This is a genomic window from Mesorhizobium sp. CA5 (assembly GCF_020165105.1).
Lineage (GTDB): Bacteria > Pseudomonadota > Alphaproteobacteria > Rhizobiales > Rhizobiaceae > Mesorhizobium.
This window is the reverse complement of record NZ_JAIUHJ010000001.1, coordinates 1-109,392: the sequence shown is the minus strand read 5'-3', so window position 1 is coordinate 109,392 and position 109,392 is coordinate 1. Positions and strand designations below refer to the sequence as shown.

Here is a 109,392-nt window from a genome sequence, read left to right as displayed (position 1 = left end):
CGTCTTCGTCTCCTCACCGGTGAACGGACTGCCCTGTCCAGGCGCAAGGTCGCCGCTGTGGCCGGCCTTGTTGGTCTGGAACGGCTGGCTGTCTGGGCTGAGGCCATGCTGCTCGGCATTGAACAGATGATCGTCCGCCCGGGCAACGCCAGCAAAGGCAATCAGCGATACACTCGCGGCTGCGAGGATGAGCGTGCGTTTTTTCATGTCTGGTCTCCTTTGAGTGGCCAGATCGAGCCCGCGCATTCGGTCTGGCGGCTTAAGTGAAGGGACATTGTCCCTTTGCCTGCCCGCCATCTGCATAAGTCAACGCCCGGCGTTGCCGGTTTATTCCGGAGAAAACGGTGTCCAGGTGCAAAAGTTGCGCGGTCGGGCTCGGCGCACGACGTCAGCGCGCCATTCTCAGCAGAACCGTCTGAGACTTGCCCGCCAGCGGATCGACCTGATGACTTGCACCGGTAACGAACATCAGCCGTTCGCCAACGGTGATACGCGCCTGCAGCGTATAGGTCCGGCCCTTCTGGATCGCCTTGGGATCGAAACCGATGTCGAACCTGATCGGCACTTGGCCGGTGGGCGCTATCCTGCGCCTGGCGACAACGGTTGCCGGCGCCTCGGCCAGCGAGACATCGGCGAGCTCGACCACGAGCACGGCGTCGGGCGGCAGCGCGATGCGCTCGCGGTAGGTCACCTCGCCCGCGATCGTCATTTCGCCAGCCTGGGTCGCTTCCGGCACGGCGAGCGCGCCGACGACCAATGGCACCAGCCCGAAAATGAAGAATTCCGCGATGCGGTCCAGCATGAGATTGCTCCCGCCAAGCAAATCAAACCACCCGGCAGGCTTGGGAAGAATTGCGGTCGTTCGATGACCGAACGGGAGTTTTTTCTGATGCATGTCGTTGCCCCAGAACCGCTGCACAGTTCTGGGCGACATGCATTATTCGTCCTGTTTCTTCCAACGGTCCGCAGCTTGATCGTCGGCTTCCTTGGCCTCGACCCAGCTGCCCTCGGAGCCGTCGGCGCGGTATTCCTTCTTCCAGAAGGGCGCACACGACTTCAGGTAGTCCATCAGGAAATTCGCCGCCTCGAAGGCCGCCTGCCGGTGCGGTGAGGCCGCAACCACCAGCACGATATTCTCGCCCGGCGCTATCTTGCCGTGGCGGTGGATGACGGTGAGCCCCTGCAGGGGCCAGCGCCCGGCGGCCTCGGTGGCGATGCGGCCGATCTCGGCCTCCGCCATGCCGGGATAGTGCTCGAGCTCGAGCGCCGAGAGCGCGCCCTGCTCGTCACGGCAAAGGCCGGAAAAACTGACCACGGCGCCGATATCGGTCCGGCCTTTGGTCAGGCCGGCGATCTCGGCGGCGACGTCGAAGTCCTCGCGCTGGATGCGGATGGCGGGCACGACCGCGCCGGCCATGTCAGCCCCCGGTCATGGGCGGGAACAGGGCGATCTCGCGCGCGCCTTGGATCTTCTCGCGATGGCCGACATGTTCCTGGTTGATGGCGACGCGGATGACGTCCGGGTATTGCAGCGCGTTCTCATACTCCTCGCCGCGCGACTTCAGCCAGCGCAGCAGATCGGCGACCGTCTCGATGCCGGCAGGCAAGTCGACGTCCTCTTCCGGCTTGCCGATCCGCTCGCGCACCCAGGCGAAATAGATGAGTTTCGTCGACATCCGCGCTTCCTACTCGTCCATGATGTGCTTGAGGCCGGCGCGGAAATAGTCGTAGCCGGTGTAGAGCGTGACAAGTGCCGCGACCCACAGCAGCACGAGGCCGATCTGCGTGGTCAGCGGAAAGATCTTGTCGCCGGCCGGGCCGACCAGCAGGAAGGCGATGGCGACCATTTGTATGGTGGTCTTCCATTTGGCGAGCTGGGTCACCGGCACCGACACTTTCAAGGCGGCCAGATATTCGCGCAGCCCCGAAACCAGGATCTCACGGCACAGGATGATGATTGCAGCCCACAGCGACCAGCCGGCGATGCCGCCATGGCGGTCGGTGTCGGCGGCAAGCAGGAGCAGGCAGGTTGCGACCAGCAATTTGTCGGCGATCGGGTCGAGCATCTTGCCGATGTTAGAGGTCTGCTGCCAGGCGCGCGCGAAATAGCCGTCAAAGTAATCGGTGATCGAGGCAAGCAGGAAAATGACCAGCGCCGACCAGCGGGCGAAGTCGGACGACTTCAGGTGGCCTTCAAGAAAAAAGCACAGCACGACCAGCGGCACCGCGATGATGCGGGCATAGGTAAGGATGTTCGGCAGGTTGAACGCGCGCTGTGCCATGTCGTCTCGGGAAATCTCCACCGCCAGACGTACTCAAATCAGAAGCCAATGTAGGGGGTCAACAGCCGAGATTCGATTGACCAGGGAAAAATGGCGCGAAGGTCGGCGTGAAGCACCTCTCTCGACTTGCGCTATTTCTGTTTCGGAGGCGGAGGATTGCGGCTTCGAAGTCGGCCTTTACTTGAAACGTCGGGGATTGGGCGAAGCCCAGGCACTTCGTCATCCACGGGCGGAGCGGGAGCGAAGCGGACGCTCCATGGTATGGCACCCCTCGCCACACCGACGCCTTGGTCAACCTTCCATGCTCGCGACCAGCCCTCAGCTCTCGTGGAAGTGATTGTAGACCAGCTTCGCCACGTGCTCGGAAATGCCGTCGACCTTGACAAGGTCCTCGACCGCGGCGCGGCTGACTGCCTTGGCGGTGCCGAAGGCGTGGAGCAGCGCGCGCTTGCGGCCGGGACCGATGCCGGCGATCTCGTCGAGCGGGCTTTTGACCATCTCCTTCTTGCGGCGGGCGCGGTGGGAGCCGATGGCGAAACGGTGCACCTCGTCGCGCAGGCGTTGGACGAAATAGAGCACCGGATCGCGCACCGGCAGCATGAAAGAGTCCCTGCCCTTGACGAAGAAGCGCTCGCGGCCGGCGTCGCGGTCCGGGCCCTTGGCGATACCGATGGCCACCACCCTGTCCTCGACGCCGAGATCGGCAAGAATCTGGCGCACGGCCGTCATCTGGCCCTGGCCGCCGTCGATCAGGATGACATCCGGCCAGGCCGGGAAGCCGCCATTGCCGGCGACCAGATCCTCCTCGCCGGCTTCGTCCTCGACGGCCGAGCCGGGCTGGACGTCCCCATGCTCCTTGAGCAGCCGCGAAAAGCGCCGCTGCATCACTTCGCGCATCATGCCGAAATCGTCGCCCGGCGTGATCTCGGTGGAGCGGATGTTGAATTTCCGGTACTGGTTCTTCACGAAACCTTCCGGTCCGGCGACGACCATGGCGCCGACCGCGTTGGTACCCATAATGTGCGAGTTGTCGTAGACCTCGATGCGCACCGGCGGCTTTGCCAGGCCGAAGGTCTCGGCGAAGCCGGCGAGCAGCCGCGCCTGCGTCGAGGTCTCGGCCAACCTGCGGCCAAGCGCCTCGCGCGCGTTCTGCAGCGCGTGGTCTGTCAACTCCTTCTTCTCGCCGCGCTGCGGCACAGAGATGGATATCTTGCGGCCGGCATGTGTGGAGAGCGCCTCGGCGAGCAGTTCCTGTTCCTGCGCGGCCTGGGAAAGCAGCAGCGTGCGCGCCGGCAGTTTGTCGTCATAGAATTGCGCCAGGAACGAGCCCAGCACCTCCGCCGGCTCCAGCGCCGGATCGGCCTTGGGGAAATAGGCGCGGTTGCCCCAGTTCTGACCGGTGCGGAAGAAGAATACCTGGATACAGGTCTGGCCGCCCTCCTGGTGGATGGCGAAGACGTCGGCCTCCTCGACCGTCTGCGGGTTGATGCCCTGATGTGCCTGCACATGCGAGAGCGCCGCAAGCCGGTCGCGATAGATGGCGGCGCGCTCGAAATCGAGCTCTTCGGAAGCCTGCTGCATGGCGGCCGAGATTTCGGTCTTTACCTTCTGGCTGCGGCCGGAGAGGAAGTCCTTGGCCTCGGCGACCAGCTCGGCATAGCCCTGATGCGAGATCTCGCCGGTGCAAGGCCCGGCGCAGCGCTTGATCTGATAGAGCAGGCACGGCCTTGTGCGGTTCTCGTAGAAAGAGTTGGTGCAGCTTCGAAGCAGGAAGGCGCGCTGCAGCGAATTGATGGTGCGCCCGACGGCGCCGGCGGAAGCGAAGGGGCCGAAATAGTCGCCTTTTCGCGAGCGCGCGCCGCGATGCTTGTAGATGCCGGGCGAGACATGGTCGCCGGTGAGCAGGATATAGGGGAAGGACTTGTCGTCCCGCATCAGCACGTTGAAACGGGGCCGCAGCCGCTTGATGAGGTTGGCCTCGAGCAGCAGCGCCTCGATCTCGGTGCGGGTCACGACGAATTCCATCGTCGCCGTCTCGCGCACCATGCGGCCGATGCGGGCGGTGTGGAAGCGCCCCTGCGCGTAATTGGTGACGCGCTTCTTCAGGCTGCGCGCCTTGCCGACATAGAGAACGTCGCCGGCGGCGTTCATCATGCGATAGACGCCGGGCTGGTTGGGCAGCCGCTTGACCAGGGTCTGGATCACCTCTGCGCCGACCATCCCATCTGCGTCGCCGGCATGCGGCGTCCAGTCGATGGCCGTGAAGGCGACCTCGGGGCCGGACGGCAAAGGCTCGGCCTCGACGATCTCCTCCGCCGCCTCGTCCTCAACGTCCATCTCGGGGTCGATATCGGGCGGCAGATCGTCGGCGGCGCCGTTTCGTTTGTCTCTTTGGGCTACGGGACTCATTCCACCATGCCTGTCACATCGGGCGTCTGCCACGCAAGATGCTGCCCGCCATCAAGCGCGATCATCTGGCCGGTCACCGAGCGTGCCTGCCACAGATAGCGGATCGTGGCGCCGAATTCGGGCAATTGCGGGCCGCGCTTCAGGATCAGGCCCTCGACCTGTTTGCCGAAATCATCGTCATCCTGGCGCTTGTTCTTCAGTGTCGGGCCGGGGCCTATGGCGTTGACGCGGATGCGCGGTCCGAGCGCCTGTGCAAGCATTTGCGTTTGCGTCCACAGCGCTGATTTCGACAGCGCATAGGAGAAATAGCGCGGCGTCGGCCGCCAGACGCGCTGGTCGATGATGTTGACGATCAGCCCCTCCTCGCCTTGCGGCAGCGCGCGTGCAAAGGTCTGCGCCAAAAGCGCCGGCGCCTTCACATGGATGGCGAAGTGGCGATCCCAGGCCTCCCAGTCGAAATCCTCGACGCGATCGTCGACGAACAAGGAAGCGTTGTTGACCAGCAGCGTGACGGGTCCGAGCGCCGCCTGCGCGCGACCGACAAGATCACCCACGGCATCCATGTCGGTGAGATCGGCGGCGACAACGGCGGCGCGGCCGCCACCGGCCACGATCTTCTTCGCCAGCGCCTCGGCCTCGTCGCCGGAGCGATTGGCGTGGATGGCGACCGCAAAGCCATTGGCGGCCAGATCCTCGACGATCGCCTTGCCGATCCGCCTTGCTCCACCCGTCACCAGCGCGACGGTCGTGGCTTGTCTCATGGTGTCAATCCTCAATCGGCTTCACGATTCCGGGAAGCCGGCACAATGTGACGGGCCAAGCGTTAAATGCCATTTCCACCTGGGGCAGGAATGTGGCGAAGCGGCCCGGACGCGCCTCCGCCCCATCGGATTCGGGGCGCCGTTCCCGGCAATATATGTCGCCGGACCCCTTGAACCAAGCGGTCTGCGGCGCAACATGATTAGCCTGCTGACATTCGCTGTTGCGAAGATGCAACGTCAACTTTCGGCCTTATTCGCGCCGGGGAATGACCCAAGTTCAGGTTCGCTTCAGCCGCATTTCAGCACGACATTCGGAACCGTTGAGCGCCAAGCCCGTTTATCCCCCCGGACGGGCCGGGGCGTTTCATGAACAAAAAAGCCTAAGTGTCTTGTGGCTTAAGGAGAGTATAACAATGAAGACCAATCTCAAATTCGCGCCGCTTGCCGCTGCGCTCGGGCTGTTCGCCTTTGCTGGCACCGCCTTTGCGGCCGACGTCGTTTCCGAAGAGCCGCCGGCTCCCGCCCCGGTTGCCGAGCTTCCGGTCGCTTCCTGGGCTGGCCCCTATGCCGGTATCAGCCTCGGCTACGGCTTCAGCGGCCATGCCGATGCTCGTGACGCCGGCGTCAATGTGAAGACCAAGGGCTTCATCGGCGGCGTGTTCGGCGGCTACAACTGGCAGCAGGATAACTTCGTCTACGGCGCTGAAGCCGATCTCGGCTACAACGGCGTCAAGGGCGACAGCGCTGGCATCAACGCCAAGGGCGGCCTCGAAGGCTCGCTGCGCGCTCGCCTCGGCTATGCCGTGACCCCGGAAATCCTGCTTTATGGCACCGGCGGTCTCGCCGCCAAGAACCAGAAGATCACGGATAGCGTCACCGCCACTGACGAGAGCAAGGCAATGCTCGGCTGGACGGCCGGTGTCGGCACCGACATCAAGATCACGGACAACGTGTTCGGCCGCGTCGAGTACCGCTACACCGACTACGGCGACAAGGACTTCGGCGCCCTCGGCAACGTCAAGTCGAAGGACAACCGCGTCACCTTCGGCGTCGGTATGAAGTTCTAAGTCGTAGAAGCCACGACACGAAAAAGCCGGGCCTTGAGCCCGGCTTTTTTTGTGTTTGTAATCCTGTCCTTCTGCCCTTGCCGGTTTCGAGAACCTTGTACGAGCAGGCAACAAACTGCACGCGAGCCGTATCGCCCTGACTTCAGGGAGTCGGCGTCGACGGCGCCTGCTGGAAATCCTCATGGACTGGAATCGACTGCAGCCGGTCGAGCCATTTTGCTCTTGAGCGCATCATGACTTGCGCATCCGCACGGTACTCGCCCGGGTCGTCCAGCGTGGCGGCGTGGACATGGATCTCGGCAGGCCATCGGTCGGAGCGGAAGTAGAGTCTCGCGCCGCAGGACGGGCAGAAACCGCGAAAAGTATTCGGGCTGCTTTCATAGTGCCTGATGTCGCCACTCCAGCTCAGCTTGTCCGGCCTCATTCCCAGAAAGGCCGTGAAGGGGGCGGATGTCGCCCGCTGACAATCGGTACAGTGACAGACCAGGTTGCGCGTGATCTCGCCTGAATAGGTCCAGGCCACAGCACCGCACATGCAATGCCCATTGAGTGCCATTGCTTCCTCCCCTGGCCGTTCGTTCCTCGAGGCCAGCTCAACAACACTGACCTATCGCGGTCCGCAAGGCCGATGCGACGAGCGGCTTACGCGCGTTTCTTTGCGACCTTGGCGGGTTTCGGCGGCAAAGTTTCGACGAATGCCAGCGCGAGGCCGAGCCAGCCACGGAGATCCGCCTCCGTGGCTGTGCCTTCCGGCGCGACATGGACATACCCTTCCATCGAGCGCCCGCCCATTTCCATCGGGCTTGCATGGGGCCGTGCGACTGCGGCCGCATGCGCGGCCTTGCCTACACGCACCAGCAAGCCGCGCTTCGACGTGCCGATCAGCATGTTGCCGTCGATCATGAAGCAGGTGCCGCCGAACATTTTCTGCTCGGTGAAGGCGCGCCGGTCGAGCGCCGCACGCAGACGCTCGACCATAGGGTCGGGCGCGAGGCTGGTTGAGGGCTTTGCCATGTCACCACTCCGACTTGGGCGGTGTCAGGCAAGCATGGAAACGGACGGGGTTCAAGGCGGTCTTCCCCTTCTCCCCTTGTGGGAGAAGGTGGCCGAGCAAAGCTCGGACGGATGAGGGGTGCTCCAGCTTGACGCATTCATCAGCGATGGAGGGCACCGGGTTCGCCAGAGTCCCACTCCGTCCAACACCCCTCATCCGTCTCGGCGCTGCGCGCCGATCCACCTTCTCCCACAAGGGGAGAAGGAGGCGCCGCCGTCACCCCGGCACGCTGCCCTTCAGCTCCGGAAACTTCTCATCAAACCTCGCGGCCCAGCGCACGAGCCGGCTGCGGCCCTTCTCCCATTGGCCGGGAAAGCGCAGCGCCAGATAGCCGAGGCAGGCGCGCAGCGCCATATGGCCGGCGGTGATCTTCTTCGGCAGCTTCGGCGGGTTGGCGTTGATGAGGTCGAGCGCGGCGGTGACCTTCGCCCACTGGCGATCGAGCCAGGGCTGGTAGACCATCGTTTCCGGACGCGTGCGTCGTTCATAGACCATCGACAGCGCGCAGTCGCAGATGCCGTCGGCAAGCGCCTCGAGAACTTCCGCTTCGAGCCGCTTGTCGGGATTGCGAGGGAACAGCGCATTCTTCGACAGCCGGTTGAGATGTTGCGTGATGGCGCGGCTGTCATGGACCGACCGGCCGTCCTCCAGCACCAGCACCGGGATCTTGCCGAGCGGATTGGCCGAGATCAGCTCGGCCGGCTTGTCCTCCGTCTTGACCGGCACGAGATCGATGGCGATCCCGGCATGGAGGGCCGCCATGCGGACCTTCGAACTATAAGGAGACGTGGGCGCGTAAAGCAGCTTCGGCATGATCGGCTTTCCAGTTTGTCTGCGGCACTGTTGACCGAATGGGTCTCCAGGGCAACGGCCCAGCAAGGCCGATCCAGCTTGGCCAATGCATTTTTGACGCCCGGGCGCGGCAACAAAAAAGCTCCCGGAAGTTTTGCCTGGCAGCAAAATTACCGAGAGCTTTAGGAGGAGCGTGCGCTCCGACTCCGCTCGCCGTGACACCGAATTGGCGAGAGGGGTGCCTGAGTGGCACCCGCCCTCACCTGTTGCGGTTCGCGAGCGAAGCTACGCGATTACTTCTTGGCGGCCGGCTTCTTGGCCGGAGCTGCCTTCTTCACGGCTGCCGGTGCCTTGGCGGCGGCGGCCTTCATCGGAGCCTTGGCGGCGGGCTTGGCCGCGGCCTTCGCTGCCGGCTTCTTGGCGGCGGGCTTGGCCGCCGGCTTTGCCGCTGCCTTGACGGCGGGCTTGGCCGCAGCCTTCGCTGCCGGCTTCTTGGCGGCGGGCTTAGCCGCAGCCTTCGCTGCCGGTTTCGCTGCTGCCTTGGCCGGGGCCTTGGCGGCTGCCTTCGGTGCGGCTGCCTTCTTCACTGCTGCAGGTTTCGCGGCAGCCTTAGCTGCCGGCTTCTTTGCCGGCGCTTTCGCCGCCGGCGCCTTGGTTGTCGTCTTTGCCATGCGATGCCCCTTGCGTTTTGCCAATGGTCGTGAGTGACCCGGCGTGTCTATGCATATCTGACTCGCGACTGTCTAGCCAGCGAAGCAACACAATGATTTTCAGTTATTGAATTTTGGTTACACGAAACGCTTTAAGATGCATCTCATGGAAAAATTGTGAGCGAATCTGTCACTTTCGAAGTGACGGCCTGGCGCACAGATTTTCGCGCGGCTTCTATCGCCCGATCCTCCATCGACCAGCGGCATAACCTTGCATCACAATGTGAGCAGAGTGCTCATAATAGACAAGAGGCCGTTGAACGTCGACTTCATCTTGTCCAGCAGAAACATCTACAGACGAACCGGCCAGATGCCACGACCAAAGCTTGGGCGCTTAAAAGTGAGCTTAAAGCTCATATTCACGCGCCGCATTCAAACGCCCGCCGGGTGGCGTCCGCGCCGCAGGCGGCGCGCCGGCTCGGCCTGGTGCAGATGGACGGCGTAGGTGTCCCAGGGCGGCGAGAGCGCGATGGCGGCCAGCATGCGGCCGATTTCGCCGCGATGGTAGCTGCCGTGCAATACGATATGGATCAGCATCTCCTGCCTCGTCATGCAGCCCCTGTCGCCGTCAGTGAAGGTGAAAGCGACAGGATCGGCAAGCCTTTGCTCCGAAACGGCTTCGAGATAGTCGAGATACCAGCCGTCGATCTCGGCCAAGGCGGCGCGCAACGCGCGTGGCTCGGGCGTGTCCGGCGTATTGTCGCTCGCATAGCCATGGGCGACTCCCTTCAGATGCGCGGCAAAAATCCGCGCCACGACATGGATATGGTTCATCAGGCGGATCGCGGCGTGGCGTTCCCCGGCGTCGCGAGACGGATCCATCCCGGCAAGCTTCTCCACCAGCTCGTCGTTCGCCCGGGCCTGGTAGGCGAGCATGCCCTTCAGCAAGGTCTTGGCACTCATCTTTGCCGCCCCATTTGCGTTGGTGAATTGAATGTGAGTATCCTGTCTATATTCTCGGGAGACGGGCCAGCATGTCTACTCGCGTTGCAAAGCCGGCCGCACGCATGCGCAAGCAGCCGCGCCAGGCGCGTTCGATCGCCACCGTCGAGGCGATCATCGAAGCCGGTGCTCACGTTTTGAGCGAGCTCGGCTGGGCAGGCTTTTCCACCAACAAGGTGGCAGAGGCCGCGGGCGTCAGCATCGGCTCGCTCTATCAATATTTCCCCGACAAGCTCGCCCTGGTCGAAGCGATCCGGCGCCGCCACTTCGATCATGTGCTGTCGGTGATTCGCGAAGCGGCGGCCGACGAGAAGCCGCTCAGGCAATTCGCGCGCGAGCTGGTGCGCGGCATGATCGGCGCGCACTCGGTCCATCCGACGCTGCACCAGGTGCTGCTCGACGAAGCGCCCGGCGACCGCGGCTCACGCGCCGCGCATGCCTCGTTCCAGGCGCGCTATCTCGAACATTATGCGGCGGCCGTCGCGCAGTATCGCAAGCGCCGCAAGGATACCGAGACGATGGCGCGCGTGCTCTCATCGGCTGTCGAAGGCGTGATCCACAACGCGGCACGGCGCAACATGCTCGACGCGCCGGAATTGCAGAAGCAACTGGTCGAGCTGATCGAGGCTTACGTATCGGGCCGCAAGGCAGCCTGAGTGAGCGGCAGCGGAGCTGGCTGTGAGCGGGAGCTGCTTGCATGGCTGCCGGCGGCGACCTCTGAAAACCAGAAGCCAACTTCCGACAGGTCGGCAGGACAGCGCCCCATCTCCCCACAGGGGGGAAATCAGATGGCGCGCCGGCTTTCGCCAATCACCAAGGCTGCAGAATGCAGCTGGACGCCGAAGCCGCTAATCTCCCCTCTTGTGGGGGAGAGGCCGGCAGGCCAGAGGGGGGCGCCGTAGAGCGCCGACCTCACTGTCTACCAGCCCGCAAAATATTATCGCAGCACGCGGCAGCGGCCGTTATACACCAGCCACCGGTCGAAGCCGGAGACGCAGAATTCGACATTGTCGCCGATCGAGGCAAAGCCCTGGCCTTCCTCGATCAGGTAGAAGATCGAACGGTCGCGGCCGTCCGTCAGGTTGACGGTGGCGCGGCAATAGTGGCGGCCGATCGGCCATTCATCGCTCGCCGGCTCATAACGATGCTGGCGGATGTTGCGGAAATCAGTGATCGCGACGTCCGGCAGATGCGGCACGTGATGCACCTGATAAGAGAAGCGGTCGGTGATCTTGTTCAGCACCCAGGCCTCGCCGCAGACGCTGCCGTCATCCTCGGTGTAGATGGATAGGTCGGCGGCATGCGCTGCCTGGCTGAAGCCCAGCGATGTGGCCAACGGGGTGCATAGCGAAATCAGCGCGGCAAGGGCGGAATGGGCGAAGCGAGTCATGACAGCCTCTCAAGGTCGGTTCCGCACACTGTGCGGGAGCACTTGGCGGCGGTCAAGCGGTTGCGAAAACAATGGTTTCCGTAAAACTTCGTTCCAGACTTCACCGGCTAATTGGGTTGCATGGAGATTCAGGTCAGCCGGCCTGACCTGAAACCCCATCCAACCTAAACTGTGCCGGCAAGCAGCAGCCCGCCGATGACGGCAATGTTGATCAGGAATGCGTTGCGCAGGACCTGCCTCGCGGGCTCCTCCACGGCCCAGAAGCGTAGCAGCATGACGTTCGTCGCCAGCGTGAAGGTGGCGAGCGCACCGGCGGCAAAGGGCCGAGTTATGCCAATGGCAAGCAGGAAACCGGCAGCGACCTCGACCGTCGAACCGACGGCCAGCATCAAGGCCGGAGCCGGAAATTTCTGCGCGGCCAGATAGTCGCGCATCGCGCCGAATTTCAGGAAATGCTCGATGCCGGCGAAGACGAACACGCCGCCGATGAGGAGAGCGCCAAGCGCTTGAACGGATTGAACGGGCATGACGGCCTCCTCTCTCGACGACGCGCTTCGCTTTGCTCAATCCAGCGGAATGAAGGCCGGGTTGTAGACGACCTCCCACAGATGATCGTCGGGATCCTGGAAATAGCCGGCATAGCCGCCCCAGAAAGTCTTTTGCGCCGGCTTGACCACGCGTGCGCCGGCCTTGACGGCCTCGGCCATCACGGCATCGACCTCGGCCTCGCTGCCGACATTGTGGCCGATGGTGAGCTCGGTGGGGCTGCGACCGCTCTCCGGCACCGTCGCGTCATGGGCGATGCTGGACCGTTCGAAGATGGCGAACTTCAAGCCGCCGGCGAGTTCGAAGAAAGCGACGGCGCCATGCTCGAATTCCCGGCCGATGATGCCTTCCGTCGGCAGGCCGAGGCCGTCGCGATAGAATTTGAGCGACACTTCCAGATCGTCGACGCCGAGCGTCAATACGGTGATGCGAGCTTTCATTTCTCTCACTCCTTTCTATATTCGTGACCACAGCCGCAAACGGATGCGGTCTGAGAGCGCGTGAAGCGCGGTGAAGTTGCGTCCGTTTTGCCATGGATGACGTGGCCGGCCTTGAAGATTTCGGCCAAAATGACCGTCACACCGATCCGGCAACTCCCGCTGGAGCAGATCGGAGAGAGAATGGAACCGGTCCTGGCGCAGACCACCGGCTTCTTTCGCGAGCGGCCCGTCGCTGGCGGCCTTGCCGCTGCCTTCTGCGCGGTCTGGGTCCACCGCATGGACAACCGCGCCGTTCCGCCCATCGTCATCATGCCGGATGCGACGATCGACCTGCAATGGATCGACGGCCGCTTCCGCGTGGCCGGCCCCGACAAGGAGCCGCAGATCGAGCGGCCTGCCGCGGGCGCGGTGATCGTCGGCTTCCGCTTCCGGCCCGGCGCCGCCGCCGGTTGGCTGGGCGTGCCGGCCAGCGAAATCGTCGGCGGGCGGCTCGATCTCCAGAAATTATGGGGTACGCGTGCCCGCGAACTGTCGGATCGCATCAAGGCTGCGAGCGATCTGCCGGCCATGCTGCGGCAGTTGGAAGAGACGGTCGGCATACGCACCGAAGGCCGCGATGCGCTCGACCCGCAGATGGGCCGGGCCTTCGACGTCATTCACAAAGGTTTGCCGCCGGAAACGCCGCTGGTTCCCTTCCTGCAGCGCCAGCTGCATATGAGCGAACGGACGCTGCGACGCCGCTTCGAGGACGCCTTCGGTTATGGCCCCAAGACGCTCGACCGCATCCTGCGCTTCCATCGGTACCGGCGCTTGCAACGACAGCAAGGCGACGCCTCGACCGCGCTGCTCGCCATCGAGGCCGGCTACGCCGACCAGGCGCATCTGATCCGCGAAAGCCGGCGGCTGACCGGCGTGACGCCTACGGCGCTGGCTTAGGCGATGCGGTCGCCTTACTCGCCCGCCAGCCAATCGAGCGACCAGCGCGACGGTTGCCGGAGGGCGAGCGCTTTATGCAGCACCGGCAGCATCAGCCGCAATTCGCTCTCCAGCGTATAGGGCGGATTGACCACCACCAGCCCGCTGCCGTCGAGGCTGGGCTCGTTCGAGACGGGCCGGATCTCGAAGGCGATGTCGAGCAGCTTCGGAATGCCGGTCTCCGTCAACGCCGTGCGGAAAGCGGTGACCGCCTTGCGGTCCTTGATCGGGTACCAGAGCGCGTAGATGCCGCCCGGCCAGCGCCGATGCGCCTTCTGCAGGCCTTCGACGAGCCTGGAGAACTCGCCCTCCTCCTCGAAGGGCGGATCGATGAGGACGAGGCCGCGCTTTTCCTTCGGCGGCAGTTGCGCGCCAAGCGCCAGCCAGCCGTCGAGCTCGATGACCCTTGTCTGGAAATCGCCGGCGAAGACCGATTTCAGCCGCGCGGCATCCTCGGGATGCAGCTCGATCGCCGTCAGCCGGTCCTGGTTGCGCAGGAGATGGCGCACGATCAGTGGCGAGCCGGGATAATGCTTGAGGCCGCCGTCGGGATTTCGCGCGCGTACCGCTTCCAGATAGGGCTGAAGCAGCGCCGCCGCTTGCGGCTCGAGCGCGGACTCGACCAGCCGGCCGATGCCGGTCTGCCATTCGCCGGTCTTGCCGGCCTCGACCGAGGCAAGATTGTAGCGGCCGATCCCGGCATGGGTGTCGATGACGCGAAAAGCCTTGTCCTTCTGCTTGAGATATTCGACGAGGCGCGCGAGCACGGCATGCTTGACGACATCGGCGAAATTGCCGGCGTGGTAGGCGTGGCGATAGTTCATGCGCGCTTACCTTCAGAGAGCATGAGGCCGAGCGAGAACCGCTTCACACTTTAGCCATCATGCTCGTGGCGAACCGTTGCGGCCCCAGCGCGGCGGTGGCGGTTGCGAATTGGGATTTTGCGGGCCCCCGCCGCGGCGCCCGAAGACCAGCGAAACCGCCAGTCCGGCAAGGCCGACGCCCATCAGCGTATAGCCGGCCGGCCGCGCGCGTTCGTCGATCGAGCCGGTGTCCGCGCGCAGGATGAGATCGACCGCGCGCATGGCGATGCCGTCGGCATCGCCGGGTCCGACGGTGAAGAGGTAAGGACCGGGCACGACCTTATCGATGACGCCGGCCTCGTCGCGAAAGATCTTGTCGGGCAGTTGCGGGCTGGCCTGGCGCGGATTGTCCGTGTGGTTGAAGGAGAGCGCCGAGGCCAGCACCGTACGGCCGCCATGCGCTGCGGTCAGCGTCAGCACCGTGCGCTGCTGGCCCGCGACGCGCTCGGCCCGCGCGGTCAGGTCGACCAGCACCCTTACCGGAGCGTCGCCTGCGGCAAGTTGCACGGTGGCGGGCCGGAAGCGGCCGCCCTCATAGACGCGATACGTGCCGATGGGGTGGCCGGAAAAATTGCTCATCGCCCAGGGATAGAAGATGCCGATGGCGGCACCGGCGATGAGGAGAAGGACACACAGGAAGCGCATTCAGAGCCTTGGTTTCTGAGCGAGATCGCTGCTATTTTTTGGCGGGTTCGTTTCGCGCAGCTTCGCGGACCCGCTCCATCTCGTCCAGAAACATTTCCAGGCCAAGCTCAAAAGTCTTGTCGAAGCCGGCGGCGCCGAAATAGGCGCCGGCCTTCACGACGCTCGGATAGTCGCGCGCAAGCTCCTCGTCGCTGACGGTGGTGACCGCCGAAGGCCCCTTGGCATAGCCGGCCGTCTCGTCGAGGATCGCGCCCATCAGATAGTAGCCGGCGGCGCGGAACAGGCGGGCGCTGAGCTCGGGGCCGAAGCCGCCATCCTCGAACAGGCCGATGATGGCGTTGAGCTTGGCGAGGCAGGGCGGCGAGTTCATTCGGTAGACGACGATGAACGGCGCAAAGGCCGGGTGCTCGGTGGCGACGCGCCGGAATTCCTGCATGCCGATGCGGGCCCGCTCGCGCCAGGGCAGCCTATCGTCGGGGATTACAAGCCCGCTCATCTGGCGGTCAACCAGCGCCTCGTAGAGATGCGCCTGCGAGGGGAAGTGGTGATAGATGCTCATCGCTTCGCAGCCGAGCCTGGCGGCGAGCTTGCGCATCGAAAAGCCGGAAAGCCCTTCCCGCTCGATCACCTCGAAGGCGGCGTCCTCGATCATCTCGCGGGAGAGTTTTCCGCGGGGTCGCTTTTTTCTGCTCGGTGCATCCATGGCGCTTGACAACTTACACTGTAAGGTTCATCTTCCACACACCTTACATCGTAAGGCTAACAAAAACCAGAGGAGAATATCATGTCAGTCATTCGCATCATCTCAACCGCGCATTCCTGCCTTAGCTTCGCCTCGCTGATCGCCGCGGCGGGCGTGTCTGCATTGCTCGCCTCCGCGCCGGCCCGCGCCGATGACTATGACGCGGCGCTGAAGGACATCCAGTCGACCATGGGCGGCGTGCCGAGCTTCATCAAACAGTTCCCCAAGGCCGGTCTGCCCGGCGCCTGGGCCGAGGTCAAGGCCATCGAGCTCAGCGACAAGACGGCGCTGACGCCGAAGGAGAAGTCGCTGATTTCGCTGGCGGTCGCGGCGCAGATCCCCTGCAGCTACTGCATCTGGTCGGACACCCAGAACGCCAAGCACGCCGGCGCCACCGACGAGGAGATCCAGGAGGCCGTCACCATGGCGGCGCTGACGCGCCATTGGAGCACCATCTTCAACGGCATGCAGGTCGATTTCGATCAGTTCAAGAAAGAGATGGGCGGAGAGTAAGGCTTAATCGGCTATGGGCGGGCGCGACGTCCGCCCGCTGCCTCGATCGAGGCTCCAACCAAGCTTGTGGATTCGCCGCCGCCGCTGCGCCAGAGCGTTTCACCGTTTCACGGAAACGGCGAACCGCTCTATCTCTTTGTTTTGACGCAATTCCGGACGGAAAACCGCTCACACTTTTCCTGAAATTGCTCTATAGGAACAGCGCCTTGAAAAAGCCGGCACGGATCCGATATCGGACCGGCGCCGGCCGGGCCGACATTCGAGAGCGCCCCTTTGCAGCCCCTCGAATGGCGCTTCCGCCCCGACCGGGCGGCCCGTTGGAGACCTGTTTGAAGCGAGCGATATCGATAATCGTCACTCTGGCGCTGCTGGCATGGCTTGCCAGCGACCAGCGCTGGAAGATGGTCGGCGATGCCTTCGCCTCCATTACACCAGGCGCCTTCGTGGCAGTCGCGGCGGCGCTGTTCGTCACCTACGTGCTCAGGGCGCTGCGTGTCTGCGACGAATTCCGCGGCGACGTGAACGGCCGCTTCGGCGCCGTGCTTCGCGTCATCCTGATCCACAATGCAATGATCAACATCGTGCCGTTCCGCGGCGGCGAGACGGCGTTCCCGATCCTGTTGCGCCAGGTGTTCGGCGTGCCGATCGTGCGCGCCAGCGCTTCGCTACTGTGGTTCAGACTGCAGGACGCCTTCGTCGTCGGCGTGCTGGCTTGCCTCGTCTGGCCGGGCCTGCATCCGGCGCTGCGGGCCGCCGGCATCGCGGCGCTGATCGCCGCCGCATGGTACCTGCCGCGCTGGGCGCGCGCGCCGCACAACTGGGCGGCGGGCGGCAGGATCGTCTCGAAGCTCGGCAAATTGCGCGACATCTTCACCGAAGCGACGGGACGCTCGCGCTACGGCTGGTGGTGGACGATGGCCAATTGGGCGCTGAAGCTCGGCGTGCAGGGCTGGCTGCTCGCCATGCTGCTTGATACCTCGTTCCAGACCGCCTTTCCCGGCGCGGTCGGGGCCGAGGCGGCCGCCATCCTGCCGGTGCAGGGTGTCGCCGGCTTCGGCACTTATGAAGCGGGCGCGGCCGCCGCACTGCTCTATTCCGGCATTGCCATGAAGGACGGCCTGCAGGCCGCGCTCGCGCTGCATCTCTTCATCCTGTGCTCGGCGGTCGCAACCGGTGCGATCGCCTGGCTGTTTCCCTCGAAATCGACGCTGCCGGAAACCCCGGCGGCGGGGCCGGCAAGGAAATGACCGCCATGAACGTGCTTCCCATTCCGGCTTCCGGATTGCCCGAGGGCGCCGTCATGCCCGAGCACAAGCTCTCCATCGTCGTCCCGATGTACAACGAAGCCGACAATGTCGAGCCGCTGCTGGTCCGCATTCATCAGGCGATGGAAAATTACAGCCAGCCCTGGGAAGTAGTGCTGGTCGACGACGGCAGCACCGACGCCACGCCCGCCGAGATCCGCCGGCTGGCGGCCCAATACGGGCCGCATGTGCATGGCGTGGAACTGGTGCGCAACTACAAGCAGACCGCCGCCATGCAGGCCGGCCTCGACGCCGCGCGCGGCGACGTCATCGCGACGCTCGACGGCGATCTGCAGAATGACCCGTTCGACATTCCACGCATGGTCTACCGCCTGCTGACCGAGGATCTCGACCTCGTCGCCGGCTGGCGCAAGGACCGCAAGGAAGGTTTCTGGATGCGCCGCTTGCCCTCGCGCATCGCCAACAGGCTGATCGCCCGCGTCACCGGCGTGCGGCTCAAGGACTATGGCTGCAGCCTGAAAGTGTTCCGCGGCAGCGTCATCCGCAGCGTGCGGCTCTATGGCGAGATGCATCGCTTCATCCCGGCCTGGCTCGCGACGGTGACGACGCCGCGCCGCATCGCCGAGGAGGTGGTGACGCATCACGCCCGCATCCACGGCCAGTCGAAATACGGCATCTCGCGCACCTTCCGCGTGGTGCTGGACCTCGTCTTCATGTTCTTCTTCCTGCGCTACCGCACGCGGCCCGGCCATTTCTTCGGCGGCATCGGCATCGTATTCGGCGTGCTCGGCTCGCTGATCCTTGCCTATCTCCTCGCTATCAAGGTTTTCTGGGGGCAGGACATCGGCACGCGGCCGATGCTCATCACCGGCTTCTTCCTGGTGATCGCCGGGCTGCAGGCGGTGACGTCGGGCGTGCTCGCCGAGATGCTGTCGCGCGTCTATCTCGAGGCCAATGGCGCGCTCGCCTATGTGGCGCGGCCGCAGGCCGCGCATGGCGAGGGCGAAGGCTGGCATTGGCCGAGCAAGCCGGCGATCGAGAAGGCGAAGCCGCGTAAGAAATGATCTTGCCGCTCCGGCATCGATCGCTGCCCGCGTTGCCAATCACGCCGATTTCGCGCAACGATTTTTCGCGATGGGAACTACGCGAATGAGCGATGCCGGGGGCTGACGGATCCATCCTGATTACCGGGGCGCGGGCGCCGGTTGCGCTGCATCTGGCGCGCCTTCTCCATGGCGCGGGCCATAGGGTGATCCTGGCCGACACGCCGGCACGGCCGATCGCGGCGGCGAGCAAAGCCTGCGCGCGTTATCATCGATTGCCGCCGCCGCGCTTCGAGCCGCGGGCCTATGCCGATGCGATTGAGGAGCTGATCCGGGCCGAGGGCATCGGCCTCGTCGTCCCGACCTGCGAGGAGGTCTTTCACCTTGCGCTTGCCTGGCGCGGCAGGAGCATGCCGGCGCTTCTGTTCGCACCCGATATCGAGCTGCTGGCGGAGGTCCACAACAAGCACAGCTTCATCCGGCTCGCCGAACGGCTCGGGCTGGAGGTGCCGGAAACGACGCTGCTCAGCTCGCGTAGCAATATGGAGGTCGTGCGCGGCCGCTCTCGCGAGCTGGCGTTCAAACCGGTCTGGTCGCGCTTTGCCAGCCATACGCTGCTGCGTCCGCCGCCCGAAGCGCTCGATGCGATCGCGCCCTCGGCCGCCATGCCCTGGGTGGCACAGCATTTTGTCGAGGGCGAGGAGATCAGCGCCTATGCGGTGGCGCGCCAGGGCAGGCTCAAGGCGCTCGCGCTCTACCGCTCGCTCTATCGTGCCGGAAAGGGAGCAGGCATCTTCTTCGAGCGGGTCGAGGACGAGGCCGCGCGCGAGCTGGTCGAGCGGATCGTGGCCGGCGCCACGTGGACCGGGCAGATTTCCTTCGACCTGATGCGCGAGCCGGGCGGCCGTGTGCTGCCGCTCGAATGCAATCCGCGCGCGGTGAGCGGCCTGCATTTCTTCCGCGATCCGGGGCGCTTCGTGGATGCCGTGCTCGGCGACGGTCAGGAAGTCACGCCCGACGTCATCGCCCCGCAAACGGTGCGGCTCGCGATGTGGATTTACGGACTGCCGGCGGTGCTGCGTTCGGGCGGGCTTGGCGAATTCCGAAAGGCGATGCGCGGGGGCCAGGAATTGCTCGATTGGCCGGAAGATTCAACGCCGGTTAAGGCGCAATGGCCGGCGCTGGCGGAGATTGCACGGGTGGCATTGCGCGAGCGGGTCAGCCTGCAGTCGGCTTCGACGCGGGATATCGAATGGAATGGGCCTGCTGGAAGCGCTTCAAGCCCCGAGTGAGCCCGGGCCGACAGGCTTGACCTCAAGTTGCAAACCCAGCGCCCTAGTGACGCCCACCAGAGTGCTGAGGCGCGGGTCGCCCTTCTCGCTCAGTGCTTTGTAAAGCGCCTCGCGCGTAACGCCAGCCTCTCTCGCCACGGCCGTCATGCCTATGGAGCGCGCTACGTCGCCAAGCGCGTGCGTAATGAGCGCGGGATCACCATCCTCGAAGGCAGCTTCGATGTAGGCCAAGCGATCCTCCGGAGTTTTCAGGTGGTCGAGAATGTCGAAGCGGGTGGTTTTGAGAGGCATAGTCATATCTCCTTTGCCATCTGTTTCGCCTTGGCGATGTCGCGCCTTTGGCTGGACTTGTCGCCGCCACAGAGCAGTATGATCACGGCGTTTCCAATCTTCACAAAGTAGAGCCGGTAGCCCGGGCCATGGTCGATCCGAAGCTCGCCGATGCCATCGAAGTATTTGACATCACCGATGTTGCCGATCTCGACCCGACGGATGCGGGCGACGACGCGCTGTCGAGCCGCGGTGTCGCGAAGCGCGTCCAGCCAGTTGGTGAAATCGGCGGTCTGCCGGACCTCGATCATGCGTGAACTATAATTCACGAAAGCATTCAAATCAAGGTATGTGCACTATAATTCACAGTTCGATATAATGCACCCTTGTCTCACTCGCAGCCGCTGGCATCTTCCCATCCATGATCGCGGCGATGTCGCGGCGCAGGAAATCGAGGGGGCCGATCACCGGCAGGGCTTGGGGCGGTAGCCGGGCATTGTCGCTGGCCGATTTCAGCACCCGGCGATCTTGGTGCAGCGCGATGTTGAAAAGCGGCTTGAAGGCCAGTGCCTTCAGCTCGCCGAGCAGGCCTTGGCGCCGGCCGATCAGCCAGCCGACGCCCTCGACAGTGCGCTCGTCGGCCTGGCGCAGATGGAAGGTGGTGGCTAAGACCAGCCCGTCCCTGCCCCAATATTCGAGCTCGGCGATGCCGGGATGGCGGAAGCGGCCGATGGTTTTCGCACGCTCGCCTTCCATGAGCCGGCTGATCAGGCCCTGCTGACGGTCTTCGCCGGTGTAGCAGGCCTCGACCCAGCCCTCGCCTCCGGTCACCTCGACCCGCACCAGATGGCGCTTCGAGGTCAGGCCGCGCAGCAGGCCTTTATGGGTGAAATGGGTATGGGTGGCATCGAGGATGTTTTCCGCCGCATCGATGACCGTCGACTGCGTCGACGAGCGCACCCGCCGCACGACGACATCCTTGCCCTGCATGCAGTGCAGGTAAGGCTCGCTCGTCGGCGAGCCGGAAGAAATGAAGACGACGCCGTCGCGCTCGATCGCTGCAAAGCGGCGGACCCGGTAATGCGGCATGGCGCCGACATGGCCGGGGATCGCGGTGCAGCGTCCCTCGCCGTCATAGCGCCAGCCATGATAGGGGCATTCGATCTCCCCGCCGACGATCCTGCCGGTCGACAGCTCGACCAGCCGGTGCGGACAGCGGTCGAAAAGTGCCGCAATGCCTTGCGCCGAGCGGAACAGCACCACGGGCGCGCCGTCGAACAGGACGCGCTTCGGCCGCCTGCCGATGTCGGTCGACAACGCCACCGCCTGCCAATGGGCTTCCCCGCCGCGCTCGTTCACAGTTCGAACCTCCTGAGCAGGGGAATGCCTACCGATCCCAGCACGGCCTCCATGACGCGGATCGCCATGCGTCGGCGAAGCGCAAGATGCCCGGCATAGACAGCGTTGTATTCGATCGCCGCGACCGCGCCGCGCCGGCGTTTGAAATCGGCGGCGCCCGCGCTCATGTTGAAGAACAGGCCGCGCGAGGTCGCGTGGTCCTGCGCCACCGCCATCATCATGCGATAAAGCCCGTCGGCGACCGGCAGGCTGGTGTCATAGCCAACGATGGGCTGGGTCAGCGAGCCGCCGTTCTCGAACAGGCCGGTGACGGCGACCAGCTCGCCGCGCGGCCGGCGCAATCCCGCCAGGCTGATGATGCCGCGCCGGTGCATTTCGGCGATGTAGCGTCCGGTGTAGTGCGGATTGAGCGGCGTGTATTTGTCGAGGTAGAGCATGGTGTAGAGCTGCTCGGCGCGCGCATAATCGGCCTCGGTGAAATCGCCATTGCCCACTCGCTCGAACGGCGTTGTGCGCAGGCAGGCGCGATCGCGCTTCATGTCGCGGGTCATGGTGGGCGATGCGCTGCGGTCGGCGAAAATGTAGATCTGTCGCGCCGCCAGCATGCGGAACCCCTCGGCCTTCAACGCGGCAATGGTCGCCGGATCGGCGATATCATTCAACGAGCGGATGACGATGGCGCGATCGGGGAAACGGGCGGTCAAGGCCGAACGCAACGACGCGGCTGTCGGCCGGTAGAGCAGCGGCACCGGATTGGTCGAATAGAGCCAGTTGTTGACCTGCGCCTGGCGGTCGAGGCCGCTCGCCCTGACCAGCGGCGCGCAGGCGCCGATCAGTGCGTTGAGCGCGCGCCGCAGCAGCGGGCGACCGGCGAAGTTGCGCGTCTCATCCATCGCGTAGTCGATATAGGCGCTGGTCGGGCAGCAGATATAGCAATTGTGCGCCTCACTCCCGTCGTTCAACGTCAGCGGAAAAATGCCTCCGGCGATTTCGAGCGTCTCGACTTTCGTGTCCAGATTGGCGATGAGGTGGCGCACCGGCATCTCGTTGAAAAGCCTTACAAAAGCCTCGACCTTTGCCGGCTTGTTCTCGACCCGGTCGGCCTGCTGCACAGGCCTTTGCGCCATCGCCGCGCCGCTCATCGCGCGCGCTCCAGGCGGGCTTCGACGCGACGCAGCTTGCGGCCTGTCTCCAGCGGCAGCGGCGCGCGGACGAGCGTGACGGTAGCGACCGCCTGTCGCGCATCCAGCAACGCTTGCACCGCTTCATGCGCGGCCGCCGCCGCATCATCCGCGAACGTTGGCGGAAGGCTGAGCTCGACCTTGTCCGGCCCGGTCTGGACAAGACGAAAATCGTCGATGCGGCGATCGGCCTTGAGCACGGCGTTGCGCAGCACATCCGGCGTGACGAGCACCGGGCCGTCCGGCGAAGCAAGCCGGAAGACATCGTCCATGCGGCCAACGATCTCGTCGACGCAGCGCAGCGGCGAACCACATCGGCAAGGTGCTTCGGACAAGCGCAACAGGTCGTTCATCCTGTAGCGCGCCATGATCTGTGTCCGGCGGCGAAAGGTTGTCACCAGCGGCGTCACCAGCCCCTCGCCCGCCAGCTCGAATTCGAAGAATACGGAGTCTTCGGCAAGATGCAGTCCGCCCTGCCGGCAGGTGACCGCGAACAGGCCTTCGGTCGCCATGTAAATCTGATCGAGCGGCAGCCGGAAGAAATCCTCTATAACCGGACGTCAACCGGATCCAGCGTTTCAGCCGCCGAGAAGACACGCTTCGGACGCAGACGGAAACCCTCGCTTGCGAAATGGCGCAGCATCTTCGGCGGCGCGATAATGACCGTCGGCTCGAAGGCTTCGAGCGCGCCGCGCCAGCTTTCCGGGCCCGAGGCCAGATCGAAGAAGGCGAGCCTTATCAGACGCGATTTGCGGGCGCTGTCGTAAAGCCCGGTGTTCTGCGGCAGGATGACGGCGACGCGCATGCCGCGCCAGAGAAGATCGGGCACCGCCTTGGCCAAGATCGCGCCCAGCCAGCGGTATTTTTCGGCCTCGGAAATCACGAACAGGCCGCGATTGCCCGACGTTCCGGTGCTGGCGCCGACGGTGAGCGGTCCGGCGCGGCCCTCGCCCGCCAGGGCCGCCCAGGCTTGCGCGGCGGTGAGATGGTGGATGTTGAAATCCTCAAAACGCGCCATCAGCAGCGCCTTTTCGGTGACCGGGAGATCGCTGAGGCGCGCCGGCGCCATGCCGTAAAACGGCGCGCGCGGCAGGTCGCGATCGAGGAAGCGCCGCAAGGCGGCCGCCTGCCAGCGCTCGAAATCCGCGCGGCTCTTCCGCGAGACCCAGCGCGTCAAGGCGAAGGAGCCTGCCGCTTCCGCCAGCCCGTTCATGCGGCCTCCGGTGCGAGGTCGTAAGATGTCGAAGCGGGATCATGGCAGAGCATCACCTCGCCGCCGGAAGCGAGGAAGCGACGCAGCATGGCGCTGGTCGGCTCGATCGCCACCGCGTCCTCGGCGATCAGGGTGGCCGGGAACCCCGGCGTGCGGTTATGGGTCAAGGCCTTGAGCAGCCATTGCGCATCGACGGCGTAGAGCAGCGGCCGGGCCGGCCCCGTAAACAGCAGGCCGAACTGGCCGTCGGCATGTCCTGGAAGATCGACCGCGATGACGCTGCCGTCGCCGAAGAGATCGGCGCCGCCTGGCGCGCCTTCGCGCGCCTCGACTCGCCGCTTAGCGGACAACGCCTCCAGCCGCGCCTCGAAATCCGGAGGGAAGAGTTCGGTGAAGACGCCGTGGCGCAGATTCTGCCTCGGGCCTCGCGCCTTGACCCGCGCCCAGGCCGCATCGCTGGCGATGAAGCGGGCGCTGCGGAACAGCGACAGGCCCGAAATGTGGTCAGCATGAAAGTGGGTGACGATGATTGTGCGGATGTCGTCAGGCGACAGACCGAAACGCCGCAGCACCGGCAGGACCTGCTCGTCGGCGTTGAGCTCGGGTTTCAGCAGCGCACCGTAGAGCCGAAGCGTGCGGCTACGCCGCTCACCGCTGAGCGCCTCAGATGTGTAGCCGGTGTCGATGAGCACAGGCCCGGCAGTTGGGTGAAAGGACAGCCCGTAGCGGACTCGCAGCCTGACGCTTTGCCAGTTGCCGCCGCGCAGGATCAGCCGTTCGGCGGCGCTCACCCAGGCGCTGTTGGCGAAGACGATCCTCATGCCTGCGCCCCACCGGAAAAAGTGCGGTCAAGCCCTTGCTCGAACGAGATCTTCGGTGCCCAGCCAAGCATCCGCTTGGCCTTGGACAGATCGAGGCTTTGCGCATAAGCGAAGAGGCCGAGCCCATAGCGGGTGACCGGCGGCTCGGGGCGGCCAGGCAACCGGAGCGCCACTGCTTCCATCAGGCCCGCCGCCAGTATCGCCGGCATGAGCGGCGTCGGCCGCCAGCGCGCCTCGAGACCGGCGCGGGCGCAGGCCTCGTCGGCAATGCGGCGGACCGGCAGCACCTCGCCGCCGGAGATGTTGAAGATTTGGCACTCCGCCTCCCCGGGCGCGGCAAGCGCCGCCATCACCGCGTCGACGACGTCGTCGACATAAGTGAGGTCGATGGCCGCCCGGCCATTGCGAAACAGCGGCAGCGGCCGGCTTTTGGCTGCCTTGATCAGGCGCGGCAGCAGCGCGTGGTCGCCTTTGCCGTAGATGCCGCGGGGCCGCAGCGCCAGCGGATGAATGGCGGGCTGGCCGAGCACGATCTTTTCGGCCTCGCGCTTGGTGCGGGCATAGTGATTGACGGGCTCCGGCAAGGCCACGTCCTCGCTGAGCCCAAGCTGGTCGCGGAAGGCAAAGCAGACGGACGGGGTGGAGATGTGGACGAAGCGGCTGACGCCTTGCCGCTGCGCGAAATCGACAAGGTTGCGCGTTGCCGTGACGTTGGCCGCCTCGAAATCAGCGAGGCGTCCGAAAGGCGAAGAGAGCGCCGCGCAATGGATGATCCGTTCGACCCTGCCAAGCCTCGGATCGAGCGCGGCGTCGAGCGGCTGCGCGAGATCGTGGCGGACGATGCGATGGCCGGCGGCCTCCAGCGCGGCGCAGCACGCTTCATCGCGGCCGAGCCCGAGCGCCAGCGTGCCGGACGCAGCCAGCCGCTCTAGCACATGCGAGCCCAAGAAACCGCTGGCGCCGGTGACGAGCACGGCCATTCCTCAGACCTCCAGCGCCATGCCGCCGAAGGAGACGCCGGCCGACGTGCCGAGGATGAGCAGCTTCATGCCCGGCGCTACGCGGCCCTCGCGGCGCGCGACGTCCAGCGCGAAGGGAATGGACGCCGCGATCTGGTTGCCGAAGCGGGCGGAAATGTCGACGAGCTTTTCCGGCGCAAAGCCGGTCTGGCGCGCCATATGGGCAAGCGCGAACGGGCTCGCCTGGTGCGGCACGACGAGATCGACATCGCCATGCCGCCAGCCGGCGCGCTCAAGCAGAGCGGCGACGAAGCCGTTGAAATGGCGCGCGGTGAGCCTGAACAATTCCTTGCCGTCCATGTGGAACAGGCTGTGCGCGGCGAACGCTTCCTGCTCCTTGCGGAAATCGAAGCGCGTGCCGCCCGAACCGATGCCGCAGGCTTCCCAGCCCGACGGATAAGTGCGCATCAGGCTGGCCGCCACCCTGCCCTCGCCTTGGCCGCCTTTGCGCAGCACGGCGGCCGCGGCGCCGTCGCCGAAGAGCGCGGCGATCTCGGGCGCATCCTGCCACGGCAAGGCGCGCGAGGCGATCTCGGAGGAAAACACCAGCGCCGTCTCGCATTGCCCGGCCTCGATCATGCGGCCCGCGGTCTCGAAGGCGGTGAGGAAGCCCAGGCATGTGCTGTTGACGTCGAAGGCGGCAGCCGAGCCGTCGGCCAGCCCAAGGCGCTGCATGACCAAGGGCGCGGTCGCCGGCAGCGGCTGATAAGGCACGCCGCAGCCGCCGATGATCAGGTCGACGGCGCCGGGATCGAGGCCGGCATCCTCAAGCGCCAGCGTCGCCGCGGCGCAAGCTAGATCGATTTGCGATTCGCCCTCGCAGACATAGCGCTCGACGACGCCGGTCGCGGTTTCGAGCGCGCCCTCGCCGAGGCCAAGCCGCTTCTCCAGCGTCCACGTCGTGACGCGCTCAGCCGGTACCGCCCTGCCGGTTCCGACGATCCTGATCCGCATTCTCCCCCCGCCACATGAGCTTGGCCCTTATCTAGCGCAAAAAGCGATCGATAGCGACGTTTCCACGCTCGTGCGGCACTGCCAGGTCATCGCTTCCGGAGGAAACCCGTCACCGCCTCCATGAACTCCGCTGGACGCTCGACATTGAGCAGGTGGACGCCGGGCAAAAGCAGGAGTTCCGCGCCGGGGATCGCCGCCGCGATCGCCTCGCTGTGGCTTGCCAGCGTCACCTTGTCGTCCTCGCCGCCGATGACCAGCGTCGGCGCGGCGATGAGGGAAATCGGGCGGCGCAGATCGGCGTCGCGGACCGCGGCGAAGCATCCCGCCAAGCCTTGCGGCGACATGGCGAGGATCGCGGCGTGGAATGGCTCGACTGTCTTGTTTTGACCGGCAAGCATGGAGGCAGGGAACCAGTTTCGCATGAACATGTCCGCCGTCGCCGACAGGTCGTCGGCCGCAAGCACGTTGCGTATCTGCTCGTCGAAATAGGATGCCGGCCCGAGATGTGGCGAGGTGTTGGAGAGGATCAGGCGCTCGATGCGCTCCGGCGCATGGATGCCCAGCCACTGGCCCACGAAACCGCCCAGCGACAGGCCGAGGAAATGCACGCGGGCAAGCCCGAGGAAATCGAGCAGTTCCAACACGTCGCGGCCGAGACGGTCGAGCGAATAGGCGCCGGCCGGCGCGTCGGAGCCGCCATGGCCGCGAAAATCATAGCGCAGCACGCGGAAGGATTTGGCAAATTCCGGAACCTGGCCATCCCACATGTGGAACGTCGTGGCGATGGAGTTGGAGAGCATCAGCACCGGACGGTCTTCCGGACCGTCCAGCCTATAGCCGATGCGGGCGCCATCGCCCGCAGTGAAGTGCAGCGTGTCGGTCATTTTGGATCCTCATCCTTTCGGCGCTTTTGGAAGGCTTTCGATGAGGCAAAGTAGGCATCGTAACTATCGAAGAAAATTACTATGATGCGACAATCTTTGTAGGACTTTTCGACTATGGATGGCGTGAAACTTCACGATCTCAGATGTTTCGACGCGGTCGCTCGCCGAGGCAGCTTCCAGGCCGCAGCCCAGGCCTTGCACCGGACGCATCCCTCGGTGTTCGCAGCCGTCGCCCGGCTCGAAGAGCAACTTGGCCTGAGGCTGCTGGATCGCAGCGGCTACCGGGTGAGCTTGACCGACGAGGGCCGCCTGTTCCATGCGCGGGCGCAACTGACGATCCGCGAATTCGAGCATCTTCGGACCTATGCGGGCCAGCTGGCGAGCGGCGAGGAAACCATGCTGCGCCTCGTCATGGGCGACGTCTGCCCTCGGCCCAGAATACTCGGCCTGCTCAGCTGCTTCTTCGCCGAGCGGCCGCGCACGCGCCTGCATCTCGACTATGAAGCGATCGGCGGGCCGGTCGAGCGATTGATGGACGGCGAAGCGGACCTCGTCTTCCACCGCGCCAACCCGTCCGATCCGCATCTCGAGAGAATCAACCTGTGCGAAGTCGCCTTCGTGCCGGTGGTGGCGCCGGGCTTCCTGCCGTTCGACCCGGGGAATGACGTCACGCCAGAAGCGATGCGGCCCTTCACCCAATGTGTGATCCGCGACACGGCGCGGCGTCCTTCACCAGAAAACTTCTTCGTCATCGACGGCGCACACTCCTGCTCGGTGCCCGACCATATGATGAAGAAGGAGTTGATCCTGCACGGGCTTGCCTGGGGCCACCTGCCCGACTGGTTGATCGAGGACGACTTGCGCGACGGACGGCTGCTCTCGATTGCCGGCCGGCATATTCCCGGCCGCACCGAAACCGTCGCCGCGGTGCGGCGACGCGACAAGCCGCACGGACCTGTGGCCGAGGCGCTGTGGCGGCATCTTCAGGATAGTGCCGGACTTGCGAGCTAAGCCTTGCGTTCCCAGCGTCGGTCCTGCGTCTGCTGCCAGTAGGTCACGGCGTGGCCGGCTTCCTTCATCGTCTTCCAGTGGCCGCGGGCGGCTTCGAGCTGTGCCGCGTCATGGCCGTCGAACAGGAAGACGGCGCGCTCGTAGCCGGACAAGTCGGGAGGCGTCGCGCCGTCGACCAGAAAACGGATCTGCGCGGCATTCTGGTTGCCCTCGCCCGTGGTGAGCAGGATCGGCTGCTCGGCCGGATAGGCTTCGCGGTCGGTGGCATGCGCCAGGAAGGAATCGTCGCGAAAAATCCACAGATGCTGGTCGAGCGCGTCGCGGCGATCTTCCGTGCCGGTCTGCACCACCGCGCGCCATCCGCGCTCGACGCTGCGTTCGAGCAGGCCCGGCAGCGCCTCCTCGAGCGTCGATTCGGTCAAATGGTAGAACAGGATGTCGGTCATCCCGGAAACCTAACCCTCATAGTGATCGCGGACCAGGCGGTCGAGCAAGCGCACGCCAAAGCCCGAGCCCCAGGACTGGTTTATCTCGCTCGACGGCGCGCCCATCGCGGTGCCGGCGATGTCGAGATGCGCCCAGGGCGTGTCCTTGACAAAGCGCTGCAGGAACTGCGCGGCGATGATGGCGCCGCCATAGCGGCCGCCGATGTTCTTCATGTCGGCGTTCTTGGAATCGATCAGCTTGTCGTATTCAGGCCCGAGCGGCATGCGCCACAGCCGCTCCTGCGATGCCTGCCCGGCGCCGAAAAGCCGGCCGGCAAGCTCGTCATTGTTGGAGAAAAGGCCGGCATAGTGCTGGCCTAGCGCCACCATGACGGCGCCGGTAAGCGTCGCCAGGTTGATCATGAATTTCGGCTTGAAACGGTCGTTGGCATACCAGAGCGCATCGGCCAGAACGAGGCGGCCTTCCGCATCGGTGTTGAGCACCTCGATCGTCTGGCCCGACATCGAGGTGACGATGTCGCCGGGACGCTGGGCATGGCCGTCGACGGCGTTCTCGACAAGGCCGATGACGCCGACCACATTGGCCTTCGCCTTGCGCGCAGCGAGCGCACGCATAAGGCCGGTGACGGCGGCGGCGCCACCCATGTCGCCCTTCATGTCCTCCATGCCCGAGGCCGGCTTCATCGAATTGCCGCCGGTGTCGAAGGTGACACCCTTGCCGATGAAGGCGAGCGGCGCGTCCTTGGCCTTGCCGCCGTTCCAGCGCATCACCGCCAGGCGCGCGCCGCGCGGCGAGCCTTGCGCGACGCCGAGCAGCGAGCCCATGCCGAGCTTCTTCATCTCCTTTTCGGCAAGGATCTCGACCTCGACGCCGAGCTGTTCCAGCGCCTTGACGCGCTCGGCGAATTCGACGGGCCCAAGCGCATTGGCCGGCTCGTTGACCAGATCGCGCGCAAGCAGCACGCCGTCGACCACCGCTTCCTCGCCGGCGAAAGCCTTTTTCGCGGCAGCGGGATCGGCGCAGTGAACGGTTACCCTGGCGGGCTTGCCCGACTTCGTGTCGGATTGGCCGTCTTCCTTGTCTTTCCTGGTCTTGTATTTGTCGAAGGAATAGCTGCGCAGCAGGATGCCGGCGGCAAGGCTCGCCGCCTGGCGACCGTCGGGCTGATACTCCGGCAGATCGAGGATGACGGCCACCTCGGTCGCTTTGCGCAGCGAAGCGGCAACGGCGCCACCGAGCTTCAGCCAGGCATAGTCGTCGAGGCTCGAGACCTTGCCGGCGCCGACCGCCACCAGCCGGTCGACCGGCGTTCCTTCCGGGGCCAGCACCTCGGCCGAGCTTGCGAATTTGCCGGAGAAATCGGCGACCGGAAAGGCGCGAGCCAATGCACCAGCCGGATCGCAGGCCTTCGCCGCCTCGCCGAGCCCGCCATCATCGGCCGCGAAGACGAAGACGCTGCCCTTTTTGGGCGCGGCGAATTTGGCGAAGGAAATGGATGGTCTCGACGTCATCAGGTCCTGCTTTCGGGGATGGCCGTAGGGTGCCGGCAAAGGTAATTTTCAACGGGCGAGAGGTTTGGCAAGAGTGCGCGACATTTGGTCGTTTTCCGCCATTTGGCAAGACTTTGGCCGAAATCGCGGTCTATATCGGCGCCACCATAGACAAAGGATTCGCCTCGGCACGGCCTTAGCTTGCTGCCGCAACCTGCTGTTAACCATCGATGTTTTGCATTTCTTATTCATTGGCGCGGAGACTCCGCCACGCCGGGGCACGTGGCGTGGGGCGACAAACCGGAGCGAGCCGCCCATGACGCAGTTGTGCGGGCGCCGCCGGATCACTACCTTGTCGGCGGGCATGATGCCGTTCGGCAAAATCGAGAAAAGCCTTCATGAAGGTCGTTGAACGCTACATCATGCGCCGCGCGCTGACGATGTTCCTCGCGGCGCTGGTCTGGACGCTGGCGATCGTGTGGACCACGCAGGTGCTGGCCAAGATCGACCTTGTCACCGACAATGGCCAGTCGGCGCTGACTTTCTTCGAAGTCGCGGCACTCATCATCCCCTCGATCATCCCGATCGTGGTGCCGTTCGCCCTGGTGGTGGCGGTGGCGCAGACGCTGAGCGCCATGAACACCGATTCGGAACTCGCCGTGCTCGGCGCCGCCGGCGCCTCACGCTGGACGATCGCGCGGCCGATCCTGCTGCTCGCGATAGCGGCTTGCGCGTTTTCCTTCATCGTCGACAACGCCATCGATCCCTATGCCAGGCAGAAGAACCGCCAGCTGGTGGCAGCATCGCGCGCCGACCTTCTGTCGCTGATCATCCAGGAAGGCACGTTCCGCAAGATCGACGAAGGCCTGTTCCTGCAGGTTGGCGAGCGGCTTCCCGGCAACCGGCTCGGCGGCATCTTCGTGGCCGATTCACGCGAGGAAGGCGCCAGCCTGACCTACTACGCCAAGACCGGCAGCATCGTCGAAAAGGGCGACGAGAAGGTGCTGATGATGAATGACGGCGTCATCAACCGCAAATCGGTGACCGGCGACCTCTCCGTCATCCGCTTCACCTCCTATGCCTTCGACATGTCGGCGTTCATGTCGGCGGCGAACGACATCACGCTTTTGCCCAAGGACCGCACGACGCAATATCTGCTCAGCCCGGATCCCAACGACAAGATGTTCCAGCGAGAACCGGGCAGCTACCGGGCGGAGCTCAATCAGCGTCTCGCCGAATGGTCCTATTCGCTGGTGTTCGCGCTGATCGCGCTTGCCGTTGCGGGCGACGCGCGCTCGCACCGGGAGGCGCGCATCAATCCGCTGATCACGGCAATCGCGATCGCGCTTTTCGTGCGATGGCTGGGCTTCTTCGCCGCAGGCAAGGCCGACAGGGTCTGGTACTATGTCTACCTGCTCTACGCTATACCGCTCATCGCCTCCGCGGTTTCGATCTGGTTCATCGTATCGTCGCGCACCATGGAATTGCCGGTCAGTTGGGCAGACTGGCTGACGGGCCTCGCCAAGCGAGCCGGCGACAACTGGACAACATTCAAGCTCTGGCTCGTCCGGCGCACTTCCGGCCAGGGAGCCTGACCATGGGCTGGACGCTGGGCCGCTATTTCTTTTTCCGTTACGTCTCGATCACCTTCTGGTTCTTCCTCGGCCTGCTGGCGCTGGTGTTCCTGATCGACTTTACCGAGCTTTCCGGCCGCACGACCGGGCTGCCCGGCTTCACCTACGGCACAGCCTTCGCCATTTCGGCGCTCAGGATGCCGATGATCATGCTGCAGACGGTGCCGTTCGTCGGACTGTTCTCGGCAATGGCAACGCTGGTGTCGCTCAACCGCCGTTACGAGCTGGTGATCGCCCGCTCGGCCGGCGTCTCGGCCTGGCAGTTCCTGTTTCCGTGCTGCGTCGGCGCGCTGATGTTCGGCGTGCTGTCGGTCGCGGTGATCAATCCGATCGCCGCGCATGGCTTTTCCTGGTCCGAGCAGATGGAGAACGACCTCAGGGCCGGCAAGTCGAACGCCGTCACGACCAACGTCACGCCGTGGCTCAGGCAAAAGACCGAATCGGGCGACACCATCATCGGCGCCCGCGCCATCCTCAATCAGGGGCTGGAGATGGCGGACGCGGTGTTTTTCATCCTCGACCCGCAGGGCAACATCGCCGAACGCAAGGATGCAGCCAAGGCCTTCCTGCGCGACGGCTATTGGGACTTGCAGGACGTAAAGGTCTTCAAGGGGGGCAATATCCAGGCGCTGGCGTCCGACAGGGTGCCGACCAATCTCAAGCCGGAATTCGTGCAGGAGCGCCTGGCGCGCCCGGAAACCATCCCCTTCTACGAGCTGCCGCGCAAGATCGAGGTTGCCCGGTCCTTCGGACTCAAGGCGAATGCCTTCGCCATGCAGTTTGATTCGCTGGTTGCCTTGCCGTTCCTTCTCGTCGCCATGACGCTGATTGCTGCAACGGTTTCAATGCGATTTGCGCGAATGGGACAGTCGGCAACGATGATTCTGGGTGGCGTCGTGGCCGGCTTTCTGCTTTATGTCGTTTCGGTACTGGTCAAGGCATTCGGTGTAGCCGGATTCGTGCCTACTGTGGTGGCTGCATGGGTTCCGGTTGTCGTGGCTATGTTCTTTGGGGTGACGTTTCTGCTATACAAGGAAGACGGCTAGTGAGGGAGGCGGTTTTGCGCAGCCATAGGCAGGCCGGTTTGGCACGCCTCTATGGGGCGACTGCCTTGGCGTGTCTGTTCGCTTGCGCGGTGCCGACGGCAGCCGCGCTGGCGCAGCAGATCACTGCCAAGTCCGTCCCTTCCGGCACCCAGATGCTGCTGGCCGCCGACACGCTTGTCTATGACAACGACACGCACACGGTGACGGCCGTCGGCGGCGTGCAGATCGACTATGGCGGCAACAAGCTGGTCGCCCAGCGCGTGGTGTATAACCGCGACACCAAGCGCCTCGTCGCCAGCGGCGCCGTCGAGTTGATCAACAGCGACGGCACCAAGGTCAATTCCGACCATATCGACATCACCGACGACTTCGCCGACGGCTTTCTCAACGCGCTGCGCGTCGAGACGGTGGACAAGGCCTATTTCGCCGCCGAGAGCGCGGAGCGCATGGGCGGCGTGCTCACCACCTTCCACAACGGCGTCTACACCGCCTGCGAGCCTTGCGAAGACAAGCCGGACAAAGCGCCGACCTGGCGCATCAAGGCGCGAAAGATCATCTGGAACGGCGAGAAGAAGACGGTCCGCTTCGAAAACTCGAATTTCGAGTTCTTCGGCTTCCCGCTCGCCTATCTGCCGGCCTTCGAGATCGCCGACCCGACGGTGAAGCGCAAGAGCGGCTTCCTTATCCCCGGCATCGTCTACAACAACCATCTCGGCGTCGGCATCAAAGTCCCTTATTATTTCGCTCTGTCTCCGACCTATGACCTGACCGTCACCGGCAGCGGCTATACCAAGCAGGGTTTCCTCGGCGAGGCCGAGTGGCGCCAGCGCTTCAACAACGGCCAGTACACGCTGAAGATTGCCGGCATCAATCAGCAGGATCCCGGCGCATTTGTCGATTCCGCCGGCCATAATGTGAATTCGGGGCCTGCCAACGACCCGAACAAGTTCCGCGGCATGATGGGCACCAAGGGCCAATTCGCCATCAACGAGCGCTGGGACTTCGGCTGGGACGTGCTGCTGCAGACCGACAAGAATTTCTCGCGCACCTACAACATCGAAGGCTACAACGACCTCGTCCACCAGTCGTCGATCTACCTGACGGGCTTGAGCGACCGCAATTATTTCGACGTTCGCGCGATGCGCTTCGAGGTGCAGGAAGACACGCTCTCCAGCGACCTGACGGCGCGCTCGGCCAAGCAGCCCTGGGTGCTGCCGTCGCTCGACTACGCCTATATTCCCGACACGTCGGTGGCCGGCGGCCAGTTGTCATTCAACGTCAATACACGCGTGATCAGCCGCAACCGGCTGGATGCTGTGCTGGCCAATCCGATCGACAGCACTTCCATCAACAATGTGCGCGGCATCGAAGGCGAGTCGAGCCGGTTGACGGCGGAAGCCGAGTGGAAGCGCACCTTCACCACGGATGGCGGTCTGCAACTGACGCCGCTGCTCGCCTTCCGCGGCGATGCCGGTTACGTCAACGCCAATTCGGCTTCGCTCGCCGCCGTCAACCAGATGGGGACGAATCTCGGCGAGGACGATGACATGCGTTCCTCGCTTGCCCGCTACATGGCCACTCTCGGCCTCGAGGCGCGTTGGCCGCTCCTGTTCTCTATGGCGAACTCCAGCCATGTCCTGGAGCCGACGGCGCAGGTCTTCGTGCGCCCGAACGAGCAATATGTCGGCGGGCTGGCCGTCCCGAACGAAGACGCGCAGAGCTTCGTCTTCGACGCCACCACGCTGTTCGAACGTGACAAATTCTCGGGCTATGACCGCATAGAAGGCGGCACGCGCGCCAATGTCGGCTTCCGGTATTCAGGCGCCTATGACAATGGCTGGGCCACGAACGCAATTTTCGGCCAGTCATACCAGCTCGCGGGCGAAAACTCCTTTGCCGCGCCCGACCTCGTCAATGTCGGGGCCGAGTCCGGCCTGGACAAGCAGACCTCGGATTATGTCGGCCTTGTCGGCTTCAACAGCCCGAGCGGCTTCTCCGGTTCGCTGAGCGGGCGTTTCGACGAGCAGACATTCGAGGTGAGGCGCGCCGAAGTGAAGGCCGCCTATTCCAGCCTGCCGATATCGCTCAGCGCCAAATATGCCTTCATCGAGGCGCAGCCGCTCTACGGCTTCACCACCGACCGCCACGAGCTCACGCTCGGCGCTTCGACCCATCTGGCGCAGAACTGGCGGCTGTTCGGCACCGGCACCTACGACATCGAGACAAATGTGCTAGTCAAGGACGGCGTCGGCTTCGCCTACAACGATAGCTGCTTCACTTACATCATGACGTATTCGCAGACGCGCGACACCGTCACCAAGGAAGTGTCGCAGAACATCGGTTTCAACCTGTCGTTCCGCACGCTCGGCGATTTCGGTTCGTCAACAAGCGCGGTCGATACCATCCAGTGATCAAGCGGCGGGCGCGCGGTCTCCGAGCCGTGCGCCGGCTGGGGCGCTGATGGGCTTTGGTCTTGATTTGGAGCGTGTTCCTTCGAAAATGGGCGCGTTTCCCAGGGCCATGCGCCGGCGACATCGTTTCGCCGCATAAGATGGGCATGGGGTCGACTGCATCCGGCAGGCGTTCGGAGGACGCGCGGCGCCGCGATGGCGGGAAACTCGAGATGGGGAAAAATTAGGAAGGTAAGATGAGGAAATACCTGTTTTCAGCGGGATTCGCGCTTCTGGTGGCGGCCTCCATTTCGGTCACGGCTGTCGTACGGCCTGCTTTCGCCGCTGAGATCAAGTATGTCGTCAACAACATGCCGATCACCACCGGCGACATCGCGCACCGCGCCGCCTTCTTCAAGCTGCAGCACAAGAAGGGCGATGCCGCGCAGGAGATGATCGACCAGACGCTGCGCCTGGCCGAGGCCAAGCGGCTCGGCATCCACATCACCGACCAGCAGGTCGACGCCGCCTACCAGCGCTTTGCCTCGGGCAACAAGATGCCACTGGCGAAACTCGACGCGATCATGGCGCAGTCGGGCGTCACCAAGGAACATTTCAAGGAATTCATCCGTGCCCAGATGGCCTGGAACCAGGCGCTCAGCTCGCGCTACCGCTCCGGCGAAGGCGGCTCGGTGACCGAGCAGGACGCCGTGCGGCGCATGCTGGACAAGGGCGGCGCCAAGCCGACCGCGACGGAATACATGCTGCAGCAGGTGATCTTCGTGGTTCCGGCATCGGAGCGCGCCGGCACGCTCGCCAAGCGCAAGCGCGAGGCCGACGCCATGCGCGCCCGCTTCAGCGGCTGCAACACTACGCGGGAATTCGCCAAGGGCCTGATCGACGTCACCGTGCGCGACCTCGGCCGCGTGCTGGCGCCGCAATTGCCGTCCGACTGGGCCGAGCAGATCAAGGCGACCAAGGTCGGCGCCGCGACGCCGACGCGCGAGACCGAGCGTGGCGTCGAGTTCATCGGCATCTGCTCCTCGCGCGAGGTTTCCGACGACAAGGCCGCGCAGATGGTGTTCCAGGCCGAAGGCAGCAACGACAAGGACGCCGACGAGCTCAGCAAGAAATATGTCGCCGAGCTGCGCCAGAAGGCCAAGATCGTCGAACGCTAGAGCCGGATGATTTCAGGTCGAGTCGACCTGAAATCTGAATCCGCCTCTAAATCAAAGAGATAGAGCATGATGTCGTCCGAAAGCCGCTGCACACTTTTCGGCATCATGCTCTGAGCGACAAGCGTGCGATGCCGCAGCCAGCCGACCGCATGAGCACGCAGAAGACCCACGCGCCGCTGGCGCTCAGTGTCGGCGATCCCTCGGGCATCGGGCCCGAGATCGCCATCGCCGCCTGGCAAGCTGGCGACAGCGCCGGTGTGCCGCCCTTCTATCTGCTTGCCGACCCCGCTTTGATCGAAGCCCGCGCCCGCCTGGTCGGCGCGAATGTGACGATCGCCGAGACCTTGCCCGGACAGGCGGCGCACCACTTTGCCCGGGCTCTGCCTGTCGTTCCGCTCGATGCGCGTCATTTCGACAGCCCGGGACAGCCGAACCCGGCCAACGCCGCCGGCACCATCGAGGCCATCGACCGCGCCGTCGCCGACTGTCTCGCCGGCCACGCCGCGGCGATAGTCACCTGCCCGATCTCCAAGAAGCCGCTTTATGATGCCGGATTTGGCTTTCCCGGCCACACTGAATATCTGGCACACCTGGCTTCGCGCCACACCGGCAGGGATGTGACGCCGGTGATGTTGCTGGCGGGACCCGATCTGCGCACCGTTCCGGTGACCATCCACATCGCTTTGGCCGAAGTGCCGAAGCTGCTCACGACGGAGCTGATCGTCACGACCGCGCGCATCACCGCCGCCGATCTCGAGGCCCGCTTCGGCATTGCGCGGCCGAAGCTTGCGATCGCCGGACTCAACCCGCATGCCGGCGAAGGCGGCGCCATGGGCCTGGAGGATGCTGCGATCGTGACCCCGGCCGTCGAGATGCTCAAAGCGGAAGGGATCGACGCGATCGGACCGCTGCCGGCCGACACGATGTTTCATCCGCGCGCGCGCGCTTCCTATGACGCGGCGCTCTGCATGTATCACGACCAGGCGCTGATCCCGGCCAAGACTTTAGCCTTCGACGAGGCGGTGAACGTGACGCTGGGCCTGCCCTTTGTCCGAACCTCGCCCGATCACGGCACCGCTTTCGACATTGCCGGCAAGGGTATCGCGCGCGCCGACAGCCTGATCGCCGCGCTAAGGCTGGCGCGCCGGCTGGCCGACAGCGGACGGCAGGCCACCGCCGCGTGAGGATCCATTGAGCGGGCGCACCACAATCGACGGGTTGCCGCCGTTGCGCGAGGTGATCGAGCGGCATGGCCTGCAGGCCAAGAAGGCACTCGGGCAGAATTTTCTGCTCGACCTCAACCTGACCGGCAAGATCGCGCGCGCCGCCGGCGATCTCGGCGAGGCGACGGTGATCGAGGTCGGCCCAGGCCCGGGCGGATTGACGCGGGCGCTTCTCTTCAACGGCGCGCGGCGCGTGATCGCCATCGAGCGCGACGAGCGCTGCCTCGAAGCGCTGGCCGAGGTCTCCAGCCACTATCCCGGTCGCCTGGAGGTCATTCCCGGCGATGCGTTGAAGACGGATTTTGCCGCGCTTGCCGGCGCGGCGAACGGCGGGCCGGTGAAGATCGTTGCCAACCTGCCCTACAATATCGGCACCGAGCTTCTGATCCGCTGGCTGACGGTGGCCGATTGGCCGCCCTTCTACCAATCGATGACGCTGATGTTCCAGCGCGAGGTGGCGGAGCGCATCACAGCGGTCCCGGACAGCGACGCCTATGGCCGGCTCGGCATCCTGGCCGGCTGGCGCACCGAGGCGAAGATCGCCTTCGACGTGCCGCCGCAGGCATTCACGCCGCCGCCGAAGGTCACCTCATCGGTGGTGCATCTGGTGCCGCGCTTATCTCCCCTGCCCGTGGACGCCAGAAAGCTGGGCCGCGTCACCGAGGCCGCCTTCGGCCAGCGCCGCAAGATGCTCAGGCAAAGCGTGAAGAGCCTTGGCGGCGAGGCGTTGCTGACGCGGGCCGGCATTGACCCGACGCGGCGGGCGGAGACGCTCAGCGTCGAGGAATTCGTAAGGTTGACGAACGCGGTTTGACCGCCAGCGTCACTGGAATCCAGAACCCGGCGCCATAGATAGTCAGGCGAAACCAGCCGGAGCCTGCAATGCCTGCCTATGTCATTTCCGATGTCACTATCCGCGACAGGGAGGCGTTCGAAACCTACCGAACTCGCGCCGCGGCCTCCATCGCCGCGCATGGCGGACGCTATCTCGTTCGTGGCGGCGAGGTGGAGACACTGGAGGGGAGTTGGAAACCCGGGCCGCTCATCGTCGTCGAGTTTCCCGACATCGAGACCGCGCGGCGCTGGTATCGCTCCGGCGATTACGCGGCCGCACTTGAGGTTCGCGACGCTGCGCTTAGCCGCAACCTCATTCTGATCGACGGGATCAGTTCGTGACGCGGCGAATTGCCCGAAAACGGCCGCGCACGATCAAGCTGAGGCGCTTTTGCCGAGAAACGGGCGGCAACGGGTCGCAAATAGAGGTCTGGTTCACTTTTGCTTTTTGTACCGCCGCAGGCCGGCGCTGCCCCTCATCCGACCCTTCGGCCACCTTCCCCCCGTAAGCGGCGAGAAGGAAAGATCACCCCGTCTTCTCGTCCAGCAATCCCGAAATGAAGTCGAACAGCCCAGGCCGCCTGTCTCGGCGAAGCCGCTCCGCCGTGACGATGGCGCGGACCTCGGCGAAGGCGCGGTCGAGATCGTCGTTGACGATGACGAAATCGTATTCCTTCCAATGCTCGATCTCGAGGCGGGCGTTCTTCAGCCTGGTCTCGATGACCGATTCCTGGTCCTCGGCGCGGCGCTTCAGGCGCGCCTTCAATTCCTTCATCGACGGCGGCAGGATGAAGATCGAGACGATGTCGGCGCGCATCTTCTCCTTGAGCTGCTGGGCGCCCTGCCAGTCGATATCGAACAGCATGTCGCGGCCTTCGGCCAGCGCGATTTCGGCCGGCTCGCGCGGCGTGGCATAGCAATTGCCGTGCACTTCGGCCCATTCCAGCAGCGCATCGGAATCGCGCAGCCGCTCGAACTCGCGCATGGTGCGGAAGTGATAGTGGACGCCTTCGATCTCCGAGCCGCGGCGCGGCCTTGTCGTGACGGAGACCGAAAGCTCGAGACTTCCATCGCTTTCGAGAAGATTGCGCGCGATGGTCGACTTGCCGGCGCCCGACGGCGACGACAGCACCAGCATCAATCCGCGGCGGCGGATGCGGGACCCCAGATCCCTGGCGGCCGTCGGCTCCTTGGCAACCATCCCGTCACTCCAGATTCTGGACCTGCTCGCGAAACTGGTCGACCACCGCCTTGAGCTCCAGCCCGATCGCGGTAACCGCGGCAGCGTTCGACTTGGAGCATAAGGTATTCGATTCGCGATTGAATTCCTGTGCCAGAAAATCGAGCTTGCGGCCAACGGCGGCGCCGCTTTTGAGCAGCGCGCGCGCCGAAGCGACATGCGTCTTCAGCCTGTCGATCTCCTCGCGGATGTCGGCCTTGCTGGCGAGGAAGGCCGCTTCTTGATGCAGCCGGATGGCGTCGAGATTGGCCGAAGCATCCGTCAAGAGGCGCACCTGCTCGGCGATACGCTCGCGGATTGCCGCGGGCTCGCGCGACGGGTCGGCCTCGGCCTTCAGCGTCAGCGTCTCGATGATGTCGACATGGCCGGCAAGAAGCGCGCCCAGCGCCGCGCCCTCGCTGCGGCGCGCCTGCTCCAGCCCGGCGAGCGCCATCTCGAGCGCAGACAGAATCGCGGCGTCGAGAGCGGCCCGCTCCTCCTCCGTCTCCACGGCTTCGGGAATGTCGAGCACACCGCGCAGGGAGAGCAGGCCGTCGGCCGTGGCGGGCTCGGTGCCGAACTGCTCCTGCAAACGCCTGGCCAGCCCTGCCAGGTCCTTGAGGAACGCCTCGTTGACCACCGGCTGGATTTGCCTTGCGGCGGCGCGGCCGACGGTCAACGTCGCCTGGAAATTGCCGCGCGCGAAACGCTTCTGAACGGTCTGCCGGACGGCCGTCTCCAGCCGGTCGAAACCCTGCGGCAATCTCAGCCTCACCTCGGCGCTCTTGCCGTTCACCGATTTCACCTCCCAGGCTATCGAGGTGCCCTCGCTTTCAGCGGCGCACCGCGCAAAACCGGTCATGCTTTGCAGGCTCATTGCCCTGTCGTCCCCCTGTCGCAGCCAAGGCATGCGTTGCCCAGCGCTGCGCGCCCAAAAATCGCCGGACGATCGGCCGGCGTCCCCTCAAAACATGAATATGGCCTCGCGTCAAAGGACGCGTTCTTCTGCGTAGTGCATGTCGTTTCCCAAAACCGCTGGCGCACTTTTGGGCGACATGCAGTGAGTTCCGATGCATGTCGTCTTCCCAAAACCGCTGCGCACTTTTGGGCGACATGCAATGAGTTTCGATGCATGTCGTCTTCCCAAAACCGCTGCGCACTTTTGGGCGACATGCATTGCGCCTATTGCGCGTCGTCGCCGCCGGCGTCGCCATTCTCGCCATTGGCCCCGGCGTCGCTGCTGTCGGCGTTGCCATCGGGGGCTGCCGGCGCCGTCGTCTGGCCCGAGGCCTTGGCGGCGGCATCAGCCTGCTTCTTCTGCAGCGCCCGGTAACGGGCGACGTTCTGGTTGTGCTCTTCCAGCGTCGCTGCAAAGACATGGCCGCCATTGCCGTCAGCGACGAAATAGAGGTCGTCGGTCTTGGACGGATTGGCGACCGCTTCAAGCGCCGCTCGGCCCGGATTGGCGATCGGCGTCGGCGGCAGGCCCTTGATCATGTAGGTGTTGTAGGGCGTCTGCTTGTCGAGGTCGGACTGGTAGATCGGCCGGTCCGCCGGCTTTCCCTTGCCGCCGAACAGGCCGTAGATGATGGTCGGGTCGGATTGCAGCCGCATGCCCTTGGCCAGGCGGTTGAGGAACACCGCGGCGACGCGGGAGCGCTCGTCGCTCCTGCCCGTTTCCTTCTCGACGATCGAGGCGAGCGTGACGAAGTCGTCGATGTTGGCGATCGGCAGGTCGGCCGCGCGATGCGACCAGACATCCTCGACCAGCTTCTTCTGGTCGGCAACCAGCTTGTCGACCATTTGCTGCCTGGTGGCGCCGCGGGTGAAGCGCAGCGTGTCGGTGGCGATGGTACCTTCCGGCGGCAAGGTCGGCGGCATGTCGCCGGTGAGCGCCTCCTGATCGGCGACGCGCTGCAGCGCCTGCTCGACCGTCAGCCCTTCAGGAATGGTAAGCGAGTACATCACCGACTTGCCGCTCTTGAAGAGCTCCATGATGTCGCGCATCGAGGCGCGCGGCTTGATGGCATATTCGCCGGCCTTGAGCGCCGACTCATTGCCCGTGGCGCGCACGCCGAGCCGGAAGATGCGGGCATCGCTGATCAGGCTGCGGCGTTCCAGCTGGTCGGCGATCTCCTGCACGCCGGTGTTCGGCTTGATCATGAAGGTGTCGCCATTGGTGGACGGGCCGGGCTCGACGAAAGCCTGCATGCCGAAATAGAGCGCGGCACCCGAGGCGATGACCGCAAGGATAACCATGGAGAGGAAGAAGTTCAGGAACACGACGAACTGGCTGCGCGAAGCGCGCGAGCGCTTCGACGGCGGCGGCGTGCCGGCTTCCGGGCGCAACGCCTCGGCCGCAGTCTTCGGCATGATCGGCACCTTTGTGCCCTGCCGTGCGAAATCCCCGTCGCCGCCCGGATTTGTGCTCCCAGGATTTGTGCTCATGGCGCCCTACCGTCTGATCTTGCAACGAATCCCCTAGCTACAAACTAGGGGAGAATTTGGCAAAAATGACGGCAGGTGGCGGGACTGCCGGCTGGTTGTCTTTTTCTGAGCAATCCCGGGGCGGAAAGCGCTGAGCACTCTTTCCGGGATTGCTCCCGTTGGCCTTTCAGCCATTGTAGCGCTGGAACACGAGCGAGGCGTTGGTGCCGCCGAAGCCGAAGGAATTCGACAGCGCGACATCGATCTGACGCTGGCGCGGCTTGTTCGGCACGAGATCGATCGCCGTCTCGCGTTCCGGATTGTCGAGATTGATGGTTGCCGGCGCGACGTTGTCGCGGATGGCGAGGATCGAGAAAATCGCTTCCGCGGCACCCGCGGCGCCCAGCAGATGGCCGATCGACGACTTGGTCGACGACATCGAGATCTTCGAGGCGGCATTGCCGACCAGCCGCTCGACGGCGCCGAGCTCGATCGTATCGGCCATGGTCGAGGTGCCGTGCGCGTTGATGTAGTCGACGTCGGCCGGCGAGAGTTTCGCCCGGTTCAGCGCCGCCATCATGCAGCGGAAGGCGCCATCGCCATCTTCGGCCGGCGCGGTGATATGGTGGGCATCGCCGGTCAGGCCATAGCCGGTGACCTCGGCATAAATCTTGGCACCGCGGGCCTTGGCGTGCTCCAGCTCTTCCAGGACGACGACGCCCGCGCCCTCGCCCATGACGAAGCCGTCGCGGTCGCGATCATAAGGACGCGACGCTGTTTCGGGGCTGTCATTGCGCTCGGTGGACAGCGCCCGGCAGGCCGCGAAGCCGGCAATCGACAGCCGGGTCACCGGCGCCTCGGCGCCGCCGGCCAGCATCACATCGGCATCGCCCCACATGATCAGCCGGGCGGCGTCGCCAATGGCGTGCGCGCCGGTCGAGCATGCAGTGACCACCGCATGGTTCGGGCCCTTCAGGCCGTGGCGGATGGAAACCTGGCCAGAAACCAGATTGATGATCTGTCCGGGGATGAAGAAGGGGCTGATGCGGCGCGGGCCGCGTTCCTTCAGGATCATCGCGTTCTCGGCGATGCCGTCGATGCCGCCGATGCCGGAGCCGATCAGAACGCCGGTGGCGCACTGGTCCTCATGTGTCTCAGGCTTCCAGCCGGAATCGGCCAGCGCCTCGTCGGCGGCCGCGATGCCGTAGAGGATGAACTCGCCGATCTTGCGCAGTTCCTTCGGCTCGAGCACAGCCTCCGGATTGAAGGTGCCGTTCGAGCCGTCGCCGCGCGGAATGATGTGGGCGATCTTGCAGGCAAGATCGTCCACCTCGAATTCGGTGACGCGCCGGCAGGCGCTGCGGCCGGAGAGCAATTCCCGCCAGCTATGCTCGACGCCCATGCCGAACGGCGAAAGCAGGCCAAGGCCCGTGACGACGACACGCCTCATCGCAGGTCCTCCCCGGTTATGCCTGCGAAAGAACTCAGGCCGAGGCCTTGTCGATATACTTGACGGCGTCGCCGACGGTGAGGATGGTCTCGGCCGCATCGTCCGGAATCTCGACGCCGAACTCTTCTTCGAACGCCATGACGAGTTCAACCGTGTCGAGGCTGTCCGCGCCCAGATCGTCGATGAAGCTCGCCTGCTCCGTCACCTTGTCGGCATCGACGCCGAGATGCTCGATGACGATCTTCTTGACGCGCTCTGCGGTGTCACTCATTTGGGGCAATCCTCGTCTTAGGTTGTCTATCTTCGTTAGCGGGCGGAATGCCGCTAATCAAGCTGAAAGATGGTCTTGCGGGCAACGCAACGCCACAGGACCGGTTTTTGCCCGAACCGCCGGGTTGCGGGCCGCATTACACGAAAAATGACGGGCGTCCAAGCCGAAATGGCTGTTTTCACAGGCGCCCGCCCCGCCTCAGATCATTGCCATGCCGCCGTTGACGTGAATGGTCTGGCCGGTGACATAGGCCGCCTCGTTGGAGGCGAGATAAGCGACGGCGGACGCCACTTCAACGCTGGTGCCCATGCGCCGGGTCGGGATCGCGGCCATGATCGTCTCTTTCTGCTTGTCGTTGAGCTTGTCGGTCATGGCCGATTCGATGAAGCCCGGGGCGACGCAGTTGACGGTGATGTTGCGGGTGGCGATCTCCTGCGCCAGCGACTTGGAAAAGCCGATCATGCCTGCCTTGGAGGCGCAGTAGTTGGTCTGGCCGGGATTGCCGGTGACGCCGACCACCGAGGTGATGTTGATGATGCGGCCATGGCGGCGGCGCATCATCGGATGGGTCAGTTCGCGGGTCAGCCGGAACACAGCGGTGAGGTTGACCTCGATCACCGAATCCCAGTCGGCGTCCGACATGCGCACGAACAGGCCGTCCTTGGTGATGCCGGCATTGTTGACCAGGATGTCGACGCCCTCGAGATCGGCCTCCGCTTTCTGGCCGAGCGCCTTGACCGCGTCGCGGTTCGTCAGGTCCGCCGGAAACAGTTTTACGCGGTCGCCCAATTCGCCCGCCAAGGCTTCCAGCTTCTCCACACGGGTGCCGTGCAGGCCGACGATCGCGCCCTGGCTGTGCAGCACCCTGGCGATCGCCTCGCCGATGCCTCCCGATGCGCCGGTGACGAGCGCCTTCCGGCCGGTCAGTTCGAACATATCTTCAACCTCATTTTTCCAGACGGCTGCAAGCAGTCGCGTTCCGTATACGTCATATCGTCCAAGTCACGCTAGACAAGCGTCGGACATTGGCGAAGGCCTCCTTCCCGTCGTCATCCACGGGCGGAGCGGGAGCGAAGCGGACGCGTAGACCCGAGGATCCATGCCGTGACATTGGCCGAAGGATGCAACGGAGCAGAATTCTGCACCGCGGCGGCACTTCCAAGTCACGGCATGGATTCTAGGGTCTGCGCTGCGTCGCTTCGCTCCTTGCTCCGCCCTAGAATGACGAAAACGGGGCCTCACCCCAAAGCCGCCAGCGCGGCCTCGACTTCCGCCGCCGTGCCCACGGCGCCGGTGGCGATGTCGCGGTTGATGCGGCGCGCCAGGCCCGACAGCACCTTGCCTGCGCCGACTTCATAGAGGCTCGCGACGCCGTTGGCGCCAAACCATTCCACCGTCTCTCGCCAACGTACGCGGGCGACCACCTGCTCGACCAGGCGGCGGACGATCTCATCGGGGTCGCTGGTCGGGGTTACGGTGACGTTCGAGACGATCGGAACCACCGGCGCGGATTTCGCGACACCGGCCAGCGCCTCGCGCATTATGTCGGCGGCAGGCGTCATCAGCGCCGAATGAAAGGGGGCGGAAACCTGCAGCATCAGCGCCCGCTTGGCGCCTTTTTCGGTGCACAGCTTCGCCGCCAGCTCGACCGCCGGCCTGGCGCCGGAGATCACCAGCTGGCCGCCGCCATTGTCGTTGGCGACCTGGCAGACGGAGCCGTTGCCGACCTCGCGAGCTGCCTCGGCGCAAGCGGCCTCGACGTCGGCCTGTTCCAGCCCGATGATCGCGGCCATGGCGCCCTCGCGGGCCGGCACCGCCGCCTGCATGGCGTTGCCGCGGGTCCGAAGCAGCCGCGCCGCGTCGCCGACCGAAACGAAGCCGGCCGCAGCAAGCGCGGAATATTCACCGAGCGAATGGCCGGCGACATAAGCCACCTTGTCCTTCAGCGAGAAGCCGCGCGCTTCGAGCGCGCGCATCGCCGCCAGCGACACCGCCATCAGCGCCGGCTGGGCATTGGCGGTCAGCGTCAGCGTCTCTTCCGGCCCTTCCCAGATGAGTTTCGACAGTTTTTCGCCGAGCGCTGCGTCCACTTCCTCGAAGACGCGACGCGCTTCGGGGAATGCATCGGCGAGGTCCTTGCCCATGCCGACGGCCTGGCTGCCCTGTCCCGGAAAGGTGAATGCGACGGCCATTTTGAGGTCTCTCCAGAGGCTGGTTTTGTCTGCCTCTGGCGCAAGGCGGACAGCCAAGTCAAGCCCGCAGGCGTCTCTTCGGCCTGCATTTCGGTCGGAAATCCTGCTGACTGCCTGTTCCAAAAGGCCTTTTACTTGATCACACCTGATGAAAACCGCTCACGTTTAGTTTGCTGGCTCTTCTTATTTCCGCCACAGGCGCTAGCTTTGCGTGACATTTCGATGACAGTGGCGTGACGCGAGTGGAAGACGCGTGACAAGGGCCGGGGAAGCAAAGTGGCAAGGATCAGGAAAGGCGCGGCCAAACCCGCGCCGCAATTTTTGGAAGACGATCCGTCCACCGGCTATCTGCCGGGACGAGCCTGGCCGACCGTACGCTACGGCCTGTCGACGCTTCTTGCCTCAGCCCTGCTCGTCTTCGCGATCGAGCTGATCGTACGCGGCGATTTCTTCGGCACAGTCGATTTCTTCATGCAGCCCTTCAAGCCCGGCTGGACCACCATCATCGTCTTCGCCCTGGTGCTGCTCGGGCTGGACGCCATACTCGGCCGAAGCCACCAGAGCCTGATGATCGTGGCGCCGCTGACGCTGGCGCTGGCCTTTGTCGGCCACCAGAAATCGCGTTACCTCGGCGACCCGCTCTATCCCACGGATTTCCTGTTCGCCCGCCAGATCATGGCGCTGATGCCGCTCCTGGTGCGCGAGCGCCCGTGGACGGCCGTCATGCTGGCGGTCGGCATCGTCGGCGGTCTGACGCTGCTCGTCTACGGCTGGCGGACCTGGCGCCGGCGAGTGCCCATCCTCAGCCGCAAGGGCCGCCTGGCGCGGCTGGTGCTTGCCGTGCCGCTGCTCGCCTTCTTCGTCTCGATCATGGACTACGCCACCTTCTCGTGGACGCGCGACCGGCTGCAGATCATCCCGATCATGTGGGACCAGAAGGAGAACTACGCCTCCAACGGCTTTGCGCTGGCCTTCGCGATGAACGTGCCGATGGCGCATGTCGCGGCGCCGCCCGGCTATTCCGAGAAGACGATGGCCGCGATCCAGCGCCCCGACGCCGCCGCTTCCATGCCGGACGAGAAGCCGGATATCGTGGTGGTGATGAGCGAATCCTTCTGGGATCCGACGCACCTGCCCGGCGTCACCATCAAGCCCGACCCTATCCCGACGGTCAGGGCGTTGCGCTCCGGCTCGATGTTCTCGCCCGAGTTCGGCGGCATGACCGCCAATATTGAGTTCGAGGCGCTGACCGGCTTTTCCAACGCCTTCCTGCCGGCCGGCTCGATCCCCTATCAGCAATATGTGCGCACCCCGACCCCGTCGCTGGCGACCTTCCTGAAGAGCCAGGGTTACCGGGCGCGCGCCATCCATCCCGGCACCAACTGGTTCTGGAACCGCGGCGCCGTCTATGCCGATTTCGGCTTCAACGACTTCCGCTCCGAAGAGACGCTGCCGCCGATGGAAAAGCGCGGGCCGCTGGCTTCCGACGCGGCGATGACCGACGAGATCATCCGCGAGGCCGACACCAGCGACGATCCGGTGTTCCTGTTCGCCGTCAGCCTGCAGAACCACGGTCCTTATGAGCCCTACCGCTACTACAACCCGACGCATTCGATCGACGCGCCGATCAGTTCCTGGGCGCGGGAATCGCTGCTTTCCTATGCCGAGGGGTCGGCTGACGCCGACCGCGGCCTGCAGCGCCTGATCGACTGGGCGAAGGCCCGCCAGCGGCCGACCATCATCGCCTTCTTCGGCGATCATCTGCCGCCGCTCGGACCCGTCTATGTCGAGACCGGCTTCCTCAAGGACAATGTCGCGCCGCGCAAGGAGCCGGCGATCGCCGCGCTCGAACACCACGATACGCCTTTGGTTATCTGGTCGAACCGCTCCGGTCCGGTCGAGAACATCGGCTCGGTGAGCCCGGCCTTCCTGCCCTATCATATCCTGACCACGGCAGGCATCAGCCACCCCTATTACACCGGCTTCCTCGGCGCGCTGCGCGAACACTACCGGGTGATCGACCGCAACCTGCTCCTGTCGCCCGTGGGCGAAGCAACGCCGGATTGGGCGAGGCAGAAGCAGATCGATCCGAAGATCAACGATTTCCGGCTCATCCAATACGACATGATGTTCGGCAAGCGGCTCTCGGCGCCCGACTTCTTCCCCGAGACGGTGAACAGGCTGGTTGCGCATACAAGCTGAGCTGAGCGGCGGTCACAGCCGATCGCGGCTATCCCGGTCCGTGGCGGGAAACGATCTTTCGATGCCGGGTCTTGGAAAGGTTTTGTCGCTGCGATTTAGAGCAATTCCAGGAAAAGTGTGAGCGGTTTCCGTCCGGAATTGCGTAAAAAACAAAGAGATAGGTCGTTTCGCCGTTTCCGTGACACGGTGAAACGCACTAGACGTCAAAAGCCTGGAACGGGCTGGACCTTTCCACTCAGCCGAGCGCCAAGCGTCAAAGCGGCCGGAAAATTCTTGATCACGGCGCGCATGGCCGACGCGCCACCTGGCCCAAGCGCTATTTTGGCAATCAAGGCCGCGGCACGCAGACGGGTCGAGAATTGCCGACGCCATTCGCGTTCGTAGCGATGCCCGGCGGCGTCGCGGTCCTCGCGACGTTTGCCCGATACGATCAGTTCTCGCGCAAGCAGCCAGCCCGATTGCAGCGCCATCGAAATCCCTTCGGCGATGACAGGATGCGACTCGCCCGCGATGTTGCCGACACGGAAGATGCCCTGATCGTAGCCGGCCCGGATGCCCGGATGAATCGGTCCCGCAGCCAGCCATGGGCCATCCAATTCGGCACCTGCCAGCGCAGTTCGCACGCCTCGGCACGAGGCCAGGACGTGGCGCGACACCGCATCCGCCGCCGCAATATTCCCAAAGCGCCGGCGCAGCCCGGATAGAACATCGCGGCGGATACAGCAGGAGATTGAAACCCGACCATTGTCCGCAGTTACCATCCCGCCATATCCGCCTGGGAATACCAGCAGCGGCATCAGATCGGGCGCCAGCGCGGCGCCGGTAAAATGCGCCTTGAAGCCGAAAAGGTCGGAGGGTTGGCTGGTTCTTTCAAGTTGGCTCGGAAGTTTCCCAGTTTCCCATGATCCGTGCGCGGCAATGATGACGGGTGTGCTGAGCAGCTTCTGTTGCTGGTCGGATTCCACAGTCAGAAATTGCAAGTCATCGCGCCGGCAGATGGCGACTGCCTTGCAAGGCTGGAGGATCTCGACACCCGCACGTTCGGCAGCCTGCAGCAGGATGGTGTCCAGACGATCGCGGCCGAGCGCGCGGCCGAGACCCGTCTTGGCGCTCGGCATTCGCGCCTGCGCCGAGACATCGCCCGAAAAGAACCCGACGCGCCTTATCTCGGGGCCGGCTTCCGCGCGCCAGCTCTCGCCGACGCCCAGCTGATCGAGCAAGGCAAGGCTGGTGCCCGACATGAATTCGCCGCAGACCTTGCGGCGAGGAAATGCCACCTTCTCCACCATTGCCACCGACCAACCATGTTGGGCGAGTGCAATGGCGGTGGAACTTCCGGCAGGACCGGCACCGATGACAATTGCGTCGTGCATCATTTCGTATCGAGCGTGCTCGCGCCAACAAAACCTTGCGTAAACAGGCCTCTGCGGCCCTCCATCACGGGCGTTCCACCTGACAGTTGCCACAATTGTGAAAGTTCCGTGCCACGAAAACCGGCGCGCACACTTTGCGCTGCATCATTCAGCGTTACCGCACAGGCGCCGATCAATCGCAGAAACCCTGTCGCCACAAGCGGCACCTTGGCTCTCAACGGCTCCGTGGCGACGAGCATCGGGGCCATCGTCATCATCCGAGAAAACAGCTCCTGCAGGCGCATGTCGTCGAAGTGGTGGAGGATAAGGTTGGCGCAAACAAGGTCGAAGGGCCTGTCCTGGGTCCAATCGAACAGATCCGCAGTCACGGGCTGCGCCCGCCAGCCCAATTCAGCGAAAGAGCTGCGCAAGTCCTCGCCTATCAAGCCGATCCTGTCGACCATGACGATCTCGACGTCGGGCCAATGGCGCGCCATCAGCCGCGCCACCGCCAGCATGAACTTTCCGTCGCCGGCGCCTATTTCGAGGATGCGCAGCGGCGGCTTTTGCACGTTTTGCCGCATCAGCGATGCCATGATCCTGGCCTGGAACATCAATGCATTGATGCGAACGAGATCGCGACGGGATGCAATCGCACGGGGATCGTCAGCCGGGAGGCCGTCGAGGAGTTCTGGCTCCAGATGCCGGATGTCTATGTCGGTCATGCGATGGATCGGAAATCTAGGTTTCAGCCGGCAATCCGGCAAATAGAATTCGCTCGTATCTTCATGGCCGCGCGCTGCTGGGCCGCGGAACCCGCATTTGAACCCAACCCGGATAGCGAAGTCGGTCCCCTTCATGCGAGATCGGAGGCTGATATCACAGTTTGCTAATGAGAAATATCGGCACCGCGCAATAAAATGCTCTATGCAGGCGTTTACCTTAGGAATGCTTCTCTAATTCGCAGACCTTATGAGCCCGATTGCGCTCATGCTCGGAGCTATTTTGTCCCCTCAAGCGTATCTGAACGGCATTGCCACGTGTGTCCCCGAACATGACGTGCATCGGTTCTTCCTCGGCTATGGAGCCTCGCTGCTTGAAAACGACGCGCAGCGCCTTGCGCTCTTCGAGCGAATGGTCGCTCTGGCCGGGATCGAACATCGTTATTCCTGCTTTGCGCCTGCCGACGATCCGCGCGGCGGGGCAATCGACCGCGACGGCACCTCGGTCAGAGGCTCGTTCGCCAGCACCGCAATGCGTATGCGGATGTACGAAGCCGCCGCACCGGAGCTCGCGCAAAGGGCCGTCGACAGACTTCTGGCCAACGACGACCGCTCGCTGATCACGCATTTGATCGTGACGAGCTGCACCGGCTTTTCGGCGCCCGGCATCGACCTCGAGCTGGTGCAGCGATGCGGCCTGTCGACGTCGGTCGAGCGCACCATCATCGGCTTCATGGGATGCTATGCCGCCATCAACGCCTTGAAGCTGTCGCGCCACATCGTGCGATCGGATCCGAAGGCCCGCGTGCTGATTGTCAACATCGAATTGTGCACGCTGCATTTCAAGGAAGCCACGGAGCTCGAGAAGCTGATCTCGTTCTGTCTATGGGGCGACGGTTGCGCGGCCTCGCTGGTGACAGCCGAGCCGCACGGCATCCTGCTCGAAAGCTTCCACGCGATCGTGGCGGCGGAGCGCAAGGAGCTGATGAGCTGGAATATCCGCGATGACGGCTTTGACATGGTGCTGTCCGGGCAGGTTCCCGGTGCCGTCCGTGAGACGCTGCGCAACGAGCATCCGGCCATCCTCGGCGGCAGGCCCGCCAAGGAGATCGATTTGTGGGCGGTGCATCCCGGCGGCCGCTCGGTGCTCGACGCGGTCGAGCGTGCGCTCGAACTGAAGCCGACCGCGCTCGCCGCATCGCGCGAAGTGCTCCGGCAATACGGCAACATGTCGTCGGCCACCGTAATGTTCGCGATGGCCGAAATGCTGAAGGAGCCGTCGGGCTTGCTCGGCTGCGGCATGGCGTTCGGGCCGGGATTGACCACCGAGACCATGATGTTCCGGACTGCCTGATGAAGTCGAATGCCATGCGGCACCGCGTCCGTGCTTTCGCAGCCCGTTGGCTGGTGCCCTACCTGCCGTATCCGCACTTCATGTGTGTGGCACCTCTTGACGCCGTGTTGCGGGTCCTATGGCGTGCGGAAGGCCGGCTGCCTCCCGTTTATTGGCCGCGCCTGATGCTCCTGTTCCTGATTTCGGGCATCAACACGATCGCCTCCCTGCCGGAGCGCGTGATCCTTGGGGCATGGCTGCGGCTGCGACCTCCCCGGATGGAACCGGATAACGCGCCTGTGTTCGTTCTTGGCTACTTCCGCTCCGGGACGACTTTTTTGCAGAACCTGCTGTCGGCGGACCCGGACCTGAGATCGCCGGGCTGGCCGCAGGTCCTGGCGCCTCAGACATTCGTTCTTGGCTGGGCCCTGCTGCGCTATCTTTTCGTGCCCTTGCTGCCGTTGACGCGCCTCGACGCGGTCGTGCCGGTTGGCGCCAGGCTGCCGGCGGAGGACGACTTCGCATTGAACAATCTGGGTGGAATGTCGATCCTGGCGGGACGCGCCGTGCTTCCCCGCCGGCAAGCCTTCTTCAATCGGTATCAGGATCTCGACTCGCTTTCGGCGCAAGAGCTGAACCGCTGGCGCTCACATCAGCTCGCTTTCGTGCAGAAGCTCACGCTCGTTGCCGGAGGGCGGCGACTTCTGCTCAAGTCGCCGAGCCACACGGCGCGCGTCCGCCACCTTTTGGAGCTGTTCCCTGGCGCCAAGTTTGTCCACATCTCGCGTCCGCCGGAAGCGGTGTTCCGGTCCAACCTTGTTCTGACGCGCGAGTTGCAGCGTGCGTTCGCCCTGCAGCCGCCGCTGCCCGAGCACGAGCAGGAAGAGATCATCGCCAGCGAATATCTCGCGACGGAAATGCACTATCTGGCTGATAGAACCCGGATTCCAGCCGCCGACCTCGCCGAGGTGAGGCTACAGGATCTGATTGCCGATCCGACGGGCGAGATGAAGCGGATCTACCGCGAACTGGGCCTGCCATTCTCCCAAGGCTGCGAGGAGCGCATGCTGCAAGTCGCCGCGACGTTCGGCAAACAGCCGCGCAACCGCCATCCCGACCTGACGGAAGGGCAGAAAGCGCGCGTAGCCCGCCTCGAACCGCTCGCTTCCAATTTCGGGCATGTGCCTGCGCTGCCTCCCGGACGGTCAATATTGACAGCCAACCGCGCATTGGATGACATGGCATCATGACGGCAGGCCTATTGTCATACGCAAGCTGGGCAGGTTTGGCCCGGCTGTTGCTCCCTCTGTTGCTCAGCATCTGCGCCCCGCCGATCTCGGCGGTTGCCGACGAACAGGGCGATGCAATCAAGCTGGTTGAGACCGTGCGCCAGGCGGCGCTCGTGCTCGGGCGCGGCGGGCCCGCCGAGTCGCAGCTCCGCTCGATCTCAGCGGCCTTCGACGGAAAGGGAATTGCCCAAGCCGTGCTCGGGACGCGCTGGCGCAGCGCGAGCGCGGACGACCGCGCCGCGGTGGTCGATGCGCTTCTTTATGCCATCGCACACGGGCTGGCCGACAAGCTGGAACGGACGCAGGACAAGACTTTCACCGTGCTCGGCACAAAGACCCTGGCCAACGGCGACATACTGGTGCGCAGCGAATTCCGCCGGCAGCTCCGCGGCCCAACGTCCGTGGACTGGCGTGTCCGCCGCTGCCGCGGGCAACTCTGTATCGGCGATGTCTTTGTCGACGGCGGGTCGGTGACCTTGCGGCAGCGGGACCGCATCGGCCAGATCCTCGCCGGCAATGGCGGCTCGATCCCTGCGCTTGTCGTCGATCTCAGGAAAGGCCGGGTATGACTCCTCGCCGGCGCCCATGTCCTCCCTCGTCGAATTGAGCAATGTCGGCCGCGATTTTGACGGCGGCCGCATCGTCGCCGTCGACGACGTGTCGCTCGCAATCGGGAATGACGAGACCGTCGCGATTGTCGGCCGCAGCGGCAGCGGCAAATCGACGATCCTGAACCTGGTCTGCGGGCTCGACCGGCCGACCCGCGGCGAAGTTCGGTTCGAAGGGCGGGCCGTCAATGGAAGCGCTGCGTGGGCAGCGGTCCGGGCCAGCAGGATCGGCATTGTCTTCCAGAATTTCTGCCTGCTCCCCTCTTTGTCGGCGCGCGAGAACATCGAGGTGGCCCTGCTGGGAAACCTCGGCGGAGCGCAGCAGCGTCGCGCTCGCGCGCTGGAACTTCTGGCGCATTTCGGTCTTGCCGATCGCGCTGCGCTGCGGCCCGCCGAGCTTTCCGGCGGCGAACGCCAGCGCCTTGCAATTGCGCGGGCGCTGGCCAACCGTCCGAAGCTTCTTCTTGCCGACGAGCCGACAGGAAGCCTCGACGTGCAGACAAGCCAATCCGTCATGGACATCATCGGCAATGCGCATCGCGAGTTCGGGACCGCAGTGATCGTGGTGACCCATGACGAGGACGTGGCCGCGTTGTGCGGACGCCGGGTCGAGATCTCGGATGGCCGCATCCGCTCGGACAGCCGGATGGCGGCAATCTCAGCGCCCGCACCGGCATCGCGGATCGGCTAGCCCATGACGGAGCTGACCCTGCCCTTGCGCGGTCTCATCGCACGTCCGCTGCGCACTTTGCTCACGGTGCTCGGCATCGCCTTGGCGGTCGCCGGCTTCGTGGCGCTTACCGGCCTGACCGCCGGCGTCCAGCGCTCATTTGCGTCGGGAATCGATGAGAACGGCGCGGATCTGGTGGTTAGCCAGCGCAGCACCTTCAATTTGGTGAGCAGCACCGTGCCCAGAGCGCTCGGCCCGGCGCTTTCGGCGGTGCCGAATGTCGAGGCGGTGTCGGGCGTTCTCCTCAACATCACCACCGCCGACGAGGACGCCAATATCGTCATGGCCGGCTGGCCAAGCGGCAGCTTCCTGTGGAAAGACGTGCCGCTCGTGGCGGGGCGGCTCCCTGTGCCGGGGGACCAGTGGCCGGTTATCCTTGGCCAATCGATCGCCGGCGCATTGGACAAGCGGGTCGGCGATACCGTCGAGCTGCAGTTCCAGCCCTATCGGATCGTCGGCATCGCGTCGTTCTCGTCCATGCTGAACCAGAACAGCGCCATCGTTCCGCTCGAGGGGCTGCAGCAGCTCCTGTCGCGGGAGGACGCCTTTACCTTGTTCGAGGTAAGACTGAAGCGCCCGCTCGACGCCGACGGCATCGCCGCTGCCCGAACCCGGCTCGTTGCAGCCGCGCCGGGATTCGTGGTCGTCGACACCGAGCAGTTCGCCAACAGCATCCGCATCTTCGATCTGCTTCGGGCGATCGCCCGCACGATTTCGCTGGTCGTCATGGCGATGGCCTCGGTTGCGGTCGCCAACACGCTGCTGATGGCCGTGAACGAACGGACGTTCGAGATTGGTGTTCTGGCGGCGCTTGGCTGGGCGCCGCGGCGGATTCTTCGGCTCATCCTCATCGAAGGCGTCTTCATGAGCGCAGCCGGCGGCGTTATCGGTATCGTTCTCGGCGCCCTGACCATGGAAGCGGCGGCGAAGACAAGGGTCGCGGCGGGGCTGATCGTGCCCTATCTGTCAGGCTGGTCGATCGCCCAGGCGCTGATCTTCGTCTTCATCGCCGGTCCGCTCGGCGCACTCTACCCGGCTTGGCGCGCCACGCGCCTTCTCCCCGCTGAAGCGCTCCGCAGGATCTGACTTGCCGTGTCGGCCGGGCAGCGCTCCGGTGCCAGCAAAAGCATCGATCTGTCGTGTAAACGAAACGACCGGTTCGCAGGTCCGCGGCATCGGCGACGCAGGCCGGGCCTTGCCTTCCTGGCGAATTGCTATATAGACCCGCGCAATCTGCCGGTCCTTGCTGGGGGCTGAACGGAGGGCCGTGGCCTTTTCGAAGGTCGCGACACGAAGCCGGAAGGGCTTCCAGCCTCCCGTGTCTCCGCTCTCGACCGTCTCGTGATGCTCCTTTCTTCCCCGCTCTTTCGCGATCGGGTCAGACAAGTTGCAGAGGCTTAGCCGCGAGGGCCGGTGAGAGAAACGAAGAAAGGCACTTAAACATAATGGCTCTTTACGAACATGTGTTTCTTGCCCGGCAGGACCTGTCGCAGCAGCAGGTTGATGCGCTTGTCGAACAGTACAAGGGCGTCATCACGGCGAATGGCGGCTCGGTCGGCCGGATCGAGAACTGGGGACTGAAGTCCCTCACCTACCGGGTCAAGAAGAACCGGAAGGCTTACTACACGCTGATGGACATCACCTGCCCGCCGGCCGCGCTCAACGAAATGGAGCGCCAGATGGGCCTGTCGGAAGACGTCCTTCGCTTCCTCACCATCAAGGTGGAAGCGCATGAGGAAGGCGCCTCGGCGATGATGCAGAAGCGCGAAGAGCGCTCCGAGCGCGGCGGCTTCGGCGACCGCGACCGTGGCCCGCGTTCGTTCGGCGACCGCGACCGCGGTGACCGCGGTCCGCGTTCGTTCGGCGACCGTGACGGCGGCGACCGTGGCCCGCGCCGTCCGCGCGAAGGCGTTGAAGGAGGTGCAGAATAATGGTCGACATCAACCAGATCCCGACCCGGCGCCCCTTCCACCGCCGCCGCAAGACCTGCCCGTTCTCCGGCGCCAACGCGCCCAAGATCGACTACAAGGACGTGCGTCTCCTGCAGCGCTACATTTCCGAACGCGGCAAGATCGTGCCCTCGCGCATCACCGCCGTCAGCCAGAAGAAGCAGCGCGAGCTCGCCAAGGCGATCAAGCGCGCCCGCTTCCTCGGCCTGCTGCCCTACGTGGTTCGCTGAGGCCTGAAACTTCGATGCGGGCGCTTGGCGCCCGCATCCCCACCCACGGCGACGGGCGCCGCGGTTCAAATCAAATCCCGAGTTGGGGCCGGATCGCCTCTAACTGCCAGGACAGGCAGGACAGCGACAAGAGCGGCGAGCGCCGCAAAGAGCTTCCTGACCTGTTCCAGATCATTGCGCCAGCCTTCCGGCCGGCGCCAACCGAAGGAACGAAACCATGGAAGTCATTCTCCTCGAGCGCATTTCCCGCCTCGGCCAGATGGGCGAGACCGTCAAGGTCAAGGACGGGTTCGCCCGCAATTTCCTGCTGCCGCAGGGCAAGGCGCTGCGCGCCAACGAAGCCAACAAGAAGAAGTTCGAGGGCCAGCGCGCCCAGCTCGAAGCCCGCAACCTGGAGCGTAAGTCGGAGGCCGCGCAGGTCGCCGAGAAGCTCGACGGCAAGAGCTTCATCGTGGTGCGCTCGGCCGGCGAGACCGGTCAGCTCTACGGCTCGGTGTCGACCCGCGACATCGCCGATCTGCTGATCGCCGAAGGCTTCACCGTCAACCGCAACCAGGTCGAGCTCAACCAGCCAATCAAGACCATCGGCCTCTCCAACGTGGCGATCGCGCTGCATCCGGAAGTCGAGGTCACCGTGACGCTCAACGTCGCCCGTTCGGCCGACGAGGCGGAGCGCCAGGCCAAGGGCGAGACGCTGACCACCGCCGAAGCCATCTATGGCGAGGACATCAACGACAACGCCCGGCCGGAGAATTTCTTCGACCCGAACGCCGAATTCGAAGGCGGCGAAGAGAACGCCTGATCTCTGGACCTGATTTGGCACATCCTCCGAAGCGTCGCTTCGGCTCGCAGACGTCCAGGATTTCTGGACCAACGCCCGGGTCTTTGACCCGGGCTTTTTTGTGCCAAAAGGAACTTTTCGACACCCCATATCTTGTGCACATTACAGCGTGGCGCGTCGATTGGACGCGGGCGAGGCGCCGTGGCATTTTCGATCTGGCATTCCAGTCCGATTACCGGGTGATCCGACTGAGGGGACATTTGGTCATGAATATCCTGTTGAAACACGTTCTCGAACGCCTGGTGCGCGCCGGCGACCTCAAGGTGACCGGACCGAAGGGCGCGACGCACAAGTTCGGCGACGGCAGCGGCGAGCCGGTGCATATCCACATCAAGACCACGCATGCCGAGCGCGCCATCACCTTCGATCCGATGCTGGCGGTGCCCGAAGCCTATATGGACGGTGAGCTCGACGTGATCGAGGGCGGCGTTCTCGGCCTGATGCGCATCGCGTTCCAGAACATGGGATCGAGCGGCATCGACGTGACCTGGTCGAAGGCGATCGAGGGGCTGCGCCACGCCTTCCGCCGGCTGCAGCAGATCAACACCGCCGCGCGCTCGCGCCGCAACGTCGAACGCCACTACGATCTCTCGGGCGAGCTCTACAAGCTCTTCCTCGACGAGGACATGCAGTATTCCTGCGCCTATTTCGAACAGCCCGACATGACGCTCGACGAGGCGCAGCTTGCCAAGAAGCGCCACATCGCCGCCAAGCTGAGGCTCAAGGCCGGCCAGACGGTGCTCGACATCGGCTCCGGCTGGGGCGGGCTGGGCCTCTATCTCGCCAAGGTCTTCGACGTCGACGTGCAGGGCGTCACCCTCTCCACCGAACAGCATGGCGTCGCCACCGACCGCGCGCATGCGCAGGGCCTGCAGGACCGCGTGCATTTCGAACTCAAGGATTATCGCCACATCAACGAACGTTTCGACCGCATCGTCTCGGTCGGCATGTTCGAGCATGTCGGCGTCAATCACTACCGCACCTTCTTCGACAAGGCCGCGACGCTGCTCAAGCCCGACGGCGTGATGCTGCTCCATACCATCGGCCGTTCCGGCGTGCCGTGGGCGACCAGCGCCTTCGTCCGCAAATACATTTTCCCGGGCGGCTACATCCCTGCGATGTCGGAGGTGATGCCGGCGATCGAGAAGTCGGGCCTCGTCGTCACCGATATCGAAATCCTGCGGCTGCATTACGCCGACACGCTCAAGCATTGGGGCGAGCGCTTCGCCGCCAACCGCGACAAGGCGAAAGCGATCTATGACGAGCGCTTCTGCCGCATGTGGGAGTTCTATCTCGCCGCTTCCGAGGCCGCCTTCCGCTGGCAGGACCTGGTGATCTTCCAGTTCCAGATCGCCAAGAAGAACGACACGCTGCCGATGACGCGCGACTACATGGCCAAATGCGAGAAGGCGCTGGAGCTGCGCGATATCGGCCACCAGGAGCCGGCGGCGCCGGCGCCCTCCAAGCCGACCCGCCGCAAGAAGGTGGGGTAGCCGCGCAATGCCGCTTGCCATTGCGGCCTGACGCCACGAAAAAGGTCTCGTTCGCGAGACCTTTTTTCATGACCTACCTCATCTACACCGCAGCCGCTCTTGCCGAGATCGCCGGCTGCTTTTCGTTCTGGGCGTGGTGGCGGCTGGAGAAGTCGGCGCTCTGGCTTCTCCCCGGCCTCGTCTCGCTGGCGCTGTTTGCCTTGCTGCTGTCGCTGGTCGGCACGGATGCGGCGGGCCGCGCCTACGCCGCCTATGGCGGCATCTACATCGCCGCCTCGCTCGGCTGGCTGTGGCTGGTCGAAGGCGTGCGTCCCGACCGCTGGGATCTGGCCGGCGCTGCGCTCTGCATCGTCGGCGCCTCGGTCATCCTGCTCGCTCCAAGGGGAGCCTGAGATGGAACTGCCCGCCCCGCTCCGGCAAGGCGTCGACAGCCTCTTGGAGAAGGTACCATTGCCGGCGCTGAGGCAGGCGGCGCGGACGCTCTCGGAGCGCTACCGCGCCGAGCTGCGCGACGGCCGCCTGCATATGGGCGAAGACATGGCCGTCAAGGCCTATCTGGCGACGCGGCTGCCCGCCACTTATGCCGCCGTGCGCGCCAGCCTCGATGCCTTGATCGAGGTTCGCCCCGACTTCCGGCCGGCGAGCCTGCTCGATGTCGGCGCCGGACCTGGCACCATGCTTTGGGCCACGACCGACGCCTGGCCTGAGCTGGAACGGGCGGTGCTGGTCGAGGCAAGCGCTGCCGTGCGCAGGGTCGGCCAGGCGCTCGCGGAGGGCGCGATCGCGGCCCGCGCCGACTGGATCGCCGGCGACGCGACCATCGATCTCGACGGCATCATGCCCGCCGACCTCGTCAGCGCCGCCTATGTGCTGGACGAGATCGTGCCTTTATCCCTGCCGAGGCTCATCGACCGCCTCTGGCGGCTCACGGCCGACACGCTGCTTATCGTCGAGCCCGGCACGCCCGCCGGCTGGCAGCGCATCCTTGCCTCGCGCCGCCAACTGATTGCGGTCGGCGCGCATGTTTCGGCACCCTGCCCGCACGCGGCGCCATGCCCGCTTGCTCCGCCCGACTGGTGCCATTTCGCGCGCCGCGTCGCCCGTTCGCGCCTGCATCGCCTGGTCAAGGAGGCCGAGGTGCCATGGGAGGACGAGAAGTTCATCTACCTCGCCGCCTCCCGGCAGCCCGCGCCGGCGCATTCGGCGCGGGTGATCGCGCCGGCAAAGGGGGGCTCCGGCAAGGTGGTGCTGAAACTCTGCCAGCCGGACGGCAGCGCCGGCGAGCGCCTGTTCAGCAAGCGCGACGGCGATGTCTTCAAGGCGGCGCGACGGGCTGACTGGGGCGACACGCTGGACTGAGGGAGCATAGGCCGATGAAATCGGGAGAAGACGTATCGTCGATGCCCGTCGCTACTTTGGAGATCAGCCGACGCGCGCGAACTTCGTCATCCACGGGCGGAGCGACGCGAAGCGGCGCGCAGACCCGAGGATCCATTCCGTGACGTTGCGCGAAGAATGAAGGCGGCGCAGAACGGAGCTCGTTCTGGCTCGCCGCGACGCCCACAGGTCACGGAATGGATCCTCGGGTCTGCGCGCGTCGCTTCGCTCCTTGCTCCGCCCGTGGATGACCGACTTCGCCAACGTTTCGGCTAATCTCAAAGGTGAACGCCCAAAAGAAGCAACTCGCTACTTTGGCGATCAGCCGAGGACGTCCGCGATTCTCTGCGCGAGCGGATGCGGCTGGTCGGTTGTGAGCGAGCGTCGGACGATAATTGGTCGCCCAAAATGTTCTTGCTTCGTTCCATAATTGCAACTAAGAATCGCCGCTTGCCGAGTCAACTGGAATCAGGCCCCCGGAATACTGTCCTGTGGATGGTTTGCCGATCCTGTGAACATTGGGGCGTCAAGCTGGTTGGACCGAGGGTGTTGCAGAAAGGTCAGCATCGAATCTTCCCGTTCTGATATCGAGGACAGCGGGATCGAAACCGGGGATATCATGGCAGAGGCGGCACTGAAATTCGGCGCGGCGGAAACGCCGCTCTATCGCGAGGCACCGAACAACATCGAGGCCGAGCAGGCGCTGCTCGGCGCCATCCTCGTCAACAACGACGCCTTCTATCGTGTCTCCGATTTCTTGAAGCCGGCGCATTTCTACGAGCCGCTGCACCGCCGCATCTTCGAGATCGCGGCCGAGCTCATCCGCATGGGCAAGATTGCGACGCCGATCACGCTCAAGACCTTCCTGCCGGCCGACGAGAAGGTCGGCGACATGACGGTGGCGCAATATGTCGTGCGCCTCGCCGTCGAGGCCGTCACCGTCGTCAACGCCACCGACTATGGCCGCGCCATCTACGACCTTGCGACGCGCCGCGCGCTGATCACCGTCGGCGAGGACATGGTCAACATCGCCTATGACGCGCCGGTCGACATGTCGCCCTCCGACCAAATCGAGGATGCCGAACGGCGGCTGTTCGAGCTTGCCGAAACGGGCCGCTATGACGGCGGCTTCGAGAGCTTCAACGATGCGGTCAAGACCGCCGTCGACATGGCCAACGCCGCCTATATGCGTGACGGCCACCTGTCGGGCATCGCCACCGGCTTGCGCGACCTCGATCGCCGCATGGGCGGCCTGCAGCCCTCCGACTTGATCGTGCTCGCGGGGCGCCCGGGCATGGGCAAGACCTCCTTGGCCACCAACATCGCCTTCAACATCGCCGAGGCTTACGTTCCGGCGCAGCAGGCCGATGGCAGCTTCAAGGCCGCCAACGGCGGCGTCGTCGGCTTCTTCTCGCTCGAAATGTCGTCGGAGCAGCTCGCCACCCGCATCATCTCCGAGCAGACCGAGATCTCGTCCTCGAAGATCCGCCGCGGCGAGATCACCGAGATGGATTTCGAAAAACTCGTCGCCTGCTCGCAGACGATGCAGAAGATCCCGCTGTTCATCGACCAGACCGGCGGTATCTCGATCGCGCAGCTTTCCGCCCGCGCGCGGCGTCTGAAGCGCCAGCGCGGCCTCGATCTCATCGTCATCGACTATATCCAGCTGATGCAGGGCTCCTCCGCGCGCGCCTCGCAGAACCGCGTGCAGGAAATCACCGAGATCACCACGGGCCTGAAGGCTTTGGCCAAGGAGCTCGGCGTGCCGATCATCGCGCTATCGCAGCTGTCGCGTCAGGTCGAAAGCCGCGACGACAAGCGCCCGCAGCTCTCGGACCTGCGCGAATCCGGCTCGATCGAGCAGGACGCCGACGTGGTGCTGTTCGTCTATCGCGAGGAATATTACCTCAAGAACCGCGAGCCGAAGCTCGGCACCGAGGAATACATCAAGTGGGAAAACGAGATGAATGAAGCGCGCGGCAAGGCCGAGTGCATCATCGCCAAGCAGCGCCACGGGCCGACCGGCACCGTCAGCCTGGCCTTCCACGGCGAATTCACGCGGTTCTCGGACCTGGCGGAAGAGCATCATCTGCCGGAGAGGTTCGAGTGAGTTGAGACAGGTCTCACTCCGTCACCCCCCTCTCTGTCCTGCCGGACATCTCCCCCTCAAGGGGGGAGATTGGATGTCGCATCGGCTTTCGCCAATCGCCGACGTTGCAAGTTGGGCGCCGTCGGCGAAACTGCCGATCTCCCCCCTAGAGGGGGAGATGTCCGGCAGGACAGAGGGGGGCGCTGTCCTGCCGGCCTATCCAATGTTGGGCCGTCGCTGATGGCCAAATCGCGCGTTCAGTTCATCTGCCAGAATTGCGGCTCGGTGCATCAGCGCTGGGCCGGCAAATGCGATGCCTGCGGCGAGTGGAACACGCTGGTCGAGGAAGGCACGTCCGGCGGCATCGGCTCGGGGCCGGCGAACACGCGCAACGCCCGCAAGGGCCGCGCCGTGGTGCTGACCAGTCTCGCCGGCGACATCGAGGACGCGCCGCGCATCGTGTCGGGCATCGGCGAGCTCGACCGCGCCACCGGCGGCGGCTTCGTGCGCGGCTCGGCCCTTCTGGTCGGCGGCGATCCCGGCATCGGCAAGTCGACGCTCTTGACGCAGGCAGCCGCCGCGCTCGCCTCGAAAGGCCACCGCATCGTCTATGTCTCGGGCGAGGAAGCGGTGGCGCAGATCCGGCTGCGGGCACAACGCCTCGGCGTCGCCTCGACGCCGGTCGAGCTTGCGGCCGAAACCAATGTCGAGGACATCCTGGCGACCATCGCCGATGGCAAGCGGCCGGACCTCGTCATCCTCGATTCCATCCAGACGCTGTGGACGGACCTTGCCGATTCGGCACCGGGCACCGTCACCCAGGTGCGCGCCGCCGCCCAGGCGATGATCCGCTACGCGAAATCCACAGGCGCGGCGATCGTGCTCGTCGGCCATGTCACCAAGGAAGGCCAGATCGCCGGCCCTCGCGTCGTCGAGCACATGGTCGACGGCGTGCTCTACTTCGAGGGCGAAGGCAATCATCACTTCCGCATCCTGCGCACGGTGAAGAACCGCTTTGGGCCGACCGACGAGATCGGCGTGTTCGAAATGTCGGACAAGGGGCTGCGCGAGGTTTCCAATCCATCCGAGCTTTTCCTCGGCGAGCGCCACGCAAAGTCCGCCGGCGCCGCGGTTTTCGCGGGCATGGAAGGCACAAGGCCGGTGCTGGTCGAGATCCAGGCGCTTGTCGCACCCTCCTCGCTCGGCACGCCGCGCCGCGCCGTCGTCGGCTGGGACGGCGCGCGGCTGTCGATGGTGCTCGCCGTGCTGGAGGCGCATTGCGGCGTCCGCTTCGGCCAGCACGACGTCTATCTCAACGTCGCCGGCGGCTATCGGATCTCGGAGCCGGCGGCCGATCTCGCGGTCGCCGCGGCGCTGGTTTCGTCACTCACCGGTCTTGCCCTTCCCGCCGATTGCGTCTATTTCGGCGAAATCAGCCTATCGGGCGCCGTGAGGCCGGTTGCGCATGCGCAGCAGCGCCTCAAGGAAGCCGAAAAGCTGGGTTTTGGAAGCGCGGTGCTGCCGCTCGGCAGCGAGGAACTTGCCGGGGGAATCGGGGCCGGCGCTTTCCAGCCCACCGAGCTTGCCGACCTTGTGGCGCGCATAGCCGGCTCACGGCGCGGTCGTGCCGACGACGGGGAGTGATGCGGCTCGTCGGGCCGCAAGACAGGAAGTGGGGCGAGAACCATGCCGATTACGCTGCTTGACGGAATCCTCGTCGGCTTCACCCTGGTCTCAGCAATGCTCGCCATGGTGCGCGGCTTCTCGCGCGAAGTGCTGTCGGTGGTTTCCTGGGCAGCGGCCGCGGCTGCGGCGTTCTTCTTCTACAAGCCGGTGCTTCCCTATGTTCAGCCCTATGTCGACAACGACAAGATCGCGATGGCGGCCTCTGCCGGCATCGTCTTCCTCATCGCGCTGATCGTCGTCTCCGTCATCACCATGAAGCTCGCCGACTGGATCATCGATTCCCGCATCGGCGCGCTCGACCGCACGCTCGGCTTTCTCTATGGCGCGGCGCGCGGCATCCTGGTGGTCGCGGTGGCGCTGCTGTTCTTCAACTGGCTGGCCGGCGCCAAGGCGCCTGCCTGGATCGCCAACGCCAAGTCGCGGCCGTTGCTGGAGACGATCGGCGCCAAGCTCGAAAGCGTGCTGCCGGAAAACACCGAGGAACTGGTCAACAAATACACCCATAAGGGCACGCCGCAGGCCGGCGCGCCGGCCACGACCGACCAGCCCGCGGCCGAGCCTCCAGCAGGCGACGACAACGCGCCGGCGCCAGACGACAGCGAGGGCGAGGCGCCTGCCGACAACGAGCCGGCGCCTGCCACGCCAGCGCCCGCCCCGGCTCCAGCGCCGGCAAACTGATTGCTGGCCGGCCTGGTGCCGGTTGTGAATGCAAGAAAGCGTGCGTTGCGTTCGGCGATAGATCGCCTTATATGGCGGCTTTAGCGGAGCTTGAGCACCAGATGGCAGACTCAACGGCAGATGAAGGCAAGGTCCTTTCCGCCGAGGCCGACGATCATTTTCATGACGAATGCGGCGTGTTCGGCATCTTCGGCCGGCAGGACGCGGCGGCCATCGTCACACTCGGCCTTCATGCCCTGCAGCATCGCGGCCAGGAAGCGGCCGGCATCGTCTCCTATGACGGCACCCAGTTCCATGTCGAACGCCATGTCGGCCTGATCGGCGACACCTTCACCAAACAGCGCGTCATCGACAGCCTGCAAGGCAACCGCGCCATCGGCCACACGCGCTACGCCACCACCGGCGGCGCCGGGCTGCGCAACATCCAGCCCTTCTTCGCCGAGCTCGCGGAAGGCGGTCTTGCCGTGGCTCACAACGGCAACCTCACCAACGCGCTCACCGTGCAGCGCGCGCTGCAGAAGCAGGGCTCGATCTTCTCCTCGACCTCCGACACAGAGACGCTGCTGCATCTGGTCGCGACCAGCAAGGAGCGCGATTTGAATTCGCGTTTCATCGATGCGATCCGCCAGGTCGAAGGCGCCTTCTCGCTGGTGGCGATGACCGCCAAGAAGATGATCGGCTGCCGCGATCCGCTCGGCATCCGCCCTCTGGTGCTTGGCGACCTCGACGGCGCCTGGATCCTCGCTTCCGAAACCTGTGCGCTCGACATTATCGGCGCCCGCTTCGTGCGCGACATCAAGCCCGGCGAGATGGTGGTGGTCACCGCGAAGGGCATCGAAAGCATCTTCCCGTTCGAGCCGCAGAAGACGCGCTTCTGCATCTTCGAATATGTGTATTTCGCGCGGCCGGATTCCTCGGTCGAAGGCCGCAACGTCTATGATGTGAGGAAGCGCATTGGGGCGGAACTCGCGCAGGAAAGCCCGGTCGAGGCCGACATCGTCGTGCCGGTGCCGGATTCCGGCACGCCGGCCGCGATCGGCTTCTCGCAGGCCGCCGGCATTCCCTTCGAGCTCGGCATCATCCGCAATCACTATGTCGGCCGCACCTTCATCCAACCAGGCGATTCCATCCGCCACATGGGCGTGAAGCTCAAGCACAACGCCAACCGCCGCATGATCGAGGGCAAGCGCGTGGTGCTGGTCGACGATTCGATCGTGCGCGGCACCACCAGCCAGAAGATCGTGCAGATGGTGCGCGACGCCGGCGCCAGGGAAGTGCATATGCGCATCGCCTCGCCGCCGACAAGTGCCTCCTGCTTCTATGGCGTCGACACGCCGGAGAAGTCGAAGCTCTTGGCATCGCGCATGTCGGTCGAGGAGATGGCGGAGTTCATCCGCGTCGATTCGCTCGGCTTCCTGTCGATCGACGGGCTCTACCGCGCCGTCGGCGAGGCACGCCGCGACAACGACCAGCCGCAATTCTGCGACGCCTGCTTCACGGGACAGTATCCCACCCGTCTGCTCGACTTCGAAGGCCACGACAATGTGCGCACGCTGTCGCTGCTGGCGAGCGGCGGGGCGTAGGGCGCCCGGACTATCAATTGCCTTCGCCGAGCTGTTTCGCGCCTTATGGAATCTCTCACATGACCCTCGACGTTTCAGGCCGCGTGGCGGTCGTAACCGGCGCCTCGCGCGGCATCGGCTATTTCATCGCCAGGGAGCTGGCGGCAGCCGGCGCGCATGTGATCGCGGTGGCGCGCACGGTCGGCGGGCTGGAAGAGCTGGACGACCAGATCAAGGCCGACGGCCGCGGCCAGGCGACGCTGGTGCCGCTCGATCTTGCCGACATGGCCGGCATCGACCGGCTGGGCGGCGCGATCCATGAGCGCTGGGGCAAGCTCGATGTCCTGGTCGCCAATGCCGGCGTGCTCGGCGTCATCTCGCCGATCGGCCATGTCGAGGCCAAGACTTTCGAGAAGGTGATGACCATCAATGTGACGGCGACCTGGCGGCTGATCCGCTCGGTCGATCCGCTGCTCAGGCTCTCCGACGCCGGCCGCGCCATCATCCTGTCGTCCAATGCGGCGCATTCGGCGCGCGCCTTCTGGGCGCCCTATGCGGCCTCGAAAGCGGCGGTCGAAACGATGATGCGTTCCTGGGCCCATGAAGCCGAGAGCCTGCCGCTGAGGGTGAACGCCGCCGATCCCGGCGCAACCCGCACCGCAATGCGCGCGCAGGCCATGCCCGGCGAAGACCCGGAGACGCTGCCGCATCCGTCCGAGATCGCCAGGCGCATCGTGCCGCTGGCAAGCCCGGAACTGAAGGAGACTGGCCTGATCTTCCAGGCCAAGCACAACCGCTTCGTCGCCTACCGGCAGCCGGAATAAAGCCTGGGTGCCTGAGGCGTCGCGACCCCTCTATTCACGGGTCTGTGAACGGAGCGGCGAAAGCGTGTGCCGCCTCGCTGCTTTCGCTGCTCCATGGGAGTTGCTAGGATCGGCCCGACTCCGAAATTTCAAAGCGAGGAATTCCCATGGCTGCTACTCCCAGCGTAGCGTTGGTCTGGTATCTGGTGATCGCCGGCCCGCAGGGCGGCATGGTGGTGCTGCCCAGCACCTTCGACACCCGCGAACAATGCACCAACGCCATCACCGAATATCAGAAGCAGCCGACGCCGCAGGGATGGGCCGTGCAATGCGTGCCGAGCGCCTCGCCATTTACCGATGAAGGGGATGCGGAAACGCCCTCGGCGCAGTAGCGCGAGGCGTCGTTTCAGCGCCGCGCGCTCACGCTCAACGCCGGCTTGTTGTTGATCGTCTGGAACACCACGCAGTAGCGCTCGGTGAGCTTGATGAGCGAATCGATGCGCTCTTGCGGCTCGTCGGTGTCGAGATCGAATTTCAGTCTTATCTCGCGGAAGCCGACCGGCGCGTCGCGGGCGATGCCCAGCGTGCCGCGAAAATCGAGATCGCCCTCGGCCTCGACGGTAGCGTTGCCGAGCTTGAACTCCAAGGCGGTCGCCACCGCTTTCAGCGTCACGCCGGCGCAGGCGACCAGCGCTTCCAGCAGCATGTCTCCCGAGCACAGCTCGAGGCCCGAGCCGCCGGTGGCCGGATGAAGCCCGGCGACAGCAAGCGCCCTACCGGTCTCCACCTTGCAGGCGATCGACTGGTCGTCGAGCGTGCCGCGGGCCTTCAGCGTGATCAGCGCCCTTGCGGCATCCTCGCGATAGGCGTCCTTCAACGGGGCCTGCATGGCCTTGAGGGCGGTGGAGTCCATTTTGTTGTCCTTCCGATACGTCTTTGATGCCTTTATAGCACTGTCAGAGCTAGGAAAGCTTGCCGCCGACTATCATCCCTCCCAGCTTGAAAAGTTGGCGAAGACTAAACATGACGGCTGATCTCCCCCCTTGCGGGGGAGATGTCCGGCAGGACAGAGGGGGGTGCTGTCCCGCCATCATGTCAGCTGTTCACAGCGCGCGAACTCGGACAGAAGTTCCTGTAGCAAGACGAGTCAATCAGGGGTCGAGTTCCGTCACACCCCCCTCTGCCCTGCCGGGCATCTCCCCCGCAAGGGGGGAGATTGGCAGCTTCTGCGCCGCGCCCCTTTGACTTCCCTCGCCCCGGCCATACTTTTGCGGATGCCATCCAAGCGGAGCCCACATGCGATCCAAGCTCGTCCCCCTCGTCCTGCTGGCGCTCGCCGCCTTCGCTCAGCCCACCTTCGCCGAAGCACCCGAGCGTCCAGCCCCGACCGGCGGCGTGCTGTCGCTGCTGCCGCCTCCGCAGGTGACAGAGCATTCCATCACGCTCGGCGGGCGCAAGCTGGATTACCAGGCCAAGGCCGGCACGCTGTCGCTCCTATCCGGCAAAGGCGAGGTGACGGCCGAGATCTTCTATGTCGCCTACTCGCAGCAATCGCCCGCCCCGGCGAAGGAGCGGCCGATCACCTTTGTCTTCAACGGCGGGCCCGGTGCTGCGTCGGCTTACCTGCATCTCGGCGCGATCGGGCCGCGCATCGTCGAGACGGCCGCCGACGGCGAGTTCCTGCGGCCGCCGCAGAAGCTCATCGACAACCCCGACAGCTGGCTCAACATGAGCGACCTCGTCTTCGTCGATCCCATCGGCACCGGCTACAGCCGCGAAGCGCCGGGCCACGAGCCGAAAGAATTCTGGAGCGTCGATGCCGACGCCAGCTCGGTCGGCGCCTTCATTCGCCTCTATCTGGCGCAGAACGGCCGCACCGGATCGCCGCTGTTCCTCGCCGGCGAAAGCTATGGCGGCTTTCGCGCGGCGCTGCTTGCCCGCACGCTGCAGGAGGATGTCGGCCTGAGTCCCAGCGGCATCGTGCTGATCTCGCCGGCGCTGGAGTTCATGCTGGTGCGGCCCGACCAGTTCGATCAGTTGCATTGGGCGCTGGAACTGCCTTCGCTGGCGGCAACGCGGCTGAAGGGCGACGGCCTCAGCGGTGACGCGTTGCGCGACAGGCTGGCCGAGGTTGAGCATTACGCGCTCGGCGATTACCTGACGGCGCTGAACAGCGGGCTGGAGCAAGGCGGAAAGCTCGCCAGCAAGCGCGTATCGGAGATCACCGGTCTGCCGCTCGACCTCGTCCAGCGCAATTTCGCCCGCATCCCCATCGGGCTTTTCGCCAAGGAATTCCAGCGCGCCACCCGCAAGGTGCTCAGCCCCTACGACGCCACCATCGGCACCGCCGACATCGCGCCGCAAAGCGCGCGTGAGGCCGGCCCCGACCCGGTGCTCGACCGCAGCGTTCCGGTGCTGACCTCCGCCTTCGTCGCTTACGCCCGCGACGAGTTGAACTACCGCACCGACGTCAGCTACCGGCTGCTCAATGGCGAGGTCAGCCGCAGTTGGGATTACGGCACATCAGGCCAGGGCTATGCCGGCGTGATGAACGACCTGCAGCGGGCGCGTTCGCTCAACCCGGCGCTCGGTGTCGTCATCGTCAACGGCTATACCGACCTCGTCACGCCCTATCTCGCCTCGCGCTATCTGGTGAACCAGCTTCCTTCGCTGTCAGACGCCAAGCCGATCCGCCTCGACGTCGTCGAGGGCGGCCATATGATGTATCTGCGGCCGGACGGGCGGCGCGCGCTGAAGGATGCGGCATTGGAGCTCTACCAGGCGACGCAGTAGTCCCCGACCAGCCCATCCGGCAAAAGACCTGCGCCAACGCAAGCGCCGCGCTGGAGCAGCGCCGTGCAAGCTTTCCCCCGTATAGCTGGAACAACGGTTCCGACTGGGGCGGGAACTGCCTCACGCAAACACGCTGAACCCTTATGGCCGATGTCGTCATCCTGGAAAGCCGCGAAAGGGTGCTGGCCGGCATCCTGTTCACGGCTGCCGCCTATTTCCTGTTTTCGGCGCAGGATGCCTCGATCAAGCTTCTGGTCGTCGGCATGACGGTCTGGCAGATCATGTTCGTCCGCTCGATCACCGTGCTCCTCGCCTGCGGCGCGATCGGCGGCAGGCGGCTGTTCGCCGACACTATCGATTCGCCGATCGTCAGGCCGATGCTGGTGCGCAGCGCCTTCACGCTCGCCGCCTGGCTTTGCTACTACAACGCCGCGCGCTCGCTGCAGCTTGCCGAGCTCACCACCATCTATTACGCCGCGCCGATCATCGTCACCGTGCTGTCCGTGCTGATCCTGGGCGAGACGGTGCCGCTGCTGCGCTGGCTGGCGGTGTTCATCGGCTTCGTCGGCGTCTTCATCGCCTGCGATCCGACCCGGCTCGGCTTCTCCGTGCCGGTGCTCCTGGTGCTGGCAGCGGCCGTCCTTTGGGGGATCGCCGTGGTGCTGCTGCGCAAGACGGCGCTGCAGGAGCGCACGACGATCCAGCTCGTGCTCAACAATTTCTATTTCCTGCTCTTCTCGGCCGTGCCGGCGCTGCTTTGGTGGCGCATGCCCGATTGGCGGCAGCTTCTTTTGCTTGTCAGCGTCGGGGCACTCGGCGGGGTGGCGCAATATGCGCTGTTCGAAGGCATGAAGCGCGCGCCGGTGTCGATTATTGCGCCGTTCGAATACACCTCGCTGGTCTGGGCCTTCGCGCTGGGCTACGCCATCTGGGGCGACGTGCCGCGCACGGAAGTGTTCATGGGCGCGGCGCTGATCATCGGCGCCGGCCTGCTCATCGTCGGCAACGAGCATTTCCGCAGACGGGAGCAGGCCTCATGACGGAAGGCTGTCAGGAGCAACTGGGTAGGCTGGCGCCATGACGGACACGCTCGACATGCCGGAAAAGCTTGCGCCTGCCGCCGCCGACGTGGCCGCCGAGCGCACGCTCGGCATCATCTTGGTGTCGGCATCGGCGATCGCCTTCGCGCTCACCGGCGTGCTGACCAAGTCGATCCATGCCGATCCGCTGACGATCACCTGCTGGCGCGGTTTTTTCGGCTCGATCCTGATCAGCTTCTACGTGCTGTGGCGCCGGCGCCGCTCGGACGGGCGCGAAAGCTTGAAACTCGGCTGGCGGGGCTGGCTGCTTGCGGTCGAGGGCGCCGCCGCCAGCATCGCCTTCATCTCGGCTTTCAAATTCACCTATGTCGCCAATGTCGCGGTCATCTACGCGACCTCGCCCTTCATCGCCGCACTGCTCGCCTTCGTTCTGGTGCGGGAAAAATTCCGGCTGCAGACGATGCTGGCTGCGGCCGTATCGCTTTGCGGCGTCGCCATCATGGTGGGCGCCGGCCTCGGCAACGGGCACCTGTTCGGCGACGCCCTGGCGCTGCTGATGACCGCCGGCAGCGCGCTCTACATGATCATGGTGCGCGCTTTTCGCGACTCGCCGGTCGTCTGGGCGGGCGCTGTCTCGGCCTTCCTGCTTTTCGTGCTCGGCTGGTTCGTCACCGATCCGCTGGCCGTGTCCGCCCGCGACGTGGCGCTGCTTGCCACCTTCGGCTGCTCTTTCGCGCTCGCCTCGATCCTGTGGACGGAAGGCTCGCGGCTGATTCCGTCGGCGGAAGCCGGCCTGCTCGGTTCCGCAGAGGTGCCGTTCGCCATCCTGTTTGCCCTGCTGTTCCTCGGCGAAGTCCCACCGATGGCCAGCATCATCGGCGGCGCCATCGTGCTTTGCGCGGTCTTTGCGCATGCCGGCCGCGACTGGCTGAAGGCGAAATCGGCGGATTCGTAAAAATATTTCGCCAGTCACGGAACCATCATTTGCGTGGAGCATTATTGGATCGACGGGTCACCCCCCAAGTCCCCCCAAACCCCTCGACCCGTCCGACTAGAAGCCGACCCTCAAAAAGGTCGGCTTTTTCTTTGGACGACCGGCCTCAGGACGGAAGGGCCAGGCCGCCGGCAAGCAGCTCCGCCAAGTCCCGCGCCGGGCGGGCGGCTTCGCGGCCGAGCCGGATGACGAAATCGGCCATCGGCAGCGGCGGGAGGTCGAAATCGGCAGATACCTCGACGATGCCCGAATGGGCGAAGCGCCGGGTGCGCGGCGTCAGCGCGATGCCGGCATTGACCGCACTGCGCAGGCCGGCAAGGCTGGCGCTGCCGGCGGCGATACGGTAGCGGCGGCCGGCGGCGTCGAGCGCATTGAGCGCGGCCTCGCGGAAGCCGCAATAGGGATCGAGCAGCGCCAGCGGCACCGCTTCCTGCCGCACCGCCAGGCCTTTTTCCGAGCAAAGCCAAAGCATCGGCTCGCTGATCAACGCCACTTCATCCGGCGAGGGGGCATGGCGCATGGTGATCGCGAGGTCGAGCTGGCCTGCCTGCAACGCCGACCCGAGCTCCAGCGAGCGGCCAACGCGCAGCTCGACCCTGACGCGCGGGTGGCTGGCGGCGAAGGCCCGGAGGAGGTCCGGCAGGCCCTGATCGGCGAAATCCTGCGTCGTGCCGATGGCGATGCGGCCGCCGGCGCGCGCGCCTTTCAGCGCCAGCCAGGCTTCGGTGTGGACGGTAAGGATGCGTCGCGCATGGCCGACAAGATCTTCGCCGGCCGGCGTCAGCCCGCGTCCCCTGCCCTGCGGGATGAGCAGCGGCTCGCCGACGATCTCCTCCAGCCGCTGCATCTGCGCGGTCACCGCTGACGGTGTGCGGCCGACGGTGGATGCGGCCTTGGCGAGCGAGCCGCCGTCGACAAAGGCAAGGAAGGTTTTCAGAAGATCCGGATCGAGCGTTTCCATACTTCAATGATATCGAACTATTTATCAAAAACAATTCGATTTTATTGATGCTATGCCGATGGCATGGTCCTCCCATCGACGGCGCGAGGCGCCCAACTCGGAGGATAGAAAAATGCCGATCATCAATGTGAGCGTCACCGGCAAGCCGGACGCCAAGCTGTCCGCGGCAATCGCCAGGGAGGCCACCGATATCACCGCGAAACTGTTGCACAAGGATCCGACGATCACCGCGGTCGCCGTCAACTACATCGATCCGCAGCACTGGTTCGCCGGCGGCAAGTCGCTGACCGAGCACGGCACCAACACGTTCTGGCTCGACATCAAAGTCGTCGACGGCACCAACACAAAGCTCGAGCTGGAAGCCTATCTCAAGGCGATCTTCGGGGCCTTCGGCCGGCTGCTGGGCGGAGTGCATGAGGAAAGCTACGCCTTCGTGCACGAAGTGCCGGCGGCGGCCTATGGCTATGGCGGCAAAAGCCAGGAGTTCCGCTTCATCAGCGGGAGGTTGAAGGCGGCGTAGCGCCGTCTTCCCCTTCTCCCCTTGTGGGAGAAGGTGGCCGAGCGAAGCTCGGTCGGATGAAGGGTGTTGGACGGAGCGCGGCGTCGCAAGCTAAGCGCCTCAAGAGCTGGATTTTCCAGCGCCTCATTTCTTCCAACACCCCTCATCCGTCTCGGCGCTGCGCGCCGATCCACCTTCTCCCACAAGGGGAGAAGGGAAAGCTCTCCGACCCCGCATTGACCTTGCCCGCACTTCCGCTACCCTCTGCCACCGAAGCGGTCGCTCAAGAGCCGCGCCCTGGAGGAGACTGGGAGAGAGCGGCATGATCCTGACCCTGGCGCTGCTGGCGGGCCTTGTCCTTGCCTGGCTGCTGATTGCGGTGATCGAGCGGTTTCGGCTCGACCTGCGCTTCACCCAGGCGCTGCTCTATGTGCCGTTCAAGCTCGCCTACCGCATCGCCGACAATCGCATGCGCATCGCCCGCAGCGCCAAGACGCCGGTCATCTATGTCGTCTGGCACCAGTCGCGCATCGAGCCGGCGCTGATGCTGTCGCTGCTTCCCGACGACACGCTGCATATCCTGGACGAGGCTTCGGCGCGCTCGCCCTGGCTGGAGCCGTGGCGCGAGCTTGCGCGTACCATCGCCTTCAACGCCGAGCATATCTTCGTCAGCCGCCGGCTGGTGCGCGTGCTGAAGGGCAAGGGGCGGCTCGCCGTCTACCTGCCGGACAATGTCGAGCCGGACGTCAAATCGTTCCGGCTGTTTCGCGCCATCACCCGCATCGCCATGCAGGCCGATGCACGCATCGTGCCGATCTTCGTTGCCGGCACGCGTGACCTGCCGGTGTCGCTGACGCCGAAGGAAAAAGCGCCGCGCCACTGGTTCCCGCGGCTTTCGATGAGCGTGCTGGAGCCGATGACCATCGCCGAGCTGGTGGCGCGCAACCCCGACATGGCATCCAACACCAACGCGCTGTTCGACCGGTTCGCCGAGGCACGGCTTTACGGCACCAATCTCGATCGCGGGCTCTTCCTCGCCATGCGCGACGCCGCCGACCGCATCGGACCTTCGCGCCCGATCATCGAGGATGTGATTTCCGGTTCGCTCAGCTACCGCAAGCTGTTCATCGGCGCTCGCGTGCTCGGCCGCCATTTCGAGGCGGTGACCGCGCCCGGCGAAGCAGTCGGCGTGCTGCTGCCCAATGCCAATGGTGTGGTGCTTACCTTCGTCGGCCTGGTCTCAGCTGCCCGCGTGGCGGCGATGATCAACTACACCGCCGGCCCGGCGAGCGTGACCGCGGCGGTCCGCACTGCCGTCATCAGGACGGTGGTTTCCTCCCGCGCCTTCATCGAAAAGGCGGGCATCGACGACATCGTCGCCGCGGTCGAGGCGGGTGGCGCCAAGATGCTGTGGCTGGAGGATGTGCGCGCCAATGTGACGACCCTGGACAAGGTTGCCGCCGCGCTTCTGTGGCGTTTGCCACTGCAGCGGCAGCAAGCCTCGAAGCCCGCTGTCATCCTGTTCACCTCCGGCTCGGAAGGCACGCCGAAGGCGGTGGTGCTGTCGAACCGCAACCTGCTTGCCAATGTCATGCAGGCCGAGGCGCGCGTCTCCGTCTCGCCGGCCGACATCCTGCTCAACGTGCTGCCGGTGTTCCATTCCTTCGGGTTGACCGGTGGCACCATCCTGCCGCTGGTGCTGGGCGTTAAGCTGTTCCTCTACCCCTCGCCGCTGCACTACAAGATCATCCCAGAGATCGCCCGCAAGGTGAAGCCGACCGTGATGTTCGGCACCGACACCTTTCTCGCCAACTATGCGCGCACCGCGAAGGACGGCGACTTCTCCAGCCTGCGCTTTGTCGTGGCCGGCGCCGAAGCGGTGAAGCCGGAAACGCGGCGCACCTACCGCGACCGTTTCCAGGCCTCGATCGTGGAAGGCTTCGGGCTGACCGAGGCCGCGCCCGTGGTGGCGGTGAACACCGCCATCCACAGCCGCGACGGCACAGTCGGGCGGCCGCTGCCGGCGATCCGCATGAAGCTGGAGCCGGTCGAAGGCATCGCCGAGGGCGGCCGGCTGTGGCTCGACGGGCCGAACATGATGATGGGCTACATGACCGCCGATCGTCCCGGCGAATTGCAGCGGCTGGAAGGCTGGCACGACACCGGCGATATCGTCTCGGTCGACCGCGAGGGCTTCATCACCATATGCGGGCGGGCCAAGCGCTTCGCCAAGATCGCCGGCGAGATGGTGTCGCTGGGCGCCGTCGAGATGCTGGTGCAGTCGCTATGGCCGGAAGAACGCCACGCAGCGGTGGCAGTGCCCGACAAGAGGCGCGGCGAGCGCATCGTGCTGGTCACCACCGCTGACGAAGCCAATGCCGAGGAGCTGCGCCAGTTCGGCAAGAAGGCCGGCGCGGCCGAGCTGATGGTGCCCAACGACATCATCAAGGTGGAAGAGATCCCGGTGCTGGGCTCGGGCAAGACGGATTACATCTCGGCGCGCAAGCTGGCGATCGACCGGCTGGGGCTGAGTGCGGCGGCCTAGGGCGCAGCGCTACCCGATATCCGACGGCGGCACCTTCTCGCCTTCGCGCATGGCCCGCTTGGAATAGGCGCGCACCGACAACGGCAGGAAAAGCAGGTACCCAGCGACGGAAGCCGTCAGCGTGTACCAGGGATAGGTCATCAGCAAGAGAATGTAGAGCACGACGCCGAGGATGACCGGCAGCACCCTGTCGCCCGGCACCTTGACGCTCTTGCCCGAATAGACCGGCAGGCGGCTGACCAGAAGGAAAGCGACCAGCACGGTAAAGCCAGTGGCGACGAAGGCGGCCGGCCGGCCGGGCTCCAGACCGAGCCGCAGGAAATAAAGATAGAGCGGCAGCATGACCAGCACAGCACCCGCCGGGGCCGGCACGCCGACGAAATATTCGGTCTGCCAGGCCGGTTGCTCGGCGTCATCGGCCAGAACGTTGAAGCGGGCCAGCCGCATGCCGCAGGCGATGGTGAAGAGAAGTGCGGCGATCCAGCCTGGCGAGCCGGCGCGGTCGAGCAGGAAGGCATAGAGCACCAGGGCCGGCGCCACGCCGAAATTGACGATATCGGCCAGCGAATCCATCTGGGCGCCGAATTTCGAGGTCGCCTTCAGCATGCGCGCCAGTCGCCCGTCGATGCCGTCGAGGAAGGCGGCAAGCAACACCATGACCACAGCGATCTCGAAGCGGTTCTCGAAGGCGAAGCGGATGCCGGATAGGCCGGCGCAGATGGCAAGCACGGTGACCAGGTTGGGCAGCACCATGCGCATCGGGATCTCCCGGATGCGCGGACCGCCGCTGGCATGGGCCTCGAATTTCTTGAACGGCGCGCCCAACGCTCAGGAAACCCTGACCAAGGGCGTGACCGCGGTGCCACCGAATTCGGCAAGCACGGTCTCGCCGCCAACCGCCGTCTGGCCGACCGCGACGCGCGGCACGGCGCCCGACGGGAGGAAGACGTCGACGCGCGAGCCGAAGCGGATCAGGCCGAAACGCTCGCCGATCGCGATCGTACCGCCAGCCTCGGCCCAGCAGACGATGCGGCGCGCCACAAGGCCAGCGATCTGGACGGCGGCAATCGTGCCGTTGGGGCTGTCGATGACCAGGCCGTTGCGCTCGTTCTCCGCGCTTGCCTTGTCGAGCTCGGCATTGAGGAATTTGCCGGGCTTGTGCTCGATGCGCGTGATCCGGCCGCGCACCGGAGCGCGGTTGATGTGGCACGAAAACACATTCATGAACACCGAGATCCGGGTCATCTCGCCGGAGCCCAGCCCAAGCTCGCTCGGCGGCACGGCGGGGCCGACCGCCGAGACCACGCCATCGGCCGGGCTCACCACCAGCCGGTCGTCGACCGGGGTGACGCGCTCGGGGTCGCGGTAGAAATAGATGCACCATGCGGTCAGGATCAGTCCGATCCAGAACAGGATCGAGGAGAAATAGCCGAGAAACAGCGTGGCCGCGGCGAAGGCGGCGATGAAGGGGTAGCCTTCGCGATGGATCGGAACGAACGTATTCTTGACGGAGTCGAGAAGCGTCATAGGGCTTGGGGGCGGTCCCTGTTTCAGGTTGCGCCTCAATAGCGGAAAGCCCCCCTCCCCGCAACGCAACAATGGGGGAGGCAGCAACGCCGGCGTGCAAGCCTAATTTTTGCTCCGGGTGTCGGAACTCGGCTCCGTCGCGCGTCCTTGGCGAGTGGACACCCAAGGAGCCCGCCAATGCCTTCGCCGAAACCGTCTGCAATGAGTGCCAAGGTCGTCACCGAAGGCCTAGCCTTCGGCGAGTCGCCGCGCTGGCATGACGGCCGGCTCTGGCTTTGCAACTGGGGCACCGGCGAGATCGTCGCGGTGAACGACAATGGCCGGTGCGAGGTGATGCTTATCGTGCCGGCCGTCCTGCCCTATTCGATCGATTGGCTGGCGGATGGACGATTGCTTGTTGTTTCCGGCCGGGAAGGCCTTCTGCTGCGGCAGGAAGCGGACGGAACGCTCGTCACCCATGCCGATCTCAGGCGACTATCCAAGAGCCCCTGGAACGAAATCGTCGTCGATGGGCGCGGCAACATCTACGTCAATGGCGGTGGGCCGGCTCCGGCGCCGGGCGAGCATTTCGCGCCGGGCACCATCGTGCTGATCACGCCGGACGGCACGATGCGGCAGGTCGCCGAGGATATCGCCTTTGCCAACGGCATGGCGGTGACGCCGGACAACAAGACACTGATCGTCGCCGAATCCCACGCCAACCGATTGACCGCCTTCGACATCGCCGAAGATGGGAGCCTTTCCAAGCGGCGCGTCTGGGCCGATCTCGGGAACGACTGTCCCGACGGCAACTGCATCGATGCCGAGGGCTGCGTCTGGTATGCCGACGTGCCCAACCGGCACTGCGTGCGCGTGCAAGAGGGAGGCGAGAAAATCGACAGGGTCGAGGTCGATCGCGGCTGCTTTGCCTGCATGCTGGGCGGCTCCGACGGCAGGACGTTGTTCATCGCCGCCGCCGAATGGCGTGGATTCGAAAACATGGTGAGCGACGCCCGCACCGGCCAGGTGCTGAGCGCCGCTGTTTCGGTGCCCGGAGCCGGGTGGCCTTCCTATAATTCGGGCACGCGCCGATAGTTGGCTATGTCGGCCTTGACGCCGAGGCGCGCGATGGTTTCCTGCGCGCTGAAGGCGATGCGCTCGTGCGCTGCCTTGACGATCGGCACCACCTTGTCGACCGCGGCCTGGCTTTCCCATTCGACCATGGTGACAAGGTTGAACTCGCCGGGGCCGGAAAATTGCTCGAGCAGGAAGTCCTGCACGAAACCCTCCTGCTGGCGCAGCAGTTCATGCGTCATCCTGGCCTTGCTGAGGATTTCGTCGCGCGCTTGCGCCGGCACGACGAATTTGTCGACGCGGAAGACGCTGCCGGTGCGTTGATTGTTGGTGCTCATTTCGATCTGTCTCCACTCTTGTACGAGTTGCTTCGCAGGGGCTCAGAGACGGTTTGCAAGCTCAAGATAGGTTGAGGTCAAGGGGATTTTGCGCCTTTCCCTTCTCCCCTTGTGGGAGAAGGTGGATCGGCGCGAAGCGCCGAGACGGATGAGGGGTGCTGGAAGGAATGAGGCGAGAAAAGAATAGATGCTTCAAGCGCTTAGTCTTGTCGTGCGGCGATCCTTCCAACACCCCTCATCCGACCTCGCTTCGCGAGGCCACCTTCTCCCACAAGGGGAGAAGGGGAACAGGCGCTAGCTCACCTCCGACGTCCTTCTCCTCACAATCACCCCAAGCTCGTCGCCCTCGCGCGCAATGCGCAGGCGCTCTTCGGCTTCGGTTGCCTCGCGCTGGCGGTCCCACATCGAGGCGTAGAGGCCGTGCTTGGCAAGCAGCGCCGCATGGGTGCCGCGCTCGGCGATCTGGCCGTCCTTCAGCACGATGATCTCGTCGGCCGAAATCACCGTAGACAGCCGGTGGGCAATCACGATCGTGGTGCGGCCCTTGCTGACCAGGTCGAGCGCTGCCTGGATCTCCTGCTCGGTCTGGGTGTCCAGCGCCGAGGTCGCCTCGTCCAGCATCAGGATCGGCGGCGCCTTGAGGATGGTGCGGGCGATCGCCACGCGCTGCTTCTCGCCGCCCGACAATTTCAGCCCGCGCTCACCGACCATCGACTTGTAGCCCTCGGGCAGCTTCTGGATGAACGGGCCGATCTGGGCGAGCTCGGCCGCTTTGCGCACCTCCTCCTCGCCGGCGCCGACACGACCGTAGCGTATGTTGTAGGCGATGGTGTCGTTGAACAGCACGGTGTCCTGCGGCACCATGCCGAGCACCGCCCGCAGGCTCTCCTGCGTGACGTCGCGGATGTCCTGGCCGTCGATCAGCACCTGGCCGCCCTGAACGTCGTAGAAACGGAACAGCAGCCGGGAGATGGTCGACTTGCCGGCGCCGGACGGGCCGACGATGGCCACGGTCTTGCCGGCCGGCACCTCGAAGGAGACGCCTTTCAGGATCTTGCGGCTGGGATCATAGGAGAAATGCACGTCGCGGAATTCGACCTTGCCGGGCCCGACCTTCAAAGGCCTGGCATCCGGCTTGTCGACGATCTCCCGGGGCACGTCGAGCAGGTCGAACATATGCTCGATATCGGTCAACCCCTGCCTTATTTCGCGGTAGATGAAGCCGATGAAGTTGAGCGGCACCGAAAGCTGGATCAGCATGGCGTTGATGAAGACGAAGTCGCCCACCGTCTGCCTGCCGGCCTGCACCTCCAGCGCCGACATGCACATGACGACGACCGTGCCGAGACCGAAGATGAGGCCCTGGCCGAAATTCAGCCAGCCGAGCGATGTCCAGGTTTTCGTCGCGGCGAGCTCGTAGCGTGCCATCGAGCGGTCGAAGCGCTCGGCCTCCATGTGCTCATTGGTGAAATATTTGACCGTCTCGAAGTTGAGCAGCGAGTCGATCGCCTTGGTGTTGGCGTCGGTGTCGCTGTCGTTCATGTCGCGGCGGATCGAGATGCGCCAGTCGCTCGCCTTGACGGTGAACCAGACATAGAGGCTGACGGTGACGGCGACCACGGCGACGTATTTCCAGCCATAGGTGAAGGCAAATATGCCGGCCGTCAGCGCGAATTCGAGGATGGTCGGCGCCGTGTTCAGCATGATGAAGCGCACGATGGTCTCGATGCCCTTGGTGCCGCGCTCGATGATGCGCGACAGGCCGCCGGTGCGGCGCTCGAGATGGAAGCGCAGCGACAGCTGATGCATGTGGACGAAGGTGCGGAAGGCGAGCTGGCGCACCGCATACTGGCCGACACGGGCGAACAGCGCGTCGCGCAGCTGGTTGAAGCCGAGCTGGATCAGGCGCAGCACGTTATAGGCGATGACCAGCGCCACCGGCGCCAGCAGGAAGGATGGCAGCGGCGGCGGTGTCTTCGAGCCATGGGCCAGCGCATCGGTCGCCCATTTGAAGAAATAGGGGCCGGCGACCAATGTGACCTTGGCGACGACCAGAAGCAGCGTCGCCCAGGTGACGCGGGCTCTGAGATCGGCGCGGTCGGCCGGCCACATATAGGGCCACAGATTGCGCAAAGTGGTGAGGGTGCCGGCTTCGGCGGATACGGTCTTTTCGGCCACTAGTCTTGCCTTATGGGTGAGAGGCTGGGGCAGCAGGAGTTGACGAGCTGGGTGAGCGAAGCGGAGACGCCCGCAAGCGCGGCGTGGTCGACCGCGTAGCGCGAGCGCTGGCGGTCGGTCTCGAAGCGGACGAGTCCGGCCTCGACCAGTATCTTCAGATGCTGCGAAACGGTCGACTGTGCGAGATCGAGGTGATCGACCACCTCACGGCAGGAGCAGCAGCGGCTGGCCGAGAGATGTTTCAGGATCTCGATGCGCGCCGGATGCGACAGCGCCGCCAGCCGCGCGGCAATGGCACGGCTTTCGGTGCAGCGGGTCTCGGGGGATTCGGACATCGTTCATCGGCGATAGACGATGAACGGTGAGAGGGCAAGCTAGGCGCATGGGTAGATTTGTTGAACGAGATCGCAGCCCTCTCGTTCGTCATTCTAGGGCGTAGCGACGCGAAGCGTCGCGTAGACCCTAGAATCCATGCCGGGACGTGCGCGCGAGATGCCGCGATCGAGAATGGAACTCCGTAGGATGCCTGAAAAAGACAGGTCTGCACCGTGGCATCGCCTTTATGTCACGGCATGGATTCTAGGGTCTGCGCGCGTCGCTTTGCTCCTTGCTCCGCCCTAGAATGACGAAGTGCCTCACTCCGTCTTCGCCGGCGCGGCTGTCATCTGCTCGCCCATGGCCTTCATGTCGGCGGCCTCGCCTTCCTTCGAAGTCGAGGGCACCTTGAACACCTGGCCTGGCCAGATGCGATCGGGATCGCGGATCTGGTCCTTGTTGGCCAGATAGATCGTCGAGAAGCGCGTGCCATGGCCGTAGACGCGGCGCGAGATGCGCCAGAGCGTGTCGTTGCGGCGGATGATGACGGAGCTGTCGGCATGTTCGAGCTTTGGCGCGACCGTTTCGGGCACGTCGGTCGAGGGCGTCGCCTCGGCAACCTTGGCAGCGCCCCCGGCGGCCGGGGCCGGCTTGGCCGCTTCGGCCGTTGCTGTGTCGGTCGTGGTTTCGGCGGTCTTGGTCTCGGCCGGCTTGGCCTCGGCTGGCTTTGTCTTGCTTGGGGCGACGGCGGCGACCGACGCGCCGGCCTCGCGCTCGAACGGGACGGCAGCGCGGGCGACGACCTTGACGCCGTCATTGTCCAGGCCGTCGACATGGATAGTGTAGCTGCCGACCGGAATGTCGCGCGTCGCTTCGATCAGGAAATGCCCGTCGGCCGAAGTCTTGGCGTCGCCGAGCAGGATGGCGTCGGCATAGGCGCGCACCTTGCGGCCGGGATCGGCCGTGCCGGCGACGAAGATCTTGCTGCCGTCGATTTCGACTGCTTCGACCGCGATCTTGGGTTCCGCCGCGGCGGCCGCAGCCGGCGCGGTCGCCTGGTCTGTGGCGGCCGGCGCGGTCGCGGCCGGCGCCGAGGCCGTGCCCGATGCCGCCGGCTCGGTCGTTGCCGGAGCTTGGGTCGCAGGCGCCGCTGCCTGATCGGTCGCCGCCGGCGCCGCCGGCTTGCTCTCAGTCTCAGGAACGGTGATCAGTTGCGAGGCCTTGCCCGGCTCCTCGACCATGGCCAGCACCTGGCCGGTCGGGCTCTGCGGCACCGACACGACGGCGGTCTGGGCCGAGGCAACGGCAATGCCGCCAACCGTCTGGCGCAGCGTGATCGTATAGTCGCCGGGCTTCAGCGGATCGTCGAGCACGATGGCGAAGGCGCCGTCGGGTCCGGACTCGGTCGAGCCGAGCACCGTGCCGCCATTCAAGATCTCGACCTTGGCGTTGGGCGCGGCGCTGCCGGCGACGACGATCGAGCCATTGCCCTCGACCCGCACGACATCGAAGGTCGGCAATGTCGGGCCGGCGGCGGGCGCCTGGGCGGCCGGCGCCATGGCGTTGTTGGCCGGCGCCATCTTATTGGCGGGCGCCATGGTGTTGGCTGGCGCCATCGTGTTCGCCGGAGCCATTGTGTTTGCCGGAGCCTGGGGCACGCGCGCCTCTGTGCCGGTGCTCGAGGATTCAGCCGGTTTCGCATCGGTCTGCGGCAGCGTCGCGACCTGCGCCGGCTTCTGGTCGTTGATGTAAGGATCGAGCGCGCCCGAGCCGTAGGCGACCGCCGCGACGGCGACAACGCCACCCGCCGCGAACAAAAACGCCTTAGAAGGATTGATCGCCATAATTCCGTATTGCCCCCTTAGCCACCTAACGCCCGGTCTAGCGTGTTTTCCCGAGTCCGACAAGAAAAAGCCCGTCCGCGGGCTTGACCCGGCCGACCGTCCCCATCACCAATCATCGCCATGAACACGATTCGATCCGTCTGCGTCTATTGCGGCTCGTCTCCGGGCCGCGACGAGGCCTATATCAAGGCCGGCCACACACTTGGCCGCTCGCTTGCCAAATCCGGGTTGCGCCTCATCTATGGCGGCGGCACCAAGGGCATCATGGGCGCTGTCGCCGACGGCGCGCTCAAGGCCGGCGGTAAGGTCACCGGCATCATCCCGCGCTTCCTGATCAACAAGGAGGCGACCGAAACCGCGCTCGACAAGCTCGACGAACTCTTGATCACCGACAACATGCACGAGCGCAAGCATAGCATGTTCGAGAAATCCGACGCCTTTGTGGCGCTGCCGGGCGGCATCGGCACGGTGGAGGAGATCGTCGAGATCATGACCTGGGCGCAGCTCGGCCACCACCGCAAGCCGATCGTCTTCGCCAACGTCAAAGGTTTCTGGGACCCGATGCTGACGCTGATCGAGCATATGTCCGAGGAAGGCTTCATCCACACCGCGCATAAGGTGAAGCCACTGGTGGTTGACGACCCGGAAGCGATCGTCGCCGCCATCATGGTGGCGGGCTCGTCGGTCGATGCGCCGACTGAAGGGGTGCAGTCGGTGATCGACAAGATGTAGGCAATAGGGAAAGACGACCCCTACTGCCTACTGCCTACTGCCTACTGACTACTGCCCTCCTCAAATCCGCAATCGCCGCCCTCCGATCATTGCGCCGCCAGGCAAGGTGGATCTCAACGCTGCGCTTGAACCAGAACAGGTCCCGGAAGACGATGCCGGGAGGCGCGGTCGAGCGCAGGCTTTCCTGTACCGTCGCCAGGCCCAGCCCGGCGCTGACAAGGCCAAGCGAAGTCAAGGGATCGGCCGTCTCATAGGCGATATCGGGCATGAAGCCGGATTCGGCGCAGGCCGCCAGGAATTGCGCGCGGTTGGTGTCGCCGGGCTGGCGCACGACTGTGATCCAAACGCGGCCGTTGAGATGGCCGGGCGCGATGTCGGCGACAGCGGCGAGCGGATCGCCTTCCGGTATTGCAAGCACCAGCGGTTCGCGCCGCACCAATATGCTCTCGATATCCGGATCGCCTTGCGGCGCCGGCGCATAGACGAAACCGAGGTCGAGGACGCGCTGCCTCAGATCTTCGAATTGCGCAGCCGTCCGCCGGCTGCGCAACTGCAGATGAAAATCCGGCCGCGCGCGGCGGAAATCCCGCAGCATGTCCGCGACCAATCCGGAATGCACCGCGCCCTCCACATAGCCGATGGCCAAGCTGCCTGTGGCGCCGCTGGCAAGGTTGCGGCCGAGCTCTTCCAGCCGCGCAGCATTGGCAAGCAGCGCTCGGGCTTCGGCAAGAAAGGCCCTGCCTTCGGCATTGAGGTGGACACGCTGCCTCGCCCGCTCGAACAAGGCGACACCGAGCTGTTCCTCGAGTTGGATGATCTGCCGGCTCAAGGGCGATTGCGAGATGTGCAACTGCTCGGCGGCACGGCCGACATTGCCGGCCTCAGCCACGGCCACGAAATATCTGATCTGGCGCAGGTCGAGCATCTTCACCTCCAAGATCAGTCCTGAGAAGTCTCAACTATTTCCTAATCAGTCTTGGACAGTCTAATCATGTGGCGCGATACCTTCCAGCATCAACCGGCCACAAAGGAGATCGCCATGCAGTTCTTTGCCCTGCTCACCCGCAACACCCAGAAGTTTGGCGATTCCGATTTCGCGCCGCTGCTGCCGCCCGAATCCGAACAGCGCAAGACGCTCTACGTCCAAGGCGCCGTGCGCCAGATCTGGAACCGCGGCGACGTTCCCGGCAGCGGCATGATGTTCGAGGCGGCAGACGAAAAGGAGGTGCGCGGCCACCTTGCCACGCTGCCGCTGATCGAGGCAGGCATGATGGACATCGCGGCCATCGTGCCGCTCAACCCTTATCCGGGTTTCGGACCGAAGCGGTAAAGCCGCTGCGGCGGCCCACCTGGCAGCCTAACCGCGACCGAAAAGACGACTGAAAAGCCCCGGGCGCGCGCCGCTGTAGCGCTCGGGCAGGGGGCGGGTAAGCAGGAACTGTTCGTGGCCTTCGATGGTCTCGGTACCGCGATAGCTGCATTGCAGCGACCTTGCCAGCGGAACGATTTCCTTCAGCACGGAGCCGAAACCCTCGCCGTCGATCGGCACGTCCTTCGCCATCCTTAGCTCACGCGAGACTATCTCCAGACTCAAGAAGCGGTAGCCGCGCTTTTCAAGTTCGGCGCGCAGCTTCGCCAGAGAAGGCTCGGCGCCCCAGAACTCGAAGCGTGTCGGCCGGATGCGGGCATCCGCGGCGATTTCCAGCCGGAGGTCGCCTATCGCCTCGGCGGGAAGGATGAGCGGCGCCAGCGCGGCAAGCGACTGCTGTTCCAGCGTGAGCGGAAAGGCCAGCGCCTCGGCGGCCTTGCCAGCTATCTGTTCGAAACCGGCGATGTCTTCGGTGGTAAAATAGAAATCGCGGCCGCCCGCGCCATGCTGTTCGGCGATATAACAGGCTGGGCAGTTTGCGGCAGCCAGATCCTGGCAAAGCTTTTCGAGGAAAGCGTAGCTTCGCTGCGATCCCTTGGGCGTCAGCAGAGCGTCTCGCGCCGTCAACTCGTCTGCGCGCGGCGCGAGCTTCAGGCGCAGGATCGGCAGCGATGCGGCGGCTCGCAGCAGCGCCATGTTCACCCGCGTATGGATGAAGAGTTCGCCGCCATCGGGGCGGTAACGTACCAGGGCGCGATGCGGTTCGGCCTCGCGGATGACCTCTTCCGTCTCATCGTTCGAGACCTGTTCGCCGGTGACCGGAAATTGAAGCAAAGTCATGCGATCGCCCCAATCGCGTTGATCGAGCCATCCTGCCAGTTTGTTGCGACCTAGCCTAGATGCCTCACGGCCAGGCGTCCTGCATAGCGTTCACCGACAGCCACGCCATCGCGGGCAGCGCGACGAGCAGCGCCAGCCGCACACCCGCGGATCGCGCTTGGTCGGGCTCTTTGCGCTGGAGCCGGCGCCAGATCTGAAATGCAGCGGCGAGAATGAGCAGCGCATAAAAGCCGGCGAGCACCCACAGGGCTGTCTGGCCGGATATCGCTATGCCGTTTTTCTCGAGCACCTTGCCGGTCAGCATGACCGGCCCGGCGACGAAGAAGGCAATGGCGATGCCGAACAGGAAGCCGATCATGGCGCCCAGGAACGATGTGGCCGACAGTGCCACGAGCACCGCCATCAGGACGAGCAGAGTGATGAACGCGCGCTGGCTCATGGCCACACCCCCGATCGAATGCCCCGGAATCTATCAGTCCGGCCTTAATTGCGCGTAACAGTTGGAATCCTTGCCAGCGCAGTCGGACGGGCCTCCCTTGCCGGCAACGGAACCGTCGCTATTGTCGGCGGCTATCCGAAACAGAGGCGAAAACTTCCATGAAACTTGGCTTTGTCGGCACGGGCGCGTTGAGCTCGGCCATTGTCGCGGGGCTGAAATCGCTGCCGGGGGAGACGACGCCGGTGGTGGTCTCGCCGCGCAACGAGGCGATCGCCGCCGAGCTTGCCGCGCGTTGTCCGGACGTGCGCATCGCTACCGACAACCAGGCCGTGCTCGACGATTGCGACACCGTGATGCTGGCGGTGCGGCCGCAGATCGCGCGCGAGGTGCTGAAGGAACTGCGGTTCCGGCCGGACCATCACGTCGTCAGCCTGATCGCCACCGTGTCGCGCGAGGAGATCGCCGCGCTTGTCGCGCCAGCGGCACAGGTGACGAAAGCCCTGCCTATGCCGATGATCGCCCGGCTGCAGGGCGCGACGATCATCTGCCCGCCGGACCCGATCGCGGCGGCGTTCTTCGGCAGGCTTGGCGGCGTGATCGAGGTCGAGGACCAAAGCGAGTTCGATGCGCTGAGCGTCGTCACCGCGACCTATGCCAGCTATTTCAAATATCTCGACACGATCCACGCCTGGGTGCGCAGCCAGGGTGTTTCGGGCGACAGGGCACGCGACTACATCACCAGCATCTTCAAGGCGCTGGCCAATGCGCCGGATACGGCGCCGGACGAAGATTTCATGCATCTTGCGCAGGACTATGCGACGCGCGGCGGCATCAACGAGCAGGTGCTGCGCGAGCTGACCGAGCGGGGAACATTCGATGCCTTCGCGGAAAGCCTGGAGCGGGTGCATCGGCGCATTGCGGGGAAGTAGCCGGAGGACCCAAGCGGCGATTGCCGATCACTCAGCCGGCAGCATCCGCGGCGACGGCCTCGGCGCGCTGAGCCGGTCGCCAAGCCCGACCGCTCGAACAACGACAACTCTGCCGCGGCTTGTCATCGCGCATGCGCTTCTCCACGATTGCGGCACACGGCTCCCAAGAACCGCTAGGATCATGAGATGAGTGACACTATCCCCGCCATCGACATCGCGCCGCTGTTCGGCCCGACTTCGCCCGCACGCGACGAGGCCGACCGCCAGATCTTCACTGCTGCCTCCGGCATCGGCTTCATGACTGCGCGCGGCTTTCCGGGCGCGGAGCTTCTGACGCGCGAGCGGCGCGGCGAGCTCCTGAAGATCTTCGATTTGCCCGATGCGGAAAAGCGGAAGCTGCTGCGCTGGAATTTCGACCCGTCGAAATCGAACTATTATCGCGGCTGGTTCCCGCTGCAGCCGACCGCGGTGTCCTACAAGGAAGGCATCGACATGGGGCCAGACATCGCCCATGCCGACGCCGGGTTCGCGCCCGACGATCCGCTGCTCGAGCGCACGCCGCTTCCCGCCGAGGCCGATGTTCCAGGGTGGAAGGCGGCCGCCGCGCATTACTACCGCTCGATGGAGAAGGTCGGCGCGGCGCTGATGGGCTCGATCGCGCGCAGCCTCGGGCTTGAGGACGGTATTTTCGACGGCCATTTCCGGGGCGGCATCTCGACGCTCAGGCTGATCCGCTATCCGCTGCGCAGCGAGGACGGCGCGGTCGACCTGTCGAAGCCTGAATATTGGGTCATGCACAAAGGCGAGCGGCGGCTGGTCATCGGCCGTGAGCATGCCGATTCCGGCTTCGTGACACTTTTAGCGCAGGACGGCGTCGAAGGCCTGCAGGCCAGGAGCCATGCCGGCGAATGGATCGACGTGGCGCCCGCCGACGGCTCGCTGGCGGTGAATTTCGGCCAGCTGCTGGAACGCTGGACGGGCGGCGTGGTGCAGGCGACGCGCCACCGGGTGATCGCGCCGAAGACGGCGCGTTACTCCATTCCCTTCTTCTATGAGCCGCGCGTCGACGCCGAGATCGCGCCGCTGCCGATCAGAGGCGCCAGCGACTTCGCGCCGTTCCTCTATGGCGATTACCTGTGGGAGTCGGCGACCAACTTCGTCGAGATGGCCGGCGTCAAGACTTTGCGCAAGCCAAGGCGGCCGGCCGCCGCCTGAATGCCAATGCCTGCCGAGAGCGCGGCAGAAGCTCGATGATGAAATGGCGCGGGGTGGCACTGGCGCGCAACCAGCCCAGCACCGAAGGGTCGAGGAAATTCCAGCCCTTCAGCGGGCGGATGCGCGACCCGCGCCGGGGGCGGGTGAGCAGCAGGCCCTTGGCCGACAGGATCTTCACCGCCTCGCGCGCGGCCCTTCGGCTGGCGCCGAAGCGGGCGCAGATCTCTTCCTCGCCAAGCAGCGTCGCGCCGGGCGAAAACAGCCCGCCGAGTATCTCGCGGCCAAGACTGTTGGCTATGTCATCGTCACCGATGAGGTCTGGTTGCCTGCCATTTGTCCCGGCCCGTTCGAGTCTGCCGCCGAGTGTTACACGTGCGGGATCGACCGCACCGACTAATTGCCAGGGCGGCACAGCCCGCTTGTTAGTCCGATTTATCAGATGAATCGGTTGAATGGAGCCGGGCTTTGCTGCTAGCTGTGCGAGGAAGAATCCCGGCACCCTGCTCAGCAACACTTTGCCGCTCGCCGAGGCCCGCAAGATCAAACTGGCCAGCGACAAATCGCAATCGATGAAGGTGCAAATTGCGTTCGACTGATTATCTCGGCCGTCTCTTCGGCCTTGAAGGCCGGCATGCCTTCGTCACCGGCGCCAGCCGCGGGCTGGGGCTCGCTTTCGCTGAGGCATTGGCTGCCGCGGGCGCACGCGTCACCATCGGCGGCCGCAAGGCCGACGAGTTGAAGGCCGCCGGCAACCGTTTGCGCGCCGAGGGCTACACGGTAGCGGAGTCATTGATCGACGTGACCGACACGCAGTCGGTCGACGCGGCGATCGCGGCGAGCGAAGCCGGCACCGCGCCGATCGACATCCTGGTCAACAATGCCGGCATCCAGCGCCGCGCGCCGCTCGAGACCTTTTCCGACGCCGACTGGGACGCGCTGATGGCGACCAATCTCGACGGTGTCTTCAAGGTGAGCCGCGCCGCGGTGAAGGGCATGGTCCAACGCCGCAAGGGCGTGATCATCAACGTGTCGTCGGTGCAGAGCGCGCTCGCCCGGCCCTCGATCGCGCCTTACGCGGCGAGCAAGGGCGCCATCACCATGCTGACCAAGTCGATGGCCGGCGAATGGGGCCAGCATGGCGTGCGCGTCAACGCGATCGCACCCGGCTATTTCAAGACCGAGCTCAACGCAGCATTGGTCGCCGACGAGAAATTCTCGACCTGGCTCGCCGGCCGCACCCCGATGCGGCGCTGGGGCGATGTCGAAGAGTTGGCGGGCGCGGCGGTGTTCCTGGCGTCGGATGCGGCAAGCTTCGTGACGGGACAGACGCTGCTGGTGGATGGCGGGATCACGAGCGTGTTGTGAGGCCGCCTCACCTCACGCGGACCCGCGTCTCAAACCGGCAAGCTCGTCTCCCCCACCGACGGATGCTGCTCGACGGGCGGATCGATCTTGGTGTCCTTCGCGAACCCAGTCAGCATCCTGTCCATCGACAGCCCGCCCGCGCCGCTGAGCGCCAGGATGAACATGCCGCCGGCAATGGCGAGGTCCTTCTCGAAATGCAGCAATTCGTTCTGGCTGGCGAAGTTGGTGTGGAAGAGGCCGGCCGTCATCAGGCAGAACAGGCCGAGCCCGATCGCGCCCAGCCGCGCCAGGATGCCGAGCGCCACCGACAGGCCGGCGCCAAGCTGCAACGCGACGGTGGCGAGAAGCAGCGGCGTGCCGACGCCGAGCGCGGCCATCGCCTTCTGGGCAGCCTCGAAATGGGTCGCCAGCTGCAGGCCCTCATGCACGAAGATCAGCGACAGCAGCAGCCGGCCGGCAAGCAGGACGACGTCGCTGGCGTGAAGTTTTTCGGCAAGTCTGATCGGTGTCATAGTCGGCTCCAGTCTTTGGAAACAGGCAGTTTGGAAAATGGGCGGTCGCCCGCGTCCATGCAGGTGCGCTTGAGATTGAAAGATCGGAGCCGGCGCGAGGGAGAGGAACGCCGGCTCCGGTTTTCGGGCGCTACCGCCGTGGCGCCCAAAAGGTGGCGAGCTCTTGCGAGCCGCCTATTTCGTCACCTTGGTGGCGATCGCCTGCTTGAGATCGGCAAGCTCCTCGCAGCCGGCCGGACAGAGCTTTTGCAGCGAGGCGAGCTGCTCGTTGGCCTTGGCTATGTCGCCGGTCTCGACATAGAGCTCGCCCAGATATTCATGCGCCGCCTTGTGGTCGGGCTGAAGCTCCAGCGCCTTGGTGTAGTAGGTGAGCGAGGTCTGGTAGTCCCCGGTCTTGCGCAGCGTGAAGCCGAGCAGGTTGTAGACGTCGGCCTGCTGCGTGTCCTGCGCGAGGTCGCGCAGCTCGGCCAGCGCGCTTTGATAGTCCTTGGCCTCGATCTTGGCTTTCACCGCCGTCAGGTCCGGCGCGTCGGCGCCTTCGATGTCGTCCACGGCATAAGCCGGAACGGCGATGGCGATCGGGGCCGCGGTCAAGACCGCAATGGCACCGAGCACCGCGAAAAGTGCGTGTTTCATTGTAGCTGTCGCTTTCTGTTCAGGATCCGATTCAAATCAGATCTGGGTTGGGGTGAAGGCGTAGGCATTGCCGTCCTTGACGAAGCTGCCTGTGCCGGGGAACGGGAAGTGCGAGCCGCAGATGCGGATATTGTCGGCGATCACCTGGTCGATGATCTTATGGCGCGTGGCGATCGCCATCGGCCCGTCCTGGTCGTAGGCGCCCTGCCATTCGGGATGCGGGGCGAGCAGCGCCGGCACGTACATGGTGTCGGCCGAGACGAGGAATTGCTCGGAGCCGCCATCGACATGGTAGACGGAATGGCCGGGCGTGTGGCCGGGCGCCGCCATGAGGCGGATGCCGGGCACCACTTCAGTGCCGTCGTCGACCAGCTTCCAGTTCTTCCATTTCGGGAAGTTCTCGGCGATGCGCTTGCCCGCGGGCTTGCGGCCCTCGGGCAGCTTGGCCAGCCGGCTCGGATCGATCCACCAATTATACTCGGTGGCGTTGACGATCAGCTCGGCATTCGGGAACACCGGATCGTTGGTGCCCTTTTCCATCAGGCCCCAGACATGGTCCGGATGGAAATGCGAGATCATGATGGTGTCGATCGCCTTGTAGTCGATGCCGGCCGCCTTCATGTTGGCCGGCAGATGCGTGGCGTTGGCCTGCCATTGGCCGACGCCGGAGCCGGCGTCCATCATGATGGTGCGGCCGTTCATCTTGAGCACCACGACGGTGAGCGGGATCGGCATGAACTCGGTGGTCAGTCCCGCCTTGGCGAGTGCCGCCTTGGTGTCGTCGACCGACACGTCCTTGATGAAGGCCGGGTCGTGCGGCTTGCGCCAGATGCCGTCATAGATCGCGGTGACTTCGAGCGAGCCGACCTTGTATTTGTAGAAGCCGACCAGCGGCTCGACCGGGGTTTCGGCGTAAGCCGCGGGCGCGAATTCCAGCTTGCCGGCAATGCCGAAGGCGGCAGCGGCGGCGGCGGATCCCAGCACCATGCGACGCGTCATGTTGAACATCGGAAATCTCCTCTAATGGCTTTGGGTTGTTTCAGGTTTCAGGCGGTAGTCCATTGGTTTGCCGCATGTCGTTGTCCCAAAACCGCTGCGCACTTTTGGGCGACATGCAGGGAATGGCGGAGGGCCCGGTGCTGCCCTCCGCCGAGACTGCGGAAACCGGCGCCGACCGGGCCGACTGAAGACCGACCGGCGCTAAGGGGATCACGATTTGTGGTTTCCGACCCGGCGAGGCGTGCCTTCCCCGCCGCGATCAGAACCGTTCGCCCCGAGCTCCGGAGCGAGGACCTTTCGATCCCGCCGGCTCAGTGACCCCAAATGCCCTGGCCGGGCTCTTCCGCAGCAGCCGGCTTCATGGCGGGGCGGGCAATTTCGGGCCTCGCGATGGAGCCGGTAGTGGTGGTGTCGACGACGGCAGCCTGCTGGCCGCCATTCGTCCAGGAGAAGTGGTCGCTGCCGGCAAAAGCGCTGCCGGTGGCAACCAGGATGGCGACTGCGGCAAAGGCGGTTCTGTTCATGTGCGTATTCCTTCCGGGTTGGTTGATGCGTGCCTTGGGAGGATGGCCTCGCTACAGCCAAGACCCGGAAGGCCCGGGCTTTATTCCCCGGAGGCGGAAAGAATTTTTTGGAGGCAACGGAAGATCGCGATTTTTGCGCGATGAACGGCCCAGTTAGCCGGCGTTAATCATGGCTTGAATTTGTTGGCTCAAGGCAAGCCTCCAGGCCGCGAATGGCGCAACTTGAGGCGGGCATGGAAGTTCTAATTTAAGCACTTTCCTTTAACTCCGATCGATGGCGCATCGTCCTCCGATCGACGGAGCGTCGCCCAGGAAAGCTATTCGGGTTGAATTGACCGCGACAAATTTCAACATCGGTCGTATCAGGCAGGCCGTTTTCTCATCCGCCAACGTGCCGGCGGCGATTGCCTTCGTCGTGCTCATGATCTGCGCAATCTTCGTCGACCAGCAGAACAAAACGGTTTCCGATCAACTCACGCGCGCCGACGTCCTCTACAAGGTCAACATCATCCGCGCCAAGCTGGAAGGAAACATCAACGGCAATCTCCAGCTGGTTCAGGGCCTCGTCTCGGCCATCGTCACCGAGCCCTATATGGGGCAGCAGAGATTTGCCTCCCTCGCTGCCAATCTCTTCAAGCAGAAATCGCAGTTGCGCAACATTGGCGGCGCGCCCGATCTCGTCATTTCGCTGATGTATCCCATGGAGGGCAACGAGAAGGCGATCGGGCTCGACTACCGCAAGAACGAGGCGCAACGCTTGGCGGCGCTTAGGGCGCGCGACCAGCGCATATCGGTGCTAGCCGGTCCCGTCGACCTCAGGCAGGGCGGGCGCGCCTTCATCGGCCGGATCCCTGTCTTCGTGCCGACAGCGGGGGGCGGCGATCGCTTCTGGGGCCTTGTCTCGGCGGCTATCGACATCGATCGGCTCTACGCCGCAAGCGGCCTCACCGACCCCGGTCTCGACATAGATGTGGCGCTTACCGGAAAGGATGCGCTTGGCGGTCGCGGCCAGCGCTTCTTCGGTGGCGCCGACATCGTCAAGAACAATCCGGTGACGGCAGAAGTGCAGCTGCCGTTCGGTTCCTGGCAGATATCGGCTATCCCCAAGGGCGGTTGGCCGACCGTGCCGAAGAACGAGCGGGTCTTGCAGGCGCTCATGGCGCTCGCCGCTGTGCTGGTGGTGCTGCCCATCCTGGTGGCCGGACGGCTGTTCGGCGAAAGGCAGAAAAACTATGCCGAATTGAGGCGCCTGTCCGGGAGGCTGGAACTGGCTCTGGAGGCTTCGGGCATCGGCGTGTGGGAGCAAGACCTCATCACCGACGAGCTGCTGTGGGACGATCGCGTCAATGAGATCTACAGCAAGCCCGCCGACGGGAAACCGCGCGGCTATGATGACTGGGCACTGGCGATCCACCCCGAGGATATCGCGCGGGCACAGCGCGAGTTCGACCTTGCCGTGGCTGCAAAAGGTCCCTACTCGTCGCAGTATCGACTGCTTCGCCCAGACGGCACCGTCCGCCATGTGCGCGCGCGTGCAAGCTACTTCCAGGACAGCGACGGCACGCCGAAGATGGTCGGGGCCGAATGGGACGTGACCAGCGACGTTCTGCTCAACGAGAATCTGGTGCGTGAACGGCAATTGTCGGAATCGAAGAATGCCGAACTCAAGACCGCCAAGGCGCGCATCGAGCATGTTGCGCTGCACGATTCATTAACAGGCCTGCCCAATCGCCGTTACCTCGACGAGATGCTGGCCAATTCGCCCGAGGATCGCACTGCGCTGCTGCATCTCGACCTCGATCGCTTCAAGCACATCAATGACACGCTCGGCCATGCGGCGGGCGATGCCATGCTCATGCATGCCTCGAAGGTCATCAAAGCCAACGTCCGCGCAGGCGACTTCGTGGCGCGCATCGGCGGGGACGAGTTCGTTGTGGTGTGCCAAGGGCGCGATGACAATGAGCTCGCCGCGCTCGCGGACCGTATCATCGAAGAGATGCGCCAGCCGGTCGACTATAAAGGCCACCAATGCCGGTTCGGAGTCAGCATCGGGATTGCCGCGCTTAGCGGCGTCGATGCAAAGCAGCTGCTGGTCAACGCCGATCTCGCGCTCTATCGAGCCAAGAGCCGCGGTCGCAATCGTTATGAGTTCTTCAACGAAGAGCTGCAGAGCGAGATCGTCAGGACCAAGCAGACCGCGGACGAGATCCTGGGCGGGCTGGAGCGCAACGAATTCATCGCCTACTACCAACCCCAGTTCGATGCCAAGACCCTCGAGATCGTCGGCGTCGAGGCGCTGGCTCGCTGGCGCCATCCACGACGCGGCATCCTCGCCCCCGACATCTTCCTCAAAGTGGCCGAGGAATTGAATGTGGTCTCGCTGATCGACCGCATGATCCTCGAACAAACGCTGCAGAATTTCCAGCGCTGGTCGCGCGACGGTCTCAACATCCCGCGCTTTTCCGTCAACGTCTCGGCAAGAAGGCTGGAGGACAAAGACCTCATCAACGGCCTGCGCAAGCTGCCGATCAAGGAAGAAACCGTCTCATTCGAGCTCGTGGAATCGATTTTCCTGGACGAAAATGACGAGCTTGTCGCTTGGAACATCGAGCACATCAAAGAACTCGGGATCGACATCGAGATCGACGATTTCGGCACGGGCCATGCATCCGTCGTCAGCCTGCTCAAACTGCAACCGAGCCGTCTCAAGATCGACCGGCAGCTCGTCACGCCGATAACCGGCTCGGCGGCGCAGCGGCGGCTGGTATCGTCAATCATCGAGATCGGCAAATCGCTCGGCATCGGCGTCGTGGCGGAAGGCGTCGAGACGATGGAACATGCGCGCATCCTGAAGGACCTCGGCTGCGACATCCTGCAAGGCTACGCATTCGGGCGCCCGCTAGACGCAAAATCCTTCAGGACCTTCGCCATATCGCGCAAATGGCTGGCCACGGCATAGTGGACGATGCGAGCTGCCGTTGACAGCACCGCCGCCGGCCGCGCGGGTTGTCCAGCAACGATAGGACAGCCTTGTCGAGAGTGACAGCAGCTGTAGTCATCGAACTGTCACACCAGGCGGCAACCTCCATGCTAGGTTTGCCGTGGCCGCCCCCCGCGACCCCGACCGCATCAAGAGCCGGCGAAGCCGCCATGAACATCGCCCTTCCCGCCGAAGGCACCGACCTCTCGCCCTATTTGCCGGACGAGCACGGGCTGTTCTTCATCTACCATTTCAAGGCCGATGGAAGCCGCACCAAGGATCCAGCGGAGGCGCATTGGAGCTGGCGCAGCTACCAGATCACCGACATGCGCGCCCGCCAGGAGATCGGCGCCGAGCAGGCCCTGCCGGCGCCGGTGCGCGATGCGTTCCTGTCACCCAGCCATGGCTGCCAGATCGATTTCGAGGACGACTTCCTCTATGGCGACCTGCCCGACCTCAGGCACGATTTCGCCGAGGCGCGCGGGCTCACCCATTTCCGCTTCGCCTTCAACGACAGGATGCTGATCGGCGCCCGCAAGCAGCCGCTGGAATCGGTCGACAAGATCCGCAAGCTGGTGGAGAGCGGCGCGCGAAAATTCCGCACGCCGGCCGAGCTGATCGAGGCGGTGATGGGCCAGTCGCTCGACGGCATGGCGGCCGAGCTCGACAAGATGGGCGACACGCTCGACGGCATCGAGGACCGCATCGTGTGCGACGCATGGCACAATGAGCGCCAGGCGCTGGTCGACGCACGCCGGCAGCTGGTGCTGATCCACCGGCAGATGGCGACGCTCACCAGCCTCTTCCGCCATCTCGACCATTCGCATCGCAACGAACTGCCCGACCCCATCAACGACATGGCGACCAGGCTCTCGCACCGGGCGCACACGCTGCATCACGACGGCGAGCAACTGCAGGCGCGCACACGCCTGTTGCAGGACGAGCTGATGGCCAAGCTGACCGAGCAGTCGAACCAGCTGCTCTATATCCTCTCCGTCATGACGGCGGTGCTGTTGCCGATGACCATCATCTCCGGGCTGTTCGGCATGAATGTCGGCGGATTGCCGCTGGTCGGCACGCCGCTGGGATTCTGGGTGGTGACGGCGATCTCGGTCGTCATCGCCGGCATCATCTATATGTTCGTGCGACGGCTGGGGCGCGTGTAGCGCTTCAGGCGGTCCCCCGCAAATCCTCGACGATCGCGCCGGCGGCCTGGACTTCGGCTTCGTGGCCAGGCTCGCGCCACGTCTCGGCAAGTCCGGCCGCGTACCATTCTCGCATGGCCGGCAGGTCGAGCAGCCGCCGCGGATAGTTAGCCGCTTCGCCTTCGAAAGTCAGGCCATAGGACTGCGCCCTGAACGCGATGGGGACGAAGAAGGCATCGACGGCACCAAAGCGGTCGCCTGCCAGGAAAGGTCCGCCGAAACGCGCAAGGCCGTCGTTCCACAAATCTCCCATGCGAAAGATGTCGTGCTTCAGCGCCCCGGACATCGGCAATGGCGCGACGCGCACGCCGCAGCTCATCGGGCAGTCATTGCGCATCGCGGCGAAGCTCGAATGCATCTCGGCGGCGGCCGAGCGCGCCCACGCGCGCGCCTTCGCCTCCGCCGGCCACACGCCCTGGTGGCGTTCGGCCAGGTATTCGACGATCGAGAGCGAATCCCAGACCGCCCAGCCGTCATCGACAAGGCAGGGCACCCGGCCGTTGGGCGAGAATTGTCGGTAGAGATCGAAACTCGATCCGCTCGGGAACGGCGTCAACCGCTCCTCGAAGGGAATGTCGAGGACGCGCATCAGCAACCACGGCCGAAGCGACCAGGAGGAATAGTTCTTGTTGCCGATATGCAGAACGTACATCAGTCCCTGCCCTGTTTGTTGCAACCCTAGACGGTTACTTTATCGCGGGCGCCGGCTGGCGGACCTCGCGGCCCCTGAACATCGACCATGAATACATCGCCAGCGCCGTCCAGATCAGTGCGAAGGCGATGGCCTGCGTGGTGCCGAACGGTTCATCGAAGATCAGCACGGCGATCAGGAACACCATGGTCGGCGCGATATATTGCATGATGCCGATGGTGGAGAGGCGCAGCAGCCTGGCGCCGAAGGCAAAGAGCAGCAACGGCACCGCGGTGACCGGACCGCAGCCGATCAGCAAGGCCGTGTCGGCACCGGTGCTGGAGATGAGGTGATCCTGGCCGGCGGCGATCAGGTAGGCGATGTAGCCGAGCGCCGGCACCGAAAGCAAAAGCACCTCGAGCAGGAAACCCTGGCTCGGGCCGATCGGCAGCGTCTTGCGGAAGAAGCCGTAGGCGGCAAAAGAAAAGGCGAGCGCCAGCGACACCCAAGGCAATTTGCCCGCCTCGACTGTGAGCACCATCACCGCGATCGTAGCGAGCGCTACCGCGGCGATCTGCAGCCTGTCGAGCCGCTCGCCGAGCAGCACTGCACCGACCACGACGCTGACCAGCGGGTTGATATAGTAGCCAAGCGCGGTCTCGACGGTGCGGTCGACCGCGATCGCCCAGACATAGATGCCCCAGTTGATCGAGATCAGCACCGCCGTCAGCGCTGCCATCGCAAGGCTTTTCGGCGAGCGGATCGCCGCCTTGAAGTCGGCCGTGCGGCCGGCCCAGATGAGCACCGCCGCCGCGATCGGTACCGACCAGACGACGCGGTTGGCGATCACTTCGGCAAGCGGCAGATGCGCCACCGCCTTCATGTAGAAGGGTAAGAGCCCCCAAAGGAAATAGGCGCCGAGCGCCAGGAGGAACCCGCGGCGGGCCTTGGCATCCTGATCGAGATCGGCTGTAGCGGTGACCATGGCCTAACGCTATGGCCCAGCGGAGCGCCCAAGACCATCACAAAATTATGATGGATCAACGGAGTTTTGGTGATGGTTCAAACGGGCTGCGCAAGTTCCTCGCCCCACCTAGCCTACGACATGCACACATTTCCAAACGGCTGGCCTTGGCGATGCCGTGCATGGCAGCTTGGCGCATGCATTGTCCAATGTGGCGCTGGTCGACCCCCACTCCGTCTCGGCTTCGCCGAGCCACCTCTCCCCCGATCGACGGGGTAGAGGAAAGGCGCCAAGCCTTTTGCCGTCGACGCCCGTCCAGCAAGGCTCCCTTCCTTTCCCTCCGGAGGGGGGAAAGGTGGCGCTGCGAAGCAGCGACGGATTGGGGGAACCACGTGGCAATCAAGCTTCAGGTCGATCAGTCATGCCAGTCACACAAGATTTGTGCATAGCGTAGCCCGCCTTCGCGGGGGCGAGGAAAAAGAGCCCTACTCCGCCGCCACCAGTCCCGCCATCTCGCGGTTCTTCATCAGCTTGTAGACGATCGAATCCATCAGCGCCTGGAAGGAGGCGTCGATGATGTTTTCCGACACGCCGACCGTCCACCAGCGAGCTCCAGTGGAATCGTGCGATTCGACGAGGACGCGAGTGATGGCCTCGGTGCCGCCGTTGAGGATGCGCACTTTGAAGTCGGCGAGCTCGAGGTCGACGATCTCGCTCTGGTACTTGCCGAGATCCTTGCGCAGCGCGATGTCGAGCGCGTTGACCGGGCCGTGGCCTTCGGCCACCGACATCTTCTCCTCGCCGTCGACCTCGACCTTCACGATCGCCTCGGAGACGGTCTTCAGATTGCCGTTGGCGTCGAAGCGGCGCTCGACCATGCAGCGGAAGGAGGTGACGTTGAAGAACTCCGGCAGGCCGTGCAGCATCTTGCGGGCAAGCAGCTCGAACGAGGCGTCGGCGCCCTCATAGGCATAGCCCTCAGCCTCGCGCTCCTTGACCACTGCAATCAGCGCGTCGAGCCGGTGATCGTCCTTCGGCACGTCGATGCCGCGCCGCTTCAGCTCGGCGAGGAAATTGGCCTTGCCGCCCTGGTCGGAGACCATGACGCGGCGGCGATTGCCGACAGCTTCCGGCGGCACATGCTCGTAGGTCGCCGGCTCCTTGGCCAAAGCGGAGGCATGAATGCCGGCCTTGGTGGCGAAAGCCGAGGAGCCAACATAGGGCGCCTGCGCTTCCGGCGCGCGGTTGAGCAATTCGTCGAAGGCACGGGAGAGCCTGGAGATTCCGGTCAGCGCCTCGGCCGAAATGCCGGTCTCGAAACGATCGGCGAAGGCGGGCTTCAGCGAAAGCGTCGGGATGATGGAGATGAGATTGGCGTTGCCGCAGCGCTCGCCAATGCCGTTCAGCGTGCCCTGGATCTGGCGCACGCCGGCTTCGACGGCGGCGAGTGAATTCGCCACCGCCTGGCCGGTATCGTCATGGGCATGGATGCCGAGATAATCGCCCGGGATGCCGTGCGCGATCACCTTTTCGACGATTTCGCGCACTTCCGAAGGCTGGGTGCCGCCATTGGTGTCGCACAGCACTACCCAGCGCGCGCCGGCATCATAGGCCGTCCTGGCGCAGGCCAGCGCGTAATCCGGATTGGCCTTGAAGCCGTCGAAGAAATGCTCGCAATCGACCATCGCTTCCTTGGCCGAAGCGACCGCCGTCTCGACCGAGGTCTTGATCGAGTCCAGATTCTCCTCGTTGGTGCAGCCGAGCGCGACGCGCACATGATAGTCCCAGCTCTTGGCGACGAAGCAGATGGCATCCGACTTCGACTGCACCAGCGCCGCCAGCCCCGGGTCGTTGGAAGCCGAGACCCCTGCCCGCTTGGTCATGCCGAAGGCGACGAATTTCGCGCTCTCAGTCCGTTTCTTCTGGAAGAAGGTCGTGTCGGTCGGGTTGGCGCCTGGATAGCCGCCCTCGACATAGTCGATGCCGAAGTCGTCGAGCAGCCTGGCGATCGCGATCTTGTCCTCGACGGAAAAGTCGATGCCCGGCGTCTGCTGGCCATCGCGGAGGGTCGTGTCGAAGAGATAAAGGCGTTGCTTGATCATGGCTGTAGCTCGAAAGGCTGCGATCCTTCGCCGTGGAGAGCGACGTGCATCACTATTTCCCCGCGAACCGATCGGTCGCCCGGATCAGCCGGTCCAGTATCCCGGGCTCCGAATAGGCGTGGCCCGCCCCCTCGATGAGGTGGAAATCCGCCTTCGGCCAGGCCTTGTGCAGCGCCCAGGCATATTTCGCCGGGCACGGCATGTCATAGCGGCCGTGGACGATGGTGCCGGGGATGTCCTTCAGCTTCCAGGCGTCGCGCAAAAGCTGCCCCTCCTCCAGCCAGCCGGCATGGACGAAATAGTGGTTCTCGATACGGGCGAAGGCAATCGCATAGTCTTCCTGGGCGAACGGGTCGCTGGTCTCGGGCTCGGGAAGCAGCGTGATCGTCTCGCCTTCCCAGATGCTCCAGGCACGGGCGGCCTGAACCTGAGCATTGCGGTCGGAGCCGACCAGCCGCTTGCGATAGGCGGCCATCATGTCGCCGCGCTCGGCCTCCGGGATCGGCGCCAGGAAGCGCTCCCATTTGTCGGGGAACATTTCGGAGACGCCGAACTGATAATACCATTCGAGCTCGGCGCGGGTCAGCGTGTAGATGCCGCGCACGACGAGTTCGCTGACACGCTCGGGATGCGTCTCGGCATAGGCGAGCGCCAGCGTCGAACCCCAGGAGCCGCCGAACACCAACCATTTGTCGAAGCCGGTCATCTCGCGCAGGCGCTCGATATCGGCGACGAGGTGCCAGGTGGTGTTGGCCTCCAGCGAGGCGTTGGGTGTCGACTTGCCGCAACCGCGCTGGTCGAACAGGATGACGTCGTAGAGTTTCGGGTCGAACAGGCGCCGATGTTTCGGCGAGATGGTGCCGCCCGGACCGCCATGCAGGAACACGGCGGGTTTGGCGCCCTTGGTGCCGCAGCGCTCCCAATAGACGGTGTGGCCGTCGCCAACGTCGAGCATGCCGGAATCGAACGGCTCGATCTCGGGGTAGAGCGCACGCAAGGAACCGCTGTGGATCGTCATAGTTTCAAGCCCTGCTGCGGCCAGTTGGCCGTCTCGTGGTCGGGATGCTGGAAGGAGATGATCTGCTCCTGCCGCCGATAGAAGTCGGGGTCGTCAAGGATCGGCGCCTCGAAGATCTTTTCCACCCAAGGCAGGCGAACCGCGTAATTCACCTGGATCTGCGGCGCGAGGTCGGAGCGGTCGTCGAAAGCGCCGATGGCGATCTCCAGCGAGCCGGGCTGGCGATAGGTCAGCGGCGTGCCGCAGCGGGCGCAGAAGCCGCGGTCGATGTTGACCGAGGACTGAAAGTAGCTCGGCTCCTCATGGGTCCACTCGACGCCGTCCTTCGGCACCGTCACCAGCGCGCCGAAGAAATTGCCGAACTGTTTCTGGCACATGCGGCAATGGCAGATGGACGGGCGCCCGAGCTTGCCGTGGACGCGGAAACGTACGGCGCCGCACTGGCAGCCGCCTGTTCGAACTTGATCGGTCATGGTCTTTCCTCCGGCGGCCATTGGTCGGTGTCGTGATCGGGATGCTGATAGGAGACGAGCTCGGCCAGGTAAGGCGCAGACGCGATATCGGCCATCGTGTCCTCGGACGGCAGTTTGGGGATGGCGTCGACATAGGGAAGCTTTGCTTCGATGCCCCACTGGATGGTGGGCGCGATGCCGGTCGGATCATCGAAGGCGGCGATCGCCAGTGCTGTGCCATCGGGTGCCTCGAAAGTCAGCGGCGTTCCGCATTCGGCGCAGAAGCCGCGCCAGACGGCGTTGGACGAGCGGAAGCGCTTCGGCTCGCCGCGCGTCCAGTCGAGCGTGGCGCCGCGCACCGAGACCAGCGGCAGATAGAAATTGCCGCTCGCCTTCTGGCACATGCGGCAGTGGCAGACCGAAGCGTCACCTAGCGCGCCCTCGACGCGGAAGCGCACGGCGCCGCACTGGCAGCCGCCTGTATAGACCGGCCGGTTGTCGAGGCTCATCGGTCACTCCTGGTCATGGGCTTACTCCTCATCATGGCAGACCGCCTCGACATTGTTGCCGTCGGGATCGAAGACGAAGGCGCCGTAATAATTGGGGTGGTAGTGCGGCCTCAGGCCCGGCCCACCATTGTCCTTGCCGCCTGCGGCAAGCGCTGCCGCATGGAAAGCGTCGACCTCGGCGCGGCTGCGGGCGGTGAAGGCGACATGCTGGGTGGATTTGGGCTTGTCCGTGCTATCGCTCAGCCAGAACACCGGCCGGTCGCGGCCATAGCCGCCAACCTTGGCGCCGCCGGTATATTCTTCCGGCACCATGTAAAGCAGCGAAGCCCCCAGCGGCGCCATCGCCTTGTCGTAGAAGGACTTGGACTTTTCGAAGTTGGAGACATTGATGCCGAGATGATCGATCACGGGACGAGCTCCTCCGTTTGTGGCGCGGGCGCATCGGCCAGGCCGGCCACGATGACGATGTGCTGGCAGGCATTGTCGATATCGCGGATCACGTCGTCGTTCCAGAAGCGCAGGATGGTCCAGCCGCTTGCGCTTAGATATGCACTTCTTGCCTCGTCATATCGTGAATGTTCCGCATCGGCATGCTGGCTGCCGTCTACCTCGATTATGAGTCGATGCGCTGAACATGCGAAGTCAATAATGTAAGGTCCAATCGGCACCTGCCGTCGAAAGCTCATGCCCATCAAGCGATGCGCGCGCAACTCGTTCCAGAGTTTCAGCTCGGCATCGGTCATCGCGCGGCGCATGGACTTGGCGTTCTTGCGCTGACCAAGGGGAACGCGGTCGTGGCCCATGTTCAGACCGCCTTCCGCTGGAGATTAGCGAAACCGGACGCGCCGGCTAATCTCCCCCCTTGCGGGGGAGATGTCCGGCAGGACAGAGGGGGGTGCTGTCCCGCCAACGTGGCCGCAACTCGGGAGTGCTGCGCTCTCAGAAGATGGTTGTCGCCAAAGCGAGCAAGCTGAGGCGCTGGCGTTCCTTCACACCCCCCTCTGTCCTGCCGGACATCTCCCCCGCAAGGGGGGAGATTGGCCGTCGCCGACGCTTTCGCCAATCCCGCAAGGTCGCTCACCGCTTGATCTCCCAGGTCGTCACGCGCTCGCCGGTAACCGGATCCTTGCCGTCCTTCAGCTGCACGCCCTGCGCCAGGAGCTCGTTGCGGATTCGATCACCCTCGGCCCAGTTCTTGGCAGCGATAAACTTCAGCCGATCGGCGATCGCCTTGGCGATCGCTTCCTCGTCCACCTTGGCCGCGCCCGTATCGAAGCCGAGGAAGGCCAGCGCAGTCTTCAGCGAAGCGGCGGCAGTATTCTCATTGGCACCGGTGTGCTCAACCGCCTCGCCGGCGAGCTGTGTCAGCCGCTGGAAGGCAGTGTAGGTGGCGAGATCGTCCGACAGCGCTTCCACCACCTCGGCCGGCAATTCTTTTGCCGCCACAGGCGCAAGGTCGGCGGCGCGCTTCCATTTGCGCAGCGTGTTTTCGGCTTCCTCCAGCTTGCGCACGGAGAAGTCGATCGGCTCGCGATAATGCGTCATCAGCATCGCCAGCCTGAGCACCTCGCCCGGCCAGGCGCGGCTGCCGAAAGTGTCGGTCTCCAGCAGCTCGTGGATCGAGAAGAAATTGCCGAGGCTCTTCGACATCTTCTGGCCTTCGACCTGCAGGAAGCCATTGTGCATCCACACATTGGCCATGACCTTGGTGCCGTGGGCGCAGCGCGACTGGGCAATCTCGTTCTCGTGGTGCGGGAAGATCAGGTCCAAGCCGCCGCCATGGATGTCGAAGACCTCGCCGAGATAGGCGGCCGACATGGCCGAGCATTCGATGTGCCAGCCGGGCCGGCCCCTGCCCCACGGGCTCTCCCAGCCGGGCTCTTCCGGGCTCGACAGTTTCCACAGCACGAAATCGCCGGGGTTCTTCTTGTGCGCGTCGACAGCGATGCGCGCGCCAGCCTGCTGCTCGTTGAGATTGCGCTTCGAGAGCTCGCCATAGTCCGGCATCGAGGCGGTGTCGAACAGCACCTCGCCGCCGGCGACATAGGCGTGGCCGCGCTCGATCAGCTGCCGGATCAGCGACAGCATGTCGGCCTTGCCGTCGGCGCGCGGCGCGACGAACTCGGTCGCACGCGGCTCGTAGGTCGGCTCAAGGCAACCGAGTGCGGCGACATCCTTGTGGTACTGGCCGGCGGTCTTTTCGGTGACCTTGCGGATCGCATCGTTGAGCGACAGCTTTCCGGCCGCGATGTCGCCGCCGAAGTCGCGCAGCGCCCTGGCATTTATCTTGTCGTCGACATCCGTGATGTTGCGCACATACGTGACATGGCTTTCGCCGTAGAGATGGCGCAACAGACGGAAGAGCACGTCGAAGACGATCGCCGGACGCGCATTGCCGATATGGGCAAAGTCGTAGACGGTCGGGCCGCAGACATACATGCGCACGTTGTGCGGATCGATCGGAACGAAAAGTTCCTTCGCCCGCGTCAGCGTGTTGTAGAGGCTGAGGCCCTTCGATGCGTCCGACATGCGGTTCCCGGTCCTTAATTTGGGTTCACTGGAACCAGCTCTGCGCCGACGGCGCAAATCAGGCTCCAGCCTGCTGGCCGGGGCGTTTTTTCCGATCTGGGGAAAGATGAGGCGAAAACGTCCGGACCAGCGCGAGGCTAGCCAATAATGCAAATGCCACAAATGGCGAAAGACGTTTTCATGGGCGGCTTTATCGCGCCGGCGGGTGTTGCCGTCAAGTCGCTCCGCTCAGGAAACATGTCGTTGGGTCACAGGTAAAGACAGGCCGAAACATTTTATTAAACATGTCGGCACAGTGATGAAACATTCGCCGACTAGACCGCCAGAAGTCACGATTTGGTCGGAATCAGCCGACAAACGCTGAACACGAAACCGTTATCAGGGAGAGAATCATGGCTCGCACCAAGCAGGAACAGGACCGACAAACGCAGCCGGCTCTCGCCAGCCACTACCGCGCGATCGGCCCGGCGGCCATCGTCGCAGCGCTTCTTCACACCGCGAAGAAGAAGAAGCCGACGCAGAAGATTGTTTCGCCGCGCGCTGCTTGAAAAGGCACGACCGGCACGGTTCCCAACCATGGGACGCCGGCGATGAGGGCGCAAACAAGCGCCCTGGAGATGAAGGCCCCAAAGCAGCCTCTCGAGGCGAGCAGCCTTCGCTAAAAGAGCGTCATCTGGTTTTCGTCCTCGCCGGGCTTCTGGCGCCTGACCTTCTCGGCCTGTGGCCCGACGACGCCCCGTTCCTGAATCTCCGGCCCGGTGTTGGCGACCTTGTTGACCAGGTCTGAAACCGCAATCGCCTCGAAGAAATCGGGCTCGGCGGGCTTCAACAGGTCGAGCACGTCGCGCGGCTCCTGCGTGCGGCAATCGAGCCAGCGGGCGAAGTCGCGCTCCTCGATCACCACCGGCATGCGGTCATGGATATGGGCAATGCCGGCATTGGCCCCGGTCGTGATGATCGCGCCGGTATCCATCTCGGAACCGCCAGGTTCGGAGTAAGTCTCGATCAGGCCCGCGAAGGCAATCACCCCGCCTCGCTTCGGCCGGATCCAGTAGGGCTGGCCCTTCTTGCCGCCCGACTGCTGCCATTCGTAAAAGCCGGAGGCCGGCACCAGAGCGCGGCGGTGGCGCATGGCGGTCTTGAACGAAGCCTTTTGCAGCACGCCTTCGGAGCGGGCGTTGATGAGCAGCGGAAACGCCTTGGTGTCCTCGACCCAGGTAGGAATCAGGCCCCAGCGCACCAGCATCGCCTGACGATCCGGCAGGTTCGAGTCCGGCTCCCGTTGCGGCCCGGCAAGCGCCATCAGCACCGGCTGTGTCGGCGCGATGTTGTAGCGCGCCGGAAATTCCTCCAGCTCGGCCAGGCCGAGGAAGGCGGCGGTCTGGTCCGGCGTAGCGGTCAGGGCAAAGCGTCCACACATGGATCTGGGTTCTTCGATTGACGTTCCACGAAAGTGGCGATGGAACCGCCATGCCGCAACGGCTAAAGCTGGATTCGCCCAATCGGTCCACAAAAGACTGCAGAAAGATCGGCACGCATGGAACAGCGCAAGATCATACCGGCCGTTTCCGTCGCCGTCGTGCGCGGCGGCACCGTGCTTTTGGTCAAGCGCGCGCGGGCGCCGTCGCAAGGGCTCTATGCCTATCCCGGCGGCAAGGTCGAGCCGGGCGAAACGCTTGCGCAAGCCGCGGCGCGCGAGTTGCAGGAAGAGACCGGGCTCGAGGCAACAGGCTACCGGCCGCTACGCGACATCCATATCGACGGCCATGCTGAAAACCACGCGGTCGACTACCTGCTGACCGTGTTCGGCGCCACCTATGCCGGCGGCGAGCCCGTTGCCGACGACGATGCCGAGACCGCTGCGTTCTACACGCTGGCGGAAATGGCAGGAATGCCGCTGGCGGGCGACGTGTTCTCGGTCGCCGAGGAATTGCTTGGGTCAGCGCAAGGCACAAGGCGGTGAGCATCCAGAATGGCCTTGCAGGCGACGAAATGTTTCGCCACAAAGCCCTGCCCTTTCACCGCAAGGCTTTGATGACCCGCGCTCCCGCTTTTCTCGCCGCGTGCCTCGCTGTCAGCATGACCGTCGCAGCGTCGCCAGCGCCCGCCGCCGAGGCGCCTTTCGAGCCCGGGCTGATGCGGCTGGCGGAAGTGCTGGGATCGCTGCACTTCCTGCGCAACCTGTGTGGCGAGAAGGGCGACAAGTGGCGGGGCGAGATGGAAAAGCTGCTCGAATCGGAAAATCCCGATCCTGACCGGCGCGCCCGCTTCATCGCCTCGTTCAACCGCGGCTACCGCTCCTTCAGCGGCACCTACACGCGATGCACGCCTTCGGCGACCGAGGCCATCGCGCGTTACATGAAGGAAGGCGAGACGCTGTCGCGCGACATCGCTTCCCGCTACGGGAATTGAGACCGGCTCGACCGCTGCGCGTTTTACGCAGATTTGTTGCGGGCAATCGGCGCCAATGTGACGTGCCTTATTGTGTCCTGTCCCGCTCTGGTGCAATCATGTGTTGCACTTGCGCAACAGTATTAATGAAACGTTATCGCGCAGTTGTGGAATTAACTCAAACTGAAGGTTTCGATGCCCCAAGCCGGTCTAATCGGCTAAGCTTGGCATCAATTAAGGGCAGTCTCGCCCGGAATGTGGATTTCGACCGTAAAAATGTCGTATTTACAAAGACTTAATTGAGACTGCGGACGAACTGACAGACCAAGCCGGATCCCTCGTCGGATCGACGCTTGTAGAAAGTGGATATCGCAATGGAACATGGTGTCAGCGACATCGACGCTTTGGTCAGGGAAGAAAAGCGGCTGACTGCCGTGGAGAGCCACAGCGAAGCGTGGGCCGAGGGCCTGTCGGCCGGCATCGAACCGGAAATCATCGCCGAAGCGGCGCTGGAGACCGCTTTCGGCGAGATGTTGCGCGCCAATGGCGAGACCTCGGCGCTTGCCCTGCTCGACCGCATGCGGGAAAAAGTGATCGCCGGCGCGTTCGAGCCGGAACGGCTGAAGCACTAGCCACCCGTTTTGACAGCGACTTTTTGATAGTGACTTTTGACGCGCCGTTTGGGCATCATGTCCATGCGCTCGGACATTCAATGTGCCGGCCGGGCCGAGCCCGGGAACCATGGAGAGGCAAGCGGTGAGATTTTCGATGTCAGGTCGGCCGCGCGGGCTGGCCCTCAGCATCCTGATCGCCGCCTCCTGCCTGGCGCTGCCTTTGTGCCTTACTAGTACGCCTTCCTACGCGCTGAGCGAGATTCAGCGCGAGGACGTGCCTTCGCCGGTCACCCCGCCCGCCAATAGCAACAGCGCCGCGCCCGGCGCTGCCGTGCCGATGCCGGAGGCGCCCGGCACCAAGCCCGCGGACGGCCAGCCGGCCGACGACACCGACAAGTCGGAGCCGGAGACGCCGCCCGCCAATGGCGGCATCACCAGCCCGCGCGCAGACCCTGACGCGCCGCCGCCCGCGGTCGTCTACGACCTCAACACGCTTCCCGAACCGGTCAAGCGCATGCACGGGCTGCTCATCGAGGCCTGCCGGACCGGCGACATCGAGAAGCTGAGGCCGCTGATCGGCAAAGGCGATTCCATGACGCAATTGTCGCTGGGCGACATCGATGGGGACCCGGTCACCTTCCTCAAGAGCCTTTCGGGCGACGGCGACGGCCAGGAAATCCTCGCCATCCTGGAAGAGGTGCTTTCGGCCGGCTACGTCCATGTCGACACCGGTACGCCGCAGGAACTCTATGTCTGGCCGTATTTCTTCGCGCTGCCGCTCGACAAGCTCGATGCCAGGCAGCGCGTCGAATTGTTCAAGCTGGTCACCGCCAGCGACTATGACGACATGAAGCAGTTCGGCGCCTACATCTTCTACCGCGTCGGCATCACGCCGACGGGACAGTGGCTGTTCTTCGTCGCCGGGGATTGAATTTCGCCCTTACTCGGTAAGGCTGGCGGGACAGCGCCCCCCTCTGTCCGGCAGGACACCACTTGGGGGGAGATCAGATGTCACGCCGGCTTTCGCCAATCACCAACGCTGTGGGGCGAGTGAGGCGCCGAAGCTGCCAATCTCTCCCCTCGTGGGGGCCTGTTGCGTAATTGGCTGGTTGTGATTCTCTGAGAGGAAGCTCGGAGGGAATCGCGATGGCTGTGAAGCAGA

General features: G+C 64.6%; 116 protein-coding genes (1 of these 116 only partly in view). 51 read left to right on the top strand and 65 right to left on the bottom strand.

Annotated features, from left to right (window positions below):
* The 7 genes from LB529_RS00580 to LB529_RS00550 form a co-directional block, all read right to left on the bottom strand.
* Positions 1-207 carry the 5' portion of a hypothetical protein gene (locus tag LB529_RS00580; RefSeq protein ID WP_224709871.1) on the bottom strand. Its footprint begins 63 nt before the window's first position, so the window shows 207 of its 270 coding nt (coding positions 1-207); it begins with the start codon at positions 205-207; the stop codon falls past the left edge of the window.
* A 181-nt stretch (positions 208-388) separates the two neighbouring features.
* Positions 389-802, bottom strand: coding sequence for a YbaY family lipoprotein (locus tag LB529_RS00575; RefSeq protein ID WP_224709870.1), 414 nt, complete (start codon positions 800-802; stop codon positions 389-391).
* 135 nt (positions 803-937) lie between these two features.
* Positions 938-1,417, bottom strand: a complete 480-nt coding sequence (locus tag LB529_RS00570; RefSeq protein ID WP_224709869.1) for a molybdenum cofactor biosynthesis protein MoaE — start codon at positions 1,415-1,417, stop codon at positions 938-940.
* Between the two features lies 1 nt (position 1,418).
* Positions 1,419-1,676: a molybdopterin converting factor subunit 1 gene (moaD, locus tag LB529_RS00565; RefSeq protein ID WP_224605681.1), complete on the bottom strand. Its 258-nt coding sequence runs from the start codon at positions 1,674-1,676 to the stop codon at positions 1,419-1,421.
* 9 nt (positions 1,677-1,685) lie between these two features.
* Positions 1,686-2,282: a CDP-diacylglycerol--glycerol-3-phosphate 3-phosphatidyltransferase gene (gene pgsA, locus LB529_RS00560; RefSeq protein ID WP_095767046.1), complete on the bottom strand. Its 597-nt coding sequence runs from the start codon at positions 2,280-2,282 to the stop codon at positions 1,686-1,688.
* 318 nt (positions 2,283-2,600) lie between these two features.
* Positions 2,601-4,691, bottom strand: a complete 2,091-nt coding sequence (gene uvrC, locus LB529_RS00555) for an excinuclease ABC subunit UvrC (protein WP_224633166.1) — start codon at positions 4,689-4,691, stop codon at positions 2,601-2,603.
* Positions 4,688-5,452, bottom strand: coding sequence for an SDR family oxidoreductase (locus LB529_RS00550; RefSeq protein WP_224607036.1), 765 nt, complete (start codon positions 5,450-5,452; stop codon positions 4,688-4,690). The genes uvrC and LB529_RS00550 overlap by 4 nt, the downstream gene beginning before the upstream one ends.
* Before the next feature lie 413 nt (positions 5,453-5,865).
* Between LB529_RS00550 and LB529_RS00545 the strand changes: the two genes are divergently transcribed.
* The gene (locus tag LB529_RS00545) at positions 5,866-6,519 is read left to right on the top strand and encodes an outer membrane protein (protein ID WP_095767043.1); all 654 of its coding nucleotides are present in this window, start codon (positions 5,866-5,868) and stop codon (positions 6,517-6,519) included.
* Positions 6,520-6,661: 142 nt separating this feature from the next.
* On the opposite strand, the gene LB529_RS00540 is transcribed toward LB529_RS00545, so the two are convergent.
* From LB529_RS00540 to LB529_RS00520, 5 genes are all read right to left on the bottom strand, one after another.
* Positions 6,662-7,075, bottom strand: a complete 414-nt coding sequence (locus LB529_RS00540; protein ID WP_095767042.1) for a GFA family protein — start codon at positions 7,073-7,075, stop codon at positions 6,662-6,664.
* Between the two features lie 86 nt (positions 7,076-7,161).
* On the bottom strand, positions 7,162-7,533 hold the full coding sequence (locus LB529_RS00535) for a TfoX/Sxy family protein (protein ID WP_224524943.1): 372 nt from the start codon (positions 7,531-7,533) through the stop codon (positions 7,162-7,164).
* Between the two features lie 256 nt (positions 7,534-7,789).
* Positions 7,790-8,386: a glutathione S-transferase gene (locus tag LB529_RS00530; protein ID WP_095767040.1), complete on the bottom strand. Its 597-nt coding sequence runs from the start codon at positions 8,384-8,386 to the stop codon at positions 7,790-7,792.
* A 272-nt stretch (positions 8,387-8,658) separates the two neighbouring features.
* Positions 8,659-9,036, bottom strand: a complete 378-nt coding sequence (locus LB529_RS00525; RefSeq protein WP_181174787.1) for a hypothetical protein — start codon at positions 9,034-9,036, stop codon at positions 8,659-8,661.
* Between the two features lie 411 nt (positions 9,037-9,447).
* Positions 9,448-9,978 carry a DinB family protein gene (locus tag LB529_RS00520; protein ID WP_140842305.1) on the bottom strand — a complete coding sequence of 177 codons (531 nt, stop codon included), beginning with the start codon at positions 9,976-9,978 and terminating at the stop codon, positions 9,448-9,450.
* A gap of 104 nt (positions 9,979-10,082) precedes the next feature.
* On the opposite strand from LB529_RS00520, the gene LB529_RS00515 reads away from it, so the two are divergent.
* Entirely contained in the window at positions 10,083-10,673 is a 591-nt protein-coding gene (locus tag LB529_RS00515) for a TetR/AcrR family transcriptional regulator (protein ID WP_224710112.1), read from the top strand.
* A 281-nt stretch (positions 10,674-10,954) separates the two neighbouring features.
* On the opposite strand, the gene LB529_RS00510 is transcribed toward LB529_RS00515, so the two are convergent.
* The 3 genes from LB529_RS00510 to LB529_RS00500 form a co-directional block, all read right to left on the bottom strand.
* Positions 10,955-11,407: a hypothetical protein gene (locus LB529_RS00510; protein ID WP_095767037.1), complete on the bottom strand. Its 453-nt coding sequence runs from the start codon at positions 11,405-11,407 to the stop codon at positions 10,955-10,957.
* A 164-nt stretch (positions 11,408-11,571) separates the two neighbouring features.
* On the bottom strand, positions 11,572-11,934 hold the full coding sequence (locus LB529_RS00505; protein ID WP_224709868.1) for a DoxX family protein: 363 nt from the start codon (positions 11,932-11,934) through the stop codon (positions 11,572-11,574).
* 36 nt (positions 11,935-11,970) lie between these two features.
* Positions 11,971-12,393 carry a VOC family protein gene (locus LB529_RS00500; RefSeq protein WP_224709867.1) on the bottom strand — a complete coding sequence of 141 codons (423 nt, stop codon included), beginning with the start codon at positions 12,391-12,393 and terminating at the stop codon, positions 11,971-11,973.
* A gap of 180 nt (positions 12,394-12,573) precedes the next feature.
* Here LB529_RS00500 and LB529_RS00495 point away from each other — a divergent pair, with 180 nt between their 5' ends.
* Positions 12,574-13,329, top strand: coding sequence for a helix-turn-helix domain-containing protein (locus LB529_RS00495; protein WP_224709866.1), 756 nt, complete (start codon positions 12,574-12,576; stop codon positions 13,327-13,329).
* 14 nt (positions 13,330-13,343) lie between these two features.
* On the opposite strand, the gene LB529_RS00490 is transcribed toward LB529_RS00495, so the two are convergent.
* The 3 genes from LB529_RS00490 to LB529_RS00480 are packed head-to-tail and all read right to left on the bottom strand — an operon-like array spanning position 13,344 to position 15,528.
* The gene (locus tag LB529_RS00490) at positions 13,344-14,192 is read right to left on the bottom strand and encodes a 23S rRNA (adenine(2030)-N(6))-methyltransferase RlmJ (protein WP_224709865.1); all 849 of its coding nucleotides are present in this window, start codon (positions 14,190-14,192) and stop codon (positions 13,344-13,346) included.
* A gap of 57 nt (positions 14,193-14,249) precedes the next feature.
* Positions 14,250-14,876 carry a hypothetical protein gene (locus LB529_RS00485; protein WP_095767034.1) on the bottom strand — a complete coding sequence of 209 codons (627 nt, stop codon included), beginning with the start codon at positions 14,874-14,876 and terminating at the stop codon, positions 14,250-14,252.
* 31 nt (positions 14,877-14,907) lie between these two features.
* Positions 14,908-15,528 carry a TetR/AcrR family transcriptional regulator gene (locus LB529_RS00480; protein WP_224605650.1) on the bottom strand — a complete coding sequence of 207 codons (621 nt, stop codon included), beginning with the start codon at positions 15,526-15,528 and terminating at the stop codon, positions 14,908-14,910.
* A gap of 132 nt (positions 15,529-15,660) precedes the next feature.
* On the opposite strand from LB529_RS00480, the gene LB529_RS00475 reads away from it, so the two are divergent.
* From LB529_RS00475 to LB529_RS00460, 4 genes are all read left to right on the top strand, one after another.
* Positions 15,661-16,131: a carboxymuconolactone decarboxylase family protein gene (locus tag LB529_RS00475; RefSeq protein ID WP_224709864.1), complete on the top strand. Its 471-nt coding sequence runs from the start codon at positions 15,661-15,663 to the stop codon at positions 16,129-16,131.
* Between the two features lie 329 nt (positions 16,132-16,460).
* Positions 16,461-17,378: a lysylphosphatidylglycerol synthase domain-containing protein gene (locus LB529_RS00470; RefSeq protein WP_224709863.1), complete on the top strand. Its 918-nt coding sequence runs from the start codon at positions 16,461-16,463 to the stop codon at positions 17,376-17,378.
* A 5-nt stretch (positions 17,379-17,383) separates the two neighbouring features.
* Entirely contained in the window at positions 17,384-18,460 is a 1,077-nt protein-coding gene (locus LB529_RS00465) for a glycosyltransferase family 2 protein (protein WP_224544056.1), read from the top strand.
* 92 nt (positions 18,461-18,552) lie between these two features.
* Positions 18,553-19,731 carry a hypothetical protein gene (locus tag LB529_RS00460; RefSeq protein WP_224544057.1) on the top strand — a complete coding sequence of 393 codons (1,179 nt, stop codon included), beginning with the start codon at positions 18,553-18,555 and terminating at the stop codon, positions 19,729-19,731.
* On the opposite strand, the gene LB529_RS00455 is transcribed toward LB529_RS00460, so the two are convergent.
* The 10 genes from LB529_RS00455 to LB529_RS00410 all read right to left on the bottom strand — a co-directional run bounded on the left by LB529_RS00455 (position 19,717) and on the right by LB529_RS00410 (position 27,432).
* Complete coding sequence (locus tag LB529_RS00455; RefSeq protein WP_224544058.1) at positions 19,717-20,022, bottom strand: addiction module antidote protein; 306 nt, start codon at positions 20,020-20,022, stop codon at positions 19,717-19,719. The two genes, LB529_RS00460 and LB529_RS00455, sit on opposite strands and share 15 nt — an antisense overlap.
* Before the next feature lie 2 nt (positions 20,023-20,024).
* Positions 20,025-20,312 (bottom strand): type II toxin-antitoxin system RelE/ParE family toxin, encoded by a 288-nt coding sequence (locus LB529_RS00450; protein WP_095767029.1) that lies wholly within the window; start codon positions 20,310-20,312, stop codon positions 20,025-20,027.
* Positions 20,313-20,364: 52 nt separating this feature from the next.
* A complete protein-coding gene (locus LB529_RS00445; RefSeq protein ID WP_224709862.1) occupies positions 20,365-21,360 on the bottom strand; it encodes a Rieske 2Fe-2S domain-containing protein in 996 nt (331 codons plus the stop codon).
* The gene (locus LB529_RS00440) at positions 21,357-22,502 is read right to left on the bottom strand and encodes a GNAT family N-acetyltransferase (protein ID WP_224544060.1); all 1,146 of its coding nucleotides are present in this window, start codon (positions 22,500-22,502) and stop codon (positions 21,357-21,359) included. Before LB529_RS00440 ends, LB529_RS00445 begins: the two co-directional genes overlap by 4 nt.
* The gene (locus LB529_RS00435; protein ID WP_224709861.1) at positions 22,499-23,053 is read right to left on the bottom strand and encodes a hypothetical protein; all 555 of its coding nucleotides are present in this window, start codon (positions 23,051-23,053) and stop codon (positions 22,499-22,501) included. The genes LB529_RS00440 and LB529_RS00435 overlap by 4 nt, the downstream gene beginning before the upstream one ends.
* A 35-nt stretch (positions 23,054-23,088) precedes the next feature.
* The gene (locus LB529_RS00430) at positions 23,089-23,754 is read right to left on the bottom strand and encodes a hypothetical protein (protein ID WP_224709860.1); all 666 of its coding nucleotides are present in this window, start codon (positions 23,752-23,754) and stop codon (positions 23,089-23,091) included.
* Complete coding sequence (locus LB529_RS00425) at positions 23,751-24,575, bottom strand: MBL fold metallo-hydrolase (protein WP_224544062.1); 825 nt, start codon at positions 24,573-24,575, stop codon at positions 23,751-23,753. The genes LB529_RS00430 and LB529_RS00425 overlap by 4 nt, the downstream gene beginning before the upstream one ends.
* Complete coding sequence (locus LB529_RS00420) at positions 24,572-25,555, bottom strand: NAD-dependent epimerase/dehydratase family protein (RefSeq protein ID WP_224544063.1); 984 nt, start codon at positions 25,553-25,555, stop codon at positions 24,572-24,574. The genes LB529_RS00425 and LB529_RS00420 overlap by 4 nt, the downstream gene beginning before the upstream one ends.
* Before the next feature lie 3 nt (positions 25,556-25,558).
* Positions 25,559-26,548: a 3-oxoacyl-ACP synthase III family protein gene (locus LB529_RS00415; protein ID WP_224709859.1), complete on the bottom strand. Its 990-nt coding sequence runs from the start codon at positions 26,546-26,548 to the stop codon at positions 25,559-25,561.
* 86 nt (positions 26,549-26,634) lie between these two features.
* The gene (locus LB529_RS00410) at positions 26,635-27,432 is read right to left on the bottom strand and encodes an alpha/beta fold hydrolase (RefSeq protein WP_224709858.1); all 798 of its coding nucleotides are present in this window, start codon (positions 27,430-27,432) and stop codon (positions 26,635-26,637) included.
* Positions 27,433-27,546: 114 nt separating this feature from the next.
* On the opposite strand from LB529_RS00410, the gene LB529_RS00405 reads away from it, so the two are divergent.
* Positions 27,547-28,443: a LysR family transcriptional regulator gene (locus LB529_RS00405; protein WP_224544066.1), complete on the top strand. Its 897-nt coding sequence runs from the start codon at positions 27,547-27,549 to the stop codon at positions 28,441-28,443.
* On the opposite strand, the gene LB529_RS00400 is transcribed toward LB529_RS00405, so the two are convergent.
* Positions 28,440-28,889, bottom strand: coding sequence for a DNA polymerase III subunit chi (locus tag LB529_RS00400; RefSeq protein ID WP_095767020.1), 450 nt, complete (start codon positions 28,887-28,889; stop codon positions 28,440-28,442). The genes LB529_RS00405 and LB529_RS00400 overlap by 4 nt on opposite strands.
* A 9-nt stretch (positions 28,890-28,898) precedes the next feature.
* On the bottom strand, positions 28,899-30,401 hold the full coding sequence (locus LB529_RS00395) for a leucyl aminopeptidase (protein ID WP_140842345.1): 1,503 nt from the start codon (positions 30,399-30,401) through the stop codon (positions 28,899-28,901).
* Between the two features lie 377 nt (positions 30,402-30,778).
* On the opposite strand from LB529_RS00395, the gene lptF reads away from it, so the two are divergent.
* The 7 genes from lptF (at position 30,779) to LB529_RS00360 (ending at position 39,027) form a co-directional block, all read left to right on the top strand.
* A complete protein-coding gene (gene lptF, locus LB529_RS00390) occupies positions 30,779-31,975 on the top strand; it encodes an LPS export ABC transporter permease LptF (protein ID WP_095767018.1) in 1,197 nt (398 codons plus the stop codon).
* A gap of 2 nt (positions 31,976-31,977) precedes the next feature.
* The gene (lptG, locus tag LB529_RS00385; protein ID WP_224544067.1) at positions 31,978-33,060 is read left to right on the top strand and encodes an LPS export ABC transporter permease LptG; all 1,083 of its coding nucleotides are present in this window, start codon (positions 31,978-31,980) and stop codon (positions 33,058-33,060) included.
* Positions 33,060-35,471, top strand: a complete 2,412-nt coding sequence (locus LB529_RS00380) for an LPS-assembly protein LptD (protein WP_224544068.1) — start codon at positions 33,060-33,062, stop codon at positions 35,469-35,471. Before lptG ends, LB529_RS00380 begins: the two co-directional genes overlap by 1 nt.
* 236 nt (positions 35,472-35,707) lie before the next feature.
* Positions 35,708-36,628 carry a SurA N-terminal domain-containing protein gene (locus LB529_RS00375; protein ID WP_095767016.1) on the top strand — a complete coding sequence of 307 codons (921 nt, stop codon included), beginning with the start codon at positions 35,708-35,710 and terminating at the stop codon, positions 36,626-36,628.
* A gap of 128 nt (positions 36,629-36,756) precedes the next feature.
* The gene (pdxA, locus tag LB529_RS00370) at positions 36,757-37,812 is read left to right on the top strand and encodes a 4-hydroxythreonine-4-phosphate dehydrogenase PdxA (RefSeq protein WP_224709857.1); all 1,056 of its coding nucleotides are present in this window, start codon (positions 36,757-36,759) and stop codon (positions 37,810-37,812) included.
* A gap of 7 nt (positions 37,813-37,819) precedes the next feature.
* Positions 37,820-38,665 (top strand): 16S rRNA (adenine(1518)-N(6)/adenine(1519)-N(6))-dimethyltransferase RsmA, encoded by an 846-nt coding sequence (gene rsmA / locus LB529_RS00365; protein ID WP_224709071.1) that lies wholly within the window; start codon positions 37,820-37,822, stop codon positions 38,663-38,665.
* Between the two features lie 68 nt (positions 38,666-38,733).
* A complete protein-coding gene (locus LB529_RS00360) occupies positions 38,734-39,027 on the top strand; it encodes a DUF1330 domain-containing protein (protein ID WP_224709856.1) in 294 nt (97 codons plus the stop codon).
* Positions 39,028-39,211: 184 nt separating this feature from the next.
* Here LB529_RS00360 and gmk read toward each other — a convergent pair whose 3' ends face one another.
* From gmk to fabD, 7 genes are all read right to left on the bottom strand, one after another.
* Positions 39,212-39,886, bottom strand: a complete 675-nt coding sequence (gene gmk, locus LB529_RS00355) for a guanylate kinase (RefSeq protein ID WP_095767013.1) — start codon at positions 39,884-39,886, stop codon at positions 39,212-39,214.
* Positions 39,887-39,890: 4 nt separating this feature from the next.
* Positions 39,891-40,781, bottom strand: a complete 891-nt coding sequence (locus tag LB529_RS00350) for a YicC/YloC family endoribonuclease (protein ID WP_224709855.1) — start codon at positions 40,779-40,781, stop codon at positions 39,891-39,893.
* Between the two features lie 305 nt (positions 40,782-41,086).
* A complete protein-coding gene (mltG, locus tag LB529_RS00345) occupies positions 41,087-42,277 on the bottom strand; it encodes an endolytic transglycosylase MltG (protein WP_224709854.1) in 1,191 nt (396 codons plus the stop codon).
* 241 nt (positions 42,278-42,518) lie between these two features.
* Positions 42,519-43,781 (bottom strand): beta-ketoacyl-ACP synthase II, encoded by a 1,263-nt coding sequence (gene fabF / locus LB529_RS00340; RefSeq protein WP_095767010.1) that lies wholly within the window; start codon positions 43,779-43,781, stop codon positions 42,519-42,521.
* Between the two features lie 34 nt (positions 43,782-43,815).
* A complete protein-coding gene (locus LB529_RS00335) occupies positions 43,816-44,052 on the bottom strand; it encodes an acyl carrier protein (RefSeq protein ID WP_006203723.1) in 237 nt (78 codons plus the stop codon).
* 198 nt (positions 44,053-44,250) lie between these two features.
* Positions 44,251-44,988 (bottom strand): 3-oxoacyl-[acyl-carrier-protein] reductase, encoded by a 738-nt coding sequence (gene fabG / locus LB529_RS00330; RefSeq protein WP_140783695.1) that lies wholly within the window; start codon positions 44,986-44,988, stop codon positions 44,251-44,253.
* Between the two features lie 302 nt (positions 44,989-45,290).
* Complete coding sequence (gene fabD / locus LB529_RS00325) at positions 45,291-46,244, bottom strand: ACP S-malonyltransferase (RefSeq protein WP_224709853.1); 954 nt, start codon at positions 46,242-46,244, stop codon at positions 45,291-45,293.
* 276 nt (positions 46,245-46,520) lie between these two features.
* On the opposite strand from fabD, the gene LB529_RS00320 reads away from it, so the two are divergent.
* Positions 46,521-48,446 (top strand): LTA synthase family protein, encoded by a 1,926-nt coding sequence (locus LB529_RS00320; RefSeq protein WP_224709852.1) that lies wholly within the window; start codon positions 46,521-46,523, stop codon positions 48,444-48,446.
* A gap of 203 nt (positions 48,447-48,649) precedes the next feature.
* Here the strand turns inward: LB529_RS00320 and LB529_RS00315 are convergent, their stop codons facing one another.
* Together LB529_RS00315 and LB529_RS00310 are read right to left on the bottom strand one after the other, a co-directional pair.
* The gene (locus LB529_RS00315; RefSeq protein WP_095767006.1) at positions 48,650-49,822 is read right to left on the bottom strand and encodes an NAD(P)/FAD-dependent oxidoreductase; all 1,173 of its coding nucleotides are present in this window, start codon (positions 49,820-49,822) and stop codon (positions 48,650-48,652) included.
* Entirely contained in the window at positions 49,819-50,523 is a 705-nt protein-coding gene (locus tag LB529_RS00310) for a class I SAM-dependent methyltransferase (protein WP_224544079.1), read from the bottom strand. Before LB529_RS00310 ends, LB529_RS00315 begins: the two co-directional genes overlap by 4 nt.
* 334 nt (positions 50,524-50,857) lie before the next feature.
* Between LB529_RS00310 and LB529_RS00305 the strand changes: the two genes are divergently transcribed.
* The 17 genes from LB529_RS00305 to LB529_RS00225 all read left to right on the top strand — a co-directional run bounded on the left by LB529_RS00305 (position 50,858) and on the right by LB529_RS00225 (position 67,580).
* On the top strand, positions 50,858-51,874 hold the full coding sequence (locus tag LB529_RS00305) for a type III polyketide synthase (RefSeq protein ID WP_318012536.1): 1,017 nt from the start codon (positions 50,858-50,860) through the stop codon (positions 51,872-51,874).
* A complete protein-coding gene (locus LB529_RS00300) occupies positions 51,874-53,103 on the top strand; it encodes a sulfotransferase family protein (protein WP_224709850.1) in 1,230 nt (409 codons plus the stop codon). The genes LB529_RS00305 and LB529_RS00300 overlap by 1 nt, the downstream gene beginning before the upstream one ends.
* Positions 53,104-53,138: 35 nt before the next feature.
* On the top strand, positions 53,139-53,711 hold the full coding sequence (locus LB529_RS00295; protein ID WP_224709849.1) for an ABC transporter substrate-binding protein: 573 nt from the start codon (positions 53,139-53,141) through the stop codon (positions 53,709-53,711).
* A 16-nt stretch (positions 53,712-53,727) separates the two neighbouring features.
* Positions 53,728-54,441: an ABC transporter ATP-binding protein gene (locus LB529_RS00290; protein ID WP_224709848.1), complete on the top strand. Its 714-nt coding sequence runs from the start codon at positions 53,728-53,730 to the stop codon at positions 54,439-54,441.
* A gap of 3 nt (positions 54,442-54,444) precedes the next feature.
* Positions 54,445-55,566 (top strand): ABC transporter permease, encoded by a 1,122-nt coding sequence (locus LB529_RS00285; RefSeq protein WP_095767002.1) that lies wholly within the window; start codon positions 54,445-54,447, stop codon positions 55,564-55,566.
* A gap of 359 nt (positions 55,567-55,925) precedes the next feature.
* Complete coding sequence (rpsF, locus tag LB529_RS00280) at positions 55,926-56,411, top strand: 30S ribosomal protein S6 (RefSeq protein ID WP_095767001.1); 486 nt, start codon at positions 55,926-55,928, stop codon at positions 56,409-56,411.
* Positions 56,411-56,659 carry a 30S ribosomal protein S18 gene (gene rpsR / locus LB529_RS00275; RefSeq protein WP_006203718.1) on the top strand — a complete coding sequence of 83 codons (249 nt, stop codon included), beginning with the start codon at positions 56,411-56,413 and terminating at the stop codon, positions 56,657-56,659. The genes rpsF and rpsR overlap by 1 nt, the downstream gene beginning before the upstream one ends.
* A gap of 217 nt (positions 56,660-56,876) precedes the next feature.
* Positions 56,877-57,461: a 50S ribosomal protein L9 gene (gene rplI / locus LB529_RS00270; RefSeq protein ID WP_095767000.1), complete on the top strand. Its 585-nt coding sequence runs from the start codon at positions 56,877-56,879 to the stop codon at positions 57,459-57,461.
* A 245-nt stretch (positions 57,462-57,706) separates the two neighbouring features.
* Positions 57,707-58,993, top strand: coding sequence for an SAM-dependent methyltransferase (locus LB529_RS00265; protein WP_095766999.1), 1,287 nt, complete (start codon positions 57,707-57,709; stop codon positions 58,991-58,993).
* 68 nt (positions 58,994-59,061) lie between these two features.
* The gene (locus tag LB529_RS00260) at positions 59,062-59,385 is read left to right on the top strand and encodes a YnfA family protein (RefSeq protein WP_140842382.1); all 324 of its coding nucleotides are present in this window, start codon (positions 59,062-59,064) and stop codon (positions 59,383-59,385) included.
* A gap of 1 nt (position 59,386) precedes the next feature.
* A complete protein-coding gene (locus LB529_RS00255) occupies positions 59,387-60,352 on the top strand; it encodes a small ribosomal subunit Rsm22 family protein (protein ID WP_224709847.1) in 966 nt (321 codons plus the stop codon).
* 637 nt (positions 60,353-60,989) lie between these two features.
* On the top strand, positions 60,990-62,480 hold the full coding sequence (locus tag LB529_RS00250; RefSeq protein WP_095766996.1) for a replicative DNA helicase: 1,491 nt from the start codon (positions 60,990-60,992) through the stop codon (positions 62,478-62,480).
* A gap of 219 nt (positions 62,481-62,699) precedes the next feature.
* Entirely contained in the window at positions 62,700-64,103 is a 1,404-nt protein-coding gene (radA, locus tag LB529_RS00245; protein ID WP_224709846.1) for a DNA repair protein RadA, read from the top strand.
* Positions 64,104-64,145: 42 nt separating this feature from the next.
* Positions 64,146-64,823 (top strand): CvpA family protein, encoded by a 678-nt coding sequence (locus LB529_RS00240; protein ID WP_140636064.1) that lies wholly within the window; start codon positions 64,146-64,148, stop codon positions 64,821-64,823.
* A 101-nt stretch (positions 64,824-64,924) separates the two neighbouring features.
* On the top strand, positions 64,925-66,406 hold the full coding sequence (gene purF, locus LB529_RS00235; RefSeq protein ID WP_095766993.1) for an amidophosphoribosyltransferase: 1,482 nt from the start codon (positions 64,925-64,927) through the stop codon (positions 66,404-66,406).
* Between the two features lie 59 nt (positions 66,407-66,465).
* Entirely contained in the window at positions 66,466-67,209 is a 744-nt protein-coding gene (locus LB529_RS00230; protein ID WP_224709845.1) for an SDR family NAD(P)-dependent oxidoreductase, read from the top strand.
* 146 nt (positions 67,210-67,355) lie between these two features.
* Positions 67,356-67,580 (top strand): hypothetical protein, encoded by a 225-nt coding sequence (locus tag LB529_RS00225; protein ID WP_041008353.1) that lies wholly within the window; start codon positions 67,356-67,358, stop codon positions 67,578-67,580.
* Between the two features lie 14 nt (positions 67,581-67,594).
* Here LB529_RS00225 and LB529_RS00220 read toward each other — a convergent pair whose 3' ends face one another.
* Complete coding sequence (locus tag LB529_RS00220) at positions 67,595-68,101, bottom strand: OsmC family protein (RefSeq protein ID WP_224709844.1); 507 nt, start codon at positions 68,099-68,101, stop codon at positions 67,595-67,597.
* A gap of 383 nt (positions 68,102-68,484) precedes the next feature.
* On the opposite strand from LB529_RS00220, the gene LB529_RS00215 reads away from it, so the two are divergent.
* The 3 genes from LB529_RS00215 (at position 68,485) to LB529_RS00205 (ending at position 71,976) form a co-directional block, all read left to right on the top strand.
* Positions 68,485-69,981: a S10 family peptidase gene (locus LB529_RS00215; RefSeq protein WP_224709843.1), complete on the top strand. Its 1,497-nt coding sequence runs from the start codon at positions 68,485-68,487 to the stop codon at positions 69,979-69,981.
* A gap of 143 nt (positions 69,982-70,124) precedes the next feature.
* The gene (locus tag LB529_RS00210; RefSeq protein ID WP_224709842.1) at positions 70,125-71,021 is read left to right on the top strand and encodes a DMT family transporter; all 897 of its coding nucleotides are present in this window, start codon (positions 70,125-70,127) and stop codon (positions 71,019-71,021) included.
* A 37-nt stretch (positions 71,022-71,058) separates the two neighbouring features.
* The gene (locus tag LB529_RS00205) at positions 71,059-71,976 is read left to right on the top strand and encodes a DMT family transporter (protein WP_224709841.1); all 918 of its coding nucleotides are present in this window, start codon (positions 71,059-71,061) and stop codon (positions 71,974-71,976) included.
* Positions 71,977-72,121: 145 nt separating this feature from the next.
* On the opposite strand, the gene LB529_RS00200 is transcribed toward LB529_RS00205, so the two are convergent.
* Positions 72,122-72,976, bottom strand: coding sequence for a LysR substrate-binding domain-containing protein (locus tag LB529_RS00200; RefSeq protein ID WP_224709840.1), 855 nt, complete (start codon positions 72,974-72,976; stop codon positions 72,122-72,124).
* 112 nt (positions 72,977-73,088) lie between these two features.
* Here LB529_RS00200 and LB529_RS00195 point away from each other — a divergent pair, with 112 nt between their 5' ends.
* Both LB529_RS00195 and LB529_RS00190 read left to right on the top strand, forming a co-directional pair.
* Positions 73,089-73,496, top strand: a complete 408-nt coding sequence (locus LB529_RS00195; RefSeq protein WP_224709839.1) for a tautomerase family protein — start codon at positions 73,089-73,091, stop codon at positions 73,494-73,496.
* Between the two features lie 301 nt (positions 73,497-73,797).
* On the top strand, positions 73,798-76,020 hold the full coding sequence (locus LB529_RS00190; RefSeq protein WP_224709838.1) for an AMP-binding protein: 2,223 nt from the start codon (positions 73,798-73,800) through the stop codon (positions 76,018-76,020).
* Between the two features lie 9 nt (positions 76,021-76,029).
* On the opposite strand, the gene LB529_RS00185 is transcribed toward LB529_RS00190, so the two are convergent.
* A complete protein-coding gene (locus tag LB529_RS00185; RefSeq protein WP_411962408.1) occupies positions 76,030-76,845 on the bottom strand; it encodes a CDP-alcohol phosphatidyltransferase family protein in 816 nt (271 codons plus the stop codon).
* 3 nt (positions 76,846-76,848) lie between these two features.
* Entirely contained in the window at positions 76,849-77,547 is a 699-nt protein-coding gene (locus LB529_RS00180; RefSeq protein WP_224544096.1) for a phosphatidylserine decarboxylase, read from the bottom strand.
* Between the two features lie 177 nt (positions 77,548-77,724).
* On the opposite strand from LB529_RS00180, the gene LB529_RS00175 reads away from it, so the two are divergent.
* Positions 77,725-78,621, top strand: a complete 897-nt coding sequence (locus LB529_RS00175; protein ID WP_411962407.1) for an SMP-30/gluconolactonase/LRE family protein — start codon at positions 77,725-77,727, stop codon at positions 78,619-78,621.
* On the opposite strand, the gene LB529_RS00170 is transcribed toward LB529_RS00175, so the two are convergent.
* From LB529_RS00170 to LB529_RS00155, 4 genes are all read right to left on the bottom strand, one after another.
* Entirely contained in the window at positions 78,597-78,938 is a 342-nt protein-coding gene (locus LB529_RS00170) for an antibiotic biosynthesis monooxygenase (RefSeq protein ID WP_224633120.1), read from the bottom strand. The genes LB529_RS00175 and LB529_RS00170 overlap by 25 nt on opposite strands.
* 294 nt (positions 78,939-79,232) lie before the next feature.
* The gene (locus LB529_RS00165; RefSeq protein WP_224709837.1) at positions 79,233-81,116 is read right to left on the bottom strand and encodes an ABCB family ABC transporter ATP-binding protein/permease; all 1,884 of its coding nucleotides are present in this window, start codon (positions 81,114-81,116) and stop codon (positions 79,233-79,235) included.
* Positions 81,116-81,451 (bottom strand): ArsR/SmtB family transcription factor, encoded by a 336-nt coding sequence (locus LB529_RS00160; protein ID WP_095766981.1) that lies wholly within the window; start codon positions 81,449-81,451, stop codon positions 81,116-81,118. Before LB529_RS00160 ends, LB529_RS00165 begins: the two co-directional genes overlap by 1 nt.
* A gap of 300 nt (positions 81,452-81,751) precedes the next feature.
* Positions 81,752-83,275 carry a LysM peptidoglycan-binding domain-containing protein gene (locus LB529_RS00155; protein ID WP_224709836.1) on the bottom strand — a complete coding sequence of 508 codons (1,524 nt, stop codon included), beginning with the start codon at positions 83,273-83,275 and terminating at the stop codon, positions 81,752-81,754.
* A gap of 120 nt (positions 83,276-83,395) precedes the next feature.
* On the opposite strand from LB529_RS00155, the gene LB529_RS00150 reads away from it, so the two are divergent.
* The gene (locus tag LB529_RS00150) at positions 83,396-84,007 is read left to right on the top strand and encodes a TIGR00730 family Rossman fold protein (protein WP_095766979.1); all 612 of its coding nucleotides are present in this window, start codon (positions 83,396-83,398) and stop codon (positions 84,005-84,007) included.
* Between the two features lie 34 nt (positions 84,008-84,041).
* Here the strand turns inward: LB529_RS00150 and LB529_RS00145 are convergent, their stop codons facing one another.
* Positions 84,042-84,932: a LysR family transcriptional regulator gene (locus LB529_RS00145; protein ID WP_224709835.1), complete on the bottom strand. Its 891-nt coding sequence runs from the start codon at positions 84,930-84,932 to the stop codon at positions 84,042-84,044.
* A gap of 114 nt (positions 84,933-85,046) precedes the next feature.
* Between LB529_RS00145 and LB529_RS00140 the strand changes: the two genes are divergently transcribed.
* The gene (locus LB529_RS00140) at positions 85,047-85,337 is read left to right on the top strand and encodes a muconolactone Delta-isomerase family protein (RefSeq protein ID WP_224605453.1); all 291 of its coding nucleotides are present in this window, start codon (positions 85,047-85,049) and stop codon (positions 85,335-85,337) included.
* 27 nt (positions 85,338-85,364) lie between these two features.
* Here LB529_RS00140 and LB529_RS00135 read toward each other — a convergent pair whose 3' ends face one another.
* Together LB529_RS00135 and LB529_RS00130 are read right to left on the bottom strand one after the other, a co-directional pair.
* Complete coding sequence (locus LB529_RS00135) at positions 85,365-86,216, bottom strand: hypothetical protein (RefSeq protein ID WP_224709834.1); 852 nt, start codon at positions 86,214-86,216, stop codon at positions 85,365-85,367.
* Between the two features lie 64 nt (positions 86,217-86,280).
* Complete coding sequence (locus tag LB529_RS00130) at positions 86,281-86,661, bottom strand: hypothetical protein (protein WP_224709833.1); 381 nt, start codon at positions 86,659-86,661, stop codon at positions 86,281-86,283.
* Positions 86,662-86,813: 152 nt separating this feature from the next.
* On the opposite strand from LB529_RS00130, the gene LB529_RS00125 reads away from it, so the two are divergent.
* Both LB529_RS00125 and LB529_RS00120 read left to right on the top strand, forming a co-directional pair.
* On the top strand, positions 86,814-87,584 hold the full coding sequence (locus LB529_RS00125; protein WP_224544106.1) for a pyrroline-5-carboxylate reductase: 771 nt from the start codon (positions 86,814-86,816) through the stop codon (positions 87,582-87,584).
* Positions 87,585-87,770: 186 nt separating this feature from the next.
* Entirely contained in the window at positions 87,771-88,799 is a 1,029-nt protein-coding gene (locus tag LB529_RS00120) for an isopenicillin N synthase family dioxygenase (RefSeq protein WP_224544107.1), read from the top strand.
* Here LB529_RS00120 and LB529_RS00115 read toward each other — a convergent pair.
* Positions 88,759-89,358, bottom strand: a complete 600-nt coding sequence (locus LB529_RS00115; protein ID WP_224544108.1) for a FadR/GntR family transcriptional regulator — start codon at positions 89,356-89,358, stop codon at positions 88,759-88,761. The genes LB529_RS00120 and LB529_RS00115 overlap by 41 nt on opposite strands.
* A gap of 23 nt (positions 89,359-89,381) precedes the next feature.
* On the opposite strand from LB529_RS00115, the gene LB529_RS00110 reads away from it, so the two are divergent.
* Positions 89,382-90,164, top strand: coding sequence for a glucose 1-dehydrogenase (locus tag LB529_RS00110; RefSeq protein WP_224544109.1), 783 nt, complete (start codon positions 89,382-89,384; stop codon positions 90,162-90,164).
* A 29-nt stretch (positions 90,165-90,193) separates the two neighbouring features.
* On the opposite strand, the gene LB529_RS00105 is transcribed toward LB529_RS00110, so the two are convergent.
* From LB529_RS00105 to LB529_RS00090, 4 genes are all read right to left on the bottom strand, one after another.
* On the bottom strand, positions 90,194-90,676 hold the full coding sequence (locus tag LB529_RS00105; RefSeq protein WP_224605400.1) for a DoxX family protein: 483 nt from the start codon (positions 90,674-90,676) through the stop codon (positions 90,194-90,196).
* A 174-nt stretch (positions 90,677-90,850) separates the two neighbouring features.
* The gene (locus LB529_RS00100) at positions 90,851-91,312 is read right to left on the bottom strand and encodes a tetratricopeptide repeat protein (protein ID WP_224605397.1); all 462 of its coding nucleotides are present in this window, start codon (positions 91,310-91,312) and stop codon (positions 90,851-90,853) included.
* Positions 91,313-91,348: 36 nt separating this feature from the next.
* The gene (locus tag LB529_RS00095; RefSeq protein WP_224709832.1) at positions 91,349-92,320 is read right to left on the bottom strand and encodes an MBL fold metallo-hydrolase; all 972 of its coding nucleotides are present in this window, start codon (positions 92,318-92,320) and stop codon (positions 91,349-91,351) included.
* Positions 92,321-92,622: 302 nt separating this feature from the next.
* Positions 92,623-92,835 carry a DUF680 domain-containing protein gene (locus tag LB529_RS00090; RefSeq protein ID WP_224709831.1) on the bottom strand — a complete coding sequence of 71 codons (213 nt, stop codon included), beginning with the start codon at positions 92,833-92,835 and terminating at the stop codon, positions 92,623-92,625.
* 421 nt (positions 92,836-93,256) lie between these two features.
* On the opposite strand from LB529_RS00090, the gene LB529_RS00085 reads away from it, so the two are divergent.
* Positions 93,257-95,794: an EAL domain-containing protein gene (locus LB529_RS00085; RefSeq protein WP_224710109.1), complete on the top strand. Its 2,538-nt coding sequence runs from the start codon at positions 93,257-93,259 to the stop codon at positions 95,792-95,794.
* 191 nt (positions 95,795-95,985) lie between these two features.
* Positions 95,986-96,981: a transporter gene (locus LB529_RS00080; RefSeq protein ID WP_224605388.1), complete on the top strand. Its 996-nt coding sequence runs from the start codon at positions 95,986-95,988 to the stop codon at positions 96,979-96,981.
* Positions 96,982-96,985: 4 nt separating this feature from the next.
* On the opposite strand, the gene LB529_RS00075 is transcribed toward LB529_RS00080, so the two are convergent.
* The 9 genes from LB529_RS00075 to cysS all read right to left on the bottom strand — a co-directional run bounded on the left by LB529_RS00075 (position 96,986) and on the right by cysS (position 105,225).
* Positions 96,986-97,672 carry a glutathione S-transferase gene (locus LB529_RS00075; protein ID WP_224709830.1) on the bottom strand — a complete coding sequence of 229 codons (687 nt, stop codon included), beginning with the start codon at positions 97,670-97,672 and terminating at the stop codon, positions 96,986-96,988.
* A 34-nt stretch (positions 97,673-97,706) separates the two neighbouring features.
* Entirely contained in the window at positions 97,707-98,636 is a 930-nt protein-coding gene (gene rarD / locus LB529_RS00070) for an EamA family transporter RarD (protein WP_224709829.1), read from the bottom strand.
* Positions 98,637-99,100: 464 nt separating this feature from the next.
* Positions 99,101-100,717: a citramalate synthase gene (gene cimA, locus LB529_RS00065; RefSeq protein ID WP_224709828.1), complete on the bottom strand. Its 1,617-nt coding sequence runs from the start codon at positions 100,715-100,717 to the stop codon at positions 99,101-99,103.
* 52 nt (positions 100,718-100,769) lie between these two features.
* Positions 100,770-101,735 carry a prolyl aminopeptidase gene (gene pip / locus LB529_RS00060; protein WP_224709827.1) on the bottom strand — a complete coding sequence of 322 codons (966 nt, stop codon included), beginning with the start codon at positions 101,733-101,735 and terminating at the stop codon, positions 100,770-100,772.
* Positions 101,732-102,208 (bottom strand): GFA family protein, encoded by a 477-nt coding sequence (locus tag LB529_RS00055; RefSeq protein WP_095767181.1) that lies wholly within the window; start codon positions 102,206-102,208, stop codon positions 101,732-101,734. The genes pip and LB529_RS00055 overlap by 4 nt, the downstream gene beginning before the upstream one ends.
* On the bottom strand, positions 102,205-102,696 hold the full coding sequence (locus LB529_RS00050) for a GFA family protein (protein WP_095766961.1): 492 nt from the start codon (positions 102,694-102,696) through the stop codon (positions 102,205-102,207). Before LB529_RS00050 ends, LB529_RS00055 begins: the two co-directional genes overlap by 4 nt.
* A gap of 21 nt (positions 102,697-102,717) precedes the next feature.
* The gene (locus LB529_RS00045) at positions 102,718-103,104 is read right to left on the bottom strand and encodes a VOC family protein (protein ID WP_224709826.1); all 387 of its coding nucleotides are present in this window, start codon (positions 103,102-103,104) and stop codon (positions 102,718-102,720) included.
* The gene (locus LB529_RS00040; protein ID WP_224709825.1) at positions 103,101-103,499 is read right to left on the bottom strand and encodes an endonuclease domain-containing protein; all 399 of its coding nucleotides are present in this window, start codon (positions 103,497-103,499) and stop codon (positions 103,101-103,103) included. The genes LB529_RS00045 and LB529_RS00040 overlap by 4 nt, the downstream gene beginning before the upstream one ends.
* A gap of 274 nt (positions 103,500-103,773) precedes the next feature.
* Positions 103,774-105,225, bottom strand: coding sequence for a cysteine--tRNA ligase (gene cysS / locus LB529_RS00035; protein ID WP_224709824.1), 1,452 nt, complete (start codon positions 105,223-105,225; stop codon positions 103,774-103,776).
* 392 nt (positions 105,226-105,617) lie between these two features.
* On the opposite strand from cysS, the gene LB529_RS00030 reads away from it, so the two are divergent.
* The gene (locus tag LB529_RS00030; protein ID WP_095766957.1) at positions 105,618-105,773 is read left to right on the top strand and encodes a hypothetical protein; all 156 of its coding nucleotides are present in this window, start codon (positions 105,618-105,620) and stop codon (positions 105,771-105,773) included.
* 110 nt (positions 105,774-105,883) lie between these two features.
* On the opposite strand, the gene LB529_RS00025 is transcribed toward LB529_RS00030, so the two are convergent.
* Entirely contained in the window at positions 105,884-106,645 is a 762-nt protein-coding gene (locus tag LB529_RS00025) for an SOS response-associated peptidase (protein WP_224709823.1), read from the bottom strand.
* A 117-nt stretch (positions 106,646-106,762) separates the two neighbouring features.
* Between LB529_RS00025 and LB529_RS00020 the strand changes: the two genes are divergently transcribed.
* The 4 genes from LB529_RS00020 to LB529_RS00005 all read left to right on the top strand — a co-directional run bounded on the left by LB529_RS00020 (position 106,763) and on the right by LB529_RS00005 (position 109,161).
* Positions 106,763-107,188, top strand: a complete 426-nt coding sequence (locus tag LB529_RS00020) for an NUDIX hydrolase (RefSeq protein ID WP_224709822.1) — start codon at positions 106,763-106,765, stop codon at positions 107,186-107,188.
* Positions 107,189-107,259: 71 nt separating this feature from the next.
* Complete coding sequence (locus tag LB529_RS00015; protein ID WP_140842597.1) at positions 107,260-107,637, top strand: TIGR02301 family protein; 378 nt, start codon at positions 107,260-107,262, stop codon at positions 107,635-107,637.
* Positions 107,638-107,990: 353 nt separating this feature from the next.
* Positions 107,991-108,248: a hypothetical protein gene (locus LB529_RS00010; RefSeq protein WP_040984202.1), complete on the top strand. Its 258-nt coding sequence runs from the start codon at positions 107,991-107,993 to the stop codon at positions 108,246-108,248.
* Positions 108,249-108,372: 124 nt separating this feature from the next.
* Entirely contained in the window at positions 108,373-109,161 is a 789-nt protein-coding gene (locus LB529_RS00005) for a hypothetical protein (RefSeq protein WP_224709821.1), read from the top strand.
* The last annotated feature ends 231 nt before the right edge of the window (positions 109,162-109,392 follow it).

Excerpts from the sequence above, each read along its gene's own strand:
- LB529_RS00575 (WP_224709870.1), bottom strand. The coding sequence starts at position 802 with ATGCTGGACCGCATCGCGGAATTCTTCATTTTCGGGCTGGTGCCATTG.
- LB529_RS00570 (WP_224709869.1), bottom strand. The coding sequence starts at position 1,417 with ATGGCCGGCGCGGTCGTGCCCGCCATCCGCATCCAGCGCGAGGACTTC.
- moaD (WP_224605681.1), bottom strand. The coding sequence starts at position 1,676 with ATGTCGACGAAACTCATCTATTTCGCCTGGGTGCGCGAGCGGATCGGC.
- pgsA (WP_095767046.1), bottom strand. The coding sequence starts at position 2,282 with ATGGCACAGCGCGCGTTCAACCTGCCGAACATCCTTACCTATGCCCGC.
- uvrC (WP_224633166.1), bottom strand. The coding sequence starts at position 4,691 with ATGAGTCCCGTAGCCCAAAGAGACAAACGAAACGGCGCCGCCGACGAT.
- LB529_RS00550 (WP_224607036.1), bottom strand. The coding sequence starts at position 5,452 with ATGAGACAAGCCACGACCGTCGCGCTGGTGACGGGTGGAGCAAGGCGG.
- LB529_RS00545 (WP_095767043.1), top strand. The coding sequence starts at position 5,866 with ATGAAGACCAATCTCAAATTCGCGCCGCTTGCCGCTGCGCTCGGGCTG.
- LB529_RS00540 (WP_095767042.1), bottom strand. The coding sequence starts at position 7,075 with ATGGCACTCAATGGGCATTGCATGTGCGGTGCTGTGGCCTGGACCTAT.
- LB529_RS00535 (WP_224524943.1), bottom strand. The coding sequence starts at position 7,533 with ATGGCAAAGCCCTCAACCAGCCTCGCGCCCGACCCTATGGTCGAGCGT.
- LB529_RS00530 (WP_095767040.1), bottom strand. The coding sequence starts at position 8,386 with ATGCCGAAGCTGCTTTACGCGCCCACGTCTCCTTATAGTTCGAAGGTC.
- LB529_RS00525 (WP_181174787.1), bottom strand. The coding sequence starts at position 9,036 with ATGGCAAAGACGACAACCAAGGCGCCGGCGGCGAAAGCGCCGGCAAAG.
- LB529_RS00520 (WP_140842305.1), bottom strand. The coding sequence starts at position 9,978 with ATGAGTGCCAAGACCTTGCTGAAGGGCATGCTCGCCTACCAGGCCCGG.
- LB529_RS00515 (WP_224710112.1), top strand. The coding sequence starts at position 10,083 with ATGCGCAAGCAGCCGCGCCAGGCGCGTTCGATCGCCACCGTCGAGGCG.
- LB529_RS00510 (WP_095767037.1), bottom strand. The coding sequence starts at position 11,407 with ATGACTCGCTTCGCCCATTCCGCCCTTGCCGCGCTGATTTCGCTATGC.
- LB529_RS00505 (WP_224709868.1), bottom strand. The coding sequence starts at position 11,934 with ATGCCCGTTCAATCCGTTCAAGCGCTTGGCGCTCTCCTCATCGGCGGC.
- LB529_RS00500 (WP_224709867.1), bottom strand. The coding sequence starts at position 12,393 with ATGAAAGCTCGCATCACCGTATTGACGCTCGGCGTCGACGATCTGGAA.
- LB529_RS00495 (WP_224709866.1), top strand. The coding sequence starts at position 12,574 with ATGGAACCGGTCCTGGCGCAGACCACCGGCTTCTTTCGCGAGCGGCCC.
- LB529_RS00490 (WP_224709865.1), bottom strand. The coding sequence starts at position 14,192 with ATGAACTATCGCCACGCCTACCACGCCGGCAATTTCGCCGATGTCGTC.
- LB529_RS00485 (WP_095767034.1), bottom strand. The coding sequence starts at position 14,876 with ATGCGCTTCCTGTGTGTCCTTCTCCTCATCGCCGGTGCCGCCATCGGC.
- LB529_RS00480 (WP_224605650.1), bottom strand. The coding sequence starts at position 15,528 with ATGATCGAGGACGCCGCCTTCGAGGTGATCGAGCGGGAAGGGCTTTCC.
- LB529_RS00475 (WP_224709864.1), top strand. The coding sequence starts at position 15,661 with ATGTCAGTCATTCGCATCATCTCAACCGCGCATTCCTGCCTTAGCTTC.
- LB529_RS00465 (WP_224544056.1), top strand. The coding sequence starts at position 17,384 with ATGAACGTGCTTCCCATTCCGGCTTCCGGATTGCCCGAGGGCGCCGTC.
- LB529_RS00460 (WP_224544057.1), top strand. The coding sequence starts at position 18,553 with ATGCCGGGGGCTGACGGATCCATCCTGATTACCGGGGCGCGGGCGCCG.
- LB529_RS00455 (WP_224544058.1), bottom strand. The coding sequence starts at position 20,022 with ATGCCTCTCAAAACCACCCGCTTCGACATTCTCGACCACCTGAAAACT.
- LB529_RS00450 (WP_095767029.1), bottom strand. The coding sequence starts at position 20,312 with ATGATCGAGGTCCGGCAGACCGCCGATTTCACCAACTGGCTGGACGCG.
- LB529_RS00440 (WP_224544060.1), bottom strand. The coding sequence starts at position 22,502 with ATGAGCGGCGCGGCGATGGCGCAAAGGCCTGTGCAGCAGGCCGACCGG.
- LB529_RS00435 (WP_224709861.1), bottom strand. The coding sequence starts at position 23,053 with ATGGCGACCGAAGGCCTGTTCGCGGTCACCTGCCGGCAGGGCGGACTG.
- LB529_RS00430 (WP_224709860.1), bottom strand. The coding sequence starts at position 23,754 with ATGAACGGGCTGGCGGAAGCGGCAGGCTCCTTCGCCTTGACGCGCTGG.
- LB529_RS00425 (WP_224544062.1), bottom strand. The coding sequence starts at position 24,575 with ATGAGGATCGTCTTCGCCAACAGCGCCTGGGTGAGCGCCGCCGAACGG.
- LB529_RS00420 (WP_224544063.1), bottom strand. The coding sequence starts at position 25,555 with ATGGCCGTGCTCGTCACCGGCGCCAGCGGTTTCTTGGGCTCGCATGTG.
- LB529_RS00415 (WP_224709859.1), bottom strand. The coding sequence starts at position 26,548 with ATGCGGATCAGGATCGTCGGAACCGGCAGGGCGGTACCGGCTGAGCGC.
- LB529_RS00410 (WP_224709858.1), bottom strand. The coding sequence starts at position 27,432 with ATGACCGACACGCTGCACTTCACTGCGGGCGATGGCGCCCGCATCGGC.
- LB529_RS00405 (WP_224544066.1), top strand. The coding sequence starts at position 27,547 with ATGGATGGCGTGAAACTTCACGATCTCAGATGTTTCGACGCGGTCGCT.
- LB529_RS00400 (WP_095767020.1), bottom strand. The coding sequence starts at position 28,889 with ATGACCGACATCCTGTTCTACCATTTGACCGAATCGACGCTCGAGGAG.
- LB529_RS00395 (WP_140842345.1), bottom strand. The coding sequence starts at position 30,401 with ATGACGTCGAGACCATCCATTTCCTTCGCCAAATTCGCCGCGCCCAAA.
- lptF (WP_095767018.1), top strand. The coding sequence starts at position 30,779 with ATGAAGGTCGTTGAACGCTACATCATGCGCCGCGCGCTGACGATGTTC.
- lptG (WP_224544067.1), top strand. The coding sequence starts at position 31,978 with ATGGGCTGGACGCTGGGCCGCTATTTCTTTTTCCGTTACGTCTCGATC.
- LB529_RS00375 (WP_095767016.1), top strand. The coding sequence starts at position 35,708 with ATGAGGAAATACCTGTTTTCAGCGGGATTCGCGCTTCTGGTGGCGGCC.
- pdxA (WP_224709857.1), top strand. The coding sequence starts at position 36,757 with ATGCCGCAGCCAGCCGACCGCATGAGCACGCAGAAGACCCACGCGCCG.
- LB529_RS00360 (WP_224709856.1), top strand. The coding sequence starts at position 38,734 with ATGCCTGCCTATGTCATTTCCGATGTCACTATCCGCGACAGGGAGGCG.
- gmk (WP_095767013.1), bottom strand. The coding sequence starts at position 39,886 with ATGGTTGCCAAGGAGCCGACGGCCGCCAGGGATCTGGGGTCCCGCATC.
- LB529_RS00350 (WP_224709855.1), bottom strand. The coding sequence starts at position 40,781 with ATGAGCCTGCAAAGCATGACCGGTTTTGCGCGGTGCGCCGCTGAAAGC.
- mltG (WP_224709854.1), bottom strand. The coding sequence starts at position 42,277 with ATGCCGAAGACTGCGGCCGAGGCGTTGCGCCCGGAAGCCGGCACGCCG.
- fabF (WP_095767010.1), bottom strand. The coding sequence starts at position 43,781 with ATGAGGCGTGTCGTCGTCACGGGCCTTGGCCTGCTTTCGCCGTTCGGC.
- LB529_RS00335 (WP_006203723.1), bottom strand. The coding sequence starts at position 44,052 with ATGAGTGACACCGCAGAGCGCGTCAAGAAGATCGTCATCGAGCATCTC.
- fabG (WP_140783695.1), bottom strand. The coding sequence starts at position 44,988 with ATGTTCGAACTGACCGGCCGGAAGGCGCTCGTCACCGGCGCATCGGGA.
- fabD (WP_224709853.1), bottom strand. The coding sequence starts at position 46,244 with ATGGCCGTCGCATTCACCTTTCCGGGACAGGGCAGCCAGGCCGTCGGC.
- LB529_RS00315 (WP_095767006.1), bottom strand. The coding sequence starts at position 49,822 with ATGATGCACGACGCAATTGTCATCGGTGCCGGTCCTGCCGGAAGTTCC.
- LB529_RS00310 (WP_224544079.1), bottom strand. The coding sequence starts at position 50,523 with ATGACCGACATAGACATCCGGCATCTGGAGCCAGAACTCCTCGACGGC.
- LB529_RS00300 (WP_224709850.1), top strand. The coding sequence starts at position 51,874 with ATGAAGTCGAATGCCATGCGGCACCGCGTCCGTGCTTTCGCAGCCCGT.
- LB529_RS00290 (WP_224709848.1), top strand. The coding sequence starts at position 53,728 with ATGTCCTCCCTCGTCGAATTGAGCAATGTCGGCCGCGATTTTGACGGC.
- LB529_RS00285 (WP_095767002.1), top strand. The coding sequence starts at position 54,445 with ATGACGGAGCTGACCCTGCCCTTGCGCGGTCTCATCGCACGTCCGCTG.
- rpsF (WP_095767001.1), top strand. The coding sequence starts at position 55,926 with ATGGCTCTTTACGAACATGTGTTTCTTGCCCGGCAGGACCTGTCGCAG.
- rpsR (WP_006203718.1), top strand. The coding sequence starts at position 56,411 with ATGGTCGACATCAACCAGATCCCGACCCGGCGCCCCTTCCACCGCCGC.
- rplI (WP_095767000.1), top strand. The coding sequence starts at position 56,877 with ATGGAAGTCATTCTCCTCGAGCGCATTTCCCGCCTCGGCCAGATGGGC.
- LB529_RS00265 (WP_095766999.1), top strand. The coding sequence starts at position 57,707 with ATGAATATCCTGTTGAAACACGTTCTCGAACGCCTGGTGCGCGCCGGC.
- LB529_RS00260 (WP_140842382.1), top strand. The coding sequence starts at position 59,062 with ATGACCTACCTCATCTACACCGCAGCCGCTCTTGCCGAGATCGCCGGC.
- LB529_RS00255 (WP_224709847.1), top strand. The coding sequence starts at position 59,387 with ATGGAACTGCCCGCCCCGCTCCGGCAAGGCGTCGACAGCCTCTTGGAG.
- LB529_RS00250 (WP_095766996.1), top strand. The coding sequence starts at position 60,990 with ATGGCAGAGGCGGCACTGAAATTCGGCGCGGCGGAAACGCCGCTCTAT.
- radA (WP_224709846.1), top strand. The coding sequence starts at position 62,700 with ATGGCCAAATCGCGCGTTCAGTTCATCTGCCAGAATTGCGGCTCGGTG.
- LB529_RS00240 (WP_140636064.1), top strand. The coding sequence starts at position 64,146 with ATGCCGATTACGCTGCTTGACGGAATCCTCGTCGGCTTCACCCTGGTC.
- purF (WP_095766993.1), top strand. The coding sequence starts at position 64,925 with ATGGCAGACTCAACGGCAGATGAAGGCAAGGTCCTTTCCGCCGAGGCC.
- LB529_RS00230 (WP_224709845.1), top strand. The coding sequence starts at position 66,466 with ATGACCCTCGACGTTTCAGGCCGCGTGGCGGTCGTAACCGGCGCCTCG.
- LB529_RS00225 (WP_041008353.1), top strand. The coding sequence starts at position 67,356 with ATGGCTGCTACTCCCAGCGTAGCGTTGGTCTGGTATCTGGTGATCGCC.
- LB529_RS00220 (WP_224709844.1), bottom strand. The coding sequence starts at position 68,101 with ATGGACTCCACCGCCCTCAAGGCCATGCAGGCCCCGTTGAAGGACGCC.
- LB529_RS00215 (WP_224709843.1), top strand. The coding sequence starts at position 68,485 with ATGCGATCCAAGCTCGTCCCCCTCGTCCTGCTGGCGCTCGCCGCCTTC.
- LB529_RS00210 (WP_224709842.1), top strand. The coding sequence starts at position 70,125 with ATGGCCGATGTCGTCATCCTGGAAAGCCGCGAAAGGGTGCTGGCCGGC.
- LB529_RS00205 (WP_224709841.1), top strand. The coding sequence starts at position 71,059 with ATGACGGACACGCTCGACATGCCGGAAAAGCTTGCGCCTGCCGCCGCC.
- LB529_RS00200 (WP_224709840.1), bottom strand. The coding sequence starts at position 72,976 with ATGGAAACGCTCGATCCGGATCTTCTGAAAACCTTCCTTGCCTTTGTC.
- LB529_RS00195 (WP_224709839.1), top strand. The coding sequence starts at position 73,089 with ATGCCGATCATCAATGTGAGCGTCACCGGCAAGCCGGACGCCAAGCTG.
- LB529_RS00190 (WP_224709838.1), top strand. The coding sequence starts at position 73,798 with ATGATCCTGACCCTGGCGCTGCTGGCGGGCCTTGTCCTTGCCTGGCTG.
- LB529_RS00180 (WP_224544096.1), bottom strand. The coding sequence starts at position 77,547 with ATGACGCTTCTCGACTCCGTCAAGAATACGTTCGTTCCGATCCATCGC.
- LB529_RS00175 (WP_411962407.1), top strand. The coding sequence starts at position 77,725 with ATGCCTTCGCCGAAACCGTCTGCAATGAGTGCCAAGGTCGTCACCGAA.
- LB529_RS00170 (WP_224633120.1), bottom strand. The coding sequence starts at position 78,938 with ATGAGCACCAACAATCAACGCACCGGCAGCGTCTTCCGCGTCGACAAA.
- LB529_RS00160 (WP_095766981.1), bottom strand. The coding sequence starts at position 81,451 with ATGTCCGAATCCCCCGAGACCCGCTGCACCGAAAGCCGTGCCATTGCC.
- LB529_RS00155 (WP_224709836.1), bottom strand. The coding sequence starts at position 83,275 with ATGGCGATCAATCCTTCTAAGGCGTTTTTGTTCGCGGCGGGTGGCGTT.
- LB529_RS00150 (WP_095766979.1), top strand. The coding sequence starts at position 83,396 with ATGAACACGATTCGATCCGTCTGCGTCTATTGCGGCTCGTCTCCGGGC.
- LB529_RS00145 (WP_224709835.1), bottom strand. The coding sequence starts at position 84,932 with ATGCTCGACCTGCGCCAGATCAGATATTTCGTGGCCGTGGCTGAGGCC.
- LB529_RS00140 (WP_224605453.1), top strand. The coding sequence starts at position 85,047 with ATGCAGTTCTTTGCCCTGCTCACCCGCAACACCCAGAAGTTTGGCGAT.
- LB529_RS00135 (WP_224709834.1), bottom strand. The coding sequence starts at position 86,216 with ATGACTTTGCTTCAATTTCCGGTCACCGGCGAACAGGTCTCGAACGAT.
- LB529_RS00125 (WP_224544106.1), top strand. The coding sequence starts at position 86,814 with ATGAAACTTGGCTTTGTCGGCACGGGCGCGTTGAGCTCGGCCATTGTC.
- LB529_RS00120 (WP_224544107.1), top strand. The coding sequence starts at position 87,771 with ATGAGTGACACTATCCCCGCCATCGACATCGCGCCGCTGTTCGGCCCG.
- LB529_RS00105 (WP_224605400.1), bottom strand. The coding sequence starts at position 90,676 with ATGACACCGATCAGACTTGCCGAAAAACTTCACGCCAGCGACGTCGTC.
- LB529_RS00100 (WP_224605397.1), bottom strand. The coding sequence starts at position 91,312 with ATGAAACACGCACTTTTCGCGGTGCTCGGTGCCATTGCGGTCTTGACC.
- LB529_RS00095 (WP_224709832.1), bottom strand. The coding sequence starts at position 92,320 with ATGTTCAACATGACGCGTCGCATGGTGCTGGGATCCGCCGCCGCCGCT.
- LB529_RS00090 (WP_224709831.1), bottom strand. The coding sequence starts at position 92,835 with ATGAACAGAACCGCCTTTGCCGCAGTCGCCATCCTGGTTGCCACCGGC.
- LB529_RS00085 (WP_224710109.1), top strand. The coding sequence starts at position 93,257 with ATGATCTGCGCAATCTTCGTCGACCAGCAGAACAAAACGGTTTCCGAT.
- LB529_RS00080 (WP_224605388.1), top strand. The coding sequence starts at position 95,986 with ATGAACATCGCCCTTCCCGCCGAAGGCACCGACCTCTCGCCCTATTTG.
- LB529_RS00075 (WP_224709830.1), bottom strand. The coding sequence starts at position 97,672 with ATGTACGTTCTGCATATCGGCAACAAGAACTATTCCTCCTGGTCGCTT.
- rarD (WP_224709829.1), bottom strand. The coding sequence starts at position 98,636 with ATGGTCACCGCTACAGCCGATCTCGATCAGGATGCCAAGGCCCGCCGC.
- cimA (WP_224709828.1), bottom strand. The coding sequence starts at position 100,717 with ATGATCAAGCAACGCCTTTATCTCTTCGACACGACCCTCCGCGATGGC.
- pip (WP_224709827.1), bottom strand. The coding sequence starts at position 101,735 with ATGACGATCCACAGCGGTTCCTTGCGTGCGCTCTACCCCGAGATCGAG.
- LB529_RS00055 (WP_095767181.1), bottom strand. The coding sequence starts at position 102,208 with ATGACCGATCAAGTTCGAACAGGCGGCTGCCAGTGCGGCGCCGTACGT.
- LB529_RS00050 (WP_095766961.1), bottom strand. The coding sequence starts at position 102,696 with ATGAGCCTCGACAACCGGCCGGTCTATACAGGCGGCTGCCAGTGCGGC.
- LB529_RS00040 (WP_224709825.1), bottom strand. The coding sequence starts at position 103,499 with ATGGGCCACGACCGCGTTCCCCTTGGTCAGCGCAAGAACGCCAAGTCC.
- cysS (WP_224709824.1), bottom strand. The coding sequence starts at position 105,225 with ATGTCGGACGCATCGAAGGGCCTCAGCCTCTACAACACGCTGACGCGG.
- LB529_RS00030 (WP_095766957.1), top strand. The coding sequence starts at position 105,618 with ATGGCTCGCACCAAGCAGGAACAGGACCGACAAACGCAGCCGGCTCTC.
- LB529_RS00025 (WP_224709823.1), bottom strand. The coding sequence starts at position 106,645 with ATGTGTGGACGCTTTGCCCTGACCGCTACGCCGGACCAGACCGCCGCC.
- LB529_RS00020 (WP_224709822.1), top strand. The coding sequence starts at position 106,763 with ATGGAACAGCGCAAGATCATACCGGCCGTTTCCGTCGCCGTCGTGCGC.
- LB529_RS00015 (WP_140842597.1), top strand. The coding sequence starts at position 107,260 with ATGACCCGCGCTCCCGCTTTTCTCGCCGCGTGCCTCGCTGTCAGCATG.
- LB529_RS00010 (WP_040984202.1), top strand. The coding sequence starts at position 107,991 with ATGGAACATGGTGTCAGCGACATCGACGCTTTGGTCAGGGAAGAAAAG.